The organism is Streptomyces sp. NPDC047049, from assembly GCF_040643995.1.
In the GTDB taxonomy this organism is placed as follows: Bacteria; Actinomycetota; Actinomycetes; order Streptomycetales; family Streptomycetaceae; genus Streptomyces; species Streptomyces mooreae.
Map to the genome: position 1 here is coordinate 57,672 of NZ_JBEYVM010000017.1, position 113,607 is coordinate 171,278.

Genomic DNA, 113,607 nt, shown 5'->3' on the forward strand with positions numbered 1-113,607 from the left:
GCCCTGTTCGGGCGAGGACAGCTGCACCACGGCCTGCCGTTCGGGCTCGGCGCCGACCAGCTCGGCCACCCGCTGCGGGTCGGTCCCCAGGAGGTTCGCCGAGGTGGCGCGGATCCGGTGTGCGGCGGCGAACGGGGGCGGGGCCGTCACCCCGTTGCGCTGGAGGTGCCGACGGGCCGTCGACAGCAGCTCGCGGACCCGGTCCTCGGTGCGCCGCAGGGCGAGGGCGCCGGCCTGGCCGCGCTCGACGGCCCCCCAGTAGGGGGCCATCGCGACCAGGGCGGCGTCCGTCAGATCACCGGCGAGCGTGGCCACCAGCTCCGGCCCGCCCTCGCCGCTCTCACGGTCCAGCCAGCGCGGAGCCCGGGCGGTGCCGTCCTCCCACGGGTCGGCGGGCCGGGCCGCGTTCTGCTCGGCGGAGGCCTCCTCCCAGGCGGGCCCGTCCTCCCAGGCGTACACGCTCGCCCAGTCGCTGTCCTCGTCGTCGGATGCGGCGAGGACGTCCGTCTCCAGGGCCGAGGCGCTGGACAGCCAGTCGTCCCCGTCCGGCGGCTCGGTGGCACCGGACGCGGCGGTGGCCGGTTGCCGCTCGGGGCCGGCCGCCGCCTCGGCGTCCGCGGCGGCGGCCGTCGCGCGCAGCATGCCGGCGACGGACCGGGCCGCGTCGGCGCAGTAGAGGCGTTCGTCCGCGGCCCAGTGCTCACGGACCGCCTCGGCCAGCAGCGCATCGAGCCCGCTCAGGGCCTGGCGCAGCGCGGCGGTCCCGTGGACCGTGGCCAGGCAGCCGGACGCCGCACGCCAGAGCCGTCGTGCCGTCTCCACCGCGAGGCCGAGAGCCACCACCAGAGCGGGAGCGCTCAGCCAGAGCGGAGGCTCGGTCGCGTACGCCACGAGCTCTCCGGCAGCGGCACCGCCGAGTGCTGCGGCCCGGGGCCCCGTGGCCCAGCGCCCCGGATGCCCGGTGCCCCGCAGCCGGGATGCGCCGAACGCCGCCAGGCCGAAGAACACCAGCGGGACAGCGATCGCCAGCCCCATGTACGGTCCTTGCCACAACCCGCCGAGCAGCCCCGCCGCGGCCGCCGCCGACGGTCCGGCCACCGCTCCCGGCACCGGCCCGCTGCCCGCCCCGGACCGCCGGGCCACCGCCTCGGCGGAGTGCTCGGCGAGCTTCGGCAGCAGCACCGAACCCGGCACCGGCTCCACCCGGCCGGCCAGCCCGGTGAAGCGCTGGGCCACCGCGCGCAGGGCGAGCCCCTGGCCCAGCAGCCGCCCGGCGAACTCCCGCAGGCCCTCGCCGATCCGCTCGCCCACGCCCTCGGCCGAGGGCACCCGCAGACCGAGGGCCGCGAGCCGGGCCGCCGTTTCGGCGGCGGACGGCACCGTGCCGGAGCCACCGCTGTGCAGAGCCGTGCCGACCAGGCTCCGGTAGTCGCCCAGCGCCTGGCGCGCCTGGTCGAGGTCCGCCTCGAACGCCTCCCTGCGGGAAGCCCTCAGCAGTCCGGGGACGGAACGCAGCCCGGCCAGCGACTCCTCGGCGTCGTCCAGGGCCGCCGCGCACGCGGCGTACGCGGCGTCCGCCGTTCCGCCCGCCTCGCGGTGGCGCAGGTCGCGGCCGGTCCGGCCCGCCGCCAGTCCCCGCAGCGGCTCCGGCAGATCAGCGGTTGTCCAGGCGGCCACCGGCAGATCCGGGGCGAGTTCGGTGTCCTCGCCGGCGAACCGGGCGAGCGCGTCGCGCCAGGCCCGGTCGCGCACCTCCGGCGGCAGGTCCTGCTCCAGCAGCCGCACCCCGGGGGCGGCGACGGTGTCGGGCAGCGACCCGAAGTCGTCGAGCACCCGCAGGAAGACATCCGGGACCGACAGCAGGTCCACCAGGACCGCCAGCGCCTCCGGGGCATCGGGCGCGGGCTGTTCCAGCGCCGTACGGGCGGAGCGCAGATCGCCCGCCCACAGCAGGGCGGTCCCCGAAGCCCGCAGCACCGCCGGCCGTACCAGCCTGCGGTCCGGCTGCAGGACCTCGTCCGCACCGTCATACGTACCGGGTGCGCTGCCCACCAGGAGGACCAGGATCCTGACCTCGCCCACGGCCCGGTAGGTGGTGAGCAGTTCGTACTGCTGCTGGTGGCCGGCCAGTCCGGCGGGGGTGTCGACCACCAGGAACAGCGGGTGGTCGGGTTCCGGGAGGCCGGCCCGGCCCAACTGCCGGGCGACCGCGGCCCGCAGGGCCGGGGCGGTGCCGAGTTCCGCCGCCCCGGTGCGCAGGTCCAGGTGGATGACGGCGCCGATGTCCTCAGGGGTGGTCACTCCGCATCACCGTCCCAGGGGTTGCGGCGTGCGCGGTCGCCGCCGCGGTCGTCGGTGCCGCCGTCCGGGCGGGCGGTGCCGGGGTCGTCCCAGGGCGCCCACGGCCGGCCGGCGCCGCCCGCGTGCCCGTTGAGGCGGTCCCGTTCCCCGGAGGAGCGCCGGGTCTCGTCGTCGTACGTCTCGCCGTCGCCGTACGTCGCGCCGTCGCCGTACGTCGCGCCGTCGCCGTGTGTCGCGCCGTACCCGTCGTCGTGGTCGTCCACCGCAGCGCGCCGCGCACGCTCCTCGCGGCCGCCCTGGTACGCGCCGGCAGCGGCGCGCGGTGCGGTGCCCCAGTCGTCGTCCTCGGGGACGGCACGCCGGGGTTCCGACAGCGCCTTGCGGACGCGCGGCTTCGGCGTTCCGCCGCGTACGTGCTCCAGCAGCGTGCGCAGGGTCGGCTGGACGGCACGCTGGTCCCCGAACTCGGTGTCCAGAGCGGCCGGCAGCGTCTCCGCCCAGAACTCCCACAGCGGCCGCACCCAGCCCTCGACCCGCTCGCCGCCGCGCTCCCGGCGGTCCGCCAGCAGTTCCAGCTGGCGCGGGGCGATCTTCTCGACCAGTTCGACGAAGAGCGGGTGCGGTGCGCTGCCGCTCCTGGCGAGACCCAGCGGCTGAGCCCCCATCAGTTCGCGGCAGTAGTCCTCGACGATCCGTTCGTCGTCGAGGACGGTCCAGCGTTCGTACGCGCGCAGCAGCTCCGCCCAGCTCGACACGCCGCCGGGGAAGTCACCGAGCCGCAGCCGGACGCCGGGCACGTTGTCGCCCGTCTCGGGGAACAGCCTCAGCCGTACGCGGTCCGGCGATGCCGAGTCGCCGTCCACCACGTCCACCTGGCCGTTCCACATGCAGCACAGCAGCCGGTGGAGGATGGCGCGGCGGTCCTCCTCGCTGCTGACCATCCAGCTGTCCCGGAACCCGAGCCGCTGACGCCACCGCAGCACGTCCTGGGCCTGCTCGGAGTCCTTCGCCCTGGCCCACTGGCGCAGCACCTTGCGGGCCTCGGGCACCTGGGTGAGGCTCATCTCGCTGCGGAAGAGGACCACGGTGATCGAATCGCTCTCCACCCCCCGGTACTCCACGGAGTTCTTGGCGTCGGAGGGCAGCCGCAGCGCCTTGCCCAGATACTCCTGCACCTCATCCACGGCCTGCACGCGCGGATGCGTGACCAGGACCCGCAGCGGTCCGGTGCCCTCCGGGGTGAAGCCCACCGGCAGCAGCCCGGTCAGTTTGCGGCCGAACAGGTCCAGCGCCTCCTTGCTGACGTGGTCGGTGGCGTCCGCGTCGCCCGCGGCGGCGGCCAGCAGGGTGCTCATGGACGGCAGCAGCGGGCGCTCCTCCAGGTGTTCGCCGCCCTCGGCGAACAGGCGCGTGATGCGGCCTTCCAGCTGCGCCTTGACGACGGCCACCGCGCTGTCGGGGCTGCGGCGGCTGAGCGAGTGGACCGTGCGCCAGGTGTCCCCGTCGACCATCTTGAGCAGGAGCGTGGCCTCGTCGTCGTGGTCGCGCAGCCCCTCCCGGCGGATCAGCCGGGTGACCAGGTCCTCGTAGAAGTGGTTGAGGGTGCGCTGCGGTGGCAGCAGATAGGAGATCCCGGTGCGGTCCTCGTACAGTTCGAGGCCCTTCTGCGCGGACACCTTGCGCTCCTGGTCGCAGTGTTTGCGGAAGGCGTTGACCAGACGCCCGAGGTCGGTCCCGGCCGCGTCCGCCTGGGGCTGCCAGCGCTGCTGCTGCTCCCGCCAGGCCTCGTGCCACAGGATCCGGCTGCGCCACTGGTACCAGGTGTCCTGCTCCTGGAGGGCCGCCTGCACGTCGTCGTCGCCCCAGCGGGCCGGCGACATACCGGCCATCCGGCCCTTGATCCGGGGGGTCTTGGGCGGCTGCTCGGTCACCCCCGGCGGGCGTTGGGGGGCGACGGAGCGGCTGTTGAGCATGCCCAGGAACCCGGCCCGGACGATCGGTTCGTCGCTGTCCGGGACGCCCCGCACGACGCGTTCGGCGAGGAAGGGGTCCACGGTCTGGAGGAGTTTGTCGATGGCGGGGCGCGGGGCGAACCGGTCGGCCATCGAGGAGGTCTGCCGGTCGGCGATGGACTGGAGGTCGGACAGCAGCCGCTGCATGTCCGCGATGCGTTCGCCGAGCGCCTGCTCGATGGCCCGGCTGCCGCGCGGCAGCGGGTCGGGCTCCGGTACGGGCAACTGCGGGCGTTCCCAGAGCTCTTCGAGATGGGAGTCGGCGAACAACTGCCGGATCATCGGCACCGCGGTGTCCCGCAGCGCGGTACGCGGCCGCTCCACCAGATCGGTGACCGCCTCCCGCAGCAGCCGGCCGGCCACCAGGTCGGCCAGCTGGTCCATGGGGGCGGTCATGGAGGCCACCAGGCTGGTGGAGACCCCCTGCCGGCCGATGCCGGTGGGGGACATGGCGCTGCGGTGCACCCCCCGGTTGATGAAGCTCGCGGCGAACGTCTGGTAGTCGTCGTCGGCCGCGGTCGTCCGGCCCCGGGAGCGGCCGTCGCCCAGCTCGGTGCCGATCAGTGACATCACCAGGGAGACGATGGAGCGGCGCAGGTCGTCCTGGCGGATGCCCGCGGTCGGGCTGAACAGGAACGCGGTGGGCAGGATGCCGGTCCGCAGCCGGACCGGTGGCGTGCCCGGGTAGCGGATGCCCAGACCGGAGTCGTGGTCCAGGTCGCCGATCTCCGCCCCCTCCGTCGGCGCGTTCTGCCCGTCCACCAGCCGGAACAGGTCGACCAGAGCACGCGCCGAGTTGAGCTCCGCCTCCCGTCCGCCGCCGGCGGCGGAGGAGAACGAGGACGGCATCACGACCAGCGGGTAGATCTTCACCCCGTCGAAGCGGCGCAGGTGGAAGGCGTGGTTGATCAAGTGCAGGTAGTCCAGGAAGATCCCGGCGCCGGTGCCTCCCGCGACCGAGAAGGCGACGAACACATCGCAGCCGTTGACCTTGCCGCCGCCGAGCTCGCTCAGCTCCCCGGCCGATTTGGCAATCGCGTCGATCGCCTGGAGGAGGGGTTCCAGCACCGGCGCGAGGCTGTGCCGGAGCGTGGCGAACAGGGCGGCGCGCCCGACGGTGGGCAGTTGCCCCGCGCCGTTGTGGAGCGGGGTGACCTTCGGCTCGTCGATGCGCGGCGGCAGCCAGCCGGAGACCTCGTCCCGCAGGCTCGCCCGCAGCATCTTGGTCACCTCCGGTGAACTGTCGAAGTTCGGCAGCAGGTTGTGGGTCGCCCGGGAGGTACGGGCGTACGCGGCGCGCAGCGACGGGTCCACATTGAACTGGGGCAGCCGCTGCAGGTCGGACTCGCTGTAGTCCGCGTACACGAACTGGAGGCAGTCGGGCAGCTGGTAGGGGGCGTGGCCGCTGAGGTGGCTGAGTGCGACGCCGTCCGGGCCGCACAGCTCGGCGCGCAGCTTGCGTTCGAGTTCGGCACCGACCAGGCCGCCGGTGCCGCCCAGGCCGACGAAGAGCATCGGCTGGAAGATCTTCATGGGTTCCCTCCCGCATGCGGCCGTATCGGCGGCCGGTTCGTCCTCGGTACGTCTGTGGATTCCTCGCGGCCCGGTGGCCGTGAGGCGGTGTGCGCCCGCGGGCCGGTGAGGCGCCGGCCCGCCCCGCGCGTCACCGGTACGACTCGTAGGTGCTCGCGCTTGTGCCCTCGCCGGCCGCGGGGGTGGCGGCCGTGGTGGTCCGTGACCGGGCCGACCGCGGCCGCCGGACCTTCGTGCTGCGGGTCTCCTCGCCGAGGGAGAGGCTCAGCGCATCGGTCAGCGGGACCTGCCCCCGCGCAGGCAGCCGGGTCCGCCCACCGCCGCGCTTGCGCAGGACCGCTCCGCCCTCGGGGCTGCGCTGGACGGCGTACGGGCCGTGGCTGCGCCGCTCGATGCGCGGGCTGCGGTGCGGCTCGACGACGGCGAAGGCGTACCACTGCTTGTGCCCGTGCCCGGCCGGGTGTTCCGCGACGATGTCACCGTCCTCGGAGACCAGTTGCAGCACCAGGCCGAACGGGTCCCGGCGGATGCGGCGTTGCCGCAGCCAGGCGAGGGCCGCCCCGGCGGCGAGCGCGATCAGTGCGGCGGCGGACAGGAACGCCCACCAGTACTTCGCCCAGATGCCGGGCTCCGGCGTCACCGGCACGGAGAGCGGGGACCGCACCAGCGTCCGGTCGTGGTCGGTGGTGTCGACGACCGTGACGGTGCCGCCGAGCCGCAGGCCGTCGTCGTCGAGGCGGTCGCCGAAGACGCCTTCGGGGGCCACTTCGACCGTCACCTTCCGGGTCCCGGACTCGCCGGGCTTCAGCTCGATCCGGTCCGGGCTGACGGAGAGCAGCCCGGGTTGGACGTCGGCGACGGACAGCCGCAGGGTGTGCCGGGTACCGCTGGTGTTGTGCACGGCCAGGTTCCCGGTGACCGTGCCGCCGGGGTGGACGTCCGCCGGAGGCAGGGTGAGTGCCGTGGTGACGGGCAGCACTCCGGGCGCGATCTGGCCGCTCTCGCTGCGTGTGTCGGCGCTCAGCCCCGAGGCCGTCAGCGTGCCGCTCACCTTCAGTGCCCCGGTGGCGCTCTTCGGGATCTTCACGGAACCGGTGAAGGAGCCATCGCTCCCCCGGGGGTCGGGCCCCTTCCCGTCGTCGGTGAGCCGCAGCGTCTGCGGGGCGAAACCGTCACCGGTCAGCTCACTGCGGACCCGCAGCCCGGCGTAGTCGTGCGGGTCCTTGATCTCGTAGCCCTCGCGGGTCTGCAGGCGCATGGTCACCGTGGCCTGCTGTCCCGCCTGTGGCGACGGCGGGTTCATGGTGAGGGCGCCGCGCAGCTCGCCCTGCCACAGCACGCTGACGCCGACCGGAAGGGAGCGGTGTCCTTCGGGGGCCTCGGCCTTCACCTTCCAGACGCCGGGCACCGGGTCGGTGATCTTCAGCGCCTCGACCGTGTCACCGGCGCCCGCCAGCTCGAATCGCGATTTCCGGTACGTCCCCGAGGTGGGGACCTTGTGGCCGCTGGGGTCGAGGTAGGTGACCGTCACCGCGGGGTCGCTCTTGTCGACCACGATGCTGCCCACGGTCGCCAGCGGCGAGATGCCGATCTCCAGGGTGGCGGGGGGCCGTTCGCTGGTTCCCGGCTGGTAGCGCAGGCAATGGGCGGCGGCGAAGGCCTTCTCCAGCATCGGGCCGACGTCCTTCGCCCCGGAGACCTTGCCGGCCGTCGGGCGGGCGGAGGGCAGTTCGACGCAGCCCTTCTGGTATCCGCCCGCGGCCATCCGGTCGAGCTGCGCCTTGTCGGGAGCGGGTCCGAAGCCCAGCGGCCAGATCTGGACCCCTTGTGCGGCGGCGTTCTTGAGCTCCCGGTCCAGCTGCTGCCTGCCCTCGGCCTCGCGGTGCGCGGCATCGCCGTACTGGGGGCTGCCGGTGACGTCCATCTCCCCGTCGGTGAGCAGGAACAGCACCCTGGGCACCGACGGGTCGGTGCCTGTGCTGAGTTCGTGCACTCCCTGACGTATCGCACTCGGGAAGTCGGTGCCGGTGCCCTCGCTCTTCTTCCGGCTGCGCAGCTTGCCGACGCACCCGCCGATCGACTCGCGTCCCGCCGCGTCCAGCGTGGTCCGCGGGCACACCGGGTCCACGGCCCGCTGGTCGCCGGATTCGGCGGCGGCGAATCCGAAGACCGTGACATGGGAGGACGAGGAGACGTCGCCCAGCGCGATCCGGGCGGCGGCGGCCTTTTCCGCCTTCATGTCCGCGGGCGCGAGACTGGCGGACTCGTCCACCGCGACGGCGTAGTTGACGGAGGCGAAGGCCGGCTTGGACGCCGCCGCCGGCACCGGATCAGCACCGGCGGGTGCCAGCAGGGACACGAGCACCGCGGCGCCGCCCAGTGCACAGACCGCAGCGCGGCGTACCCAGTCCCTTCTTTCCTGCCGTTTTCCCCTGACTGCTCCCACGGCCGTCCCCTTATTTCGTCTCTGCGTCATGTGCGTAGTGGTGCGCCGCCGTCGACGGCGCGGGCCGGCCGCGGGTCAGCGCGCGGTCAGGCCCCAGGCCAGGGCCAGTGCTGCCGAAGGGGCCAGTGCGCCCACTCCCCAGCGGATGGCCCGGTATTTGGCGGCCAGGATCGAGCTGACGTCCACGGCCTGGACGAGCAGCCACCCGGCCGGATCACGCCCTGCCTCGGCGAGCTCGGCGGACAGCCGCGCGAGGTCGTGGGGGGCCAGCAGGTCGCCGAAGAACGTCACCCCGCTCCCCCTGCGGAGCGTGGTGGTACGCGGCATGAGCACCCGGACCAGCGCGGTCACCGCGACCGCCCAGAGCACACCCGCGACCACCAGCGTGAGGTCGGCGGGCCCGTGCCATTCGGGCGTGCCGTGCCGCCCGATCAGGAACGCGGGCAGTGCCAGCGCCCCCGAGAGCAGCACCGCCGCCTTCGAGTCGGCCCGGCCGAGGTCTTCCCGGACCGTGAGCAGCAGTCGTTCCGCGATGCGTTCCCCCGTCCGGCCGTGCCCGTGCAGACCCCCGTCCGGCACCGGCACGACCGGATCGGGGGAGGTGTGTGCGCCCCCGTCGGCAGCCATCAGTCCTCCTCCGCCCAGGACCATCCGTCGTCCCGGCTGCGGCTCCGGCGGCGGGGCGGCTCCGGTTCGGCGTCCTCCTCCTTGGTCAGGGGGGCCCGGCCCCCGGCCCGGGAGGCCGGTTCGCCGGCCACCCAGTCCGGGGTGAACGGCTCGGGCGTCTCCAGCTGCGGGGTGTCCCGGCGGGCGGGCAGTGAGCCGATGGGCCCCTGGACGTGCTGCCGGCCCCGGTTGAGAAGAGCCAGCGCCTGCGACTCCACGTCGCTGGAGTGGATCTGGCCGCTGTCGACCATGTCGAAGAGCCGGTCGACGCGTTCCTTCTCGTCCTGCCTGCCCTCCTGCCGGATCTTCTCCAAGAAGTCCTTGGCGGCCTCGGGTTCGGCCGCCAGCATGTAGCTGAGCTGGTCCAGCTCCCCGCCCTGCAGCATCGCCCGGAACTTGTTCTGGTGCACCCGGGTCAGCTCGGCCGAGGCGTGCGCGTCGCGGATGCCGTCCATGTGGTGGATGGTCCGGTCGTCCACCCTCAGACGGACGTACAGCCGTACCCGCAGGCCGAGTTCGGCGCCCAGGTCGTCCCAGCGCCCGCTGGCGCAGGTACGGGTGATGGCGCGGTCGGCCTGTTCGGCCTGGGTCACCGGGAATTCCGCGGAGACCTCGCGCAGCCGCTCCAGCGTCGGGGCGGTGAGCCGTTTGGCGACATCGGTGACGACCTCGGTCGCGACCAGATGGGGGTCGCTGACGGCCCAGTGGATGTCCACCTCGGCCTTGAAGAACGTGGTGCCGCCGGCGGCCGGCAGCTCCATCTGGAGCGTGGTCTCGAAGGTGCCGAGCGCGATCTCGCAAATGGTGTGCGGCCGGGCCAGCGCCCGCTTGTCGTAGTGCTGGATACCGGAGACGGTGGCCACGCTGTAGCCGCCGTTCCGGTAGAACAGCACCGAGGCCGTCCGGGCACTCGTCTGCCGGAACGGGCCCACGGGTGTGTACTCCCGCAGGAACGGGCCCGCCGGCCCCGCGCCCTGATCCGCGTCCCCGTACGGCGCCTCGCCCTCGTGCTCAGCCATCCCTCTCCTCCTCGCCCGTCCTCTCCCGCGGCGGGACGGCGAGCCACCACAAGGAGCGCGCCTGCGCGTCGGGGAGCGGATTTTCCGGATCGTGCATCATGCGGCGCAGCAGCCAGTCCAGCCGCCGCCGGTCGTGCTCCTGTGTCATCAGCGCGGGCAGCAGTGCCGCCAGACCCGGCTGGGTCCACTGCCCGCCACCCCTGCGCACGGCGGAGCGCAGCAAGGCTTCCAGCGCGTCCATCGCCACCTCCTGCGACCGTGGGGTGTTGAGCGCCGTCCACATCAAGTCCGCCATGGGGCGGACGAGTTCGGGCCGGGTGGCGGCGAGCGCCAGCGGCAGCGGCCAGTCCCCGCGGTCCGCCAGCGGGGAGCCGGGCTCGTCGTTCAGCACCTCGTCCACGGAGGTCACGGCGAGCCGGACGGTGGTCACCAGACCGAGGTCCTGGTACGCCTCGCGTGGATGGTGGGTCCAGTCGGACATCCGCCGCAGCACCTGCGCACCGTCCGGGAGGGCCAGCAGCCGTACGACGTTGAACGAGGCGGCCGCCAGCTGGTCCCCGTTGTCGCGCACCCCGATCCGGGCCAGGGCGTCCAGGGCGTCGTCCATCGTGGCGGCGGCGTTGCCGTAGCCCAGCGCCATCGCCGCGGTCCAGCGGAGCGGCTTCGTCCCGTACCTGCTCCAGTCGTCGACGAGCTTGCACACCGCCTTGCGATGCGTGGCGTGGCCGGCCGCCTGGTCCAGCGTGGTGGCCGCGAAGATCCTGCGGCGTGGCGTGGCCGCCTCGGCGAGCGGCCGGATCAGCTCGGCGTAGCCGTGGTCGAAGTCCCGTACGCACAGCTCCCCGGCGGCAACCGCGGCGCGCATCCACACCTGCGGGCGGGGGTCGTCCGCCAGCAGCCGCAGCCACCGGACGACCGGCGCCCTGACGGGGAAGTGCCGGTCCCAGATCTCGGTCAGCACCGCGGCGGGCAGGGCGGAACCCTGGTACCAGATCAGCTGGGCACCCACCTCGGTGCCGGCCACCTCGACCGTGCCGTCGGTCGCCTCGGCACGCGAGAGTGCCAGATCGGAGTCCGGGTCGTCACAGAACAGCGGGCGTGCGGGCGTGTTGTCCGGATCGCTCTGTACGGAAAGTTCCCAGGTCAGCAGGTGTGCGGCGGTGGCCACGACACTGCGCGAGGCCCCGCCCAGTACGGCGAGCGCGATACGGAACGCCACCGGGTGGAAGAGGGCAGCCGTACCCGGCCGCCCCGCGCCCGGCTCCGTGCCGGACGGGAGGGCGGCCAAGGCCCGGTCCACGCCGGCGAACCATTCCCGGGCCTGGTCCGCGGCCAGGCTCCGGCATCCGGACAGCAGTTCCTCGTACGAGACGTCACCCAGCAGATGCCCGGCCAGCAGCGAGGCGACCAACTCAGCCTCGGCGGGCCGCAGTTCCTGCAGCCCGACGGCGTCCTTGACCGCTTTCCCCGCTGCCAGCTGCTCGGCCCCGCTCAGCAGCTCCGCCACCCGGGGCCCGCCGTCCGGTGTGCCGGCCCGCGCCGTGCCGAGGCGGTCCTCCAGTCGTTCCCGCAGCCTGGTGGTGAGCAGTTCCTGCGTGGGCACGGGCGGGCAGCGCATCCCGTACCGGCCGGCCAGCAGCGGGTTCGCCGCCGATCCGACGGTCACGACGATCACCGCGAACGAGGCGCGCTCGCCCAGGGCCGCGGCCAGCCCGTCCAGGTCCATCTCGTCCGGCGGCAGCGCACCGGGGCCGGCGAGGGAGAGCTCCAGCAGGTACCCGGTGCCGCGCCGTTCCTCCAGCGAGCCGGCCAGCCCCCGTACGTCCGGATCGACCCGCCGCACCCGGGAGCCCGTCCCGGTCTCCGCGCCCTGGTCGCTCTCCCCCCGATCGGTGACCTCGTCGAGGAGCGAGAGGGCGGTGCTGGTCCGTCCGGTACCGGGCGCGGCACCGAGCACCAGCAGCCGGCGGGCCTGGAGCGCATTGCGCAGCTGTACGTACCCCTTCGGTTCCACATGGAGCCGGCGGAGCCGGGTCAGCTCCTCGTCGGGAACCGGCCCGCTGCGCATCCCCGCGTTGGGCTGGCGGGCGTCCATCCGCAGATGGATATCGCCGATATGGGCGCTCTGGATATACGAACGGTCGAAGCTGTTCAGATCCCGGCCGGTGTCGAACAGCATCCGGGTGGAGCGGCGGGCCCGCGAGGCGGCGGCGAGATCGGTGGGGCCGTCCTCGCCCTCCGTCTCGGCGAGCGGATCGCGGGTGTGCTCCCTGAACCGCCCCGCGGCGCGCTCCCGTTCGTTCTCCTTCTCCGCCGCCTCGCCGTCCGCGGCGTCCCCGCCGTCCGCCGCTCCTTCTTCGGCACGCGGCCGGTCGTCGCCGTCCCCGCCCCTGGCCTTGTTGCCCGCTTCGGGAGCGGGGCCTTTGGCCGGCTTCCGGGGTGCGGGTCCCGGGGAAGCGTCCGCCTGCTGCTGTTCCTCGGCCACGTGCCTCAGTCCTTCCGCGGCCCGGCGCCACCGGTGATCCGCCCGATGTGCACGGGCTGCTGGTACACGTTGTCCCGGTGCTGGGACATGTCGCCGTGCACGGTGTAGCGGACGCCGGGGGTACCGGACCGGCCGTCCTCGTCCTGGTCCGTGTCCTCGTCCATGTCGTCGTCCGGGACGTCCGCTCCGGCGGCCTCGGCCGCCGCCTCCCCCCTCCCGGGTGCCGCCGTACCGGCCGGCGGCGGATCACCGAGCGGGACCGCCGGAGCGGGCCGCCCCGGGAGGTGGAACCACGCGGTGACCGCGCCCTCCTTGAGCTCCAGGCGGGCCGGGGAGTAGCGCGCGGGCTCGATGAACTTGCCGCCGCTGCTGACCACGTCCTCGTACAGCGACTCCGAGACCACCAGCACGAGGTCGGCCCGTTCGGCGTCCAGCAGCTGCCTGGCGACGGGAGAATCCGCCAGCCGGCAGGCGAGGTCCACCGCGCGCCCGCTGATGCCCCGGCCGTCGTGCCGGACCGGACCGACGTGCATGCCCACCCGCAGACCCAGGGGGACGCGCAGGGCGCGGTTCTCGTCCCGCAGGCTCTCGTGCACCTCGACCATCCACAGGCCGAGCAGCCGGGTCACGGCGATCCAGCCGGCCACCGACAGCAGCACCCCATCGCCGCGGTCCTCCATGTGGACGGCGTCCCGCGCGACCTTGGCATGGGTGAACGCCGCTTCCAGGACCCGGTAGATCCGGGCGCGCATCCGCGGCTTGTCCACATCGTCGTACTCACCGGAACGCCGGGCGTCGACGCTGATCACCAACTCGTAGCGTGCTTCGGCGACATCCACCGTGCCGTCGTCCACTTCGTGCCCCCTGTCCTGTCCGCTCGCTGTCCCCCTCAGCTTCGGGCCCGGGACCAAGGCCGTCTGTAGCCGTTTACACACGGCCGGGCGTGGCTCTCACTCCTGATGGCCGCCCGCGAGGAGGGCGAGCAGGGCGGGGTCGAGAATTTCCACCATCCGGTTTCCCGTGCGTACGACCTGCTGGGTACGCAGCAGCCGCAGGGCCTTGGCGACGGCTTCGCGGGTGGCCCCGACGGTGGCGGCGAGTTCGTCCTGAGCCAGATGGACGACGGTTCCCACGGGCGAAGGGCCCGGGAGAGAAGGCGCGTAGGGGCCGGCGGGTTCGGCCCGGGAGAGTTCGGTGAGCCGGGCGGCCAAGCGCTGCAACACGGTGAGCGAGGCGAGTGCGGACCGCTCCTGGTCGGCACTGCGGAGCCGGAAGGTGAGCTGGCGTATCACCAGACCGCTGACGCGGGGGTGCAGGGCGAGAAAGCGACGGAACGCGTCGCCGGATATGACCTGGGCCTCCATGGGGCCCAGGGCCCGTACGGTGGCGCTGCGCGGGTGGCTGTCCAACGCGGCCATTTCTCCGAGGAGTTCACCGGGGCCGCGCAGACCGAGTATCAGCCGGGTGGCACCGCGGTCCGTCACCACGGAAACGGTCACCCAGCCCGCAAGCACGATCATTACATGACTGGAGCGGTCACCTTCGGTCAGAAGATGAGCATCGGCCGCATAGCGCTTCCGATTTCCGAGGGCCATTACGCTCTCGTTTTCCTGGACCGTCAGAGCACGCGCGAACGCCAGCTCATCACCGAGCAGCCCCATGGCCATTCCCCCCACGGCATTCCGGATGGCCTGATTTCCACTGTCGTTGATAGTCGCAGAGTGACGCTCACGGGGGAGGTAATCGCGCCATATTGACGGTACTCATAGGTAGATATCGAACTGCCAGGTAGAGCGCCCGCACTCCCGCTGCACTCGTCCCCCTTTCGCCTGCCATCCCCGCCCACGAGGCACCGTGGCTCACCCGTCCCGGCCCCTTCTCCATGGACGACGCCAAGGTCAGGCCGCGCACGCGGACGTATCGGACGCATTGCCGCCCGACGCGGATGCGGTACGAGCGCTTGGCGAAAACTCGGGTTTTCGACGACCGCGCGCCGATTCAGCACACATCAAAGGGAGTCGGCAATTCCACGGATGCCCCTCTTCCCCCAGTGGTTCTTCTTGGACAACCTGACAGCAGGAAGGTTTCAGCAAACCGGAGAGGACCAGGGATACGAAAACCGGCAAAGCGCCCGGCCCGTCTCAGGTGTCCCGTCTCACTCAATCGAGTCGTTCTCAACGAACCGAGTCGTTCGTGAGGTGGTTTTGGAGGGGCCGTCCCGAGCGGAGCCTCAGTCGCTGGGGGCGACCGGCTCGGGGCCGGTGTCGAGCGCTTCGAGCACTGCGTCGCCGTTCGCCCTCGCCCGCTCGGTCAGCATGTGGACCGGATCGATCAGCGGCATCCCGAGCGGGGTGAGCTCCTGCCCGACGCGGGGCGGCACCTCGGCGCAGGCGTGGCGGCGGATGAGTCCGTGTGCCTCAAGCCGACGGAGCGTCTGGGCGAGCATCTTGCGGGAGATGCCGGCCTACCAGGCGGCCGGCATGCGTTTCAGCGGCATCGCGGTCGGTCCCGGTCCGGTCGCCCTGCGAGGTCTCGTCGCACTCGCCGAACAGGGCAAGCTCCGGGTCCACGTGCAGGAGACGTTCCCCTTCGAGCGCGTAGCCGACGCGCACCGGATGCGCGACGGCCATCACCTCCCAGGCAAACTCGCCCTCACCGTCTGATCCTTCAGCGCGCCTCGCGCGAGCCGGCCGGTTCCCGACGGGCCGGCCGGGACGACGGACCGGCCGAGATGTGTGCGCACGAAGCGCCCGGCGGCCCTCAGACCCCCGTGACGCCGTCGATGCTCTCCCTGAGCAAATCCGCATGGCCGTTGTGGCGGGCGTACTCCTCGATCATGTGGACCAGGATCCAGCGCAGCGAAACCCCCTGGCCGCCGGCGAGACCGGCCTCCTGTTCCGAGAGGCTGCCGGTGTCGTCCAGCGAGGCGGCGGCGGTCAGTTCGCGGCTCCGGGCGACTTCCGCGCGCCAGCGGGCCAGCGCCTCGTCGATACCGCGGTCCGGGTCCGGGGTGAAGCCGTCCGCGTTGCCCGCCTCGTGGACCGGCGGGACGTCCTGGCCGGCGAACACCCGCTGGAACCAGTTGCGTTCGACCTCCGCCAGGTGCTGGACGAGGCCCAGCAGCGTCATGGACGACGGGGTCACCGAAGCGCGGCGGACCTGGTCGTCGTCCAGTCCCTCGCACTTCAGCGGGAGCGTGGCGCGATGGAAGTCCAACCAGCCTTCCAGCGTGGCGCGTTCATCGGCCTGCAGGGGCGGAATCGGCCGCCCGTCCGGTGCTGTTCCCATGAGCCACACCTTTGCACACACCAATGACAGGTGACGGGGCGATACATCGCTCCGCAACATGCGGCCCGGGGCCGGAGAGTCGGAAATGGGGGGATGGAGGAAGGGAGGAAGGTGACACGGACGGTGCGCTGCCGCCCGAGCGGTGTGCGCGGCCCGGGAAGGAGGGCTGCGCACTGATCAACAACGTGGGGCGGGCTCCGCGGACGGCGCACGGGGCGACACGGCCGGGAACCCGGCGAGGGAGCACAATGCTAGACATGGGTCATGACGGAAATTTTCGGGCGAGAGGGTGACGGTTCGCAGCCGTCACCACGCTCCCCGGGACAACGGCTCCGCTCGCTGCTGACCATGCACGGCGCGGCGGGCCGGGTGGGCGTGCTGCCGCTCGCCCTCGCGGTGCTCATCGCGGTGCTGCTGGTCATCGCGGCCGTCGTGGCTCCCGTCCGTCCGGCGGAGGGCGCGAGCAGGCAGGAGGTCCGTCAGCGCTCCCTCGCAGGGGCCGCCGCCTTCGCCACTGCGCCGGGAACCCTCGCCGCCATGACATCCCGCGACCCCACCGCGCTGCCGCGGCCCCGGGCGCAGGCACCGCGTCAGGCCTCCGGTGCCGCACCGGCCGCCGGGATCGTGCCCGTCGGGTCCGTGCCTGCCGGGATCCGCGTCCAGCGGCCGGGCGAGCCGGTGGTGGACCAGTTGCCGATGGTGCTCGGCGCCCTTGCCGGCGGACTGCTGGTGGCCGCCGGCGGGGCGGTATGGGTGAGCCGTCGGCAGCGGCGGCAGACGCACGGGCTGTATCCGGCCGACCTGCGGCGGATGTACGAGCACCACGACGCGGTGCTGCACGCCGTACGGGAGGGCGTACTGATCATCGGCAGCGACGGGCGGCTGCTGCTCGCCAACGACGAGGCCCGGCGGCTGCTCGGGCTGCCCCCGGACGCGGAGCGGCGCCCGGTCGCTGACCTGGCTCTGGAACCACGACTGAAAGCGCTGTTGGCCTCGGGGCGGGAGGCGACCGATGAGGTGCTGCTGGCGGGCGACGGGCTGATCGGGGTCAGCGTCCGGCCGACCGCCCCCCACGGCGGACCCGCCGGGACCGTGGTGACGCTGCGGGACACCACCGAACTGCGGGCCCTGGCCGGCCGGGCGGGCCTGGCCCAGGAGCGGCTGAAGCTGATCTACGACGCGGGGCTGCGGATCGGCACCACGCTGGAGGTGGGGCGCACCGCCGAGGAGCTGGCCGAGGTCGCGGTGCCCCGGTTCGCCGATGTGGCCACCGTCGAGCTGCTGGAACCGGTGCTGCGGGGCGATGAACCGGCGGCCGGGGCGGGCACCGACCTGCGGCGGATGGCGGTCCGTGGGGTCCGCGACGAGTCGGCGGTCTACCGGGTGGGCCAGGTGCTCAGGGCGGTGTCCGGCACGCCGATGGCAACGGCACTGGCGAGCGGCCGGCCGGTCCTGGTGGACGATCTGCGCAGGTCGGACGAGTGGCGGCGCCAGGACGCCGAAGGCACCCAGCGGGTGCTGGACGCCGGTATCCGGTCGCTGATCGCGGTACCGCTGCAGGCGCGGGGCGTGGTGCTGGGACTGGCCGGCTTCTGGCGGAGCAGGACCTCCGGCGGCTTCGGGGAAGGGGACCTGGCCTTCGCCGAGGAGCTGACCGCGCGGGCCGCGGTCGCGATCGACAACGCCCGCCGCTACACCCGTGAGCACACCACGGCCGTCACCCTGCAGCGCAGTCTGCTGCCGCAGGCCCTCCCCGAGCAGTCGGCCCTGGAGGTGGCGCACCGCTATCTCCCCGCGCACGCCGGGGTCGGCGGCGACTGGTTCGATGTCATCTCCCTGCCCGGCGCCCGGGTCGCGCTGGTGGTCGGCGATGTCGTCGGCCACGGTCTGCACGCCGCCGCCACCATGGGCCGGCTGCGCACCGCGGTCCACAACTTCTCCGCTCTCGACCTGCCGCCCGACGAGCTGCTCAACCACCTGGACGAACTCGTCACCCATATCGATACCGACGAGGTACCGGCGACGGGCTCCGGCGCCGGTGAGACGGGCGGGGGCGAGGCCGGGAACGAGGGACCGTGGCCGGGCGGCCCCGGCACGGGCACGGGCAGCGACAGCCGGGGGGCGCCGGCGCACCCGGGCCGGACCGGCATCACCGGCGCGACCTGCCTGTACGCCATCTACGACCCGGTCGGCGGCCGGGCCACGCTGGCCAGGGCGGGCCACCCGGGGCCGGCCGTGATCGCCCCCGACGGCACCGTGTCGTTCCCCGAGGTGCCCGTCTCCCCGCCGCTGGGGCTGGGCGGCAGCGAGCCGGTGGAGGTCACCGAGCTCACCCTGGGCGAAGGCTCCCGGCTGGTGCTCTACACGGACGGGCTGCTCGAAGGCCGCGACCGCGATATCGGCACCGGCCTGGAGGTGCTGCGCACGGCCCTGGCGACGGCGGCGGACCGCGCACCGGAGCAGATCTGTACGGCGGTCCTCGACACGATGCTGCCCGAACACCCCGGTGACGACGTCGCCCTGCTGGTGGCCCGTACCCAGTTGCTGGACCCCGGCCGGGTCGCCGAATGGGAGGTGCCCTCCGATCCGGCGGCCGTCGGGCGCATCCGGTCGGCGTGCCTGGGCACGCTGGAGTCCTGGGGTCTGGCGGCGCTCTCGTTCACCACCGAGCTGATCCTCAGCGAACTGATCACCAACGCCATCCGCTACGGGGCCCAGCCGATCCGGGTGCGGCTGCTCTACGACCGTGCGCTGATCTGCGAGGTCTTCGACGGCACCAGCGCCTCCCCGCATCTGCGCCGGGCGGCCACCACGGACGAGGGCGGCCGCGGCCTCTTCCTGGTCGCCCAGTTCGCCCAGCGCTGGGGCACCCGTTACACCCCGGACGGAAAGATCATCTGGACCGAGCAGCCCCTCGACGGCGGCCGCCCGGAGCCCGGCCCCGACTCGGCCGACGACATCCTCGACCAGTGGGACGACGTGCCTGCGCTGTGACGTCGGGGATGTCTGAGGCCTCTGAGACGTCGGATGCACCACGCCGCTGGCCTTGGATGCACCACGCCGCTGGCCTCGGACGCACTACGCCGGTGACCTCGGATGCACCACGTCGGTGACCTCGGCTGCACCACGCCGCTGACCTCGGCCGCACCACGTCGGTGACCTCGGATGCACCCCTCCTGCCCGCTGGCTAAGCTCGTGGAAGGGGCCGAGGATCTGATCTTGGAGGCTCCCATGGTGCAGCTGCCCGAAGCGCGTGATCTGGCCCCCCGGCTCGCCACCGGTGCGTTCATCCTGAATTCCGGGCTGACGAAACTGCGGGCTGACCGGGCCACCGCGGAGGCCGTGCACGGCATGGCCTGTGTGGCGTACCCGTTCCTGGACAGGGTTCCCGCCGAGCGGTTCACCCGGCTCCTGTCCTGGTCGGAACTCGTGGTCGGTGGCGCGCTGCTGGCGCCGTTCGTCCCCACCCGGCTGGCCGGACTGGCGCTGACCGGGTTCTCCGGCGGGCTGGTCGGTCTGTATCTGCGCGTCCCGGGCTTGCGGCAGGAGGGAAGTCTGCGGCCGACCCAGGACGGGATCCCGATGGCCAAGGACACCTGGATGCTGGGCATCGGCCTCGGGTTCCTGGGCGCGTCCGGCCGCCGGCGGCGGGCCGCGGCGGCCCGGCGGCACCGGCACGCGGCGTGCTGCCGGCGCCACCACCGGGGGCGTTGCCGGTGGTGAGGGCCGCGAGGGCCCGGGGTGGGCCGGCCGTGCGCGGGCAGGCCACGGTCAGCGGGCTGTGAGCGGGCAGGCCACGATCACCCGGCCGAGTGCCGTCGGACGCCCCGTACGGCGGCGGCGCAGCCCGCGCCCATGACGCCGGCGAGCACGAGGACCAGCAGGCCCGTCCGGTCCTGTGGCTTGAAGGCCAGGTCGGAGCCCTGGTTCAGCACGAAGCCGTCGTAGAACATCCACGACACCAGGGCCACCCACGGCACCGCGGCCGGGCGGGCGAAGGAGGAGACGGCCGCCGTCAGCAGGGCGAAGACCGCGAGCGCGACCGCGGCGTGCGCTGTCTCCCCGGTCAGCATCAGGGCGGTCACCAGCAGCGCCGTTCCCAGGGCGCCGAGCGGCAGCGCGAGGTCACGGGCGAGGGTGCGGCCGGGCGGGGCCCGATGGGCCGGCCGGGTACGGGGCGGTGCCACCCGCAGGAGGTGCGGGGCGCGCGGGGCGTAGGAGCGGTACGGGCGGTGGGGGCGGTAGGAGGTCGCCGGACGGTGAAGGGTGGCCACGGGGAACACCTCCTGCTGTGGTCCGCGCGGCGGACCGGTCGGTCCCGTGGGCCCGCGGTGGGCCCTTGCCGCCAGAGTGCGCGCGGGAGGCAGTGCGGGAGCCCGCCGCGCTGTCTTTTAACGCCCTGCGTACGGGCGGCGGACACTTTCTGACACGGCCTTGACGGCACGGCGAACATGCTCTGGACCGCAGCGGCGGACCCGCCGATGTCGCCCGGCGCGGGGTGGGCCGAGGCGCCGGTCACGTGGTGATGCATACTCGCTCCTCGTTGCCCGAACGACGACCGATGATCGGCAGGCCTCCCCCGCATGACCACTGTCGAGGCGGACCCCACGCCCCCCACCCCCACCTCCCGGCGGTGGCGCGCCTGGCTCCTGGACGGGCTCAGCAGCCAGGCCGCCCGCCACCCCGGGCCGCACGGCACCCCGCCTGCCGAGCACAAGGGCCACTCCTGGTGGCGCGTCATGTGCCTCACGGGCGTCGACTACTTCTCCACACTCGGCTATCAGCCGGGCATCGCCGCGCTGGCGGCCGGACTGCTCTCGCCGTTCGCCACGCTCGTGCTGATCGCGCTGACCCTGCTCGGCGCGCTGCCGGTGTACCGCAGGGTCGCCAAGGAGAGCCCGAACGGCGAGGGCTCGATCGCCATGCTGGAGCGCCTGCTGCCGTGGTGGGCGGGGAAGCTGCTGGTCCTGGTGCTGCTGGGGTTCGCCGCGACGGACTTCATCATCACGATGACGCTGTCCGCCGCCGACGCCTCGGCGCATGTCGTGGAGAACCCCTTCGCCCCTCCCCTGCTGCACGGCGCGAACCTGTGGATCACCCTGGTGCTGCTGGCCGCCCTGGGCGCGGTGTTCCTCAAGGGCTTCCGTGAGGCGATCGGCATCGCCGTCGGCCTCGTCGGGACCTATCTGGCGCTGAACGTCGTGGTCCTGGCCACCGCGGCCTGGCATGTGCTGTCGCACCCGGTGGTGGTCGGTGACTGGTGGGGCGCGATGACCGCCGAGCACTCCTCGCCGGTGGCGATCGTCGCCGTGGCGCTGCTGGTCTTCCCCAAGCTGGCGCTGGGCATGTCCGGCTTCGAGACGGGCGTGGCGGTGATGCCGCAGGTACGGGGCGCCGCCACCGACACCGCGGCGCGCCCGGCCGGCCGGATCCGGGGCACCCGCCGGCTGCTGACCACGGCGGCCCTGGTCATGAGCTGCTTCCTGCTGCTGTCGAGCCTGGCCACCACGCTGCTCATCCCGCAGAAGGAGTTCGCGACCGGCGGTTCGGCCAACGGGCGTGCGCTGGCCTACCTCGCGCACCAGTACCTGGGCGAGGCCTTCGGCACGGTCTACGACCTCTCCACCATCGCCATCCTCTGGTTCGCCGGCGCCTCGGCGATGGCGGGACTGCTCAATCTCGTACCGCGCTATCTGCCCCGGTACGGCATGGCGCCGGAGTGGGCCCGTGCGGTGCGTCCACTGGTGCTGATCTTCCTGGCCACCGCCTTCGGCATCACCTTCTTCTTCAACGCCAGCGTCGACGAGCAGAGCGGCGCGTATGCGACCGGTGTGCTGGTGCTGATGCTCTCGGCGTCATTCGCCTCCACCGTGGCCGCGCGCCACCGGCGGCTGCGGGCGGCCAGCGTCGGCTTCGGCGCCATCACGCTCGTCTTCGGCTACACCCTGGTCACCAACGTCATCGAGCGTCCGGACGGCCTGAAGATCGCCCTGCTGTTCATCCTGGGCATCCTGCTGACCTCGTTCGCCTCACGGGTGCACCGCGCCTTCGAACTGCGCGCCGTACAGGTCGACTTCGACGAGACGGCCGAGCGGCTGATCGGCTCGGCGATGGCGGCCGGGCCGCTGCGGGTCATCGCCAACGAGCCCGACGAGCGGGACGAGGCCGAGTACCGGGAGAAGGAGTACAGCCAGCGCGAGGAGACCCATATACCCGACGGCCGGCCGGTGCTGTTCCTGGAGGTGACCGTCAGGGACTCCTCGGACTTCACCACGGACCTGCACGTCCGGGGCGAGGAGCGGTACGGGGCGCAGATCCTGCGGGTGGAGGGGGCCGGCGTGGCGAACACCATCGCCGCCGTGCTGATGCAGTTGCGCGAGCACACCGGCCAGGTGCCGCACGCCTACTTCAACTGGACCGAGGGCCACCCGTTCAGCCATCTGCTGCGGTTCCTGGTCTTCGGCGACGGCGAGGTCGCGCCGGTCGCCCGCGAGGTCCTGCGCCGCGCCGAGCCGGACCCGGCCCGGCGCCCCCGGGTACACGTCGGCTGACGCAGGGCGAACGGCTGTCCGTCCTCCGGGGGCGCCCCGCCCCCAGCTGACGGTTGTGACAGGCTTCCCGCAGTTGCCCGGCCGGACAGATCACCGGGGTCACCGGGCCGAGGAGATCGGGAAACAGCGCGCATGAACACATCGGGCCCCTCCTGGCGGGAGACCGTGCCCCCCGCCGTACACCGCGATGCCGTCGCGGCGGAGACCGCGAGGTTCGTCGCGGCACTGGACGGGGCGGATCTCTCGCTGCCGGTGCCGGGCTGCCCCGACTGGACGCTGCTCGACCTGGTCAGGCATACCGGGAGCGTGCAGCGATGGTTCTCCGTGCTGCTGCGTCAGCGCGTCCAGGAACCCCCGCGCAGCCGCGAGGTGGAGCTGGAGCTGCCCGCGGACGACCACGGCTGGGCCGACTGGCTGACGGCGAGTGCGGACCGGGCTGCCGAGGCGTTCGCCGAGACCGTCCCGGATGCCCCGATGTGGGCCTGGGGCGCCGATCAGCATGCCCGGTTCTGGATGCGGCGGATGCTGTTCGAGACCCTGGTGCACCGCACCGACGCGGAACGCGCCGTGGGCCTGCGCACGGAGACCGACCGCGTTCTCGCGGCCGACGGCGTGGACGAGTTCCTGGTCAATCTGCCGTTCGCGACCTCGTTCGCCCCCGGGGTGGCGCACCTGCGCGGCAACGGCGAGACCCTGCGCTTCCGGTGCACGGACACCGTCGGCGACTGGCTCGTCCGCCTGCTCCCCGACGGCTTCGAGGTGGCACCGCGCACCGGGGAAGCGGCAGCCGGTCCCGCCGACGCCGTCGTGCAGGGAGCCGCCGCGGACCTGCTGCTCCTGGTGTACGGGCGCCTGGGCCACGACGCGGACGCCATCGAGACGACGGGCGACGGGGAACTGCTCGCCCGCTGGTTCACCCACTCCGCGTTCTGAGACGGCGCACAGTTCCCCATGCCGGCACGGGCCTCACGTGTCACACCGGTTCGGTCCCCCTGGTCACGTGCCCGCCGCGTACTCGGCGCATCGTGTCCCCAGGATTCAAGCCTGCGAGACCCGCTTCAGGAGAGTGACGCCGCCGGGTGCCGGCCCGGCCGTCGGGCAGGGCCGGGCCGGCACCGCTGCTGCCCCTGCAGTTACTCCTGCAGCTTTTCCCGGACCGCCCTCAGGGCGGCCGACACGTACTCCTCGGTGTTCGCCTTGTCGAGGCCGAGTCCGCTGAGCACGCCCTCGCCGTTCTCCTCCTCCAGCAGCGCCAGCAACAGGTGCTCCGTGCCGACGTAGTGGTGGCCCAGCCGCAGCGCCTCGCGGAAGGTGAGTTCGAGGGCCTTCTTCGCGCGGGCGTCAAAGGGCACGAGGGCCGGCAGGGGCTCACCGGAGGGCTCCGGCAGCGCCTCGGCCGCGGCCGCCGCGACCGTCTCCAGCTGGATGCCCTGGGCGACGAGCACCCGTGCGGCCAGCCCTTCCGGATCGTCGACCAGACCGAGTACGAGGTGGCCCGTGCCGATCTGCGCGTACTCCCCTTCGCGGGCCTTGTTCTGGGACGCGACGACGACGCTCCTGGCCCGGGGAGTGAACCTGCTGAAGTCCTGGCTCATGCCGGGCGCCGGCTCCTCCTTCGTCACGAACCGCTTCTGGGCGGCCTGCCGGGTGACGCCCATGGACGTGCCGATCTCGGTCCACGAGGCGCCGGAGCGGCGGGCCTGGTCGACGAAGTGGCCGATGAGGTGGTCAGCGACTTCGCCGAGATGGTCGGCGGCCACGACGGCGCTCTGCAGCTGTTCGAGGGCGTCGCCGTGCACCTTCTTGATCGCCTCGATGAGGTCGTCGAGGCGGACGGATTGGTTGATCTGAGTCGGTTCAGCCATGAGGCAACCCTAGGTTGACAGTCGAGACCCTGTCAACCCACGGTTGACACTCCGGTCCGGGTGGATCAGCCCCGCCGGCCGAGCGCCTTGGCCCGGGCATGGGCCCAGCCCGCCAGCAGCACACCCGCGGCGACCAGCACGCCGTGCACGGCCAGCGTGAGCCCGAATCCGCCACCCACCCAGCCCAGGAGCCCGGTGTCGTCGTGATCGACGAGCAGCCGGATCGCCCCCTGGGTGAAGACCACCGTCACGGCGGCGCCGACGACCTGCCAGATGTCGTACTTCATCGATTCCCAAGCCCCCTCGGAAGGTTCTCCCATTACGTTTCGCGTCCCCTCGGAACGTTACGAACGTATCATCGAAGAAAGGGGAAACTTGCCGCTGAATTACTGCTGAATTCGATTTACGTCACACAATTTGAGGGGTTCCGGAATGGGAAACGAGCGTGACGAAATGAAGGCCGCCCGGGGGCCCGTGTGCCGGATGTGCACCGCGGCCGTCCCGGCTCCGGGGCGGGGCCGGCCGGCGCTCTACTGCTCGCGGAGCTGTCAGGCGAAGGCGTACCGGCGGCGCAAGCGGCCGCCCGTCCCCGCGGCCGAGCGGCCCGCGGCGCCCGGCGCCCCCTCGCCGCGGCGTCGGCAGATCGCCGAGGCGCTGTGGCGGATCGCCGCCGAACGGGGGCTGCACGCGGCAAGCCTGCGGGAGGTCGCGGCCGAGGCCGGGGTGTCGCTGCGTGCGGTTCAGTACCACTTCGCGAGCAAGCACCGGCTGCTGGTCGACGCGCTGCATCTGCTGCACGAGGAGAACGAGCGCATCGCCCGCTCCCGCATCCGGTTCGACGCCTCCACCCCCCGCGCCCTGCTGCGGGCGGTGCTCGACGAGTTCCTGCCGGTGGATGCGCAACGCACCACCGCGCTGCGGGTGTTCGCCGCGTACTACGCCCGCAGCCTGACCGACCAGGAGCTCGCCGAGGTTTTCCTGCCCGCCGACCAGCCCTTGGAGCGGCTGGTGGCGGAGCTGATCGCCACGGCGCAGCGCGACGGGCGGACGGCCCCCGGACTCGACCCGTGGCGCGAGGCGGATCTGCTGGTGTCCGGTGCGGTGGGGCTGGGTCAGGATGTGCTCCACCGGCGCCGGACGCTGGAGGACGTACGCCGCACGCTCGATTACCACCTCGACAAGATCTTCGCCCGGAAGCCCTGCTGACCGGTGGGCAGCAGACCGGTCTTGTGGAGCGGGAGCACGACCGGCTCGTGCCGGATGGAGTGGCCTGTAGCTGATCAGTCCGGCCGCCGTCGGCCAACCGGGCGTCAGGGAGCCCTGTGACAGGCGTTCGCGGACCGATCCCGTGGAGCGGAGGCGGCAGGCGACGCCGGCCTCGACGCTCACCGTGACACCGCGCCCTCTTCCACGTAACGCTCTTATCACGCCGCGTCGTCCGTGTGGCATCAAGAACCGCTACCGCCCGGTAAGCGCCGAGGCATCGGCTATACCCAGTAAGCCGGTTGACGCGCGAAATCGGACAGATAGTGCACATCTCCTGCCCGTCCGCCTCGCGGCCCTTGCCCGCCTTCGCCTCGTTGGGGAACTGGAGATTCGTACCTATCGACCATCTGTTAATCTGCCCGCTCCTGGATGTTCCTCCATCCCCTCTCCCCCCAAGCACCCCCCGTTCGCCGGGTGCAGCGAGGTGCCCGTAGGTGTACAGCACTCCCTTTTCCTCCGCAGAGGCCAGATCCGCACGGGCCCGGGTGGGCCTGAGTACGGCTCAGGTCGCCCAGGCCATGACGGCGTGCGGCGTGCCGGTCCGTCCCGAGCTGATCGAGGCCTGGGAGTACGGCACCCAGGCGCCGTCCGAGGCGCAGCTCTTCGCCCTGGCCGATGTCCTGTGGTGCCCGCCGACCGTGCTGATGGGCGTCGAGCCCCGGACCCTGGCCGAACACCGGATGGCCCGGCAGTTGAGCGTGGAGCGGCTGGCGCAGCTGATCGGGATGGATCCGGCCACGTACTGGGCGGCCGAGTCGGCGCAGCAGTGGAGCGGTGACTACCGGCAGACCAAGGCTCTGGTGGAGGCGTTGGGGCTGTCGCTGCGGAAGCTGATCGGGGTGATGGGGCACAACGACGAGCTGGCCGGGCATCTGCGGTCGGCCATCGACGGGCGCTGGAAGGGGCATGTGGGGGCGATCGCAAAGATCACCACGCTGAACAAGTCCCGGGTGAGCGACGCGCTGCGCACGATGCATGCGGAGTTCGCGGAGTTCTCCGAGCGCTACATGGGGCATGTGGTGGCACGGAACGACGACTCCCGGCTCAAGGAGGTCGCGGCCGAGCGCTCGGCGTATCTGCGCCGGCTGGTAGACCACTTCTGGGACCTGATCGGGGAGGCGGGCGAGGCGCCGCCGTTCAACTCCGTGGCCACCCACTGACGGGAGCGGTGCGGGGGGGGCCGTGCGGGGGGGCACCAGCGGGCGGGGAGGGACCGGGATGCGGTTCCCTCCCCGCCCGCCGCCGTTGACGCGGCCGTTGACGCGGCCGTTGGCGTCAGTTGCCGGGGGCGCCCCAGTGCGGGCCCTGCGGTCCGGGCGGACCCTGCTGGGTGTGGGGGCCCTGCGGGTTGGCCGGGCCCTGCGGGTCGTAGAAGCCCTGCTGGGTGGGCGGGCCCTGCGGGGTGGGCGGAGCCTGGTGCGCGTGCGGGCCCTGCGGCGCGTGGGCGCCCTGCGGGGGGAACGGGTCCGCCGGCCGGTGCGCGCCGGCCGGCTCGTGCGCTCCCAGCGGCCCGTGCGCCTCCTCCGGCTCGTCGCCCTCGATCTCGTCCCAGTCGATCTCCATCGTGCTGCGGCGGGTGAAGACGTTGAAGAAGAGGTTCAGCAGCACGGCGGTCAGGCTGCCCAGCGTGATACCGCTGTTGAGGACGGCCCGGACGTCCTCCGGCATCCGCTCGAAGAACGGCGCGACGGCGTTGGGCAGCAGCGCGGCGGCGAGGCTGACCGCCAGGATCAGGGCGTTGCGCTCCTCGCGCAGATCCACCTTGCCCAGGATCTGGATGCCGACCGCGGCGACCATGCCGAACATCGCGATCGCGGCACCACCGAGCACCGGGTGCGGAATCGCGGCCACCACGCTGCCCGCCTTCGGCAGCAGCCCCAGGATGATCATGAAACCGCCGGCCGCGACCACCACGAACCGGCTCATGACCTTCGACATCCGTACCAGGCCGATGTTCTCGGCGAACGCCACGTAGGGGAAGGAGTTGAAGACGCCGCCGAGAACGGTGGCGACACCGTCGGCGCGCAGGGCGTTGGCGACGGTGGCGTTGTCGACCTTCTTGCGGGTGATCTCCCCGATGGCGTAGACGTCTCCGGTGGTCTCCACCATGGTGATCAGCATGACCACGACCATGGCGATGATCGGGAACAGCTCGAACTTCGGCATTCCGTAGTGGAAGGGCGTGCTGACACCGAACCAGTCGGCACGGCCCACCGCGCTGAAGTCCACATCGCCGAGGAGCCAGGCGACCCCGGTACCGGCGACCAGGCCGAGCAGTACGGCGAGGCTGCTCAGATACGGCTTCCCGAGCCGGACCACGAGCAGCACGAAGAGCAGGGTGCCCAGCGCATAGGCGAGGTTCTTGGGATCGCCGTATCCGGGGTGCCCGATCAACTGCGCACCGCCGGCCGCGTCCTGCAGCCCCTGCGGGATGAGGGTGAGGCCGATGATGGTGAGGATGGTGCCGATGACGACCGGCGGGAAGTACTTCACCAGCTTGCTGAAGAAGGGCGCGAACAGGAAGGTCGCTATGCCCGCGGTGATCACCGCGCCGTAGACGACGAGCAGCCCGGCGGTCCCGCCGCCCGCGCCCAGCCCGATGGCGATCATCGGCGAGACCGCGGTGAAGGTGACGCCCTGGACCAGCGGCAGCCTGGCGCCGATCTTCCAGATGCCGAGGGCCTGGATGATCGAGGCGACACCGCAGGTCAGCAGGTCCGCGTTGATCAGATAGACGAGCTCCTCATGGGAGAGGCCCAGGGCGTTCCCCAGGATGATCGGGACGATCACCGCTCCCGCGTAGAAAGCGAGGACGTGCTGAAACCCGTAGAGGGTGAGCTTGGCGACGGGAAGGACCTCGTCCACGGGGTGGGCCTGCCGGCCGGAGAACTGCTGGGGGTTTTGTCGGGAGACTCGTGCCATCTCTGCCTTGCCTTCGCGAGGTAGGTGAATAAGAAGGAACCGGCGCCGTCGCGTTCCGGGGGACGGACGGGCCGGCTGGGTCTTACAAAGCCGACGTTGAGCGGTGTTGCCGACACCACGTAGCCCTGCGCTGCACGGTGTGTCCTGATTCGGCAGGACTTCCTTCGGTCAGCGCAGCAAATTCCGGCATTTCCATGGAATTCACAAGTGGACTAATCGGAGCGTTCACCTTAGTTGACCTGCGCTGTTTCTCGCGAGTAGCCGGTCGTATTCGCTCGGATAAAGCGGGATCATGGCCTGAAATCCCCGCTTTGGGAAGAGGGTTTTGTGCGCGTCGGATGGTGGTGTGGGCCGGTGCCCCCGGAGGGTCGGATTCCGCGGCGCCGGCCGGATTCCGCTACGGCTTCTCCACCGCGCCCGGATGACGTACCCGCCTCGCCGGCAAGGCGCCGAGGAAGCCGGTGACCAGCCCCCAGGCGAGGCCGACGCCCACCAGCCGGAGGAGCTGCGGCTCCAGGGTGACCTCGCCGCCCAGGTCGCCGCCGAGGTCACCGAGGCCCATCAGGGAGAGCCCGTAGTGGGCGGAGATACGGGTGAGCAGGCCGACGGCCAGAAGGGTGACGGCCAGTGCCACGGCCATCTCGACGGCGTGCCGCCAGGCCGGCCGCCGGGCCGGGGAGCGGACCGCCGCGGTGAAGGCCGCAACGAGCAGCACCACGGCCGCCACCGCCACCAGGAGCCAGGCCCGGCCGTCATATCCGGCGACCGCGCCGAGGTCGAGGGTGCGCTTCCCGTGGGCGCGGAGCACCTGGTCGAGGACGTGCGGCAGGGGCAGTCCGATGGCCTTGTCGACATGCCCCACCCAGGCTCCGCCGGTGCCGATGCCCAGCGCCATCCAGGCGAGGTTCGGCAGTCCGAGGAACATGACGGCGAAGGTCTCGGCCGGGTGGTCCTTGGTGATGAGCTCGACGATGCCGATGACCAGCCCGATGGCGACGTAGCAGAGCAGTGTCAGCAGCATGGCGAAGGCGGGCGGCCGTACGGAGTCCTGGAAGCGCAGCAGCCCCGGGGAGAGTGGGGCCCGGCGTGAGACCAGGAAGGCCGACGCGAGCAGCGCCAGGATCCACAGCAGTCCGGCTCCGAGCGTCGCGGGCACCTCGGCGCGGAAACCGACCGTGGGGGTGGCGCCCAGTTCGGCGCCGATCCGGTCGGCCAGGTCGTTGCCCACGGTGATCTTGAAGTTGTGCCGGGCGGCGAGCGTGAGCAGCAGCAGAAGCACCAGCCAGCACACCGCCGTCCGGGCGACCCGGGCGAGCAGTTCCCCGGTGCCGGCCACCGCGCGGTGGCGCAGCGGCAGCAGGAAGAGGGCGGCGGTCACCAGCGCACCGGCGAGCGTGACCGACAGCGGTACGACGTCCAGGGCGGCATCGGCCTGCGCGAGGCCGCCGACGTCGCCGGAGAGACCGACCGAACCACCCGCCGCGACCAGCACCGTGGCCGCGACCACGGAGGGGAACGCCCCGCCGGGAAGGTCCGCCGCGCCCGCCGCCCACAGGCCGAGTGCGGCGACCACGCTCATGGTGACGATGCCCGCCAGGGCCGCGCCGAGCGCTTGTGCCCAGGCCCGGACCGCGGGCGGTGCGCCGCGGCGCCGCACCGGGCCCGGCACACCGGCCGACGCGGGGCCTCGCCTCTGGCTCACGCTCTCTCCTGCCGGTCACCGGACCGCGTGGCAACGATCCGTCTGGGAGGACACCACACCTTGGCCGATGCCTGGAGACACCACCGTAAGCACCGGCGCGGCACCCCGCTTCCGGACGGCGCCAAGCGGCGGGCAGCCGGAAGGACACCTGCCGGGAACACCGGCCGCCTTCCCGCTCCCCGGCTTCCCCGCTCTCCCGCGGGCCGATATCGAACTGTGTCCTAATCAACTGGTGCACCGGACAACCACCGAAGCGCACAGGCCCTCTGCCTATGCGGTGGGGCACGGACAGCCCTTGGCGGTCACCCCGCACAGGGCCGCGCTCCGCCACCGTCAGTTGTTCTGCTTGGGAAGGACCCCCGTGTACGCCGGATCACGCCGCCACTCCGTACGGTTGATACCCGCCCTGATAGCGGCGGGGACGCTGTTGACCGCGTGCGGGCCGGGTGACGACGGGCCGAAGGCGGACCAGCCTGCGGCGAAAGTGACCGTCACCCCGGCCGCCGGAAGCAAGTCGGTCAAGCTCGGCTCGGGCATATCCGTGCGGGCCGACGACGGAAAGCTCGTCTCGGTCGAGGTCAAGGACGACAAGGGCGGCACGGTCACCGGGCAGCTCGCCGGTGACGGCACGTCATGGAAGTCGGACGGCAAGGTCAAGCCGCAGACCACCTACACCGTGCGGACGAGGACGAAGTCGGCACAGGGCAAGGAGTCCGCCGCCACCTCGGAATTCACCACGGAGCAGGCCGGCAAGGTCAACAAGCTCACCAACACCCCCAGCGGCGGGCAGACCGTGGGCACCGGAATGCCGATATCGATCCTCTTCGACCACCCGGTGGCGAAGGACCGGCGCGCCGAGATCGAGAAGGCGCTGAAGGTCACCACCCAGCCGAAGGTCGAGGGTGCCTGGGGCTGGGTCAAGGACTACTCCGGCAAGGACCGGATCGACTGGCGGCCGAAGGACTACTGGCCGTCCGGGACCAAGGTCGACGTCAAGGGCGCACTGTCCGGGATCAACTCCGGTGACGACGGCGGCTGGTTCGCCCGGGACTACAACTTCGGCTTCCGCATCGGCCCCGACCACAAGGCCGTCATCGATGTGCCCGCGCACAAGCTGACCATGTACGAGAACGGCAAGAGCGTCGGCACCATCACCGGCTCCGCGGGTTCCCCGCAGGACCCGACCCGCGGCGGTGTGCACACCGTACGCAGCAAGAACGCGGCCGAGACCATGGACTCCGCCACCATCGGCCACGGCAGCGAGTGGATGCTGGACTCCAAGTGGGTCACCCACCTCACCGCGTCCGGGACCTTCCTGCACTCCGCCCCGTGGAACAAGTCGCTCGGCGTGGTCAACAACAGCCACGGCTGCTTCGGCATGTCCACCTCGGACGCCAAGCGGGCCTACGACTTCCTGTCGATCGGCTCCACGGTCGAGGTGAAGGGCACCAGCAACACCAACAAGACCGACGTCGGCAACGGCCTGGAGGTCTGGCAGGAGAGCTGGACGCAGTGGCAGCAGCGCAGCGCCCTGGGCCACTGACCCGGGCGGCCGGCGCTCCGCCGGTCATCTGCGGTGCCTGGCAAGGCCGCGGGGGCGGGTGAGCAGCAGGAAGACGGTGGCCAGGACGGCAACGGCCTGGGCCAGGGCCGCCAGCTTCTTGTCGGCGCTCCAGCCCGGTTCGTACATGTCCGGCAGCGGTCCCGGCGCGCCGATGTCCACGTAGGTGTAGAGGAGCAGCAGCACGAGTCCGCCGGTCGCGACGAGCCAGGCGAAGGTGTCGGCGGCCGGCCGGCGCCAGACCAGCACGAGCACGGCGGCGAGCGCGGCCAGCGCGGCCTCGATACGGAAGAGCAGGCCCTGGCTGATGGTCGCCGTGACCCCGTCGTAGCGGCCGGCGAGCCGGGCGTGGACGTAGGCGTCCAGTGCCAGGCCGGCCGCCGCCAGCAGCCGTGCGGCACCGCGGGCGGCCCGGCCGGACCGTCCGCGGCCGGGCGGCCGCCCGTGGTGCGGTACGGAGCGCTCTGGTGCCACGGCTTCTCCAAGCCTCTCGGTGGGCGGCCGTAGCCGAAGCAGCGGGCGGTGAGCGGGGGTCTCCCGCCGGCCCTTCGGCCCGGCCGGCCCGGCCCCGTCGGCCGCACACACCTCAATAGACCGCAGACGCCGCCGCCCGGCCATCCGGGCGGCGGCGTTCGGCGTACCGGGCGGGCGGGGAGGCGGACAGGCAGCCAGGTCGGCGGGCGGCCTGGTAGCGCTTTGCCAGGTCGCGTCGTAGGCCTGCCACGGGGTGGGGCGGCAGGGGGGGCAGGTCCCGGTCCGGGTGGCCAGGAGGTGTTGGAGGAGGTCCAGGGCCTGGTAGAGAGTCAGGTCACTTGACCGGTTCGTCCGTGTCCTCGGGCCGCTGTGTGATCGGCCGGCTCGGCAGGATCGTGCCGTCCGCGGCGGGTCTGTCTCTGGCGGGCCGCGGCCCGGCAAGACAGACCCGTGCCTCTGGCGGGCCCGGCAGGTGGTCGAATCGACGCTCACCGTCGACCGGTGGGTCCGGGCTTCCCCGTCGGCGTCGGTCAGGACGGACGCGAAGATCTTGCCCACGTGCCGTTCGCTGACTGCTGGGCACTAGTTGCCTTCCTGGCAGGCAGCACGGACCGTATCGATCAGTTGGCGGACCGGCTGCTGCGGATCGAGGAGGATCCGGCGCAGTAGCGTCTCGAACGTACGCAGTATGGCTGCGACCTGCTGCTCGTCGGCGGTCCGCAGGGTGGTGTAGTAGCGCAGGACCAGATGCGGGTCGTCGGCGACTACGAAGTAGCAGGCGGCCGGCGCGGATCGGTGGCGGACGGCCGTGGTCGGCTCTGCGTGCGGGATCTCGTCAAGGGGACGGTTGTCGTGATGCCCGGTCAGACCGTCCGCCGACACCGTGTAGTTGAACATGTACTGCCATAGCGGTAGTCCGCCGATAATCTCCTGCGACAGGTTGTTGATCTCGTCCACGTCGTAGCAGCCGTAGCGCAGCGCGGCGAAGCTGTCTGTCTGCAGGGTTCGGGCCAGGTCCGTCACTGTGGCCTCGACGGCGAGGTTGGCGCGCATCGGCACGTTCTGGTTCATGGAAGTGACCAAGCCGCTCCACCGGGGGGTGAACCGGTTGGAAGTCATCATCCACCAGGCGGTGGAGAGTTCGCCAAAGTAGACCGCCGTACTGAGCGTCGCCGCGGTCAGCAGTAGCGCCTGGGGCAGCAGACCCACCTCGCGGGCATGGGTGCGCAGCGCCACGGCGAGGTGGTCCAGCCTCAGCTCGCCGTCGTAGCGGGGTGGCAGCTCGGTCAACTGCTCACCGGGTGCCAGCGGGTTCGGCAGAAGCAGGCCGCTGCGCAGGATGTCCCCATGGAACCGGCGGGCCTGCTGCCGCTGCTCGCGCCAAGCGGTCGACCGCTGTTCCAAGGCCAGCGCGACCGGCCCGCCGACGGGGGTGGTCTCGCTGATCGGAGGGACCGGCCCCGGAGTGGCGAGGACCGGCGACAGGTCCCGGCCGATCAGGCCCTGCGCCCAGTCGTCGGCCGCGATGTGGTGCAGGCAGAAGGCAATGCCGCGTGGCCGGCCATCGGTGGTGGCTATGGTCGCCCGCCAGCCGAAGTCATCCTCGAGGTCGAAGGTCTGGTCCCGGGATGCCTTGACCAATGCGTCCCGCGCCTCGTCCGTGCCGTCGATCTCCGCGAACTCCACGGTGTTGCGAGCGTCTTCCTCGACCCACTGGGCCGGGGCCGCGTCTGCGGGCAGTCGGTATCGGGTGCGCAATGATTCGTGCCGCTGGGGGAGGAGTCCGAGGGCCGAGCGGACCTCTTCGATGGTGACACCGGGCTTCAGCGGCAGCCAGTAGGCGATGTTCGCGACCGACCACTGGTCGCGGGGGATGTGCTCGATGCTGCGCAGAACGGACAACTGGCCATAGCTGAGGGGTTTCAGGAGGCACCACCCTGGACGGAGGGACCGGCCCCGCATCCTGAGCGGATGGGGGCCGGTACTTGTGTTCAGCGCGGCTGTCCGGGGACACCGTGCTCACATGGCGTTCACGCAGGAACGCGGCTGATTCAGACGCTGGAGTTCGATGCCATGGGACACCTCCTTATGAGTAACGAGCACACGTTGGTCAAGCGATCCGAAGGCCGCCTGAATTCGAACTGTAGTACAGTTTACGGGAGTTGAAGCAGTTACTTGAGTGACTGGGTGCAAATCGGTGTGGTCAGGGGGCGTATGACGCTCCATCAACATCATGCGACATATCGATCTTCGGGGGAGCGCCATTTACGTCAACATATTGGCCAGTTGTCTCGGCCTGGGGATCAGATGTGCGACGCCGTCGCCGGAGACCATGGCCCTGACGGACGGCACCACACATCTGACTTACGCAGCCCTGCACGACCGGATTGTGCAGGAGGTTGCGGTACTGCGCCGGGATGGCCTCGGGCCGGGCTCGCTCGTCCCGCTGCCCGTGCAGGAACGCACCATCGCCACAGTCGTCTCGCTGCTGGCGATCCTCGCGGCCGGGGCCGCCTTCACCCCTGTGCCAGCCGGCACCGACGGTGATGCGGTGGTCCGCAGGATCGCGTCGGACCCGTCCGCCTGGCCCCCTCACCTCGCTCCGGACGCCGCCCCTGCCTACGTGCTGACCACCTCCGGCAGCACCGGCGCGGCCAAGCACACGGTGGTCACCAGGGAAGGCCTGCGGGGCGTCTTCGGCGGACTGCACGCCCAGTTACGCGGCCTGCTGCCGCCGGGCGCCCGCTGGACCCAACTCCATCCGTTGACCTTCGGTTACAGCATCTGCGAGGTGCTGGGAAGCCTGGCTTTCGGCGGCACCCTCACCCTCGTCGAGCGCGAGGAGCCCGTGACCCTCACGGCCCTGTCCCGCGTCCTCACCGACGAGCCCGGCCCGCACGTGGTCTGCCTGACCCCATCGGAACTGTCGGTCCTCATCAGCGCTGAGCACGCACCGCTCCCCTCACACCTCCTCCTCAGCGGCGAACCAGCGCACCGGGCACCGCTGCGCGAGCTCTTCGCGCGCGCCGGTACCACCCCACCGGTCGTGGTCAACACGTATGCCGCCACCGAGACTTCGGGCCAGGTCACCACCGACCTGGTCACCGCCGACCGGCTCGACGCGGTCTTTGCCGGCTACGTCGGACGCCCACTCCCGGGAGTCGAGGTCCTGCTGCGCGGCCCGGACGGCGGCCCGGTGCCTGCCGGCGACACGGCCACCGAGGGCGAGATCGAGGTCCGGGGCGCCACGGTCTCGGGGGGCTACCTCGACGACGCCGCGCACCGGGAGAAGTTCCTCGCCGCCGGCCCGGTTCGGGCATTCCGTACGGGCGACCGGGGACGCTGGGCCGCCGACGCAGGCCTCGTCGTCACCGGCCGGGCCGAGCGCCGGGTGAAACTTGCTGGACGCTGGACGGCCCTCGATGAGATCGAGCGGAGCCTGACCGAGGACGGACTCGCGGCCGAGGCGGTCGCCGCCGTCGAGGAGTACGCCGTCGACGGTGCCTCGGCCGGCCGCCTCCTGGTCGCCATCGTGCCCGCCGGGGCGGACCGCGCCGAGCTCGCAGTCCGGGTACGGCGCCGCGTGCTGCGACTACTCGGTGGGCCCGTCACCGTACGGACCGTCCTCTGCGAGGAGATCCCCCGCACCACACATGGAAAGACCGACCTGGCGGCGTTGCGACAGGCACCACAGCCGACTGCCACCGGCGCCGGTATCGCCGACACGGTCATGCGTGTGTGGGGCGAACTGCTCGGCACCGGCTTCCCGGCCGACGTCAACCTCTTCGAATGCGGCGTGGACTCGCTCGGTGTGGTCGCCGCAGCGATCCGGCTCACCGAGGCCCTCGGCCGCAAGGTCACGCCGACGTTCCTTTTCGACCACCCCAGGATCACCCTCCAGATCGAAGCCCTGTCCGCTTCCTCTCACCAGGACGCGTCGGCCCGGCCACCAGCAGATCCGCCACGAGCCGACCAGACACCGACACAGGTACCGGTACGTCAAGCAGGCCCCCGGGGCAGCGCCGCCGACCGACGGCGTGCGGCCCGACTCTCGGACGGAGCCCCAGCTCTGCCCGCCCGCGCAGAAGGAGTGACGCAGTGAACTACCGCGATGTCGTGGTCCTCGGGTACGCGTGCCGGCTTCCCGGCGCTTCGGATGTCGCCGCGCTGTGGAAGCTGGTCGCCGAGGGCAAGGACGTGGTGACCCGCGCCGCGACCAATGTGGGTGCCACCGCCGGAGGCCGCGTCCACGCCTACGGACAGATCGACGGCGCCGAGCAGTTCGACGAGGACTTCTTCGGCTACTCACCGAAGGAAGCCGCCGAGATCGACCCCCAGCAGCGCCTGCTGCTGCTGTGCGCAGTGGAAGCACTGGAAGCAGCCGGCGTACGGGCCTTGGCGGGCGGCTACGACATCGGCGTCTGGGCAGCCACCGGACTCAGCTCTTACCTACTGGAGACCTGGGACCCGACGCTCAACGGCACCGAGGGCATGTCGGCGCTGATGGGCGGCGATCCGCACTACGCCGCCACCCGCATCGCGTACAAGCTGGGACTGACCGGACCCGCGATCTCGGTCGGGTCCGCCTGCTCCTCCTCGCTACTGGCGGTTCACTCGGCCGCCCAGGCCATCCGGGCCGGCGAGTGCGACCTGGCCCTGGCCGGTGGCATGGACATCGAGCACCCGCAGCCCATGAGCTACCTCCACCAGGAAGGCGGCATCCTCGCCGCCGACGGTGTCTGCCGTCCCTTCGACCAGAATGCCACCGGCACCGTCTTCGGCTCCGGCGGCGGTCTGGTGCTGCTGGCCGACCGAGAAGTGGCCGAGCGCAACGGCTGGCCCGTCCGGGCCGTGCTGCTCGGCTCGGCGGCCAACAACGACGGCGCGGCCAAGGCATCCTTCACCGCTCCCAAGTCTTCCCGGCAGGCCGACGTGATTCGGCAGGCCCTCGCCGCCGGCGGTGTGGAACCGGGCGAGGTCACCTACGTGGAGTGCCACGGCACCGGCACCTACCTCGGCGACCGCAGCGAACTCGACGCCATGGCCTCGGCCTACGGACCGGAGTCCGGCATCACCCTCGGCTCGGTCAAGGCGAACCTCGGGCACCTGCGCGTGGGTGCGGGCGTGGCCGGCCTCATCAAGGCCTGTGAAATGCTCCGGCACCGCACCCTCCCACCGGTCGCCAACATCGTCGAGCCGTCCGCCACGGCGAGCGAGGCGGGCTTCGTCGTTCCGTCCGTGGCGGCCCCGATGACCGAGCCCGACCGCGCCGTCATCGGCGTCAGCTCCTTCGGCTTCGGCGGGACCAACGTGCACGCCGTCATCGGCGCCGTCCCCTCGGTCGCCCCCGCCGCCGACACGTCGGCCGCCCCGCAGTCGGAGCACCTGGTGCTCCAGGTCTCCGCGGCCAGCCCCGACTCCTGCCTGGCCACCTCCGTACGGCTGGCGGATCACCTCGTCGCTGAGCCAGAGCTGCCGCTCACCGCGCTTGCCGCGACCCTGCGCCGGGGCCGGGACCACAAGTCCTACCGCCTCGCGGTGGTCGCTCCAGACCGGGAGGCCGCGGTCTCCGGCTTGGAAGGCGACTCCGCCTATGCCGTCGAAGGCTGGGCCACCACGGCTGTCACCCCCGTCGTCCTCGTCCCCGGACAGGGCTCCGACCTCGGTCCCCTCGCCCGCGCGCTGTGGGACTGGGAACCGGTGTTCACCGACGCACTGCGCCGGCACTGGTCCGGCCTGGCCGCGCTCCGCCCCGGCACCCCCGACATCGAGACGGCCTTGGCCGGCCGAGACAACCTGTCCCGGGGCCAGCAGCACGCCTGGCATACCGCGGTCGCCCTGGCGGTCATCGAACAGCTGCGCCACCGCGGGCTGCCTGAGGGCCGCTACGCCGGCTACTCCCTCGGCGATTACGCCGCTGCGGTCGCCGCCGGCGCCCTCGACACCGACCGGGCCCTGGCCCTGCTCGTGGACCGGGGAGAGGTACTCGACCACAGCGCCCCGGCCGGCCGGATGCTGGTCGTCCAGGCAGGCCCGGAGCGGGTCGCCGGCATCGCCCCGGACGCTGTCCCGGCCGCCGTGCTCTCCCACGACCGCACGGTCTTCGCCACCGACGCCGGCACCGCCGACGAACTCCGCGACCGCCTCACCGCGGCCGGCCTGGCCTGTCGTGACGCAGGCGTCGACCTTCCGTACCACTCCCCGCTGCTCGCCGAGTCCGCCGCCGCCTTCGGCGAGTCGGCCCGAGCGGCCGCACCCGCCGTAAACGACCGGTGGATCCCCACCCTCGATGCCGGCACGGACCCGGCCGCCTACTGGGCGGAGCACCTCTTCAAGACCGTCGATCTGCGGGCCGTCACCCACGCTGTGGCCGAACTCGCCCACGGGACGCGTCCCGCGCTGGTCGACCTCAGCCCCGACGGCTTTCTCGGACGCGCGGTACGCACGGGCACAGGCGACGTGGTCACCGTCCAGCCCTGCCGGGCCGCTGCTGACATCCGAGCTGCCTATCTGCGCGCGCTCGCCGGACTGTGGACCGCCGGCCTCGAGATGGACCTCAGCCGGCCCGGCGAGACCGGCGCGACGGTCACCCTGCCCTCGCGGGCCTGGGACCTGCACCCCCATCTCAAAGCACGTCCTGAGGGCAGCACTCCCGCAGCGGTCCGCAAGGGCACCCGCCTCGTCGTGCGGGAACGCTCCGTCGACCGCTGGATGTACCACCCCAGTTGGCGCCTGCGCCTGCGCCCCCCGCAGCCCGAGGACGTGGCCGGCCAGCGCTGGCTGGTCTTCGCCGGACGCGACGAGCTCAGCGACCGGATCCTCGAGGACCTGACCGCGCTCGGCGTCGACTGCGTCCGGCTCCGTCCCTTCGAGGGCGTCGTCCCGGGCGACGAGGCATCCCTCAAGTCCGTCCTCGCCGGACTGGACCTGCGCAACCGGCCCGTCCAGCGGGTTGTTCACCTGTGGTGTGTGAACGACCTCACGGACGCCGGAGAGCTCGACGGCCGGCTCGCTGACCTGGAAAAGGAGCTGGCGCACGGCTTCTACACGCTGTTGTTCGGCTTCCAGGCCCTCACCGACCGCCAGGGCGCCGCTCCGGTACGGCTCGACATCGTCGCCCGTGGCGTGCACCCCCTCGACGCCGCCGGCCCGGCGGCGTCCCCGGAGCGGGCCCTGCTCGCCGGCCCCGCGCTGGTGATCCCGCAGGACTTCCCCTTCATCACCGCCCGCTCGATCGACATCAGCGCACTGCCCGAGGACACAGCCGTCACCGAGACGGTGGCAGAACTGCTCGCCCCCGCCGCCGACCAGGCGGTCGCCCTCGCCCCGACCGGGCGCTGGGCCCGCGCCTACGAGCGCGACGTCCTGCCCGAGGTCGAGGAGGGCAAGCTGCCGCTCCGCCTGAAGGAACGTGGCGTCTACCTGATCACCGGCGGACTCGGCGGCATCGGCATGACGCTGGCCGACTACCTCGTCCGCACCTGCCGGGCCCGGCTGGTCCTGACCGGGATGGACGCCGTACCGCCCACGGGCCCCGACGCGTCCCTGCCGACCGACGATCCGGCGCTCGCGGAACGCGCCGAGCGGATCCGCAAGCTCGAGGCGCTCGGCGGCGAAGTATTCGCCGTACGCTGCGACGCGGCCGACCGGGAACAGACCACCGTCCTGTTCGAGGAGATCGACCGCCGCTTCGGTGGCCTCGACGGAGTCGTCCACGCGGCGGGTGTCTTCGAGACCCGCCGCGCCTTCACCAGCCTCGCCGAGACGGGCTGGGAGGACTGTGAGCGGCGCCTGCGGCCCAAGGTCCAGGGCACCCTGGTGCTGGCCGAGTTCCTGCGAGGCCGACGCCTGGACTTCGTCCTCATGCAGTCCTCGCTCTCCTCCCACCTGGGTGGCCTCGGCTTCTACGCCTACACGGCGGGCAACGCGTACATGGACGCCTTCGCAGAACGGCACCGTGGCGACGACATCCCGTGGATGACGGTCAACTGGGACGGCTGGATCTTCCGCGAACGCGACGACGACGCTCCGCATGAGTCGGTGGTCTCGCCCTCCTTCGCCTCTCCCGACTTCGGTGTGGTCGCCGAGATCGCGATCCGGCCGAGCGAGGGTGCCGACATCTACGGGCGCTTGATGAACATGGCCCGGCCCCACCAGGTCCTCGTGTCCACTGCCGACTTCGACGCCCGCATGGACCAGTGGGTTCGCGGCACCCAAGTCGGCCCCTCGGCGACCTCGGCCGCCGAGCGCACCGACATCTCCTGGGCCGACCCGGTAGCGGCACACGTCGCCGGTGTGTGGGCCGACCTGCTGGGCGTCGACGACCTCCAACCGGACTCCAACTTCTTTGCGCTCGGCGGCGATTCACTGCTCGGTGTCTCGCTTGCCCACCGGCTCAGCCAGGAGTTCGGCACCGTGATCAGCGCCATCACTCTCTTCGAGAACCCCACCATCGCGCAGATGGCGAAAGAGATCACCCGAGCCACCACGCAGGGCCAAGGCCACCAGGAGGAAGCGTGACCGACCACTTCACCCACCCGGACACCCGCGCCGAGGACTCCGGCCCGCTCCGCCACCCCTCGGCCGGGTTCACCGTCACCAAGCTCTTCGACGACCTGCCCTGCACCCACCGCTCCTGGGCCCACGACGGCAAGTGCGCCTTCCTGCACGGCTACGAGCGGAGCTTCGAGATCGAGTTCGGCTGCACCGAACTCGAGCCCAAGACGGGCTTCGTCGTCGACTTCGGCGACCTGAAGGAGGTCCGGGCGCTGCTCCAGCGGCAGTTCGACCACACCACGCTGATCGCCGCCGACGATCCCTACCGGGACCTGTTCGAGGAACTCGGTCGCTCCGGTGTCATCGACCTGCGGATCATGGATCACACGGGCATGGAAGGAGCTGCCGCGTGGGTCCATGACCAGGTCAACCGCTTGGTCCACAACCGCACCGTGGGCCGGGTGTGCGTACTGCGCGTCGTCGCCCGCGAATCACGCAAGAACGCGGTCGTCTTCCGCGCAGACGTCCGGGAACCGAGATGACCGCCATGGACGGAGAGACCGGGGAGAGCGGCGCGGTCCGGCTGCTCACCGAGGTCGTACCGCGGGCAGGCGGAACTCCCTGGCTGCTGCTGCCCGGCTGGCAGCAGTCCGCCGCGCACTGGACGCCGCTCGCCCGCTGGCTGTCCGGCGCGGGGATCACCCTGTACGCGGCCGACATGGCCACGGCCGCAGCCGGCTGCACCGCCCCCCGCGGCAGCCTGGCCCGCACCGAGGAACTCGTCGACCGCCTGCTCGGGGAACCGGTGACCGGCCGCGCGGCTGTCGCCGTGGGCCACTCCGCGGGAGCCCCGCTCGCGGGGCTCCTCGCAGCGGCCCTGACCAGTCTGCGTGGCGTGGTCCTCGTCGAGCCTGTGGCCGCGCAGTTCGGCGCCGCTCCGCCGCGTCCCCCCACTCCCGGTATGCCCGGGGCCCCCGGCGGGCCCCGGACCCTGCGCGACCAGTACCCGATGGCGGCCGCGTCGACGCTGCGCAGCATCGACGCCGCAGCCCGCCGGCTGTCCCGCACCGAGCCGGGCCCCCCGCCGCCGGCCGCCGCCGACGACCGGCGGGCGGCCCGGGCAGGCAGGGCCCTGGCCGCAGCCCGCGTACCCGTACTGGTGGTACGCGGGCAAGCGTCCGCGCTGCTGTCCGCCGAGGACGCCCGCACCCTCGCCGCCCTGCCGCCTTCCGGGCGGTGCGTCACCCTCCTGGACGCCGGCCACTCACCCCACATCGATCGGCCCCGGGACACCGCAGCGCAGTTGACCGCTTTCGCCGCCGAACTGTCCGGCCCCAGCCCGAGTTACGCAGGAGCATCCCGTGAGTGACCACATGGACGTACTGGCCGCACGGCTGGTGAGCAGCCGGGACACGGAGGTATGCACCCGCGGCATTGTGGACCTCGCCCGGATCGAGGACGCCGTACGGGACATCCTGGTCGCGGTGGGCGAGGACCCTGACCGCCAGGGCCTGAAGGAGACCCCCCGGCGGGTGGCCCACGCCTACGCGGAGCTGTTCGCGGGACTGCGGGTGGAGCCCGCCGACGTCCTCGGCACCACCTTCGAAGAGGGCCACCGCGAAATGGTCATGGTGTGCGACATCGAGGTGCAGTCCTTCTGCGAGCACCACCTCCTGCCCTTCATCGGACGCGCCCACGTCGGATACCTGCCGGGACCGAGCGGCTGCGTGGTGGGCCTGTCCAAGCTCGCCCGGCTCGTGGAGATCTACGCCCGCAGGCCGCAGGTTCAGGAGCGGCTGACCGCCCAGATCGCCGACTGCCTGTACGCGGCGCTCGACGCCACCGGGGTCATCGTCCTGATCGAGGCCGAACACACCTGCATGACCATGCGCGGCGTGCGTAAGGCCGGAAGCCGGACCGCCACCTCGGCCCTCCGGGGGGCCTTCGAAAGTGATCCCCGCTCGCGCGATCACGCCATGGAACTGCTGCGCCGCACCGCAGCCTGACAGGAGATGCCATGCTCGCCCCGCATCCCCCCGCACCGGCCGGGGAGACCCCACCGGGCCGGCCCGGCCCCCCGGTCGCCACCACGCCCTGGGGGCTGATCGCCCGGATCCTGCAGCCCGCGGCTGCGCGCCTGACCCTGGCCGTCGTCGCCCTGGGGGCGGCAGCGGTCGTCCACATGCTGCTGCCCTGGTTCCTCGGGCGGGTCGTCGACGAGGGGCTGGTCGCCCACGACCGCGAAGCCCTGGTCACCTGGTCCCTCGGCATGTTCGCGGTCGCCCTGATCAATCCACTCTGTTACGTCATCGGCTATCGGCAGATGGCCCTGGCCGACGCCGAAGCCCAGTGGCGGACCTCCGACCGCCTCACCTCGCGGCTGTGCGAACAGGCTGGCCGGGGCGGGCAGCGGGTCGCGGCCAGCGACATCGTCAACCTGGTCACCGGCGACAACCAGTCCACCGCGTCGATGGCCGACACCATCGGTCATGGCGCCATGAATCTCATCGCCTTCACCGTCGGCACTGTCATGGTCTGGCGGATCCACCCCTGGCTCGGCGTCACTCTCGCCCTGGGCGTGGTCGCCACTACGTTGGTTGCCGGCCCCCTGCTCGGTCGGCTCCAGCGACGGCAGAGCACCTACCGCGACGAACTGGCGGACCTCGCCGGCCAGGCCGCCGACGTGACGGCTGGCCTGCGCGTGCTGCGCGGCATCGGCGGTGAGCAAATTTTCCTGCGGCGCTACCGCCGCCAGTCGCAGCAACTGCGCGACTCCGCCTACCGCATGAGTGACTCAAGCTCGTGGATCCAAGCGCTGCAGCAGGCCGTGCCGCTCGTCTACCTGGCCGCCGTCACCTGGCTCGGTGCCCGTCTGGCCCTCGCGGGGGACATCAGCGTCGGAGAGCTGAGCGCTGCCTTCGGCTACGCCACCGGGCTGATCATGTACTCAGGTTCCCTCCTCGGCAACGCCCACTCCGTGGTCGCCGCGCGCGTCGGCGCCGGCCGGCTACTCGCGGCGCTCGCCGCCGACGACGACGGCCTCCGGGGCGGTGGGGCACCAGCCCCACAGGGGGACCTGCACGACACCTGTACGGGTCTGGTGGCCCCTGCCGGGAAACTCACCGTCGTCGTGTCCGAGCACAGCGCCCGGGCCGCTGCTGCGCTGCGCAGGCTCTCGGGCTACGACGGTCCGGCCCCCGACGTCACCTGGGGTGGGCAGCCGCTGACCGGTACCGCACCTCAGGAGCTCCGTGCGAAGGCCCTGCTGCTCGCCGACGACGACTATCTGTTCGCCGGCACCCTCCGCGAGGTGCTTGGCGCCCCGGACGACGAGACGGCGCTGGCCGCCCTGCACACCGCCTGCGCCGAAGACCTCCTGACCGCGCTCGGTGGCACCCTCGACGGCGCGGTCTCCGAGCGCGGCCGCAACCTTTCCGGTGGCCAGCGCCAACGGCTGGCGCTGGCCCGGGCACTGGCCGCTCGGCACCCCGTCCTGCTGGCCGTGGAACCCACCTCGGCGGTCGACGCCACCACGGAGTCGCGGGTCACCGAGCGCGTCGCGACGGCCCGCCGGGGCAGCACCACCGTCGTGGCCAGCGCCTCCCCGCTGTGGCTGGCCAGGGCCGATCACGTGGTACGGCTCACGAGCGCCGACGGCGCCGGGACTGTTGAGGCCAGGTCCGCGGGGTCCGGGGAGTCCGCGGGGTCAGTCGCCGTCCGTACGAGGAAGGGAGCGCGGTGAGCGCCACGGAATCCCTCCAGCTGCCGGTCGCCACGCCGCGTGAGGTCCGACGTGCCATCTACCATCTGATCAGGGGCGAAAAGGGCACGGTAGCCCTGGTGTTCCTGCTGCGGCTGGCTGCGGCGGCGGCGAGCGCCGCGCTTCCGGTGATGCTCGGCGGAGTCGTCGACGGCGTCGACGGCGGCTGGGACACCGGCCGGGTGGACACGGTCTGCCTCGCCTTGTTCGGCTGCGTCGCCGCGCAGATGACACTGACCCGGGTCGGCCGGCGCCTCGGCCACCGCTTCGGCGACCGCTCCGCCGCCCGGATCAGGGAGCAGGCTCTTGAACGGGTCCTGCGCCTGCCGATGCGCACCGTCGAGCGCGCCGGCACCGGAGACCTGTCCACCCGGACCACTGGTGACGTCGACACCGTCGCCGGGTTGCTCCGCTCCACCGGACCCGAAGTGGCTGCGGCTGTCATCGAGGTGCTGGTCATTGTCGGGGCGGCCTTCCTCGTCGACCCACTGCTGGCCCTGCTGCTGGCCGTCGTCCTGCCTCCGCTGCTGCTCGCGGCGCGCGGTTACATCCGCCAGGCCCGGCCCGCCTTCCTCTCGGAGCGCGCGGCGCTGAGCGACCTCACTGAAGCCCTGACTGCCTCGGCTGTCGGCGCCCGGACCGTGGCCGCCCACGGGCTCCAGGCCCGGCGGTCAGCCGTCGGACGACACCTGGGTGGTGAGCGGTACCTGAGGCAGCGGCGGATCATCCGGCTGCAGAGCTGGTTTCTGCCGGTCCTGGACCTCACCTACACCCTCCCGGTCTCGGCGGTCCTCTGTGTGGGCGGACTCGCGGCCCTCGACGGCTGGGCGAGCACGGGAGCGGTCGTCGCCTGCGCGATGCTTGCCTACCGGCTGTCCGGCCCGCTGGACCGGATCATGTACTCGCTCACCGAGTTTCAGGAGGCCGCCGCGGCCCTGGCGCGCGTGGAGGGCATCGGTGCCGTCGAGCCGGAAGCCCGACCGGCGCAGGCGGCGGGCAGCGATGTGGCCCTCCAAGAGGTCACTTTCGGCTACGACGCTGGGCCCGACGTCCTCCACGGCGTCGACCTGCGCGTCAAGCCCGGTGAACACCTCGCGCTCGTCGGCCCGTCCGGAGCCGGCAAGTCCAGCGTGGCCTGGCTCATCGCCGGCATCGAGCGCCCCCGTGGCGGACTCGCCTCGCTCGGGGGCGTGCCCAGTGCGGACATCGCGCTCGAAGAGCTCCGCCACAAGGTCGTCCTCGTCACCCAGGAGCACCACGTCTTCGCCACCAGCCTGCGCGACAATCTCGCGCTCGCCCGGGACAAGGCCGACGACGCGGCCCTGTTGGACGCCCTGCGGCAGGTGGGCGCCACCTGGTTGCAGGACCTGCCAGACGGCCTCGACACCGTCCTGGGCGACGACTGCCATCCGCTCACCCTCGCCCAGACGCAGCAACTGGCGCTGGCCCGGGTGCTCCTCGCGGACCCCGACGTGGTCATCCTTGACGAGGCCACCATCGGGCTCGACCCCCGCTCCGCCGGGGAGGTGGAGGCGGCCGTGGCTGCGGCCCTGACCGGGCGGACCCTCATCACCATTACCCACCAGCTGCAGGCGGCCGCAGCAGCCGACCGCATCGCGTTGATCGAGGAGGGACGCGTCGCCGAACTCGGCACCCACACCGAACTCGTCGAGTCTCGGGGCACCTATGCGGGGCTGTGGGAGGCATGGAGCAGCGGTCGTGTCTGAACACGAAGGAGTCACGCAGTGATCGTCTCTACCACCGAGTTCCTGAGAAGGAACAACGGACATACGGTGCTCCCGGAAACCAGGCCCTACCGCTTCAATCAGGCGCGCCCGCCGGGGGACGTGGCCGATGACACGCCGGACCCGCTGGACCGGATCCACGCGCTCGGCTTCGCCGGCCACGCCCGGGCAGCGGCCGAGCTCGCCGGGGAGAAGGCAGCCGCTACCTGGGGACCGGGGCATGGGAACCCCGGGGCCGGCCCCGGCACTGCCATGACCGCCTTCCGCCTTGAACAGGCAGCGGCGTACTGGCTGGGCGTAGCCGGCGAGGCCCAGCTGGCCATCGGGCGCCTCGAGGCCCTGGCGGAGACCCATCTCAGGTACTGCCGCGACGGGAGCGGTGCGCCCGGCTACCGGGAGTTGCTCGAAGCCCGGAACGACCTCGCGTACTGGCGCGGCACGTCCGGCGACCCAGACGGTGCCCTGGAATTGTTCGAAGAACTCCTCGCCGATGCGGTCACCGTGTTCGACCGGCATGACAGCCACGTGCTGGCCGCCCGGAACAACACGGCGTACTGGCGTGCTGTCAACGGCGATATCAAGCGGGCCCTGGTGGAGTACCGCCGACTCCAGACGGACAGCGAACGCATCCTCGGCGCGGCCCACAGGGACACGCTGATGGTGCGGAACAACCTCGCCTTCTGGCACGGCGAGTCCGGCGACGCGGGCGGCGCCCTGGAACGGTTCGAGCAACTGCTGCCCGACGTCTTGCGACTCATGGAACCAGACGACTTCTATGTGCTGTCGGCCCGCAACAATGTGGCGTACTGGCGCGGATTCAACCGCGATGCGCGGGGCGCCCTGGAGCAGTACCGAATGTTGCTCGATGACTGTCGGCGCACCCTCGGGGACCGGGATTACCACACGCTGTCCGCCCGGCTGCAACTCGGGTTGTGGAGCGGGGTCGCCGGGGATCTCGACGAGGCGATTGCCGCGCTGGGTGAATTGCTGCCCGCCGTGGAGAAGGAACTGGGCGGCTCCCACGAGCTGAGCTTCTCGGTCCGGCACCAGCTGGCCCGCTGGCACGGCGCCCGCGGCGACGCCCACGAGGCCGTCGCGATCCTCGGTCCCCTCGTCACCGAGCAGCAGCGGGTGCTCGGCGCGCAGGATTACCGCACGCTGGCTTCCCAGGGGCTGCTGAGCCGCTACTCGAGCTGATCCCCCTCGCTCACCTGGCCAGGGCCGGGTCGTCGCACCACCGCGACGGCGCGGCCCGCCGCCGTTTCCGTACGTGCCGCCCAGTGCCTACAACGACGAGCGGTGCGCACAGTTGGATGCCGCGCGCACCGTCGGCAGGGCTGCAGGCGCTCACCACCAGCACGCCACCACCGACCAGCGCAAGAGCGGTGCCCGGCCGGATTACCAAGGCAGCTGTCCCAGTACCAATGGCAAGGGTGTCCGGCCGCCCGGGCGCCGACGCCACTCCGTGCGTCGCGAGGCGGAGGCAGTGGCAGCGCCGGTCAGCGGATCTCGCTCGTCGTCCGGCGGTAGGTGGAGCGCCGGTCGTCGATCTCGGCCCAGCGGTCGCCGTAGACGTTCTCGGTGATGCCCGGCTCCCGCAGGAAGTCGTGCGGGAAGCCCAGCGGTACCGCGCTGCACCGGTCGAGCCGCGCCTGCGCGTCGGCGTCGAGCGTGACCTCCACCGCGGCGAGGTTGTCGAGCAGCTGGCTCTCCTTGGTGGCGGCGATGATCGGGATGATGTTGCCGGGCCGGCCGCGCAGCCACGCCAGCGCCACCTGCGCCGGGCTCCAGCCGCCCTGCTCGGCGATCTCCAGCACCGCGGTGACGGTCTCCTCGGTGTGGTGGTCCGACCGGTCCGCCTCGCCGACGGCATGCAGCCGGCCCTTCTCCCCGCGGCGGTACTTACCGGTGAGCCGGCCGGCCGCGAGCGGCGCCCAGGCCAGTACGGCCAGGTCGAAGGCGCGGGCCTGCGGCAGCAGTTCGCGCTCCGGCGTCCGCTCCAGCAGGTTGTAGCGCAGCTGCGAGCCGGCGAACGCGGTCCAGCCGCGCAGCTCGGCGAGGGTGTTCGCCTGCGCGATCTCCCAGGCGGGCCAGTCGGAGACGCCGAGGTAGAGCACCTTTCCCGAGCGCACCAGGTCGTCGAGCGCCCGCATCACCTCCTCCACGGGCGTGAAGTTGTCCCGTGCGTGCACCCACAGCACATCGAGATGGTCGGTGCGCATGCGCTCCAGGCTCTCCTCCACCGACCGGACCAGGTTCTTGCGGTGGTTGCCCGCCGCGTTCACATCGCCCTTGCGGGTCGCGCAGGTGTATTTGCTCGCCAGCACGAAGCGGTCCCGGCGGCCTTCGAGCAGTTCCCCCAGGATCCGCTCCGAGGTGCCGTCGGTGTAGTTGTTGGCGGTGTCGACGAAGTTGCCGCCGGCCTCGGCGTAGGCGTCCAGGATCCGGCGGCTGGTGTCCTTGGCGGCGCCCCAGCCCCAGTCCTCGCCGATGGTCATCGCCCCCAGGCTCAGCTCGCTCACCCGCAGGCCGGTCCTGCCGAACAGTGTGTAGCGCACGTGGTTCCCTTCGATCAGCGCAGCTCTCCGGTAGTGCGTTCACGCTAGGAGCTGGAGCGCCCTCCAACGCAAGGCGCGGCCGGGCGTGGGGGTCCGGTTCCGGCCTCTTCGGCGGCGTGGACCGGGCGGGCGAGCGAGCGGGCGAGCGGGCCCTGCCGGTGTGCCCTGGGGAGACGTCCCCGAGGAACACCCCCTACGGAGCCATGTCCTGGGGAACATCCTTTACGGAGACACCCCCGGGAACCCATGCCCTAGGGTGGGCCGGGCAATGGTTCGCCCTGTCCGCCAGGCAGGCGCGTCGTAAGAGGGAACCCGGTGGAAGTCCGGGACTGCCCCGCAGCGGTGAGTGGGAACGACCGCCGTCATACGCACTGGGCCCGGCCGGGTCTGGGAAGCGACGGCCAGTAGATGTCCGCCTTGGTGGATGTGCCCGCGAGTCCGAAGACCTGCCAGTGCCCCCGTGCGACCGGTGCGCGGGGAGATCTCGGTGACCTCGAGGGCGGGTCGGCGGACATCAGACGGGTACGTCCGGCTTGTTGGCGCCGGGGCCCGTCCGGATCGCCGTCCCTTCGCGTCCTCGACCCGTCCCGTGGTCCATGGAGACATACTCGCGAAGGAGAGTTCCGTGACCAGCACGTCCGCAGCCGCGGCAGCACGCGCCACCGTGCACGGCTACCCCCGTCAGGGGCCGAACCGTGAACTGAAGAAGGCCATCGAGGGCTACTGGAAGGGCCGCGTCGGCGCCGACGCCCTGCGCGCCACCGCCGCCGGACTGCGCCGCGGCAATTGGCGGCAGCTCGCCGAGGCCGGTGTCCACGAGGTGCCGACCGGCGACTTCTCGTACTACGACCATGTGCTGGACACCAGCGTCATGGTCGGCGCCGTCCCGGACCGCCACCGCGCCGCCGTCGCCGACGACGCCCTCGACGGCTACTTCGCGATGGCCCGCGGCACACAGGAGGTGGCGCCGCTGGAGATGACCAAGTGGTTCGACACCAACTACCACTACCTGGTACCGGAGTTGGGGCCGGACACGGTCTTCGCCGCGGACTCCGCCAAGCAGGTCGCCGAGCTGACCGAGGCGCTGGGTCTCGGTCTGACCGCTCGTCCGGTCCTCGTCGGGCCGGTCACCTATCTGCTGCTGGCCAAGCCCGCGCCCGGTGTGGCGCCCGGTTTTGATCCGCTGACGCTGCTCGACCGGCTGCTGCCCGTCTACGCCGAGGTCCTTGCCGATCTGCGGGCGGCCGGCGCCAAGTGGGTGCAGCTGGACGAACCGGCGCTGGTGCAGGACCGCTCCCCCGCCGAGCTGAACGCCACGGCCCGCGCCTACCGCGACCTCGGCTCCCTCGTCGACCGTCCCCAGCTGCTGGTCGCCTCGTACTTCGACCGGCTGGGCGAGGCGCTGCCGGTACTGGCGAAGGCGCCCGTCGAGGGGCTGGCGCTGGACTTCACCGGCGCCGCGGCCGGCAACCTCGGGGAGCTGGCGGCGGTCGGCGGACTGCCCGGCAAGCGGCTGGTCGCCGGTGTCGTCGACGGCCGCAATGTGTGGATCAACGACCTCGGGAAGTCGCTGGCCACGGTGGGCACGCTCCTCGGCCTGGCCGAGCGGGTCGATGTGTCGACCTCCTGCTCCCTGCTGCACGTCCCGCTGGACGCCGCCGCCGAGCGCGATATCGACCCGCAGATCGCCCGCTGGCTGGCCTTCGCCCGACAGAAGACGGCGGAGGTCGTGACGCTGGCGCGCGGTCTGGCCCGGGGCACCGGCGCCATCGCCGCCGAACTCGCCGCCAACCGCGCCGGCCTGGCCTCCCGTACGCGTTCCGCCCTCACCCACGACCCGGCCGTGCGCGCCCGCGCCGCGGCCGTCACCGATGCCGACGGCCGCCGTTCGCAGGCGTACGCCGAGCGGAGTGCCGCCCAGCGCGCCCACCTCGGGCTGCCGCCGCTGCCGACCACCACCATCGGCTCGTTCCCGCAGACCGCCGAACTGCGCACGGCCCGCGCCGACCTGCGGGCCGGGCGGATCGGCACCGCGGGCTACGAGGAGCGCATCGCGGCCGAGATCCGCGAGGTTCTGGCCTTCCAGGAGAAGGCCGGCCTCGATGTCCTGGTGCACGGAGAGCCGGAGCGCAACGACATGGTGCAGTACTTCGCCGAACAGCTCACCGGCTACCTCGCCACCCGGCACGGCTGGGTGCAGTCCTACGGCACCCGCTACGTCCGCCCGCCGGTCCTGGCCGGGGACATCTCCCGGCCGGAGCCGATGACGGTCCGCTGGACGACTTACGCCCAGTCGCTCACCGACCGGCCCGTCAAGGGCATGCTCACCGGCCCGGTCACCATGCTCGCCTGGTCCTTCGTCCGCGACGACCAGCCGCTGGGCGAGACCGCCCGGCAGGTGGCCCTCGCCCTGCGCGACGAGGTGCGTGACCTGGAGGCGGCGGGAACGTCGGTCATCCAGGTCGACGAGCCCGCACTGCGCGAAACCCTGCCCCTGCGCGCCGCCGGCCAGTCCGCGTACCTGGACTGGGCCACCGAGGCGTTCCGCCTCACCACCGGCGGGGTCCGTCCGGACACCCAGATCCACACGCACATGTGCTACGCGGAGTTCGGCGACATCCTGCGCGCCATCGACGATCTCGACGCCGATGTCATCAGTCTGGAGGCGGCCCGCTCCCATATGCAGGTCGCCGGGGAGCTCGCCACGGCGGGATATCCGCGCGAGGTGGGACCCGGTGTCCATGACATCCACTCGCCGCGCGTACCGGGCGTGGACGAGACAATGTCCTTGCTGCGCAAGGGACTTGAGGCCATTCCGGCCGAACGGCTGTGGGTCAACCCGGACTGCGGTCTGAAGACCCGCGGCTGGCCCGAGGTGCGGGCCGCACTGGAGAACCTGGTCGCGGCGGCCCGCAGGACCCGCGACGCACTGCCCGGCACGGCCTCCTGAGCCTGCGGGCCGGGGGCCGGCGCCCGCAGGACCCGGCCCCCGGCCCGGAGCAGGGGGATCCGGCCAACTTGGCCGGATCCCCGGCTACTCCCGGCCACCGGCCCCCGGTTCCGCGCCGTACCGCACGGCCCCGCACCGCGGCCCCGGCCTGCTTGATCAACACCGTTTCCCGTGCTGCCCGTACGCCGTTGTGCCCCGCAACCATCACCCCGGGGAGTTTGAAGGGAACAAGACGCCTGATGGCATGAAAATCCATACGAAAGGCCGCTGCGGAGCAAGGTGTTCGCTACGTTCCCCTTGCGCCGCACTCCTCCCCGTCACCGTGCGGCGCACCACGTCCGCAGCACCCCACGAAGCACGGGAAAGAGGCCTGTCATGCAACGCGTCCTCAGCCGGTTTCTGCTGGTCCTCAGCCTGCTCACGGCCCTGCTCGGCGGGTTGACCGCCGGCGCCGCCTCCGCCGCCGACACCGTCCCCTACCACATCTTCAACAATGCGACCGGCGGCAGCCTGCTGCCCTACGGCTACGGCAGCGACTCCTCCGACGGCATCCTCATGTACGTCTGGAACCCCGGCCTCACGGCCGGCGGTGACGAGTGGACCTTCGAGGACGTCGGCGGGTCCTACCTCATCCGGAACACCAGGACCGGCAAGTGCCTGAAGCCGGGCGGACCGTGGTACGGCAAGACGTATGTGACCCAGGGGGCGTGCAACACCAGCCTTGAGTTCCAGTGGGGGCTTCAGGTGCGGGGCTCCGACGGCGCGTACAAGATCACCTCGCGCTCCTCGCACCAGGTGATGACGCCGTACTACGGCACTGCGCTCGGCGAGGTCGTGGTGCTCGAACCCGACAGCGGCGTCACGAAGAACTGGTGGTCCATCACCCCGGTCTGACGACGGCGACAGCGGAGAACGGGGCACCTGCCACGTGCGGCAGGTGCCCCGTTCTCCATGGCGGACGGCGGACGAGGCCGCTCAGCCGGTGAGGATCGCCGGGTCGCTCACGCCCGGCTCACCGTTCTCCACATGGCCGGCGAACCGGCGCAGGAAGGTGCCGTCGGTGTCGGCGGTGACCGACAGGTCGTACCAGCGCTTGCTGGCGCGCAGGTCCACCGGCTTCTTGACGGTGGCCCCCGCACGGACGGTGTAGGTCTCACTCGCCCCGCCGTAGGCGTGGGTGACGGTGAGGTGGCAGGCGGTGCGGCCGTGGTTGGTCAGGGTGAGTTCGACGCGTCCGGCGGTCGCGTCGTGGCGGGCGGTCACCTCGGGGCCGGCCTTCTTGCCGTCACCCTTGAAGGTGCGCAGGAAGCCGTTCGGGCCGTACACCGTCAGGTCGTAAGTGCCCTTGGAGTACTCGGTGTTCCAGGTGTCGGAGATCTTCTTGCCGGCCTCCGTGGTGTACGTCCAGGGGCCGTCGGTGCGGTTGCCCCCGGTGACGGTGAAGCAGGCACCTGCCTTGTCGCCGCCGCTGAAGGTGAGGGTGTAGCGCCCGGTGGAGGGGGCGGCCTTCCCGTCGACGAGCGGCGCGTACGGCAGCGGACGCGACGGCCGGGAGCCCGGCTCCTGCTTGGGCAGGACGGGGTTGGCCGGCGGCTTCGGCACATAGCTGTCGTGCCGCTCGTTGTCCGGCGGCCGGAAGCCGTCGGTGGCCGGGAGCGCGGCCGGCTTGGTGTTCTCCAGACCGAAGTCGAAGGCCGAGGTCAGGTCGCCGCAGATGGCCCGCCGCCACGGCGAGATGTTGGGCTCGTGCACCCCGAAGCGGCGCTCCAGGAAGCGGATGATCGAGGTGTGGTCGAAGACCTCGGAGCAGACATAGCCGCCGGTGCTCCAGGGGGAGACCACGATCATCGGGACGCGCTGGCCGAGGCCGTAGGGGCCCGCGGCGTACTTGGCGTTGCCGCCGAAGTAGTCGAGCGAGGTGTCCACGGTCGACTTGCCCTGGTCGGCGGAGGCCGGCGGGAAGGGCGGGAGGACGTGGTCGAAGTAACCGTCGTTCTCGTCGTACGTGATGAGCAGGGCGGTCTTGCTCCACACCTCGGGGTTGGAGGTGAGCGCGTCCAGCACCTGCGAGACGTACCAGGCACCGTAGTTGGCGGGCCAGTTGGGGTGCTCGGAGAAGGCCTCGGGGGCGGCCACCCAGGAGACCTGGGGGAGCTTGCCGGCCTTCACATCGGCCTTGAGCCGGTCGAAGTAGCCGTCGCCCTGCTTGGCGTTGGTGCCGGTGCGGGCCTTGTCGTAGAGCGGGTCGCCGGGCTTGGCGTTGCGGTACTGGTTGAAGAAGAGCAGCGAGTTGTCGCCGTAGTTGCCGCGGTAGGCGTCCTCGATCCAGCCCCACTTGCCGTCGGCGTCCAGGCCGTCACCGATGTCCTGGTAGAACTTCCAGGAGATCCCGGCCTTCTCCAGCCGCTCCGGGTACGTCGTCCAGCTGTAGCCCTCCTCCTCGTTGCCGAGGACGGGGCCGCCGCCCGAACCGTCGTTGCCGACGTGTCCCGTGTACATGTAGTAGCGGTTGGGGTCGGTCGCCCCGATGAACGAGCAGTGGTACGAGTCGCAGATGGTGAACGCGTCGGCGAGCGCGTAGTGGAACGGGATGTCCTTGCGCGTCAGGTGGGCCATCGTCCCGGCGGTCTTGGCGGCTATCCAGTTGTCGTACTTGCCGTCGTTGCGGGCCTTGTGGCCGCCCGCCCACTCGTGGTCGAGGCCCTCGATGAACTGCATGCCGAGGTTCTCGGCGTCCGGGTGGTAGGGCAGGACCTCCGAGGAGCCGTCGGGCTGGTGCCAGACGGACTTCCCGTTGTCCAGGATGAGCGGGCGCGGGTCGCCGAAGCCGCGTACGCCCTTCATCGAGCCGAAGTAGTGGTCGAAGGAACGGTTCTCCTGCATCAGGACGACAACATGCTCGATGTCCTTGATGGAGCCGGAGCGCCGCGTGGCGGGGATGGCCGCCGCACGGGCGATGCTGCTCGACAGGGCCGAGACGCCCGCGGTGGCGCCGGCTATCTGGAGGAAACGGCGCCGATTCAGTTCAGCCATGACTTTGGGGACCTCATGTCGTGTGTGTGGGGGGGCGTTCGCAATATGGGGATCGATGCTGTGCGGTGGTACCGGGAGCTGTGAGGAAACCGGGTCAGCAGAGTGTTCCAAGAGGAACGGCGCCCGGGGAAGGGGGGGTGTCCCAGGTGTGACACATCGCCGTACGCGCGACGAACTCCCTGGTCGTGCGGGGCGGGCCGGCATTCCGGAGGAATGCGGGCACGGCGGCGCGAGGGGCGTGCGGCGCCCGGGGCACGGCGGCGCGAGAGAGGGGCAGGCGCGGCGGCGCGAAGGGCGTGCGGCGCCCGGGGCACGGCGGCGCGAGAGAGGGGCAGGCGCGGCCGCACGTCCGCCGGGCGGTTTCACGGCGGGGCAACCCGGGGCAGGGCAAGCCGGGGCAGGGCAACAGGGGGCGGTCAGGGCCCGGAGCCGGGTGATTCCTCAACTGCCGTGTCGGCAGGAGTGCGGGGCGGGTGTGCGCGCAGCAGCCGCGGCCGCGCGCGGAGTCGTGGCCGCGCAACAGTCGTGGCCGCGCGCAGGTCCGTATCCGCGCACACACCGCGCCTGGGCGACGGCGTCTCCCGGGCGGCGGGGCGCGCGCCCGTAAGAGGCCCGGCGGACGGCTGCCGGCCCGCTCGCGAGGCGTGACGGAGGTCGGCGTCAGCGCCTCGTCGGCGGGCCGGTGGCGGGCCGGGCTAGGGGGTGCGTCAGACGACCAGCACCCCGGACGACGACGCGGGGGCGGCCGCGGCGGCGGCCGCGGGTGCCGCCTCGGGTGCGGCCTCGGGTGCGGGCTCGGCGAGCGGTTCGGCCGGTACGGCCGGAGGCACCGCCGGCTGACCCTTCGCGTCGGGCACGCTGCGCAGCGGAGTGCGGCTGGTCAGCCGGGACTTGCGGGTCGCCTCGACCCGGCGGGTGAACCAGATGACCTTGCCGTCCGGTGTGCCACAGGTGCCCCAACTGTCACTGAGCGCCGCCACGGTGGCGAGCCCGCCGCCGGCCGCGGAGCGCAGTTTCGGCAGCCGCGGGCCCTCGTCGGCGACGGACGCGGTGAGGTGGCGGCCGCTCCAGCGGAGTTCGACGACGCACCGGGCGTCCGGGCCGATATGGCGATGGACATTGGTCAGGAGTTCCGCCACTCCCCGGCACACGGGCGGGATATGCAGTTCGAGATCCCAGTACCGCAGGTGCGCGGCGAGGATCCGCCGGATCTGCGGCACGCGCTCCGCCGAAGCATGCAGTTCGACCGTGTAGTGCCGGTCGCCGGGAAGTGTCATGTCGTGGCTCCTCACCGCGAGGCTCACGCCCTTCACCTCGTTGGACCAACGAACCCCGAAACACGAAGAGTGAGCATTTATCACGTATGGGTCATTTGTCATGGTGACCCCGCGGGGCGGGTTCCGCAACAGATCATGGACCGCAGGAGCCCCCTGGACACGGCCCCGTGCCGGCTGGTCCGCAGCCGGTCAGGACCTGTCCGGGGTGTGCCCCGCTCCCCCTAACGGGTCTCCAGCCGGAGCTCGACTTCCTTCTCCTGGTCACCGGCGGCCGTACCGAGGACGTGGACCGTGAACGCGGACTCCAGGCCCTTGCACAGCTCGTCGACGGCCCAGTAGCCGCCTTGCAGGCTGACCAGGACGGGGGCGGTCAGCCGGCGGGGCTCGGCCGCGGACTTGCGGTCACTCACGTCGAAGGTCGAGGTCCACACGGTCGAGCCCGCCCCGGCGACCTCCTCGGGTACGTCGTCCGCGGCCCGGTCGGAGGTGAAGGAGGTGCGCAGGGCGCTGAAGACGGCGTGCGCGTCCTGCGTCGCGCAGCTCTCCAGCTCCACCACCACCTCGGCCGATACATGCTGTGTGCCTGCCGGTTTCGCGCTGTTCACTGTGGGACCTTCCTCTGCGGCCGTCCTCCGGGAGCCGAACGCTTCCAGGCTCGCCCCACGGACCGGTGTGTGCGACCGGAGACCCGCAGGCGAGCGAAGCCGTAGGGAGGAGCACCGGCTGGACGGCGGCGGAGTCAGGGGGCGGAATCCGGACACGCGCCGCTGAGCCGTCCGGACCCACATGGTTGCCACGGGCATCGGCCCGGACGGATCATCCGGTAGAGGCCACACGCACGTACGGACGAACGGGATGACCGCACTCGGACGACGCGAGGAGAGCCACCGTGGGACCAGCCACCGTCGACGGCCACTGCGCACCGGGCTTCACCGGCGTACGGGAAGCGTTCGAGCGGAACTTCCGCGTGCACGGCGATATCGGCGCGGCGGTCACGGTGACCCTGGAGGGCGAGGCGGTGGTCGACCTGTGGGGTGGCCGTGCGGACGCCGCCGGGACCCGCGCCTGGGAGCACGACACCCTCGTGAACGTCTACTCGACGTCCAAGGGGATGACCGCGCTGTGTGCCCATCTCCTCGTGGACCGGGGCGAGTTGGACCTCGACGCGCCGGTGGTCCGGTACTGGCCCGAGTTCGGGCAGGCCGGCAAGCAGGACATCCCCGTCCGCTGGCTGCTCAGCCACCGCGCCGGTCTGATCGCGCCCCGGGTGCCGCTTCCCGAGGGGTGCGCCTACGACTGGGACCGGGTGTGCGCCGCCCTGGCGGCGACCGAGCCGTGGTGGGAGCCGGGCACCGCGCAGGGCTACCACGCGGTGACCTTCGGATACCTGGTGGGCGAGGTCGTACGGCGGATCACCGGGCAGTCCCTCGGCACGTTCCTGCGCAACGAGATCACCGGGCCGCTGGGCGCGGAGGTGTTCATCGGCACCCCCGCCGAGAAGCACGCCCGCTGTGCGGACATGGTGGGGCGGCTGGACGCGGCACGGATCGCCGCGCAGTTTCCCGGCGTACCGAAACCTCCGTTCCGCACGCTCGCCGACCATCCGCTCGCCGTGGTGATGCTGGCGCTGCTGTCCCTCCCCACCGGCGACGTCAACAGTGCCGCCTACCGGTCGGCCGAGATCCCGGCGGGCAACGCCCATGCCAGTGCCCACGGGCTGGCGACCGTGTACGGCGCACTGGCGGGCGGCAGGCTCGTCGGGCCCGGCACGCTGGAGGCGATGCGCCGGTCGCAGAGCCTGCCCGGCGAACGTGATCTGACGATCGACGCGCTCGCCCCCGCGGGCCACGAACACCGCTGGGGCCTCGGCTACATGCTCAACCACCGGGGCCAGGCGGGGCCCAACCCCGGGGCGTTCGGGCACGGTGGCGCGGGCGGCTCGTACGCCTTCGCCGATCCGGAGAACCGGCTGTCGTTCGCGTACACCATGAACAAGTACGGCGGTGGCACGACCGGCGACGACCCGCGCAACCGCGGTCTGGTCCGGGCGGTGTACCAGTCCCTGGCGCAGACCCGGCGGCCCGGCGCCGGCCGCATCGAGGAGCGGCCGGTCCGCGCGGCGGCGCCGGCCGCGGCGCCACCGGAGGCCCGCCCGCCGCGCCGGTGAGGGCACGCCACGCGTCGATGAGCCCGGCGCGCCGGGCGGCCGGCAGCCGGGCGACGGTCCCGGCGATCTGCGCGTGCGGTGCGCGCTGCGCGTCGCGCCCCATGGCGCCTCTCTCCCCGCCCGGAGGCATCGTGCCTGGTGGCGGGCCCTGCCGAAGGTCATCAGGAGCCTGGAAATCCGCCCCCGCGAACCCCGTTGCAGAGCGCAATAATGGGAGGTGCGGCATGCATCCGGCCCGGCGCGAGCGCGGCGGGCCCGAGAGGGCGTGATGACCATGGAACGGGACACCGAGACGGTTCACGAGGCCTATTCCTTCGTCTGTCTGCACTGCGGGCACGGCTGGGAGGAGGAGTACGAGATCCGGCACACCACGGATCTGGCCGGCCACCGGCGGGCCGACTACTTCGCCCGGGGCGCCCGGGTCCACTCCCCGCTGACCCGGTCCGACTGCCCGTCGTGCAATCTCGGCCCGATCCGCATCCTGCGCCCCGGCCGGGTCAACTCGACCCGCCCCTACCTCGCCTGACCCTCCCCGCCTCTGCTGATGGCCCGTCACCACCCGGTGTACAGAAGGTGGTTGATGAGAAGCGCCAGTACCGCCTGCGCGGTCAGCCAGGGGCGGTGCCGGGCCGTGGGCAGCAGCGCGCAGGCGGCCGGCAGCCAGACGGCGAACGGCAGCCAGATGCGTTCGGTCTCCGCCTTGCTCATCCCGGAGAGGTCGGCGGTCAGCACGGCAAGCAGCACGGCCGCCATGAGGACGGCCAGCCGGACGGTGGGCGCTCGCGGTGGTCCGGCGGACGGGCCGAGCCCCCGCAGGGCGGCGGGGGCCGCCGCGAGGGTGCGGCGCAGGGCTGCCACCGTCGCCGGGCCGATGAGCAGGACGGTGCAGGCGGGATTGGCCCATACCCAGTAGGCGTACGGGCGGACCGCGGCGGCGCCCTGGTAGTAGCGCTCGACCAGCAGCTGGTACCCCTCCCACCAGCGGAATCCGGCGAGGGTGAACACGGTCGCGACGGCCAGCGCCCCGGCCGCCAGGAAGGGCAGCGGCCGTGCGGTGCGGGTGAGCAGCAGGGCCGCCGCGGCGATCAACGCGATCAGGGTGAGGCCGTAGGAGAGATAGCAGGTCAGGCCGAGGAGGAGCCCGGAGGCGAGGGCGGCGGCGGCCGGGACGGGGGCGCCTGGCAGCGGTAGCCGGGGGAGGGCGGGGTGCGTGGCGGCGAGGACGAGGAGCGCCAGGGACCAGGCGGCGACGGCCGCGAAGTAGCCGTCCGCCGAGGTGCCCACCCAGACGGCGGCCGGGGTCAGCACGAGGAACGGCGCCGCCCGGCGGGCGGTCGGCTCGTCGGTGAGAGCACGCAGCGTGATGAGGACCGCGGCCACGGCGGAGGTGCCGGCCGTGAGGCACCAGAGGCCGGCCCAGCCGCCCCCGCCCAGGCCGATGCGGTCCAGGCCGACGAAGGTGAGGACGGCGGCCGGTGGATGCCCGGCGACATGGGCGGGCCAGTGGTCCGGGGCGTTGTTGAGGATGTGGTGGGTGAAGTCACGCAGCGCCGGCCCGAGGTCGTCGAAGCGGCGGATGACGGTCAGGTATTCGTAGGCGGTGGTGAGCCGGCCGGCGATACCGGTGCGCCAGCCGTCTATCAGCGCCAGCGCCCCCGTCCAGGCCAGGGCGGCGGCCCAGCCCGACAAGACGAGGCGGCGCCAGGACAACCGGGCCGCGAGGGACGGTCCGTGGACGATCACCAGGGCGGCGACCGCGAGCGCGGCGGGGGTGCCGGGGCCCAGGTGCGGGGACCACGAGGCGTACAGCGGGGGCCAGTTGACGTGCAGGCTGCCGTTGGCGCGCTCGATGACGGTGCCGACCAGCGCGGCCACCGCGACGAGCAGGGCGGCGCCCGCGGCGGCCATCAGATCGCGGCGGTGCGCGGCGCGTTCCGCGGCGGGGCCTTCGGGGGCCGGACGGGACGGCCGGCGAGATGACGGGCGAGGGGACGGGCAGGAGTGTGGCTGCGAGGCCGGACGGGGGGTCGCACGGGAGGTCACAGCGGCACGTTAGGCGCCCTTCGGCGGCAACGGCCGGGCGGCGGCAGCGGCGTCATCGTTCCGTCAGATTTCCCCGGGCCCCCGGTCGGCGGAGGGTGCTCCTGCCCCACGACGCCAGGGTCCGACGTCAGAGTTTCGTCATGCGTCAGGGCCCGTTCGACGCCCCCCTCGCGGCATACCGTCGAAGCCACGCCCCTCCGGCCCCGAGCGCCGGACAGGCCAGGCGGCGGACCCCCGTCGCGCCAATCGCCAAGGACACACACCATGAGTGCCCCTCCCCCGCGTCCTTCTCCTTCCGCCCCCTCTCCTCCTCCCTCTTCTTTGCCTTCCTCTTCCTCTTCCTCTTCCTCTTCCCCTTCCCCGGCATCGCCGTCCGTCTGGCGCAGTCCGCTGCGCGGTCCGCGGCTGACCGCGCTGCTCGGTGTCGTCCTGCTGGCCGGGATCACGCTGCTGTTCGTGACCGGTCTGCTGTCGTACGCCGCGTACAACCCGGATCTGGCCGGTGGTGTCAACGACAAGACGCCCGGCAAGGGCCTGCTGGGCTTCTACCTCTTCAGCTGGCCGACCGGCCCCTCCTGGCTCTACCGGGTCGCCCAGGGGCTGCACGTCACCGTCGGGATCGCGCTGGTGCCCGTGCTGCTGGCGAAGTTGTGGTCGGTGATCCCCAAGCTCTTCGCCCTGCCGCGGGCCCGGTCCCTGGGCCATGCGCTGGAACGGCTCTCCCTGCTGTTGCTGGTCGGCGGGGCGCTCTTCGAGTTCGTCACCGGCATCCTCAACATCCAGCTGGAGTACGTCTTCCCCGGGTCGTTCTATCCGCTGCACTTCTACGGCGCGTGGGTGTTCATGGGCGCGTTCACCGCCCATGTGGTGCTGCGAGCGCCGCGGACCGTCCGGGCGTTGCGCGAGCGCACCGACCCGGGTCCGGCGGCCGATGACACCGGGCTGGTGGCGGCCCGGCCGGACCGGCCGACGGTGACCCGGCGGGGCGCGCTGGGCCTGGTCGGCGCCGGTTCGCTGCTGCTGTTCACGACGACCGCCGGGCAGAACGTCGGCGGATGGTGGCGGCGGACGGCCCTGCTGGCGCCGCACGGGGGCCGGGACCCGGACAGCGGCCCGAACGGCTTCCAGATCAACAAGACCGCCGCGGCCGTCGGCATCAGGGACCGGGAGACGGGAGACGACTGGCGGTTGACGATCGAGGGCGGCGGACGGCGGGTGCGGCTCGGCCGCGCCGAGCTGCTGGCGCTGCCCCAGCACACGGCGGCACTGCCGATCGCCTGTGTCGAGGGCTGGTCGACGGGCGATCAGCAGTGGAGCGGGGTGCGGCTGCGGGACCTCGCCGCGCTGGTGGGGCTCGGTGAACGGCCCCCCGGTGTGCTGGTGGAGTCGCTTCAGCTGCACGGCGCGTTCCGCCGGGCCGCGCTGCGCGACAACCAGGTGCGCGATCCGTCCTCGCTGCTCGCGCTGCGGGTGGGCGGCGCCGAGCTGTCCGCCGACCACGGCTATCCGGCGCGGATCATCGTCCCGGCGGCTCCCGGGGTGCTCCAGACCAAGTGGGTGGCACGGCTGACGTTCGGGGAGTGGTGAGGGTGAGGGTGCACGGGACGCAGCCGGTCATGCGGGAGCGGGCGGGCCGGATCCGGCAACGGGTCGTGCGGGCACGGGCAGTACGGGCGCTCGGGGCACTGCGCCTCCCCCGCCGTTACGGCGAGGGACCGCTGCATCTGCTGCTGATGCTCGCCTCGTTCGCCCTCACCGGCTACGCGGGGGTGCGGCTGCTGGCCGGCGGGCAGTGGCCGCTGGTGCTCGCCTGGTTCGCCGGGGCGGCGCTGCTGCACGATCTGGTGCTGCTGCCGTTGTATGCGCTCGCCGACCGGGTGGTGGTCCGCTGGACGGCGGGGAACGGGCCGCACCGGGCCCGAGCCGCGTATGTCCGGGTACCCGCCGCGTTGTCCGGATTGCTGCTGCTGGTGTGGTTTCCGCTGATCGCGGGCTCGGCGGGTGGCGGCTCGGCGGCGCATTACGAGGCCACGACGCGGCTGCCCGGCGGGGTGTTCCTGACGCGCTGGCTGCTGGTCACCGCCGGGCTGTGCGCGCTGTCCGCCCTGTGGCTGCTGGTCCGTACGGTTCAGCGGCGGCTGCGCGGGGCGCCCCGGCGGCGCAGCGAGACGAAGCAGCGTGCGGCGTCCGGCCCCTGACCGGCCCGGTCCGTGACGGTCCACTGCTCGACGGGGTTCCAGCCGGCGGCGTCCGCGTAGCGCAGCAGCGCGGGGGCGCCGACCCGGGCCCAGGGGAACGGCTCGCCCGGCGCGGGCCGCTCCCCCGGGCCCGGGTGGTCTCCCCGCTCCACCCGGACCTGGACCTGTTCGTCGAGGTCCGCCGCGGTGGTCTCCACGATCAGCAGACCGTGCCGGCCGACCAGTTCCGCGGTGCGGGTGAGCAGGGCGTACGGGTCGCCACCGATGCCGATGTTGCCGTCGAGGAGCAGGGCCGTGCCCCAGCTCCCCTCCTCCGGCAGGGAGTCGAAGACGGAGCGGTGCAGTGCCAAGCCGCCGGCCGCCGCGGTGCGGGACACCGCGGCCGTGCTGACGTCGATGCCGAGCACCGGCCGGCCCTGGGCTACGAGCGCGGCGACCAGCCGGCCGGGGCCGCAGCCGATGTCGAGGACGGCGCCCTCGCAGCGGCGCAGCGCCGAAAGATCGGCGGCGTCCGCCCCGGCGCACCAGCGCTCCACCTCCAGCGGCAGCAGCCAGCCGTCGCTGCGCCGCAGGAAGAGCGGGCCGTGGCCGCGGCGCAGCGCATCGGCGTACGGGTCGGCGCCCCAGGTGACGGTGTCGCACCGGTCGGTCTGTGCCGTGGGCGGCATGGCGGTGCTCATCGGCCGGTGACCGGGGTCAGCCGGGCGAGGGTGGCGGCGAAGCGTCCGCCGGGGGCCGCGGCCGCGACCCGCTCCGCGTCGTCGGCGGTGTCGACGTCCCGCAAGGGCGGCAGGTCCCGCACCCGGAGTCCGGCGGCGGTCAGCCGCGCGCGCTGGGCGGCGCCGGTGCGGCCGGTGGACATGGGGACGCCGCGCAGCAGCCGGGGGTCGGGGACGGCCAGGCCGAGCGCCCAGAATCCGCCGTCCTCGGCCGCGCCGAACCAGGCGTCGCAGTCGTCCCAGGCACCGGAGTCCAGTGCGGGGGCGAGGAGTTGCGGGGTGACCTGCGGGGTGTCCATGCCGATGAGCAGGGTCGGGCCCGTGCTGCCGGCGAAGGCCGCGGCCAGGCGTTCGTCGAGGCCTCCGGGCCCCTGCGGCCGGACCTCGAAGCCGTCCGGCAGCCAGTGGCCCGGGCGGCCGTCGAGGACGACCACCCGCCGCCGGGCGGGTGTGGCGCGTACGGCCTGGAGGGTGTCGTACAGCGCGGCCTCGGCCAGCTCGGCGGCCTCGTCGGGGGTGAAGGGCGGGGTCAGGCGGGTCTTGACCCGGCCGGGCACCGGTTCCTTGGCGATGACCAGGAGTGTCGTCGGCCCGGGACGCTCCGGACGGTGGGCGGGTGCGGTCATCGGGCGGTCTCCTCGGTACGGGGCGGGAGCGGGGGCTGGTGCAGGACGGTGCGCATATCGCGCACCGCATGCCAGGTGCCGCGCCAGGTGCCGGTGACCTTGGAACGGCCGGTGCGCGGCCGGTAGGGCACCTCGCGTTCGTCGACCCGCCAGCCCGCGTCGGCGGCCCGGACGACCATCTGCAGGGGGTAGCCGCTGCGGCGGTCGGTGAGGCCGAGGCCGAGCAGTTCGGTGCGCCGGGCGGCGCGCAGCGGGCCGAGGTCGTGCAGCCGCAGTCCGGTACGGCGGCGCAGCATATGGGCGAGGGCGAGGTTGCCGAGCCGGGCGTGCGGCGGCCAGGCGCCGCGTCCCTGGGGACGGCGGCGGCCCAGCACCAGGTCGCTCTCGCCGTCGCGGACGGCGCGGACGAACGGGGCGAGCAGCGCGGGGTCGAGGGAGGCGTCGCAGTCGCAGAAGCAGACGATGTCGGCGTCGGCGGCCAGCAGCCCGGCATGGCAGGCGGCTCCGAACCCGCGGCGCGGTTCGTGCACCACGGTGGCGCCCAGACCGCGGGCGATCTCGGCCGAGCCGTCGGTGGAGCCGTTGTCCACGACGATCGCCCGCCAGCCGGCCGGGATCCGGGCCAGCACCCAGGGCAGCGCGGCGGCCTCGTCGAGGCAGGGCAGGACGACATCCACCGAGGCGGTCCGGGGGGCGGAAGGAGGGGAGTGGGTCACGCCTTCACCTATGCATCAGAAGCGGACGAGGGGGTGGGGGTTGAGGTTCCTGTGGCACACGGGTGCCGGAGGGGCAGCGGGAGGGAGGGGCGGAGGAGTGGCCGGGGGCGGCGGGGGCCGCGGAGGTGGCGGGGCGGCGTCGTGGGTCACCCCGTCGGCGCCGCCCGCATCCCCTCCCGGGCGAACTCCCGCATCCCCTCCGTGAATCCGGTCGCCGCCCGCCAGCCGAGGTCGTCGGCGATCCGCTGCGAGGAGGCGGTGATGTGCCGTACGTCGCCGAGCCGGTACTCCCCCGTCACCACGGGTGCCGGTCCGCCGCACGCCCGGGCCAGGGTCCGTGCCATCTCGCCGACGGTGTGCGGCACTCCGCTGCCCGTGTTGTAGGCGGTCAGGGTGCCCGGCGCCCGGTCCGGCAGGGCCTCCAGGGCGACCGCGTTGGCCGTGGCGACATCCCGCACGTGGACGAAGTCCCGCCGCTGGCCGCCGTCTTCGTAGACCGTCGGCGCCTCGCCCCGGGCCAGCGCCGAGCGGAAGAAGGAGGCCACCCCCGCGTACGGGGTGTCCCGCGGCATCCCGGGCCCGTAGACGTTGTGGTAGCGCAGCGCGACGGCCCGGCCGCCGGTGGCGCGGGCCCAGGAGGCGGCCAGGTGTTCCTGGGCGAGCTTGGTGGCCGCGTAGACGTTGCGCGGATCGGTGGGCGCGTCCTCGCCGACCAGCCCCGGCCGCAGCGCGGCGCCGCACCGCGGGCAGCGTGGCTCGAACTGCCCGGCATCCAGCTCGCCCACCGCCCGTGGGCCGGGCCGCACCACCCCGTGGACGGGACAGGTGTAGCGGCCCTCCCCGTAGACCACCATCGACCCGGCGAGCACCAGCTCGCGCACCCCGGCCCCGGCCATCGCGGCCAGCAGGACCGCGGTGCCCAGGTCGTTGCAGCCGACGTAGTCCGGCGCGTCCGCGAAGTCCTTGCCCAGACCCACCATCGCCGCCTGGTGGCAGACCGCCCGCACGCCCCGCAGGGCCTCGTCGACCGCCGCCCGGTCCCGTACGTCGGCGACGACGCACCGCGCTCCGGGGCGCGGCGGCGGGGGCCCGGGGTGGGCCGAGGGCAGTAGCGCATCGAGCACGACAGGCTCGTGCCCGCGCGCCACGAGCGCCTCGACGACCTGCGATCCGATGAATCCGGCGCCGCCGGTGACCAGTACACGCATGCCGGTCACGCTAAGCGGGCCGGGACGTTCCGGCCCGTGCATGAGCCGCCGTGTCACGGGTCCGTAAGATCCGCCGCCCCGGTCCGCCGCCCCTGTCCGCGCCCCCGGCCGGCCGCCTCACCGCCGTCCGGGCCACTGCAATTCGGTAACAGGGTGCATTCGAGGTATTTCGGTACGGCATATGTTGCCTATGCTCAGGTCGGGGGCTGAGGGGCCGTTTTCGGACACTCCGATGGCCGACGGCCCCTCGCCCGCCCTCGCCTGACCTCGTCCGCTCCTGCCCGCTCCTCCCACCTCGTCTGACCTCACGTCACCTCACACCGTCGGAGAACACCTTGGCCGTGGACAACGGGGAGCAGCCCACCGGCTCCCGGGTGCTGCCCGCGCTTCCGTATGTGGTCATGGCCGTGGTCACCACGGTCGACCTCACCGCGGGCCCGGAGGTCGGGTTTCTGCCGCTGGTATCGCTGGGCCCGGCGTTCGCCGGACTGGTCGGCGACTGGCGGCGGACCGCCGTGGTCGGGCTGACGGCGTTCGTGCTCTGCGTCGGCCTGGGCGTCTACAACGGTCTGTTCGAGAGCCGGCGCGGGCTGACCGCGCTGCTCTCGGTGGCCGGGGTGACCGCGGCCGGGGTGGTCGCCGCGGTGATGCGGCAGCGGCGCGAGGCGGAGCTGGCCAGCGTCCGGTCCATCGCCGAGGTCGCCCAGCGGGTGCTGCTGCGCCCGGTGCCGCGCGGCGCGGGGCCGCTGCGGATCGCGGTCTCGTACACCTCGGCGGTGGCCGAGGCCCGGATAGGCGGCGATCTGTACGAGGTGGTGACCTCGCCCGCCGGGGTGCGGATCATCGTCGGCGATGTACAGGGCAAGGGACTGGAGGCCGTGGAGAGCGCGGCGGTGGTGCTGGGCGCCTTCCGGGAGGCGGCCTACGACGAACCGGATCTGCCGGCCGTCGGCGAGCGGGTCGAGCGGGCGCTGAACCGCCATCTGTCCGGCGAACGGTTCGTCACCGCGGTGCTCGCCGAGATCGGTGACGGTCCGCGGGCCACCCTGCTGAACTTCGGTCACCCGGCGCCGCTGGTCGTCCGCCCCACCGGTTCGGTCGCCTTCGCCGCGCCGCCCGACCGCGCCCTCCCGCTCGGCCTGAGCCTGCACGGCTCGGTGGCGCCCCTCCCCTACGAGGTGCCGTTCACCCCCGGCGACCAACTGCTCTTCTACACCGACGGCGTCACCGAGGCCCGCGACACGGCGGGCCGCTTCTACCCCCTCGACGAGCGCGCCGCGCTGCTCAAGGATCCCGACCCGGAGACCGCGCTGCGCGCCGTGCGCGAGGATCTGGTCGAGCATGCCGAGGGGCCGCTGCACGACGACGCGGCGATGCTGCTGGTCCGCTACCGCGGGGCCCGCTGAACCGGCAGGTCAGTCGCGCCGGGGGGCACCGCCCTCACCGCCGTCGCCGTCGTCACCGCCCTCACCGCCTTCGCCGTCGTCACCGCGCTCACCGCCCTCACCGCCGTCGCCGCGCTCACCGTGGTCACCGCCCTCACCGTCGTCGCCGTGGTCACCCGGCCCCCCGTCCGCCGACGCCCCCTGCCCGTCGCCGGCACCCGCCTCCTCAGTCCCCGCCGCCTTCGCCTTGGCGGCCGCCCGCCGGGCGACCTCCTCGCGGGCCGCGGCCGTGGCGACCGACGGCCACACCCGGTCGAGTGAGGCGTTCATCGCGGCCCCGACCAGCACCGCGAAGGCGGACACCCCGATCCACAGCAGTACGGCGACCGGAGCGGCCAGTGAGCCGTAGATGGTGGGCCCCTCGACCGTCGAGGTGAGGTAGAGCCGCAGCAGGAAGCTGCCGAGCACCCACATGCCGAGCGCGACCACCGCACCGGGAATGTCCTCCGGCCAGGGCGAACGGACCGGTACGGACGCGTGGTAGAGCGTGGTCAGGAAGGCGACCGACAGGAGCAGGACGACCGGCCAGTACAGCGCTCGGATGATGTGCTCGCTGGCCGGCAGCCAGCTCACGACGGTGTCGGGTCCGGCGACCATCAGCGGCAGCGCGACGGCGCCGACGACCAGCGCGGCGAGGTACAGCGCGAACGCCAGCAGCCGGGTCTTGATGATGCCGCGCCGGCCGTCGAGCCCGTACATGATGGTGATGGTGTCGACGAAGACGTTCATCGCCCGGGACCCGGACCACAGGGCGATGGCGAAGCCGAGGGAGATGACGTCCGGGCGGCGGCCGGTGAAGACATCGTTGAGCAGCGGCCGGGCGATCTCGTTCACGCCCTTGGCGGACAGGACGGTGCCGGCCGCGCCGAGGATGTGCCGGCGGACGCTGTCGATCGTGTCGTGCCCGATCCAGGCGTTCGTGTAGCCGAGCACGCCCAGGAGGCCCAGGATCAGCGGCGGCAGCGACAGCAGGCTCCAGAAGGCGGCCTCGGCGGCCAGGCCGGTGACGCGGTACTTCATGCAGGAGTTGACGGTGTCCTTGAGCAGGAGCCAGGCCAGCCGGCGTTTGGAGACGTTGCGGTAGAGGGCACGGGCCTTGGTCAGACGGCCCGCGGGCCGCTCGGTTGGTTCGTTTGCCGGCTGCACCTCCTTACCGTATCCGGCATGGCAGCCACCACTCACACAGTCACGAACCAGCCCCCGCCACTGGTCGGATATGACGTCTTCGCCGGCGACGCGGCCCTGACCGAGGGCATCACCCGGTATGTCGCCGACGTCCGGCTCGATGAGGTACGCGAAGAACTGACCACCCTGGGGCAGGCGGCCGGCTCCGAGCACGCCCGGCGCTGGGGCGAAGAGGCCAACACGCACCCGCCCGTCCTGCGCACCCATGACCGCTACGGCCACCGGATCGACGAGGTGGAGTTCCACCCGGCATGGCACCGGCTGCTCGGCCATGCGGTCACGGCCGGCCTGACCGGCGCCTGGTCCCGCCCCGACGGCCATGTCCGCCGCACCGCCGGCTTCCTGGTGTGGACGCAGGCCGAGGCGGGGCACGGCTGCCCGGTGTCGATGACCCATGCGGCGGTGCCCACGCTGCGCGCCGAACCCGAGCTGGCGGCCGAGTGGGAACCGCTGCTCACCTCACGGGTGTACGAGCACGAGCTGCGCCCGGTCGCCGAGAAGGGCGGCGCGCTGGCCGGGATGGCCATGACCGAGAAGCAGGGCGGCAGCGACCTGCGGGCCCTGACGACCCGCGCCGAGCCGCTGGCCGCATCCGGCGAGTACGTCCTGACCGGTCACAAGTGGTTCTGTTCGGCGCCGATGTCGGACGCCTTCCTGGTGCTGGCCCGCGCGCCGGGAGGGCTCACCTGCTTTCTGCTGCCGCGGGTGCTGCCGGACGGCAGCCGTAACTCCTTCCGCATCCAGCGGCTCAAGGACAAGCTCGGCAACCGCTCGAACGCGTCGGCGGAGGTCGAGTTCGACGGGGAGAGCTGGGCGCGCCGGGTCGGCGAGGAGGGACGCGGGGTGGCGACCCTCATCGAGATGGTCGCGGCGACCCGGCTGGACTGTGTCAGTGCGTCGGCGGCGGTGATGCGGCAGGCGGTGGCGCAGGCGGTGCACCACGCCACGTACCGGGAGGCCTTCGGGGACCGGCTGGCCGACAAGCCGCTGATGCGCAATGTGCTGGCCGATCTGGCACTGGAGTCGGAGGCGGCGACGACGCTGGCGCTGCGGCTGGCGGCGGCGTACGACGGCGGCACCGAGCAGGAACGGCATTTCCTGCGGCTGGCGGTGCCGGTGGCGAAGTACTGGGTGACCAAGCGCTGCACACCGCTGGTGACCGAGGCGCTGGAGTGCCTGGGCGGCAACGGCTACGTGGAGGAGTCGGGGCTGCCGCGGCTGCTGCGTGAGGCGCCGCTCAACTCGATCTGGGAGGGCGCCGGCAATGTCCAGGCGCTGGACGTCCTGCGGGCCCTGCGGCGCGAACCCGAGGCGCTGAACGCGTTCCTGGCCGAGGTCGGCGCGGCACGGGGCGCGGACCACCGGCTGGACCGTGCCATCACGGGGATGCTCACCGAACTCGCCGACCTGGAGGGCATCGAGGCCAGGGCCCGGCGGCTGGCGGAGCGGATGGCGCTGGTCTTGCAGGGGTCGCTGCTGGTGCGCCATGCGCCGCCCGAGGTCGCGGACGCGTTCTGCGCCGGCCGGCTCGGCGGAGACGCGGGCACGGCCTTCGGCACGCTGCCGCACACGCTGGATCTCGCGGCCGTGGTGGCGCGGGCCCGGCCGGTGGCCGAAGGCTGAGCGCGGCACCGGCCTTGCCCGGGAGCGGCCGATGCGGCACCGGCCTTGTGCGGGGGGGGCGGCCCGACGCGGCACGGCCCGGCGCGGCGGCGGCTCCCCGTTACCTCCGGGCACCGCCTCAGGAGGCAACGGGGGCAGGGGGTTACCGCCGCCGCGCCGGTCGGGGAGCGGTGCCGCGCCGACACGGCACCGCTCCCGGTCCAGGGGCGTCAGGGAACTGAGCCCCCTCCCGCACCGTGCCGACGTCGCGCAGGGCGGCCGATGGTATCTCCGGCGACACCGGCGGGCACCCCGACGGGTGACCGGCGCACCCGCGGTGGCGAGACTCCATCGGCCGCTTCGGTCACCTTCCCCGCAACGCCTCCCGGGCGACAACGGTTGCACTGCGTTGCAGCGCCGGCGGGCGGACCGGGAGAATGGGCGGTTCCAGGACGGACCGGTGAGCGTATGAGGGGCACCACCCGAGGGACCGGGCAGTACGGAGAACAGCGTGAGCGACAGAGCGATCGACGGCGCCATCTGGTCGGACCGGGACAACCGCGCCACCGCACACCGTCTCGCCACGGTCCACGAGGCGGTGCTCGCGGGCGAGATGACACCGGGCCGGACGTCCGCGGCACCGCGCCCGGTGATCGGTGAATCCTGGCGCCGGATGCGGGTATCGGGCGTCGACCCGGACCGGGACCGTCCCCAAATCCCCCTGTCAGTCGCGGAGTTGGAGCAGCGTCGGCAGGTGTCCCCACTGGCGGGGGTGCTGCCGATGCTCAGCGAGCAGCTGTTGCCGGCTGCCGACGCCGCACAGCAGATCATGGTCGTCACGGACGCCGAGGGCCGGGTGCTGTGGCGCGAGGGCAGTGCGCCGGTCCGGCGGATGGCCGACCGGCTGGGCTTCGACAAGGGCGCCGACTGGACGGAGGACGTCGTCGGCACCAACGCCATCGGCACGGCGCTGGTGGCCGGCCGGCCGGTGCTGGTGCACTCCGCGGAGCATTTCGTCCGCAGCCACCACCAGTGGACGTGTGCCGCGGCGCCGCTCCACGACCCGCGCGACGGGCGCCTGTTGGGCACGGTGGACCTCAGCGGCCCGGCGGCCTCCTTCCACCCCACGACGCTCTCGCTGGTGTCCGCCGTCGCCCGGCTCGCCGAGGGCGAGCTGCGCACCCGCCACCACCTGTCCCTGGAACGGCTGCGGTCGAGCGCGGCGCCGGTGCTGGCGCGGATCGGCGGGCGGGCGCTGGCCGTCGACCCGAGCGGCTGGGTCGTGGGGGTGGCGGGCCTGACGCCGCCGGACCGGGTGGCGCTGCCCAAGGCGCCCGAGGCCGGGGCGCTGTGGCTGCCGCGGTACGGCATGTGTGCCCTGGAGCCGTTACCCGGCGGCTGGCTCATCCGGGTCGGGGGCCGGGAACGGGACACCGGGCCGAGCCGGGTGGTGCTGGACGTCAGCGGCCGGGACGGCGCGACGGTGACCGTCAGCGGACCGGCCGGCAGCTGGTCGCACGAGCTGACCCCGCGCCATGCCGAGCTGCTGTTCGTCCTCGCCGCGCATCCGCAGGGACGCAGCGCCGCCGAACTCGCCAGGGACCTCTTCGGCGACGACAGCCGTACGGTCACGGTGCGCGCCGAGCTGTCCCGGCTGCGCCGCCATCTCGCGAGCGTGCTGGCGCACCGCCCGTACCGCTTCGCTGACGGGGTGGAGGTGGAGCTCCGGCTGCCGCCGCGGCCCGACCGTCTGCTGCCGCAGTCCTCGGCGCCCGCGGTGGCGGCGGCGCGGCTGGGGTAACGCGGCGTCTGGGGTGACGGGGCGAGGGGACCCGGGCTCGGCGAGGCCGGGCGGACGGCAAGGCCCCGGAGGCCGCAGGGCAAGGCGAGCGGCAGGGCGGACCGGGCGGGAACCGGAGCGAAAAACCCGGTGCGGACGTACGCACCCCTCTCGTACAGTGGCCGCACTCTGACCTCAGCTCTCCAGATGGACGTCGCAGAACGGGAGCAGCCCGCGCGCAGCGATCGCGCGGAGCCGAATGAGTGGGCGACACACGACACGACAGTCCGCGTGCACTCCTGCCCGTATGTCCTTCTGGAGGACCCTCCATGTCCGTAGGCCTCGGCCTCCCCATCGGCGATCCCGCACAGCTGCTGAGCTGGGCCCGGCGCGCCGAAGCCACCCCCTTCAGCACGGTCGCCCTGCTCGACCGGCTGGTGTTCGGCAACCCCGAGCCGCTGATCACGCTGGCCACCCTCGCCGGCGCCACCTCCCGGATCCGGCTGCAGACCGAGGTGCTGCTCGCCCCGCTGCACCGTACGACGCTGCTCGCCAAGCAGGCCGCCACGCTCGATCTGCTGTCGGGCTCCCGCTTCACCCTCGGCATCGGTACCGGCGGACGCGACGACGACTATCTGGCCGCCGGCGTCGACCTGCGCACCCGCGGCCGGCGGCTCGACCGGCAGCTGGCCACCCTGCGCCGCGTCTGGTCCGGTGCACCGCTCTCCGACGACATCGGTCCGATCGGTCCCGCTCCCGCGCGGCCCGGTGGGCCCGAGGTGCTGTTCGGCGGTTTTGTGCCCGCCGTGGTGGAGCGCGTGGCCCGCTGGGGCGACGGGTTCGTCGGCGCCGCACTCCCGGCCCCGCAGATGGACGGCCTGTTCCGTGCGGTCGAGACGGCCTGGTCCCGGGCCGGCCGTACGGGCCGGCCCCGGCTGCTGGCCCAGGTCAATGTCGCCCTCGGCCCGGAGCCGACCCTCGACCGGGCCCGCGAGGAACTGGCCGCGTACTACCGGCCGAGCAGTTACACCGACCATGTCGTGAAGGGACTGCTCACCACCGGGCCACAGATCCGCGAGGCGGTGGCCGCGTTCCGGGCGATCGGCGCCGACGAAGTGATGCTCTACTGCTGGTCCCCGGACCCGGACCAGGTCGAGCGGCTGGCTGACGCGGTGTTCCACGGCGCATAGCGGTTCGGGCGGGGCCGTTCGCCGGGCGTCCCCTCGGCGGGCGTCCCCTTTCAAGGGGGCCGCCCGCCGACAGGGCCGCACTCGGCAGTCCTACCCGGCGCGACGCAGCTCGGCGCAGACCTCTCCGCTGGTCGGCCGGTCAGCCGGGTTGCGGTTCATCATCTGTTCGATGAGCCCGCCCAGCCGGCCCGGGACGTTGATCGGCCGGTGTGGCTTGTCCACGATGGCCTGACGCTGGACCGCGCGTTCCGCGTCGTCCGGGTAGTCGACGTGGCGCCGGCCGGTTGCGGAGATGAAGAACGAAGCGCCCAGCGCGTACACATCAGCCTCCCGCGACGGCACGGCGGTGCCCTCTTGAAGGATGGCCTTCGAGATCTCCGGCGCCTCGTAATGGACGAGGCAGCCCCGGTACTGGAAGTCGTACACCTCGGGGATCTCACCGTCTCCCCGCGCCAAGGCCACATCGATGAGCGCCGTGCCATCGGGCCCGATGATGAAGTGATTCGGCTGGACGTCGCCGTGTGCCCATCCGGCGTCGTGCAGGTTCGAGAGCGCGACGGCGCACGCCAAGGCGTCGTCCAGGTCGGGAGACTCAGACACCGCCCGGCATGGCAGCCAGCGGCCGAACAACGACTCACCCTCACGCCACGGTTGGGCGCTCCACGTCCCCTCGCGCCACTCCCCGTACTGCACCTCTTGGGGAATGAGGCCGCGCAGGATGACAGCCTCCCGGGCAGGGGCCACCGCGGTCCAGGAATGCGTTTGGGTGGGGTAGCCGATTTTGACCGCGAGCCGCCGCCCGCTGGTGGTCTGAACGTCCCAGACCGTGGAGCCCCGCCGGTCGACGACCATGCTCTGCTTCGCCGGCTCCAGTAGATCTCGCACGTGCTCGGGGATATCGATCGGCCCGCTGATGGGCATCGGCGTGTCCTTCCAGAGTTACGGGGCCGACCCGGACAGGGTCGGCCCCCACGGAGAGCGGGTTACGCTACTCCGCGACAGTCAGCTGTTGTAGCTGCGCCCGTCGTCGGAATCGCCCGTCGGCGGGTTGCCTCCCTTCCCGTCGTCTTCATCTTCTCCGCCCTTGACGGTCGCCTGTCGCTGAAGCGCTTCCCTGAGTGTCAACTTCGTTGCCCTTCTCAAGCGTTCAACCGGGGGCTGTCCCCGACTGCCGTGCGCTTGCGCGTTTCCTGCAACCCGTCCCAGTGGTTCTTCACCACTGAGCGGGAGCCTGTACGGATCGCTGACTGCCGGTGGTGACGCCCCACTCCCTGAACCAGTCAATGAGCCAGGTGTGGTGGATGGCGTAGGCGTCCGCGATCCGATGGATGGACCACTGCCGTAGGACGTACATCTTGATGATCGTGTCCTTGTCGGCGCGTGCCGCTGCCTTCGCCTGAGCTACCTCTTCGGCTGTACGTGGCACTGTCGGTACCCCCTCTCTCGGCCGGCCGGTGGGCTGTCGAAGTCGCCGGGCGCGCGGTGGTCCTTCAGGTGCGCGAGGCCGGACGGCGTTTCTGTGAAGTCGCTGGGAATGTCGTGCGGCCGGGCCGGGGCGTCTATTTCCTCTTGTGCCGGCGCTTCCACCAGAGCGTCCTACCTTCCCTTTCCACGTGCGCGTAATGGAGCCCCTTGTGCCGGTACCTCAGCTCGCAACGCGCCCACTTCTGCGCTTCGGGCTCGCAGACCTCGACCTGGCAGTAGGTGAATATCTGCACTTCGGCCCGGCTGGGCCGCATCGATTTCCGGTCCGGGCAACGCCGTTGGCAGCGGCTGGGAAAGTGATGCTCAAGTAAGGGCCACATGGGCGGATTCCCCACATACGATGCGTCCCTTCCTCGCGCAGATGGCGCACGAATCCGGGCATGCCGGCACTTGCTCAGTGGCCGGGATGTAAATAATTCCGTCACGGGTGGCGACGAGCGGTGGACGCTCACGTTCTCCGTGCGTGTGGGCATGGACGTGGCGCCGGCGCAACGCGTCCGTGCAGGCCGCGGCCAGCTCGTCATCGCCTACAGAGGCGGCGCACAAGTCGCCCCGGCAGGGGCAGTTGTAGGGGCAAGATGGGTTGATGGCCATCGGGGACTTGATCAGAGGACTGCGCGAGGCGCGAGGATGGAGTCAGGGCAGGCTGGCCACCGCACTCAACGACCGGCATGGCACTGCGCTGACCCGGGAGTACATCAGCCGCTGGGAGTGTTCCAAGGTGGTGCCAGGTGAGTTCTATCTGGCTTGCCTGTCCTCTGTGCTGGACGTACCTCTAGCCGTCCTTGAGGGTGAAGTGAACCGACGCAACTTCCTGTTCAATGCCGCAGCCACAGCCATAGCCCCAGTAGTGGCATCCGACCTACTCACCAGCGGCTTCGCCGCTCGCCTCCAAGGCGGTCCGAGCACGGACGACTGGGAAGAAAAGCTCTCCACCTACGGCACCGAGTACATGTCCTTGGGTGCCAACGACATCCAACGCCGCGTTTCGGGTGAACTCGCCGTCGTGCAACAGCAACTGGACGATCCCCGTTTGTGGTCGGTAGCCAGCCGGTTGATGACCTTGTACGCCAAGACGTTGCCGGGCAGCGACGGCAGCAAGGCGGTGTCGTGGTACCGGATGGCGGCCAAGGCGGCCGACGAATCCGGCGACGAGCAAACGCGGGTGTGGGTACGCGGCCGGGCCGCCATCGCACTCGGCTACGAGGGCGCCTCACTGGGCGTTGCTGACATGCTCGCCGACCAAGCTATTGCCATCAGCGGCAAGCGGCCGTCCCTCGGACTTCTCAACGCCCTCATGGGCAAGGCGCACGCTGCCGCGATCCGGGGAGATCGCGCCCAGGCGCGGAATCTGCTGACCGATGGGCGGCGGATCTTCGACTCGGCCGCTTCCTACGAGCAGACCTCTGACTACGCCGTGCCGTACTGGCGCATGAACGTCTTCACGTCCCTCTTGGCCGCCCGACTCGGTGACGAGAAGACTGCCGTTGACGCCCAGGACGCTGCGCGGCGGGAGCTACCAGCAGAGCTGCCTCGGTTTGCCACTCACCTTGAGATGCACCGCGGGCTCATGCTCGCCCGCTCCGGCGACAAGGCCGGCGGTGTCGCCCACTCTCGTGCCGCGCTGGACGCTCTGCCCCCCGAGAAGCACAGCCTGACGCTTCGAATGCTCATGGGAGAGATCGAGGCGTAGGCGTGACCGGGAGGGAATGAGCCGAAAGGCGCCACGGCCTCCGGCCCCACCACCCGATCGGCCAACTGCTGTCGCTGCCGGGCCGGGATCCGCCTAGCGTGCCGACAGCGGACCGTGCCCCCCCCCCCGAGGGGCACCCCGGGAAGCGCGGTCACGGGAGGTGAGCGATGAGCCCGACGGACCCGGCGGAAGCGGCCCCCGGGCAGCCGGCGGCCGAGAAGCCCACGGCCGCGCGCCGGCCCAGGTGGGGCGTGCTGGCGCTGGCCGGGCTCATCGGCATCGGCATGGTGCGGCAGGGGCTGTCCGGTGAGGCCGACGGGCCGCCGCAGCCGGGGGCCGGCACCGCCCTCTTCCCCGGCGACCTCCCGCCCGGTGGCCCCGCGCCGCCGCCGCTGCCCCGCTCCGCCCCCGCCCGGGTGGCGATTCCGTCGATCGAGGTGTCGGCCCCGCTGATGCCGCTGGGCCTGGACAAGGACGGCTGGATCGAGGCTCCGCCGGCCGACGCCCCCCGGCTGGCCGGCTGGTACGCACACGCACCGACCCCGGGCGAGAACGGCACCGCCGTCATCGTCGGACATGTCGACGGCCGCGGCGGACCGGCCGTCTTCTACGGGCTGGGCGCCCTGGAGAAGGGCCGGACGATCCGGGTGACCCGTGAGGACGGGCGGACCGCGGTCTTCGAGGTCTACGGCATCCAGGTCTTCGACAAGCGGAAGTTCCCCGCCCGTAAGGTGTACGGCCCTACCGGGCGCCCCGAGCTGCGCGTTCTGACCTGCGGCGGCGCCTACGAGGCGGGGTCCGGCTACGCGGGCAATGTGGTGGTCTTCGCCCGGATGACGGAGTCCGGCTAGCTGCCTCCCGCGTCCCTCAGGTGGTGCGGGCGAAGGGACCGGTCACGGCTGTGCGGTAGGCCGCTCGCGCAGAGCGCTGGTCGCGGTCCCCCCGCCGCCGGTGCAGGCCGCACAGCCGGCACCCCACACTGTGAGCAGGCGTCTCATCATGCGGGACGAGACTCCGTCCCGTTCACCCGGCCCCGGCACCGGCCTGTCCCGGCCTGCGCCCAGGCCCGACCGGCACCCCTCCCCCCTCTCGCCCCGGACCACCCCCAGCCCCGCTCCCGGTGTGATGTGCTGACCGCATGAGCATCTCGGTCACCACGTGGTACCTCGAGCAGACCTCGCGCGCCGACCTGTCCCCCGCCGCGGAGCCGGCGGCCGAGCAGGACGTCCGGATCGTCCGTTCGCAGGTACCCTCGCCCGAATTCAGCCGCTTCCTCTATACGGCGGTCGGCGGTGACGTCACCTGGACCGACCGGCTGGGATGGTCGTACGCGGAGTGGATGACGCACCTCGGGCGCCCGGGGGTGGAGACCTGGGTGGCGTACGAGCACGGCACCCCCGCCGGGTTCATCGAGCTGGCGGCGGAGGCGGAAGGCTCCGTGGAGATCGTTTACTTCGGCCTCGCCCCGGCTTTCCAGGGGCGCCGGATCGGCGGGCACCTGCTCTCCCACGGCACCGAGCGGGCCTGGGACCTGGCCGGGCGGTGGCCGGGACTGACACCGACCAAGCGGGTGTGGGTGCACACGTGCAGCCTGGACGGTCCGCACGCGCGGGCCAATTACGAGCGGCGCGGCTTCCGGGTCTACGACACCACGGTGACCGAGGAGCCCGACGTACCGGCACCCGGCCCCTGGCCCGGGGCGGGCCCTACGGGGCCCACGACCCCCACGCCCCCCACGGAGCCGACCGAGCCGACCGAGCCGGATACCCCCTCCATCACCCACACACCCGCCGGGAAGTGACCGACACCACACCGTCTCGCGATGCGAGACCCTGGTGTCCGGATTCTGGATAACGGTGGACTGGCCGGAGAGCGGCGTGACACGCTTCCGTCATGTCTCGAGCTGGAATTGCCTTGGTGAGTCGGCGGCACGTCGACCTCGGCCGCATGTCCAGCGCCATTTGTCGGGCGGGCTGAGGCGCCATTCGCCGGAGGCCTTCGGCCCCTGGCAGCACCCAGCACCACCGCATTTCACGCCGTCCCCATCGTCGCGGACGCGCTGACACCCCTTGACCCGCAGACCTTCCGACGCGTGTGCCACGCGCCGTATTCCGGTATGCCTGCGCAGGTCGGCGCGGGTGCTCGGCGCCCTGTCCGCATTCCTTTGAGCCCGCCCAGAAGGACGTACACCCATGGCCGCCTCCCCCGAACGTCCCGCAGCTGCCACGACCCGCCGCAAGGCCGGACGCCACCGCGGCGAGGGCCAGTGGGCCGTGGGCCACCACACGCCGCTCAACGGCAATGAGCAGTTCAAGAAGGATGACGACGGTCTCAATGTGCGGACACGCATTGAGACGATCTACTCCAAGTCGGGTTTCGACTCCATCGACCCCAACGACCTGCGCGGGCGGATGCGTTGGTGGGGCCTCTACACCCAGCGCAAGCCCGGGATCGACGGCGGCAAGACGGCGATCCTGGAGCCGGAGGAGCTGGACGACAAGTACTTCATGCTGCGGGTGCGCATCGACGGCGGGCGGCTGAGCGTGGCCCAGCTGCGCGCCATCGGCGAGGTCTCCGAGCAGTACGCCCGCGGCACCGCGGACATCACCGACCGGCAGAACATCCAGCTGCACTGGATCCGCATCGAGGACGTCCCCGCCATCTGGGAGAAGCTGGAGGCGGTGGGTCTGTCCACGACGGAGGCCTGCGGCGACTGCCCGCGCGTGATCATCGGTTCTCCGGTGGCCGGTATCGCGGCGGACGAGATCATCGACGGCACCCCGGCGGTGGACGAGATCCACGAGCGCTACATCGGCAGCAAGGAGTTCTCCAACCTGCCGCGGAAGTTCAAGACCGCGATCTCCGGTTCGCCCGTCCAGGACGTGGTCCACGAGATCAATGATGTGGCCTTCGTCGGTGTCGTCCACCCCGAGCACGGCCCCGGGTTCGACCTCTGGGTCGGCGGCGGCCTGTCCACCAACCCCAAGCTCGCCCAGCGCCTGGGCACCTGGGTGCCGCTGGACGAGGTCGCGGACGTCTGGGCCGGCGTGGTCGGGATCTTCCGGGACTACGGCTACCGCCGGCTGCGCACCCGCGCCCGGCTGAAGTTCCTGATGGCCGACTGGGGCCCGGAGAAGTTCCGCCAGGTGCTGGAGGACGAGTACCTGCAGCGCAAGCTGGCCGACGGCCCCGCGCCCGAGGAGCCGGTCTCCAAGTGGCGCGACCACATCGGGGTGCACCGGCAGCAGGACGGCCGCTTCTACGTGGGGTTCGCCCCGCGGGTGGGCCGGGTCGACGGCACCACCCTCACCAAGATCGCCGAACTGGCCGCCGCGTACGGCTCGGACCGGCTGCGCACCACCGTCGAGCAGAAGATGATCATCCTCGATGTCGCGCAGGACCAGGTCGACGGGCTGGTCGCCGGGCTGGAGGCGCTGGACTTCCAGGTCCACCCCTCGCCGTTCCGGCGCGGCACGATGGCCTGCACCGGTATCGAGTTCTGCAAGCTGGCCATCGTCGAGACCAAGGGCCGTGGCGCCTCGCTGATCGACGAACTGGAGCACCGCATGCCGGACTTCCGGGAGCCGGTCACCATCAACCTCAACGGCTGCCCGAACGCCTGCGCCCGTATCCAGGTCGCGGACATCGGTCTCAAGGGCCAGCTGGTCCTGGACGACGACGGCAACCAGGTCGAGGGCTACCAGGTGCACCTGGGCGGCGCCCTGGGCCTGGAGGCCGGCTTCGGCCGCAAGGTCCGCGGTCTGAAGGTCACCGCCGATGAACTCCCCGACTACATCGAGCGGGTGCTGCGCAACTTCGAGGCGCAGCGCGAGGAGGACGAGCGGTTCGCCACCTGGGCGGCCCGTGCGGAAGAGGGTGCGCTGAAGTGAGCGAGCCTCGGCGCGCGGCGCCGGCTGGACTGAGGAGCCGCGCAGTGACGAGGGAAGCCGGCGCACCCGAGCGCGCCGAGGCTGAGCGGGGGGGCACAGTGAGCGAGCCTCGGCGCGCGGCGCCGGCCGGCCTGAGGAGCCGCGCAGTGACGAAGGAACGAGCAGTGACGAGGGAAGCCGGCGCACCCGAGCGCGCCGAGGCTGAGCGGGGGCCCAGTGAGTGAGCGTGCGGCGCCGTTCTACTGCCCGTACTGCGGGGACGAGGACCTGCGGCCCTCGGAAGAGGGCCACGGTGCGTGGGAATGCCGGTCCTGCAGTCGCGCGTTCCGGCTGAAGTTCCTGGGGCTGCTGACGCCGGGCAGCACCGGCCGGCCCCCTTCCGCTTCCGACGGAGGTACCCCGTGACCACCGCAACTGACCTTCAGCAGCTCGCCGAGCAGGCGGGCCGGGACCTGGAGGACGCGCCCGCCCTGAAGATCCTCGAATGGGCCGCCGAGACCTTCGGTCCGCGCTTCTGCGTCACCTCCTCCATGGAGGACGCGGTCGTCGCGCACCTGGCCTCGCGGGCCTTCCCGGGCGTGGACGTGGTCTTCCTGGACACCGGCTACCACTTCCCCGAGACCCTGGGGACCCGGGACGCGGTGGCCGAGGTGATGGACGTCAACGTCATCACCCTGACGCCGCGTCAGACGGTCGCCGAGCAGGACGCCGAGCACGGCCCGAAGCTACACGACCGCGACCCGGACCTGTGCTGCGCGCTGCGCAAGGTCAAGCCGCTCGAAGAGGGCCTGGCCGGCTACGACGCCTGGGCGACGGGCCTGCGCCGGGACGAGTCGCCCACCCGGGCGAACACCCCGGTCGTCGGCTGGGACCCCAAGCGGCGCAAGGTGAAGGTCTCCCCGATCGCCCGCTGGACGCAGGCCGATGTGGACGCGTACGTGGACGAGCACGGGGTGCTCACCAACCCGCTGCTGACGGACGGCTATGCCTCCGTCGGCTGCGCGCCCTGCACCCGCCGGGTGCTGGAGGGCGAGGACGCCAGGGCCGGCCGCTGGGCCGGCAGCAACAAGACCGAGTGCGGGCTGCACGGATGACCGAGCATCAGGAGATATCCATGACGGGCGCCACGATCTGGCTGACCGGTCTGCCGAGCGCGGGCAAGACGACCCTCGCGCACGAACTGGCCGGGAAGCTGCGCGGCGACGGCCACCGCGTCGAGGTGCTGGACGGCGACGAGATCCGCGAGTTCCTGTCCGCGGGCCTCGGCTTCACCCGCGAGGACCGGCACACCAACGTCCAGCGGATCGGCTTCGTGGCCGAGCTGCTGGCGAGCAACGGCGTCAAGGCGCTGGTGCCGGTGATCGCGCCGTACGCGGACAGCCGGGAGGCCGTACGGGGGCGCCACCAGAGCGAGGGCACCCCCTACCTGGAGGTGCATGTGGCCACGCCCGTCGAGGTGTGCTCCGAGCGGGACGTGAAGGGGCTCTACGCCAAGCAGGCGGCCGGTGAGATCTCCGGCCTGACCGGCGTGGACGACCCGTACGAGGCGCCCGCCGCACCCGACCTGCGCATCGAGTCGCACACCCAGACCGTGCAGGAGTCCGCGGCGGCACTGCATGCGCTGCTCACCGAAAGGGGACTGGCATGACGACCGTCACGGCCGTGACCGGGAACGCCGAGGACGCCGACAACCCGTACGCCCTCTCCCACCTCGACGCCCTGGAGTCGGAGGCGGTGCACATCTTCCGTGAGGTGGCGGGTGAGTTCGAGCGGCCGGTGATCCTGTTCTCCGGCGGCAAGGACTCCATCGTCATGCTGCACCTGGCGCTGAAGGCGTTCGCGCCGGCCGCGGTGCCGTTCTCCCTGCTGCACGTCGACACCGGGCACAACTTCCCCGAGGTCCTGGACTACCGCGACCGCACCGTGGAGCGGCACGGTCTGCGGCTGCACGTCGCCTCCGTGCAGGACTTCATCGACCGCGGCGAGCTGCGCGAGCGCCCCGACGGCACCCGCAACCCGCTGCAGACCGTCCCGCTGCTGGACGCCATCGACAAGAACCGCTTCGACGCGGTCTTCGGCGGCGGCCGCCGGGACGAGGAGAAGGCGCGCGCCAAGGAGCGGGTCTTCTCGCTGCGCGACGAGTTCGGCGGCTGGGACCCGCGCCGCCAGCGCCCCGAGCTGTGGCAGCTCTACAACGGCAAGCACTCCCCCGGCGAGCACGTCCGCGTCTTCCCGCTGTCCAACTGGACCGAGCTGGACGTCTGGCAGTACATCGCCCGCGAGAAGATCGAACTGCCCGCCATCTACTACGCCCACGAGCGCGAGGTCTTCGCCCGCAGCGGTATGTGGCTCTCCCCCGGCGAGTGGGGCGGCCCCAAGGACGGCGAGAGCCTGGAGCGGCGGCAGGTGCGCTACCGCACCGTCGGTGACATGTCCTGCACCGGTGCCGTCGACTCCGACGCCGCCACCATCGAGGCGGTGATCGCGGAGATCGCCGCGTCCCGGCTCACCGAGCGGGGCGCCACCAGGGCCGACGACAAGATGTCCGAGGCCGCCATGGAGGACCGCAAGCGCGAGGGGTACTTCTAACATGAGCACGAACACAGGCACGAGCGCGGCCGCGGCCGCGGCCGACATCGTCGAGGCGGGTGCCACCTCGCTGCTGCGCTTCGCCACCGCGGGCTCCGTCGACGACGGCAAGTCCACGCTGGTGGGCCGGCTGCTGCACGACTCCAAATCGGTGCTCGCCGACCAGCTGGAGGCCGTCGAGCGTGCCTCCCTGGGCCGCGGCCAGGAGACGCCCGACCTGGCGCTGCTGACCGACGGGCTGCGCGCCGAGCGCGAGCAGGGCATCACCATCGACGTCGCCTACCGCTACTTCGCCACCCCGCGGCGCCGGTTCATCCTGGCGGACACCCCCGGGCATGTGCAGTACACCCGCAACATGGTCACCGGCGCCTCCACCGCCGAACTGGCCGTGGTGCTGGTCGACGCCCGCAACGGCGTGGTCGAGCAGACCCGCCGGCACGCCGCGGTCGCCGCCCTGCTGCGCGTCCCGCATGTGGTGCTGGCCGTCAACAAGATGGACCTGGTCGACTACGCCGAGCCCGTCTTCGCCGCCATCGCCGAGGAGTTCACGGCCTACGCGGCCTCGCTGGGCGTCCCGGAGATCACCGCGATCCCGATCTCGGCGCTGGCCGGCGACAACGTGGTGTCGCCGTCCGCGAAGATGGACTGGTACGGCGGCCCCACCGTGCTGGAGCACCTGGAGACCGTGCCCGTCGTCGAGGACCCGTCACAGGACCCGGCGCGCTTCCCGGTCCAGTACGTCATCCGTCCGCAGACCGCCGAACACCCCGACTACCGCGGCTACGCGGGCCAGATCGCCTCCGGTGTGCTGCGCGTCGGCGACGCGGTCACCGCCCTGCCCTCCGGCCGCACCAGCACCATCGAGGCGATCGACGCCCTGGGCCAGGCCGTCGACGCCGCCTGGGCACCGCAGTCGGTCACCGTCCGCCTCACCGACGACATCGACATCTCACGCGGTGATCTGATCGCCGCCACGGCCTCCGCACCGGGCCTCTCGCAGGACATCGAGGCAACCGTCTGCCACGTGGCGGACCGTCCCCTGACCCTCGGCCAGCGCGTGCTGCTCAAGCACACCACCCGCACCGTGAAGGCCCTGGTCAAGGACATCCCCTCCCGCCTCACCCTGGACGACCTCTCGCAGCACCCGGCCCCCGGCGAACTGGCCGCCAACGACATCGGCCGCGTCACCCTGCGCACCGCCGAGCCGCTGGCCCTGGACGCCTACGCCGACTCCCGCCGCACCGGCTCCTTCCTCCTGATCGACCCGGCGGACGGTACGACCCTGACCGCGGGGATGGCGGGCAACGCCTTCGCCGAGGCGGCCGCCGAGGCCGCTGTGGCCGACGCCGCGGAGGACGACGAGGGATGGGACTTCTGAGCATGCTCCAGGACGTGTTCTCGACCTTCGCGAAGGAGGGCGGCCGCATCGGCAGCGGCGCCCTGGGCAGCGGGCAGGGCGGAGTCGGCCGATGTGTGTGCTGACGATGCACCGCTCCGTACCCCCCACACCCCCCTTCCGAAGATGCACCGATCTGCCGGGAGCGCCGTAGAAGGCGCGTACTGACCCGGCCCTCCGAGAGGACCCCCTCCCGTGTCTGCCGTTCGATACCGCCTGCTGGCGGCCGCCACCACCGTCCCGCTCCTGATCGGGGCGCTGGGCGCCTGCGGCTACGGATCCGAGGCCAAGAAGGACACCGCGGCCGGTGTCGCGCCCAAGGGCGCCAAGACCGACGGCCTCGATCACCTCACGATCGGGTTCTTCGGCAACACCACCCATGCGACGCCCCTGATCGGCCTCCAGAACGGTGCGTTCCAGAAGGAACTGGGCGGCACCGAAGTGAAGGCCGCCCCCTTCAACGCGGGCCCCGCCGAGATCGAGGCGCTGAACTCGGGCGCCGTCGACATCGGCTGGATCGGCCCCTCCCCCGCGATCAACGGCTACGTCAAGTCGCACGGCAAGAGCCTGAAGATCATTGGCGGTTCGGCCTCCGGCGGTGTCTCGCTGGTGGTCAACCCCAAGAAGATCAAGAGCCTGAACGACCTCAAGGGCAAGACGATCGCGACCCCGCAGCTGGGCAACACCCAGGACGTCGCGCTGCTGAACTACCTGGCGGGCAAGGGCCTCAAGGTCGACCCCACCACCGGCAAGGGCGATGTCACCGTCCAGCGCACCGACAACAAGGTGACGCCGACCGTCTTCCAGCAGGGCGGGATCGACGGCGCGTGGGTGCCCGAGCCCACCGCTTCCAAGCTCGTCGCCGAGGGCGGCAAGACGCTGCTGGACGAGAAGAAGCTGTGGAGGGACGGGAAGTTCGTCATCACGAACATGATCGTCTCGCAGAAGTTCCTCAAGGCGCACCCCAAGGCCGTCGAGGCGGTACTGCGGGCCTCGGTGAAGACCAACGCCTGGATCCGGTCGCACCCGGACGAGGCGAAGAAGGCCCTCAACGACAAGCTCGCCTCCCCGGACGTGGCCGGCAAGGCACTGCCGCAGAACGTCATCGACCCGGCGTTCAAGAACGTCGATGTCACCGATGACCCGCTGGCCGCCACCCTCCAGGAGGAGGCGGATCACGCCGTCAAGGCGGGTCTGCTCAAGAAGCCCGACCTCAAGGGCATCTACGACCTCACCCTGCTCAACAAGGTGCTGAAGTCCGAGGGCAAGCAGCCGGTCTCCGACGCCGGACTCGGCAGCAAGTAGCCCCGCCCCGCCGTACCGCACTCCCCCAGGAGGTGACACCGATGACGACCACCACGCTCACCCAGCAGCAACCCGCCACGGCGGGCACGGGCACCACCGTGCCGTACGCGGCCCGCATCGACCATGTCTCGAAGTCGTTCGGCCGCACCGGCGCACAGCAGCATGTCCTGGACGACATCAGCATCGATGTGGCGCCCGGTGAATTCGTCTGCCTCCTGGGGGCCTCGGGCTGCGGCAAGTCCACCCTCCTCAACCTCGTGGCCGGTCTGGACGCGCCGTCCGCCGGCGCCATCGAGACGCCCGGCGGCCGGCCGGCCCTGATGTTCCAGGAGCATGCGCTGTTCCCGTGGCTGACCGCGGGCCGCAACATCGAACTGGCGCTGCGGCTGCGCGGGGTGCCGCGCGCGGAGCGCCGGGACGAGGCCGAGCGGCTGCTGGAACTCGTCCGGCTCAAAGGGGCCCACGGCAAGCGGGTGCACGAGCTGTCGGGCGGTATGCGTCAGCGCGTGGCGATGGCCCGCGCCCTGGCCCAGGACAGCCAACTGCTCTTGATGGACGAGCCGTTCGCCGCGCTCGACGCGATCACCCGCGATGTGCTGCACGACGAGCTGACCCGCATCTGGCGGGAGACCAGCCTCTCGGTCCTGTTCGTCACCCACAACGTCCGTGAGGCCGTGCGACTCGCCGAGCGGGTGGTGCTGCTGTCCTCCCGCCCCGGCAAGATCGCCCGCGAGTGGCGGGTGGACATCCCGCAGCCGCGCCGCATCGAGGACGCCGCGGTCGCCGACCTTTCCATCGAGATCACCGAACAGCTCCGTGGGGAGATCCGCCGCCATGGCCAGCACTGAGACCAAGGACCCCTCCGCCGCCGCCCGGAAGGACGAGCCCACCGCGACCGGCCGCGACGCCGCCGCGGCCGGGGACATCGCCGGCCTGGAGGCCGGGCTGGACGCCCTGGAGTCCCGGGTCGTCGACCGGCAGCCGTGGCTGCGCACCGCCGCCTCGAAGGCGTTCCCTCCCCTCGTCGCGATCGTCATCGTGCTCGCGGTGTGGCAGCTCGCCTACCACTTCGAGCTGAAGCCGCACTACCTGCTGCCGAGCCCCGCCGACGTCGCGCACTCGCTGCAGCAGAAGTGGCTCGAGGGCACCCTGCTGAGCTTCGTGTGGACCAGCGTCTCCCGCGGCGCCCTCGGCTTCGTCGCCTCGGTGGCCCTCGGTACGGTGCTCGGGCTGGTCGTCGCCCGGGTCAAGGCCGTACGGGCCGCGATCGGGCCGATCCTGAGCGGTCTGCAGTCGCTGCCGTCGGTGGCCTGGGTCCCGGCCGCGATCATCTGGTTCGGGCTGAGCGACGCCACGATCTACGCGGTGGTGCTGCTCGGTGCCGTCCCGTCCATCGCCAACGGCCTGGTGGCGGGCGTCGACCAGATCTCCCCGCTCTACCTGCGGGCCGGCCGCACCATCGGCGCCACCGGTCTGGCCGGCATCCGCCATGTGCTGCTCCCGGCCGCGCTGCCGGGCTATATCGCCGGGCTCAAGCAGGGCTGGGCGTTCTCCTGGCGGTCCCTGATGGCCGCCGAGCTCATCGTCAACGCGCCCGATCTGGGCACCGGCCTGGGCCAGCTGCTGGAGCAGGGCCGCGAGTTCCAGGACATGTCCTGGGTGCTCGCCGCGATCCTCCTGATCCTCATCGTCGGCATCGGCATCGAGCTGCTGATCTTCGCCCCGGTCGAACGCCGGGTGCTGCGCAGCCGCGGCCTCCTCGTCAAGAGCTGAACCATGGACCTGTGCCCCCCTCGCCCCACGCTCCTCGTCGTCGCCCACGGCAGCCGCGACCCGCGGCACGCCGCGGCCGTCTCCGCGCTCTGTGCCCGGGTGCGGGCGCTGCGGCCGGGGCTGCGCGTCGAGGTCGGCTACCTCGACTTCAACGCGCCCCGGGTGCCGCGGGTGCTGGAGCGGCTGTCGGCGGAGGCAGAGGCCGAGGGGCGGCGCGCGGCGGCGTCCGGGCATCGTGGCGGGCCGGGCGGGGGCGTACGGGAGGTGGTGGCGCTGCCGCTGCTGCTGACCCGCGCCTTCCACGCCAAGTCCGACATCCCGGCGGTCCTGCGGGCGGCGACGGCACGGCTGCCCCTGCTGACGGTCCGCCAGGCCGAGGTGCTGGGCCCTTCGCCGCTGCTGACCGCCGCGCTGGAGCGCCGGCTGGCACAGGCCGGGGTGCGGCCCGGCGACCGTGGCTCGACCGGGGTCGTGCTGGCCTCGGCGGGCTCCTCCGACCCGGAGGCGAGCGCAGTGATCGCTGAAATCGCGCGGGAGTGGCGGCACACCGCAGGCTGGTGCGCCGTGCGACCTGCGTTCGCCTCCGCATCTCTTCCCCGTACCGCCGACGCGGTGCGGGAACTGCGGGCCGAGGGCGTCGGCCGGGTGGCCGTGGCCCCGTACGTCATCGCCCCGGGTTTCCTCCCGGACCGCATCGCCGCCGGGGCCCGCGAGGCCGGGGCCGATGTCCTCGCCCCCGTCCTCGGCCCGGCGCCCGAGCTGGCCCACCTGCTGCTGCGGCGCTACGACGGGGCGGTCCTGGACGGCGCCCGCGGGGACCTGACGGCGCTGACCGCCTGACGGGTCCCCACGGCGCGGCGGGTCAGGACTGCGCGGTGCGCAGCCAGACCGTCGTCCACGGCGGCAGTTCGTCGCCGGTGACCGGCGCGGAGGCCAGCAGCCGCTCACCGGCCGGCAACAGCCGGGGCTCGTCGGACAGGTTGGCCACGCACTCCCAGCCGCCCGAGCGGCGGAAGTGCAGGACGTCCGGGTGGGCCGTCGGCGCGTCATCGGCCCACTCCAGCGCCTCGTCGGCCAGCAGCCGTCGGCGGGTGGCGAGCGCCGTGCGGTACAGCTCCAGCGGGGAGGACGCCACACCCTGCTGTGCCTCGACGGACAGCTCGCCCCAGCCGGCCGGCTGCGGCAGCCAGGTGCCCCCGCTGCCGAAGCCGTACGAGCTGCCCTCACGCCGCCAGGGCAGGGGCACCCGGCAGCCGTCCCGCCCCTTCAGCCGGCCTTCGCTGCGGGTCCACACCGGGTCCTGGAGGCTGTCCCGGGAGAGGCCGGCGACCTCGGGCAGCCCCAGTTCCTCGCCCTGGTAGACGTAGCCGGAGCCCGGCAGCGCCAGCATCAGCAGGGTGGCGGCCAGCGCCCGGCGCAGCCCGAACTCCCGGTCCAGGACGGGTTCTCGTCCGTCGGAGAGCAGCCAGGCCTCCTCGTCACGGCCGTCCGGCAGGCCGTACCGGGAGGCGTGCCGGATCACATCGTGGTTGGACAGCACCCAGGTCGCGGTCGCCCCGGCCGCCCGCGCGTCGGCGAGTGCGGTGTCGATGGCGGCGCGCAGCTCCCCGGCGTGCAGCGCGGCCCTGAGGAAGTCGAAGTTGAAGGCCTGGCCGAGTTCCTGCGGGGTGGCGTACGCGGTACGGCGGGAGCTGCGTACCCAGGCCTCGGCGACGGCGACCCGCGGCGGGTCGTACTCGTTGAAGACCTTGCGCCAGTCGCGGAAGATGTCGTGCACCTCGTCGCGGTCCCAGAAGGGGTGGCTGCCGTCCTCGGGCAGGTCTGCGGGCGTGTAGCCCTCGACGGTGCCGATGTCCCGGAGCGGCGCGGCCAGGTCCTTGGCCAGGCCGTGGGCCACATCGACCCGGAAGCCGTCGACGCCGCGGTCGGACCAGAAGCGCAGGGTGTGCCGGAAGTCCGCGCGGACCTCGGGGTTGTCCCAGTTGAAGTCGGGCTGCTCCGGTGCGAAGAGGTGGAGGTACCACCAGCCGTCCGGCAGCCGGGTCCAGGCGGGGCCGCCGAAGCAGGAGACCCAGTCGGTGGGCGGCAGTTCGCCCCGCTCGCCCTTGCCCTCGCGGAAGACGTACCGCTCGCGGGCGGCGGATCCGGGCTCGGCGCGCAACGCCTCCTGGAACCAGAGGTGCTGGTCGGAGGAGTGGTTGGGCACGATGTCGACCATCACCTTGAGGCCCAGGCGGTGTGCCTCGGCCACCATGGCGTCGAAGTCGTCGAGGGTGCCCAGGCGCGGGTCGACATCGCGGTAGTCGTCGACGTCATAGCCGCCGTCGGCCAGTTGTGAGGGGTAGAAGGGGCTCAGCCAGACGGCGTCCACGCCGAGGCCGGCGAGGTAGGGCAGCCGGGAGGTCACACCGGGGAGGTCTCCGATGCCGTCGCCGTCGGCGTCGGCGAAGCTGCGCGGGTACACCTGGTAGACGACGGCCTGCCGCCACCAGTCGGTGGTGTTGCGGTCGGAGCCGAGGTGCTGTGCGGTCACGGGAAGCCTTTCGGTACGAGAGCGGTCGCATGGGGCGCCTCCCAGCGTCAGCCGGGGGAGGAACGGGGCGCGGTGCGGCGCCGGGTGCGGTGGGGGCGGGAAGGGAGGGCGCCCCCGGGGGCCGTCGGTCTCATCCCTTCACCGCCCCGGAGGTCATGCCCGAGACGATCGAGCGGCGGAAGATCATGACAAGGACGCCGATGGGGACGGTGGCGGCCACCGCCCCCGCGAAGAGTGTCCCGTAGGGGACGGTGTACTGGCTGGTGAACAGTGCGATGCCGACCGGAACGGTGCGGTGGCCGTCCTCGCTGTTGAAGGTCAGCGCGAGCAGGAACTCCGACCAGGTCGCGGTGAAGGTGAAGATGCCCGCGGTGAACAGCCCCGGCCGGGCGAGGGGGGCGATGACGGTCAGGACGGTACGCAGCGGTCCCGCGCCGTCGACGGTGGCCGCCTCCTCCAGCTCACGGGGGACACCGACCAGGTAGTTGCGCATGATCCAGATGGCGAACGGCAGGTTCAGCGCGACATAGGGCACGATCAGGCCCGCATAGCTGTTGAGCAGCCCCAACTGCCGCTCCAGCAGGAAGAGTGGAACGACCAGCGCGATCGGCGGGAAGACGGACAGCATCAGCAGTGCGGTCATGACGGCGCCGCGGCCGCGCAACGGGGTGCGGGCCAGGGCGTAGCCCGCGAAGAAGGACAGCCCCAGCACGGCGACCGTGGAAATGGACGCCACCAGCACGCTGTTGAGCAGATAGCGGCCGATGCCGTTGCGGACGAAGGCCTCGGCGTAGTTGCCGAGCGTCGCCGCCTTCGGGACCAGGGTCGGCGGGTCGGCGCTGATCTCGCCCGGTCCCTTGAAGGACGACACGATCATCCAGTACAGCGGCAGTGCCGACAGCACGGCGATCGCCAGACCGCCGAGGTTGACGGCGTTGACGTACCGGCGGATGCCGGACGCCGGTGCACGGCGGCTCATGCCCGCCCTCCTTCGTCGGCCTGCGCCTTGAAGACCCGCAGGAAGAGCAGACAGCACGTGATCACGATGACGGCGGTGGTGGTCGCGACCGCGGCGCCGCGGCCGATGGCGAGGTTCTGGAAGAGCGTTTTGTATCCCAGGATCGCCAGGGATTCGGTGGCGGTGCCCGGACCGCCCTGGGTCAGGACGAAGGGCAGGTCGAAGATGCCGAAGGCCTGCAGGATGCGGAAGAGGACGGCGATGGCCATGATCGGACGCAGCTGCGGCAGGGTCACCTTCCAGAAGGTCGTCCAGGTGCCGGCGCCGTCGATCTCTGCCGCCTCGTAGACGTCGCCGGGAATCAGCATCAGCCCGGCGAGGACGACAATCGCGACAAAGGGCGTGGTCTTCCAGACATCGACCACCACCATGGCCCCCATGGCGGAGGCGGGCTGCCCGAGAATGTCCGGCTGGTGGCCCAGAATCTGGGTGAAGAGCCAGGTCAGCCCACCGTAGGTGCCGTTGTAGAGATACCCCCACAGCTGGGCGGCGACGACATTGATCAGCGCCCAGGGCAGCAGCAGGACCGCCAGGACCCAGCCACGGGCGGTCCCCAGCCGCTCCAGCACGAGCGCGGCCGCGGTGCCCAGCACCAGTTCCAGCAGGACGGTGACGGCGGTGAACCCGAAGGTGAAGACGAGCGCCTGGCGCCACTCCGGGCTGCTCAGCACCGCGGCGTAGTGGTCACCCGTCAGGGACAGGATGCGGAACCCGCCGTACTCCAGGCGGACATCGGCGAAGCTGAGCAGCACCGAGAAGAGCACCGGGAAGACCGTCACGGCGGCGATGGTCAGCAGCGCCGGGGAGGCGAAGAACCAGCCGGTACGCGCCCGGCGGCGCCTGCTCACCCGGGCCGGCCCGCCGCCGCGTGGCGCAGGAAGCGTCCGCCGGCCGGCCGGCTCCGGGGCCGGGCGGCGCGACACGGGTGTGGCGGAGGAGGTCATGGCATTCACAGCGCCCTGCCTTCCAGCGCGGTCTGGATATCGGCGCGGGCCGCGCGTACGGCCTGGGCAGGTGTGGTCCGGCCGCCGATCACCGCGTTGGCCCGGGTGTAGAGCGCCTTGCTGACCTGGGGGTAGTACGGGGACTGCACCGGCCGGGCGACCAGATGCAGTTGACGCACCCCGGTGAGCGTCGGATCGCCGACCGCACGGGCCTGGGGCCGGGACAGCACCTCGTCGAGCGCCGGAATCACCCCGGCGTTCTTCAGCAGGATCATCTGCGCCTCCTCACCGGCACAGAACCGGGCAAAAGCGACCGCGGCACCGAGGTGGCGGGAGTTGGGGTTGATGAAATTGCTCCAGCCCCCGGCGCAGCTCACCCCGTGGGGGCCGTCGCCGGCGAAGCCGGGGCGGGGCGCGACACCGACCCGGCCCGCCACCTTGGAGACCGAGCGGTCGGCCGCGTTGCCCCAGGCGTAGGACCAGTTGCGCAGGAAGACACCGCGGCCGCCGGTGAAGGCGTCCTGCGAGTCCGCTTCCACATACGTGCCGACCGTGGGGGGCGTGACGCCCGTCTCGGTGAACTCCCGCATCATCGCAAAGGCCCGTTCCGCGCCCGGCCCGCCCAGCGCCACCCGGCCCGCCCCGTCCAGTACGGGAGCTTCGGCATCGGCCAGGAACTCGGCGACATTGCAGGTCAGCGACTCCGATACGGACCCCTGCCAGAGGAACCCGTAAGGGGCGTCCCCGGCCCGCTGGACGGTGCGTGCGGTCCGCACCAGCTCCTCCCAGGTGCGGGGCACCGGCCGGCCGTGCTTGGCCAGCAGGTCCTTCCGGTAATAGAGGAAGGCGCTGTCGGTGAAGAAGGGCAGCGCGTACACGGCGCCGCGGTACTCGCTCACCCGCCGCAGGGCCGCCGGGTAGCCGTCCCAGAAGCCCTTGGGCAGCAGCGTCTGGAGCGGCAGCGCAAGGGAGTTGCTGCCGAACTGGGCCGGCCAGGTGGTGTCCCCGAGATAGACGTCAGGGGTGGGTGAGGCGCCCGCGAGCTGTGTGGTGACCGCGGCGCGGTTGCTGTCGGTGGTACTGAGGGCGTTCGACTTTCGGACATGGATCTGCGGATGGCGGCGCTCGAAGGCGCGGATGATCAGGTCTGCCACCACGGGGCCGTTCCGGGACGGGATTTCGGATACCCACCAGGTGAGAGTGGCCGGGGTACGCGGGACCTGGGCGGCTCGGTTCAGCAGGGTGTCCAAGGGCTTGCCCGCGCAACCGCTGGTGAGCCCGGCTCCGGCGGCGGCAAGACCGCTCGCGAGCAGGGTTCTGCGGCTCAAGGCCATGAGTGCTCCTCACGTCTTGGCTGTCGTCGATGACAGCGCTTGCAGGCTAGAAGTGCCCCGATGGCCAGGTCAACGGATCGTGAACGAGATATTCCGGGAAGATTTCCTGGCAACGCTGTCATCGACTCTTTGTGCTAGCGTCCCCGCATGTCCTCAGCGCAGAGCGAGGCCACGATGGCCGATGTGGCCCATCGGGCGGGGGTTTCGGTGTCCACCGTTTCGCGCACCCTGCGCGGATTGCCGACGGTCTCGGACACCACACGCGCCCGGGTGGAAGCCGCAGCCCGCGAACTCTCGTTCGCGATCACCCGCAGCGCCTCCAGCCTCGTCACCGGCCGCACCGGACGAGTCGCCGTCCTGATGCCCAACCTGGCGACGTGGTTCCTGAGTTCGACGCTCTCCGGCATGGCACCCGCGCTGCGCGAGGCGGGCCTCGACCTGCTGGTCTACAGCGTGACCGATGTGCACGAACGCGCCGACTTCTTCGACCGGTTGCCCGCCCGCCGCAACGCCGACGCCCTGCTCGTGGTGAGCTTCTCGCTCTCCCCCGCCGAGCGGGCCCGCCTGGACGACCTGGGCATGCCGCTGATCTTCGTCAGCCAGCACGCCCCGGGGCGCCCCAGCGTCTACGTCGACGACGAGGACGCCGCCCTGCGGGGCACCCGCCACCTGATCAACCTCGGCCACCGCCGGATCGCCTGCCTCCAGACACACGACACCACCGGCTTCGCCTGGAGCAGCAAGAACCGCCTCACCGGCCATCTGCGGGCGCTCACCGAAGCGGGCCTGGAGCACGACGATTCACTCGTGATGAGCGTGCCGGACTGGAAGGGCGGCGGCATGGCCCCGGCAGTGGGCCGGCTGCTGAGCCTCCCCGACCCGCCGACCGCTCTGTTCACCGAGACCGACGACATGGCCTTCCGGCTGCTGGCGGCCCTGCGGGAAGCCAACGTCCCGGTACCGGGGCGGATTTCGGTGATGGGCTTCGACGACCACGTCATGGCGGCAGTCATGGGCCTGACGACCCTCGCCCAGCCCGCCGTCGAACTCGGCCGCGCCGCCGTGAACCTCACCCGGGCAGTGATCGACGACGCCGACGGCGCACACGACCGCCACATCGTCCTGCCGACCGAACTCGTCCCCCGCGGCAGCACGGGGCCGCCGCCGGTGGGGAGTTAGACGGAGACACGCCGCCGGTCGGCCACCAGGAAGTCCGCCGGCTCGGCCAGACTCCAGGCGGAGAACGCAGGTCGCGCCCGGCCGGCCGGCACTTGGCGGTCTCCTTCCCGGCACGCGAGCGGGCCCCCGACCGATCCGGCGGCCCGCGCGCTCTCTACCGCTGCCTGCTGTTCACGCGCGACGCAGCCGTTCACGCCCGACGCAGCGCGGAGCGGCCGGCGAAGTGCGCCGCGTCGCCCAATTCCTCCTCGATCCGGATCAGTTGGTTGTACTTCGCGGTGCGGTCGGAGCGGGAGAGCGAGCCGGTCTTGATCTGACCGCAGCCGGTCGCCACCGCCAGGTCCGCGATGGTGGTGTCCTCCGTCTCGCCCGAGCGGTGCGACATGACAGCCGTCCAGCCCGCCTCGTGGGCCGTGGCGACCGTGGCCAGCGCCTCGGTCAGGGTTCCGATCTGATTGACCTTGACCAGGACCGAGTTGCCGACGCCGGTGCGGATGCCCTCGCGCAGCAGCGCCTCGTTGGTGCAGAACACATCGTCGCCGGTCAGCTGGCAGCGGTCGCCGACGCGGGCGGTCAGCTCGCGCCAGCCGTCCAGGTCGTTCTCCGCCATCGGGTCCTCGATGGAGATGACCGGGTAGGCGTCGATGAGCCCGGCCAGGTGGTCGGCGTGCTCGGACGGGGTGCGGCGTACCCCCTCGCCCGCGTAGTCGTACACCCCGTCGCGGAAGAACTCCGACGACGCCGGGTCCATGACCAGGCCGATGTCCGTGCCGGGGCGGTAGCCGGTGCGCTCGATGGCGGCCATCACGAAGTCGAGCGCCTCCTCGGCGGTACGCAGCGCGGGCGCGAAGCCGCCCTCGTCGCCGACGCCCGTGGAGTGTCCGGCGGCCAGCAGATCGCGGCGCAGGGTGTGGAAGACCTCGCTGCCCATGCGGACGGCCTCGGCGAAGGTGTCCGCGCCCACAGGCGCGATCATGAACTCCTGGAAATCCAGCGGATTGTCGGCGTGGGCGCCGCCGTTGACGATGTTCATCATCGGCAGCGGCAGGAGGCGGGCGCCGGCGCCGCCGAGGTAGCGGTAGAGGGGCAGGCGGTGGGCCGCCGCGGCAGCCCTGGCGGCGGCGAGGGAGACGCCGAGGATCGCGTTGGCGCCGAGCCGGGACTTCGTGGCGGTGCCGTCGAGGGCGACCAGCGCGGCGTCGAGACCCGCCTGGTCCGCCGCGTCCCGGCCCCGCACGGACGCCGCGATCTCCCCGTTGACGTGGGCCACCGCGCGGTCGACGCCCTTGCCGTGCCAGCGCGCGGAGTCTTCGTCACGCAGCTCCACGGCCTCCCGGGCACCGGTGGAGGCGCCGGAGGGCACGGCCGCGCGCCCCAGGGACCCGTCCGCCAGGACGACGTCGGCCTCGACCGTGGGGTTGCCGCGGCTGTCGATGATCCGGCGGGCGGTGACGGTCTCGATGGCGGTCCCGATGGTGGCCCCGATGGCGGTCTCGATACCGGCGTTGACGGTTCCGACTGCCTTTGCGGACATGGGAGTTCCTTCCCGTGGTCGTGTGCCGTGGCCCCGGCTGCGACAGCGCTGGCGCTGAGCCCGACGACGCCAAACCCTACAGCAATGCTGCTCAGTTTTGCTGTACAGCATTGCTGTGCAGGTCGGCTGCACAGCAAGACCGGCCACCGGGGTAAAGTGCCCTATGCCCACCCCGGAAGCCGCCGCCATCGCCGTCGAACTGCGCACCGCGATGGGCAAGCTCACCCGACGCGTCAAAGACGAGGACCGCATCCCGCTGGGCCAGGCCGCCGTGCTCGGCACACTCGACCGCAACGGCGCCATGACCACCAGCGACCTCGCCGCCGATCAGCGCGTACGCCCCCAGTCGATGGCCCGTGCGGTGGGGCTCCTCATGGAACAGAACCTGATCACGCGCCGGGCGCACCCCACGGACGGCCGCAAGTCGCTGGTCGAGCTGTCGGACGCGGGCCGGTCCGCCCTCGAAGCGGAGCGCGGCCGCAGGGCCGGCTGGCTCGCCCAGGCCATCGAGGCCGAACTCACGGATGAGGAGCGGGCATTGCTGGCCCGGAGCGCCGCCCTGCTGGAACGGCTCGCCACACGCTAGGGACCGACAGGGGTACTAGCCGGTCGGCACTGGCGCGGGTTCTGGCACGAAGGCATAGGCGAGGGCCGCGCCGATCAGGCCGACGGCCGCGGCGGCGACGTACACCCGGTTCAGGCCCTCGGCCGGTGCGGTGCCGGAACCCGTGGGGAAGAGGACGCCGTAGACGGCGATGCACAGGGTCGGGCCGAGCTGGCGGAAGGTCGTCATCGCCCCGGCCGCCATGCCGCCGCGGTCGGCGGGTACGGCGGCGAATACCGCCCCCGCCATGGCCGGGCCCATCACGCCCATACCGATGCCGGTGACGGCGAGGCCGAGCGCCACGGAACTCGCGGTGGACGTGGCGTCGAGACCGCTCTGCAGGGCACAGCCGATACCGCTCAGCAGCAGCCCGGCGCCGACGACGAGGCGGGGCGACCTGCCGTGCAGGGTCCGCCCCGCGATCAGTGAGGTGGCGAAGGAGGCGAGGGCCAGCGGCATCAGGGCCAGCCCCGCGCGTACCGGGCCGAGGCCGAGGCCCGACTGCAGCCACACCGAAGTGAACAGGAGCGCCGCGAAGACCTGCCGTCGGCACCGCAGAGAAGACCTGCCGCCGGCACCAAGGAGGAGAGCAAGCAAAACGGGACGCCTGACGCGCTCGACTAGGATGCGGCCATGACCGCCCCGGACTCCCCGACGCATCCGGCAACCCACCGCACGGACCCCGAACTGGGCTTTCCGGCTCCGGGGGAGGTCCTGCGCCGGCTGCGGACCCAGCGGGGCATGTCGCTGCGTCAGGTTGCGGCGGAATGCGGCCTTTCGGTCTCGTTCCTGGCTTCGCTGGAGCGGGGTGAGACCGATATCGCGCTGGAGCGGCTGGGCCGGCTGGCGAAGGTGTTCGGGCACAACGTGGGGTCGTTCCTCGGCTTCTCACCCGGCCAGGCGGCGCCCTCCCTGTTCCCGTTCGGTGAACAGCCGGTGATCGAGCGCGCGCCCGGCATCACCTATCGGGTCCTGCGCGCACCGGAGTTGGGGTACCAGGTGGTCCAGGGGGACTTCGCCCCGCACAGCGCGCTGGGCGAGGACCTTCAGCACGAGGGCACGGACCTGATCATCGTGACCGAGGGCACCTTGGTGACCCGGTACAACGGCGTCGACCACACCCTGCGGACCGGGGACTGCGCGCGCTGGTCGGCGGGTTATCCGCACTCCTTCCGCAACGACACCGACAAGCCCGCACGGATGGTCGCGCTGCTCTTCTCCAGCCTCTACTGACGGCTTCGCACCCGTAGACGGGACGGACCGGTGGTGAGCCGGGGCACCTGAGGCGCCCCGGCTGTCTCGTGCGCCGTTCCGGACGCTGCACCTCCAGCCCTCTCCCGGCTGTTCCTGCCCCATGCCTGCCTGCGCCTGCGCCCGCCCGTACCTTGCCTGCGCCTGCGCCTGCGCCTGCGCCTGCGCCTGCAACACCCCGCATGGAATCCCCCGCTTGGTCCACGGTGAACCTTATTCTGCACTACTGTGCGTTTTAACGTACAGAGCTCTGCTCCGGCGAACCCGCGAGCGGCAACCAGAGATCGAGCGGCGCCAAGAGATCAGGACATGCCATGCAGCTGAACCCCACCGAAGTCGCCCCGCCTTCCGCCCCGTCCCCGGCCACGTGCGCGACGACCGGCACGAGCACGACCACGAGCGCGCTCACGAGCGCGGCCACCGCCGCACCAACCGGCCCCGGCCGCGCCGACCTGTTGGCCCGCGTCGCCCTCGTACTGGTCTGGAGCTCCGGCTTCATCTCCGGCAAACTCGGCCTGCGCCACTGTGCCCCCTACACCTTCGCGGCCCTGCGCTTCGCCCTCGCCGGAGCGATTCTTCTGGTCATCGCCCTGGTCAGCCGGCGCGCATTACCCCGCGGCCGGCTGCTGGCGCATCTCGCCGTCGCCGGTGTCCTGGTGCAGGCCGTCCAGTTCTCCAGCATCTACGCCGGCATGGACCTCGGCGTCCCGTCCGGGCTCGCCGCACTGATCATCGCGCTCTACCCGCTGACGGCCTCGCTGATCGCCGTCCCCGTCCTGCACGAACGCGTCACCCGTGGCCAGTGCCTGGGCCTCGTGCTGGGGCTCGGCGGAGTCGCGCTCGCGGTCGGCGAAGGGCTCCACTTCGACGCCGGCTACCTCGCCGGCCTCGGCTTCGTCGTCCTGGCACTCCTCGGCATCTCGGTCGGCACCGTCTACCAGAAGCGGTTCTGCCGCGGCATGGAACCGGTCTCCGGCAACGCCGTACAGCTGCTGGCCGCCGCCGTCGCCGCGTTGCTGCCCGCGCTGTTCGCCGAAGGATTCGACGTCACCTTCACCGCCGACTACTGGCCGGTGCTGCTGTGGGCGGCGCTCATCAACTCGATCGTCGGCGTCGGCCTGCTCTACGGGCTCCTGCAACGCCACGGCACCAGCCAGGTGAGCAGCCTCTTCTACCTGGTGCCCATGGTCACGGCCGGCTTCGCCGCCCTGCTGCTCGGCCAGCATCTCGGCCCGCTGACCCTCGGCGGACTGGTCCTGGCCACCGCGGGCACCCTGCTGGCCGGCCGCGTACGAAGCTGAGGCGGGACCCGCGGGTCGCGAACCGGCCGCGACGAGGTGCGTGTCGAGCGCCGTCAGTCCTGCTCGTCCAGCATGAAGGATCCGTATGCGGGCTTCCCCGCCTTTTCGTAGGCGCAGTACTGCACCCCCACGCCGGTGGTGCGGGATTCCGTGAGCGTCCAGGCGGCGGGGGCGGCGCCCTCGGTGAAGAGCCGCTTGCCGGTGCCGATGATCACGGGGTTGACGAGCAGCCGGTACTCGTCGACGAGGTCGTGCCGCTGCAGGGTGTGGATGAGGTCGCTGCTGCCCTGCGTCATGATCACGCCGTCCAGCTGCGCCTTGAGCTGTGCGACGGAGTCGGCGACGTCGCCGTCGCCGTCGCGCTTCAGCAGATGGGAGTTGTTCCACTCCAGGCTGTTCCGGGTGCGCGAGGCAACGTACTTGGGCATGGCATTGAGCTTCACGGCGATCGGGTTGTTCTCGTCGGTGACGCGGGGCCAGTGGGCGGCGAAGATGTCGTAGGTCTTCCGGCCGAGCAGGAGATGATCGGCGGTCCGCTCGAAGACCTCCGTCATCAGTCCCATGAAGTCGTCGTCGACGTACGGAACCTGCCAGCCACCGTGCTCGAACCCTTCGTCGACGTCCTCGCCCTTACCGCCGGGGGCCTGCATGACGCCGTCCAGGGTGACGAATGCGGTGACGATCAGCTTGCTCATGATGCTGCCTTTCGGGTGCGGAATCAGCCTGCACCCGTATTGGCTCCCGGACCGGCGCGAACTCATCGCCCGCCACGCGGCCGGCACCGGCACGGCATTACCCCGAACAGTCCGTGCTGACCCCGGGCCTGTCCCACTGCCGCGTCCAGGTGGATGACCTCTTCGCGGCCGACGACCGTGTCACCGTCGCCTTCACGCTGACCTGCACCCACGACCGCACCGGCCGGGACCTCACCATGACCGGCGTCAAGACCTACCGGCTCCGCGACGGCCGCATCGTCGAATTCTGGGGCGAGACCGACCTGCACGGCCTCCTCCGTCAGGCGGGACTCGTACCGGAACAGATCCCGCCGTTCTGAGGGAAGCCACACCGGCTGGACCGAACCTGCAGCGCGCGGCGGCCGACAGCCGTCCGCGCACCCGATCCCGGTCACTCCGAGCGGGCGCCACGCCCAACTTGACGCCGATCAAAGTCAGCGCGGCACTGCGGCGATCAGCCTCGGAGGCCCGCCGTTGTCCGTTGGCTGCCCGCTGTTGGCTGTTGGCTGTTGGCTGTTGGCTGTTGGCTGTTGGCTGTTGGCTGTGCTGATGACGCTAGAGAGGCGGCTGTCGTTGGGACACTGCAGGCGGAGGGACGGGGGTGAGCCGTCGGCGGGGACGGCACCGCTCGTCGCCAGGGCCTCTCCCGTGTCGGTGAACTCCCAGCGGATCGCGTACGCCCCGCCGCGTTCGGGCGACTCGTGGAGGTTGAAGATCTGGTCGCGGACCGAGAGGTGTGCGCCCGCCGCACAGCCTCAGTTGCGCCCGTCGGCACTTGGCCCGCACAGTCCTGTCAGTGGAAGCCCAGCATTCCGGGTGAGTCGATGTCGACGGCGACCACGCCGGGCGGGTAGGCGTCCTCGTTGCCGGTCAGCAGGATCGACATGCCGGTGAACTCGGGACGTGGCAGTGCGCAGTACAGGGCGTGGCAGGTGTCCGGACCGCCATAGCCGTCACGCATCATGGTGCCGACGCTGACGGCAGCCATCGTGTCGAGGCTGTCGACCACCACAGAGGACAAGGCGAGGACGCGCTGCGAAAGGCCCTCTTCAGCAGCTTCTGCCTGCATCAGGCACAGGCCGGGGATGCTGAGGCGTTCGCCGGGTGTTTTCGCCATATTGCCGGCCAGGAGGTTCAGCGTCTTGTGGCCGTCGGCGAGCGCCCTGACCGCACTCGTGTCGAGGATGATCACGCCGCGGTGCCCTTGTCGGCGCGGACCTTCCCGGCAGCGATCTTGTAGATGTTGGCGAGCACGTCGGGCGCCTGCTCGAACTCCTCGTCGCGGATATCCACACCCATCATGCGGCGAACGACCTCCCGGTCGGCGGCCAGCCGCTCTGCCCGCTGTGCCGCCGTCGGCTGCTCCGCGGCAAGCGCTTCGACCAGCTGGCCGATGCTCACGCCGCGCTCCTTGGCGAGCTCCGCCAGATGATCACGGGTCTCCCGCAGGACCTGAATCGTCGTCGATGCCATAGAGACACTATAGAATACTTATGGCGACTGTGGCCCCTGGTGCTCAGGAACAGTCCCCTTCTCCCCCGATCGCGACCTGCCGGCCCCATGTATCCGACCGACGCAGGCCTGGGCCCAGCCGAACCGGCAGAACCGGCAGGACGCACGCCGATGACGCTGCCGCGAGCGTCCTCGACCGAGGCGGTGACAGTGACGCTGCGCGGGGAACGGCGCGTCACACTGTCCGTTCAAGATGGCCATCAGCGGCTCGGTCACACGCTTTGGGATGATTCATACCGTTTCCTTGGGGCTCAACTCGCAGGCCGGAGAGAAACAAGTACGCCCATGACCCGGGCTCCGCTGATCGTGGACGATCCTGCGGCGCAGAAGAGGGTGACCCACGCCCCGCGCCGGCGCGGCCACGGCATCGAGGCCACTGTGAGCGAGGAGACAAGGCCCCGGTCCATGGCCACCGGATACGACCAGCTCACGGTCCGCCATGAAGCGACCGTGCCGGCCGCGGCCATCAACGACCAGCGGTGACCAGTGCGGGATACGCCCTAGACCAGCCACTTCCCGTCGCGCATCAGGGTGCGTTCGGCCATCTCAGGAACCGTTCCCCACGCCTGCAGCACCTCCGGGGTGACCTGGAAGAAGACGTACGACGGGTGGTCCTGGCGAGGGTCCCAGCCGTCCTTGGCGGCGAAGGCGTCGCCCACCTCCGTCGGAAGCTCCTCGCGGGTCAGCATGCGCGCGGTGCCGTGGACGAGGACCACGTCGCGGGTGTGGCCGAAGGAGAGCCGAACCCGGCCCGAGGCGCACAGGTTTCGCCCGGTCGGGTTGGTGTCGCGGGTGGACAGCCACACCACTTCGCCGTCCCACCAGAAAGCAAGCGGAACGAGGCACGGCTCACCGGTGCTGTCGGCCGTGGCGACCCATACGTCGTTGTCCCGCGCGAGCCGTTCCAGCGCCTCGCGCTTGCGCTGCTCCGGGCTGCGGGGGCCGCTGGGGCGAGAGTCAACTGAGGTCATGCGGCGAGGTTATGACGTGAAGCGCTCGGCCACATCCGGCGGTGGAACTAGGGCGCAAGGCGGAGGGGCGTCCTCGTACCGGGCGGGTGGCTGCCGGTCACCGCGTACCGGCCCGTGTACGCGCTGCGCCGCTCGCCGCGCGCCTCGTCGTAGCGACCGTCAGGCCGCAGCTTCTGACGGATGTGGCCATCAGCGGTCACCCACATTCCGACCACGTCGACGGTGTCGTCATCGGCAGTCCCGGCCATGGCGGACTCCTCTCCTCGGCTGCTCCGCATTCCTTCTGGTCCACCGAGTCCGGGCAGGACAGCGGCCGCACACCAGGACATGTGCTGCCTGGGTGCAACACACCCAGGCAGCACACCGGCGCCGCCGCCTAGCCTGAGCCCATGGACGACAACCACCTGGGAGACTTCCTGCGCGCACGTCGCGCCGGTCTGCAGCCGGAGGAGGTCGGCATGGCGAGTTACGGGACTCGCCGGGTCGCCGGGCTGCGCCGTGAGGAGGTCGCCGTCCTGGCCGGCGTGAACGCCGACTACTACACCCGCCTGGAACAAGGACGCGAGCGCCGCCCCTCACCCCAGGTACTCGACGCCCTCAGCCGCGCGCTGCACCTCGACGCGGACGCCCGAGCACACCTGCACCGGCTGGCCGCGGTCCCCCCTGGCGACCAGCCGTCGGAGCACGCCGCCGAGCGGGTCAGTCCGGCGCTGCGCCAGTTGATGGACGGCTATCCGAACACGCCGGCATTCGTCATGAGCCGGGCCATGGACCTTCTCGCCGCCAACGCCCTGACCGATGCCCTCTACGCTCCGTTCCGCCCCGCGGACAATCTGGCCCGTATGACCTTCCTCGACCCCGCGAGCCGGCACTTCTACACGGACTGGAACCGGGCGGCCCAGGCCACCGTCGCCAACCTGCGCCAGGCAGCCGGGTTCGAGCCGGACAATCCACGGCTGCGCGAACTCGTCCGTACCCTCACCGAGCACAGCGCGGACTTCACCCGTCTCTGGAACTCCCACACCGTGCGCGGCAAGACCCAGAACGCCAAGCACCTCCTCCACCCGGGCGTCGGCCCCCTCACTCTCACCTATCAGGCCTTCGACGTGCGCGACGCCCCGGGCCAGCAACTCGTCATCTACCACGCCGAACCAGGCAGCCCCAGCGCCCAGGCCCTCCACCTCCTCGGCTCCCTCCACGCCACCCGGCGCCAGGCCGAACCCCGCCCCCACCGTTAGCCGGCAACGTCAGGCCCACCATTCTTCCCCCCAGCGGAACCTCTCAGCTTGCTGCGCCACTCCCTTCCCGTCCCACCCCCGACGACGTCTTAGCAGGTCACAAGGGTGGGATCCCAGGAGGACGTCACTTGCCCCGAGACCATGGGGGCGGGCCGGGGCGGCCGGGCACGGTGGTGTGGTGCCGGCGGGCCAGGGGGTCCCAACGGGGGGACCGTCCGCCGGCCGACGGAAGGGATCGACCGTGATGTCACGCAAGCGCATCGCTCTCGCAGCCGCCGGACTGGCCCTGGCGGGCGGCCTCGCTGCCGCACCGGCCGCGACCGCCGCCCAGGCCGCTCCGTCGGCGCCGTCCGCCGGGAGCATGAAGGCCGCAGCCAACAAGTGCTCCGGCTGGAAGGAGATCCACATCACCGGCGGCGCCGCCAAGTACATGGAGTGCACCAAGAAGGTCAACGGCAGGTCGTACGTCTCCGGCGCCTTCTACCTCTGGGACACCAAGCGCGACGGCAAAGCCGTCCAGGCGTATGCGGAGACGGACTACAACCACTGGTACGGCGACGATGTGACCTGGGAGCACTTCTACGGCTGGGCCGACCACACCCACGGCAGCCCCAAGATCATCACGGGCTGGCATCGGGGCAACGACTTCGGCCTGGTGATCAACCTCAGGTAACGCCGCCCCTGCGAGGTCTCCCCCTGGTGCTGTCGCCCGCCGGGCCACTCGTGCCGGCCGCCGTTCGAGACCTCGCCGCGAGCCGGGCCCTCCTGGCCCCCTGGAACGCCGGGGATTGCGAGGAGGGCCGCTCCGTGAGCGCCGTGACTCCGGTCGGAGTCGTCGCGGGTGCTATCCGCCCGCGAGTGCCGTTCGCACCGGCGCCGTATCGGCCCGGCCCTTCTCGTAGACCGTCAGCCCGCGTGAGAGGTGTAGTGGCACCAGTAGCAACTCCACGATGAGGGCCTTCCAGGCGTAGACGAGGTTGACGGCTTTGGTGGCGTAGACGCAGGGGATGTTCAGCAGCACGCCGGGCAGCGGGAGTTTGCGGCGGCGGGCGGCGTAGACGAGGGGTGGTGTCGTCAGCAGGAGTTCGGCTCCGGCCCACCAGAGGAAGGCGAGCGCGGGTGGCTGGTCCGTCGTCGCGGCGATCACGAAGGGGGTTGCCCACCAGAGCGGTGCGGTGAGGATTTCCAGGAGGGCGAGCAGCACCCAGAGGGCCAGGAGAGGTTTGCGGACGATCAGCCGGCCGAGGTGGAGGCGGACGTTCTGGCAGAAGCCGGCCATCCAGCGCCAGACCTGTTTGCGGAGGTAGGTGAGGTCTTCCGGGTCGGCCGCCAGGGCGACCGCGTTCGAGACGTAGACCGCGCGTCTGCCCGCGATCTGCTGCGACCACGTGAAATCCATGTCTTCGACGATGGTCCGTTCGGGGAAGCCGCCGAAGGCCGTCAGATCGTCGAGGCGGAAGACGGAGCAGCAACCCGAGCACACCATGGGGCTGTTGGCGCGGGCCTGGATGGGGCGGTGCCAATGGAAGCCGAACAAGTACTCGGTCGAGCGGCCGCGCTCCCAGATCGTGCGGGTATGGCGGGTGCGGACCGTGCCTGCCGCTACCGAGACGCTCGGGTCGTCGAAGACGGGCAGGACGGTCTCGATGTAGTCCGGTGCGAGGACGGTGTCCGCGTCGACGGCCAGGACGAGGTCGGTGGTGCAGTGCGGAAGGGCGTAGTTCTGCGCTTTGGCCTTGCTGCCGAGATTGCGGGGCGGGCGTAGGACCGTGACGCCGTGTGAGGCTGCCACCTCGCCCGTACGGTCCGTGGAGGCGTCGTCCACGACCAGGATCCGGTCAGGCCGGAGCGTTTGGTGCGCCAGCGACTCCAGTGTCGCCGGCAGCCCCTCCTCCTCGTTGTGAGCGGGCACGATGACGGTGATGGTGTGCAACTCGATCTCCCCCTGTCTTGCGGAACGCGCCGACTACGACCGTGAACAGTCCGATCACGCCGTAGACCAAGGTGCTGATGCCGATGAACGGCAGTCCTCCGTGCATGTCACCGACGGTAGGGGGAGGAGACGCCGAATGGTTCCGGAGGCTCCCTCCTGTGGATAACCCAGCGGGGACCGTCAGGGATTGCCGAGGTTGGACGGGAACGGTCGCGGAGGAGTTGCCCACAGGAGGTGCCAGGGCGAGGACGAGGACGAGGGCCCTGTGCGGGAGGAGCGGGTCAGCCCGCGGAGGAGCACGGGGTCATGCGTCTTCCCGGGCGGCGGGAGTTTCCGCCGCCTCCCCGCCGTGCTGCGGTGCGAGCAAGCGGGTGCGGAAGAGGTCGAGTACGTCGTCCAGCGCGGCGCGGGTCGGCTGGCCTGGTGCGTCGACGAGGTGCTCGGTCAGCACGGAGTGCGGCGGCAGCACGGCATCGGGGTTCGCGGCGTCGTCGTCCAGTTCGACGGCGGTGAACGCGGCACCGAGTTCGCGGCGCAGGAAGGCGAACCGGTCGCCCGGCACCAACCGGTCCGAGCGGAACCGCAGCCCCATGACCCGGAGGTCCGCACGCTCACAGCGGCCCCGCACGGCGGCCAGGTCTTCGGCGGAGATATCGATGCCGGCGGCCCGGCTCCTGGTGAGCGGCAGCGGCAGGGACGGCTGGGACAGCACGGGGGCGAGAAGGCGCTCATCGGCCGCCATGGCCAGGGCGAAACCGCCGGTCAGGCACATCCCGACGGCTCCGACGCCGGGGCCGCCGCAGCGCTGGTGCTCGTGCGCGGCCAGGGCCCGTAGCCACGTGACCACGGGAGAGGACTTTCCCGTGGCCAGCACGGTGAACTCCCGGCTCACACATACCTTCCACAGCGATGAGGCCGTGTAGAGCCCGGACTTCAGCCGGCCGGCGGACGCCGGGTCGGCATCGCGGCCGGGCGTGCCGAACAGCACCGGGAGCACGGCCGTGCAGCCGAGGGCGGCCACCCGTTCCGCGAACGCCAGGACCTTGGGCGTGATACCGGGAATTTCCGCCATCACGATCACCGCGGGCCCCGTACCGCGCCGCAGAATACGGCGGGTGGCGCCGTCATGGGTGAAGGTGCCGCGGTCGAAGCCGGTCAGGTCGTGATCTGCCATGGCGTCGGACTACCACCGTCCTGGTCGATTGTGTGGTCGGGGTCGGTCCGAACAGGTACGCCTCGCCCCCGCCCGGCGTGGCTCAACACGAGGTTATCCAGCGGTGCTTGTGGCGCGCAGCCGTGTTCGGTTCACCGTCCGGATTCACCGCGCGCACCTGCACCCTCGCACACCCTCGGCCGGGCTCCAGAACAACCACGACGGCGACCGTCGCCCCGGAACACCACGACGCCGGCCGTCGCGCCCCGTGGGGGCGAGCGCGACGGCCGGCGGTGGAGCCGAGGAGGTCAGGTGACTACTTGACGACCTTCAGCAGCTTGTTGGGCGTACCCTCGCTCGGGTTGCTGATCTTGCCCTCCGTGGCACCGGCCGTCAGGGCCTTCTCCACGTCGGCCGGCTTGGCGTCCTTGTGGTCGGCCAGGTAGACCGCGGCAGCACCCACGACGTGCGGAGTCGCCATGGACGTACCGGAGATGGTCTTGGTGGCGCCGTCGTTCCAGTCCGAGGTGATGTCGGAACCGGGGGCGTAAAGGTCCACCGCGCTGCCGAAGTTGGAGAAGTCGGACTGCTGGTCGTCCTTGGTGCTGGAGGCCACGGTGATGGCGTCCTTCACGCGCGCCGGGGAGCTCTGGCCCGCGTCGGAATTCTCGTTGCCCGCCGCGACACCGAAGGTGACACCGGCGTCGATGGCCTTCTTCACGGCCGTGTCCAGCGCCTCGTCGACACCGCCGCCGAGCGACATGTTGGCGACCGAGGGGCCCTTGTGGTTCTTGGTGACCCAGTCGATGCCCGCGACGACCTGCTCCGTGGTGCCGGAGCCCTGGCCGTCGAGGACCTTGACGGCCACGACCTTGGCCTTCTTGGCGACACCGTGCTCGGTACCGGCGATGGTGCCGGCCACGTGGGTGCCATGACCGTTGTCGTCCTCGGCCTTGCCGCCCTTGTCGATGGCGTTGAAGCCGTACGACGCGCGGCCGCCGAAGTCCTTGTGGCTGATGTGGATTCCGGTGTCGATGACGTAGGCGGTGACACCCTCGCCCGCGGCGTCGGGGTAGGTGTACTTCTTGTCGCCCTTGGTGTCCGCCTGGTCGATACGGTCCAGGCCCCACGACGGCGGGTTGGCCTGGCTCTCGTTGATGTGGAACTTCTTGTTCTGCACGACCTTGTCGACGGACGGGTCGGCCGCGAGCTGCTTGGCCTCTTCCGCACTCAGACCGGTGGCCGAGAAGCCGTCGATAGCGGAGGAGTACTGCCGCTTGACCTGGCCGCCGTACTTGGACGCCAGGTCACCGCTCTCGGCGGTGTGCACGGACTTCTTGAGCATGACGATGTAGCTGCCGTTCACGGCGCCCTTGGCCTCGGCTCCGTAGATCTTGCCTTCGGCGGCGGGCGACGCACCCGCGGTGACCGCGGTGACGGCGGCGATACCAGTGGCGGCTACCGCGGCGGATATCGCCGTGACGAGCCGCTTCTTGCTGGAACGCTTGTGAGCCATTGCGAGGATTCTCCTCGTTCGTGGTGTGGGGGGAAAGCGTTGCGCAATAGCCCGACGAGACCGGAAGATCTGCGCCGGACTGGTTCGAAACCCTGTCTGATTGATGAGTTCAATTCAAGGCTCGCCAGAGCGTGTGAGATAGCCAACAAGGCTGGTGAATTGGGAAAGGTTTCAGAAGTGGTCAAAAGGAACGGCTAGTTGAACCGGACCGACTCAACTCCGTTTACGCAGCCGCAATAGAGGGTGACGGCAGGATGGACGACCCTCCGGGCGATGGCCGTTCGTCCGTGGTGTGAGGCTCGTCATGAGAGTGCTCACCCCGCTCATCACTACTTGTTCCAGGGCCAGTTGGGAGACGCGGCGCTTCTCAGCGCTGATAGCGGGCCAGGACCAGATTGCCGTCCTGGACGAGGCGCCTTCGCACGGTGTCCAGGTCGATGGCGCCGCTGTAGTACTCCTGCAGGCCAGGGGTGGCGATCTTGTCCTTCCACTCCGGGTAGCCGCGGACGGACCCAGCCGGTGCGGAGCGCAGGGAGCCCGCCAGCGCGGTGCCGGCTGCCCAGTCGTACCGGGCGACCCGGAGCGCCGGATCCCTGAGCGCTTCCCGTCCCGTCGGCAACAGCCAGTCCCCCAGGGCGAGCCGGACCATGTGCGGCGGGCGGATGAGGAAGTCGATGAAGGCCATCGCCGCTTCCTTGTGCGGGCAGTCCTCGGCGATCGACAGGGTCTGCGGGCTCACCCCCTGGTCCGCGGCAGCACCCCGGGGAGCGGGCAGCACCGTCCAGTCGAACCCCTCGGGCGCCTGCTGGGCGATCTGCTGACGGTAGGAGAAGCCGAGCGGCACCATCGCATAACGCCCGGCGAAGAAGCCCGGGAGGGTGTCGGAACCGCCCATGCCCAGGGTCGTACGGGAGGCACTGCGGTCCACGTTCACCTGGTCGTGGATGGTGCGCGGCACCACCTGGTCGGCGGCGTCGAAGCGGACCTCCACCGTGCCGTCCGGACGGCGGTGGAACATCCGGCCGCCCGTGGACAGGGCGAGGTTCAAAGTTGCCGAGACCGGTTCCTTCAGCGGCCAGGCGACGCCGTGGCCGGTGCCGCCGGTCAGTCGCTGCGCCGCCTCCCGGAATTCCGCCCAGGTCCAGGGGTGTTCGGGATTCGGGATGCGTACGCCCGACCGGTGCAGCCTCGCGCGGTTCGCGATCAGCACCCGCGGTTCCTGGAGGAACGGGACGCCGTGCACCCGGCCGTCGAAGGTGGCGGTCTCCCAGCTGTGCTGCGGGATGTCGCTTCGCAGGCGCGGTGGCAGGAGGGCGGTGAGGTCGGCGAGATTCCCGCCGTAGGCGAAGTCCGCGAGGTCGTCGGCGGCGTCGTGGATGATGTCCGGCGCCTCGCCGCCCTCGAAGGAGGTCAGCAACTGGTCGTGGACGGTGGACCAGGCTCCCTGGACGTACTGCACCTGGACCTCGGGGTGCTCGCCGTTCCATGCGTCGACGAGTTGCCTGGTGGCCCTGAGGGAGTCCCGCTGCCAGGCCAGGGACTGGAAGCGCAGGGTGATCCGGCCGCCGGAGGAGCGCCGTCGCCGGTCGTCGGAACAGCCCGGCAGCAGGCCCGCGGCGGGCAGAGCGGCGGCGGCCGCGAGCAGGCCCCGCCGGCTGAGGCGCGCCAAGGGCGTGGGGGTGCTGTCGCGGCGCATCAGCTCTTCACCGCCCCGGCGAGCATCCCGCCCGTGATCCGCCGCTGGATGACGGCGAAGAGGAGCAGGCTCGGGAGGGTGGCGAGGAGTGCGGCGGCGGCGAGCGGACCGAGGTCGGCGACGCCCTCCGCCCCGAGGAAGTGGGTGAGGACGACCGGCAGCGTCTGCTTCCCGGGCGACTTGAGCAGGACCAGGGCGAAGAAGAATTCGTTCCAGGCGGTGATGAAGGCGAACAGCGCGGTGGCGACGATGCCCGGCGCGAGCAGCGGTGCGGTGACCGAGACGAGCGTACGGAGCCGGCCGGCGCCGTCCACGGCCGCGGCCTCCTCCAACTCGGGTGGTACGGCGCGGACATAGCCGGTCAGCATCCACAGGGCGAACGGCAGCGACCAGACCACATAGACCGTGGTCAAACCGATCCGGGAGTCCACCAGATGGAGACCCTTCAGGATCAGGAAGAGCGGGATGATCACCAGTACCAGCGGAAAGGCCTGGCTGATCACGACCCAGCCGGTGGCAGCCCGCGAGAGGCGGCGGCGGGAGCGTGCCAGGACGTACGCCATCGGAGTCGCCAGCACGATCGCGATCAGCGCGGAGACCGCCGCGGCCAGCAGGCTGTTGCCGGCGGCCGTCAGTAGTGGCTGTTGGGTGAAGGCCTGCCGGAAGTTCTCCAGGGTGGGCGCCTCGGGTATCCAGGTGGGGTGGATGCTGCCGAGTTCACGCGGGGGCTTGAAGGCGGTGGAGATCAGCCAGAGGAACGGGAAGGCGAGGAAGGCGAGATAGGCGACGAGGGCGGCGTACCGGCCGGTGCGGGTGGCGGTGCGCCGGGCGGTGGGGGCGGTGTTCGGCCGGCGGGGGCGGGTGGTGATGCGGCGGCCTGTGGGAACGGTGTTCCGCCGGCGGGGGCGGGTGGTGGCCGTGTGTCGCCGGGCGGTGGGAACGTTTCCCGTACCGCCGGTCTCCCTGTCGCTCACCGGTCGTCGTCCCCCTTCAGCCGGCCGGCCAGATAGACCGCCAGCAGGACCGAGACCACCGCGACCATGGCCAGGCCCATCGCGGCGGCATAGCCGAACTGCCCGTAGCGGAAGGCTTCTTCGTACGCGAAGAGCATCGGCAGGCGGGTCCGGCCGCCGGGCCCGCCGTCGGTCAGCACGAAGACCAGGGCGAAGGAATTGAAGTTCCAGAGGAAGTTCAGCGCGGTGACGGCGAGTGCGATGGGTCTCAGCGCCGGCCAGGTGACCGTACGGAAGCGGCGCCAGGCGCCCGCGCCGTCCATGGCCGCGGCCTCGTGCAGTTCGCGGGGCACGTTCTGGAGGCCGGCCAGGAGGGTGACCGTGGTCTGGGGCATCCCGGCCCAGATGCCGACGACGATGACCGCGGGCAGGGCGGTGGCCAGACCGCTCAACCAGTCCCGGCCACCGCCCGCTCCGGACAGACCGAGGCTGCGCAGTGTCTCGTTCAGGATGCCGGCGTCCGGGTGGTAGACCAGCCGCCACATGATGCCGACGACCACCTCCGGCATCGCCCACGGGATGACCGCCAGCGCCCGGGCCAACCAGCGCAGCCGCAGCGGGCGGTGGAGCAGCAGGGCGAGGCCGAGGGCGAGGAAGAACTGTGGGACGGTGACCCCGAAGGCCCAGACCAGCCCGATCCGGAAGGAGTCCCAGAACAGGGTGTCGTGGAACAGATCGGAGAAGTTCAGCAGCCCCACGAAGCGGGTGGCCCGGGTCCGGCCGGACTGGGCGTCGGTGAACGCCAGCCCGATGCCGTAGAGCAGCGGGCCCGCGCTCAGGACCAGGATCGGGATCAGGGCGGGCAGGACGAGGAACCAGGCACCCTGAGCGCGGCGGGTCCGGGCGGCGCGGTCCACGGCCGCCGCGGGGGACCGCCGTGGCGCGGTCGCCAGGGTCACGGCAGCAACTCCCCGGGGCGCGGCCCGGCCGGTCCGCCGACGTGTGCCCCCGCGGTGGGCGCCTCTGCCATCCCGTCCCCGTCCCCTCTTCCCCGTCTCTCCCCCGTCGGCCGTTGTGGGCCGCTTCCGGTCGGTCCCCGGTGGTTCCCGACTACTTCCGGTCGCTTCCGGTCACTTCCGACCGCTCCCGGTCTTGCCCGGTCTTGTCCTGGTCCTGCCGGGTCGGTCCCAGCCGCCCCTCGCCGCTCCCCCCTCCCCGGCCGCCGTCATCGTCGTGACGGCGGCCACATCCCGTCAAGGCCCCGCCCCGGTTCCCCGACGGGTCTCCCCGCCCGGGAGGTCTTCCGGGCCACGCCCGCGGACCTGCGAAACTGGTCACGTTCACGCACCGCAGGAGGTACCCGTACCCCAGGAGGCACCCGATGACCGCACCGAGCCCCGCCGCCTTCACGGAAGCGCGCGCCCGGGACGTACTGGCCTCGGCCGGCCGGCCCGATGCGGCAGCCGACGCGGTGCTGCTCTCGCTCGGCGAGAACGCCGTCTTCGCCCTCGGCGACAACGGGCCGGTGGTGCGGGTGGGCCGCAGCGCCGAACTCCTGGAGCGGGCCGAGCGGGAACTGGCGGTGGCGGGGTGGCTGGCGGCCGAGGGAGTGCCGGCCGTACGGGCCGCGGAGCCCGTGGCCACCTTGGCCGACGGGCATCCCGTCACCTACTGGCATCGGCTGCCGGAGGCGGCCCGGCCGGCCGGGCCGGACGATCTCGCCGCCCTGCTGAAGCTGGTCCATGCGCTGCCGGAGCCGCCGTTCGCGCTGCCGCGGCGCGAACTGCTCGGTGGCGTCGAGCGGTGGCTGCGCCTGGCCGGCGACGCCGTGTCGGCGCCCGACGCGGAGTATCTGCGCGGGCGGCGGGACGCGTTCGCCGCGGCCGCCACGGCCCTGGAACCGCATCTGCCCCGCGGCCCCATCCACGGCGACGCACTGACCCGCAACGTTCATGTCGGGCCCGACGGGCCGGTGCTGGTCGACCTGGAAACCTTCTCCTTCGATCTGCGGGAACACGATCTGGTCGTCATGGCGCTGAGCCGGGACCGCTATGGCCTGTCGCCGGACGCGTATGACACCTTCGTGTCCGTTTACGGCTGGGACGTACGGGACTGGGAGGGCTGCGCCGTACTCCGCGGGTCCCGGGAGACGGCCAGCTGCGCCTGGGTGTCCCAGCACGCGCCCGGAAACCCGGCGGCGCTCAAGGAGTTCCGGCGCCGGATCGCCTCGCTGCGCGACAAGGACGCGACGGTGCGGTGGTATCCCTTCTGAGACTCCCGCTCAGGCCTCGGCCCCGGCTCCGGCCTGGTACGGAATCAGGGGCCAGGCCTGCTCGACTATCGCCTGTGGCCGGCCGGAGCGCCGCAAATACGCCTGGAACGAGGCGGCCTGTTCGGCGGCGGCCTTCTCCTGGAGGTCATGCAGCGCACGGGGCGAGGGGAGGGCGACGGCCGGGTACGTCTCCCCGATACGCCGGGCGACCCCGGCCGCTGCCGCCGCGTCGGCGCCCGCCTCGTGGGCACCGTCCAGCCGGACGCCGTAGTGGCCGCAGAGCGCCTGCAGTGCGCGCTTCCCCTTGCGGTAGCGGTCCACATGCTTGTCCAGGACGAGGGGATCGATGACCGGCGCGGGGGCGTGTCCGAGACGTTCGGTCAGCGTCCGCAGGCCGTGGCGCCGGCACTCGCGGTCCAGGAGGGAGAGGTCATACCGGGCATTCATCACCACCAGCGGGATGTCCGCGCGCAGGGCATCGGCCAGCGCCTCGGTGATTTCCTCTACGGCGGTCGCCGGCGGGCGGCCGTGTTCTTGGACATATGCGGTGGAAATGCCGTGAATGGCCGCCGCTTCCTCGGGGATCGGGACCCCCGGGTCGAGCAGCCAGCTCTGCTGCCCGACCGCACTGCCGTCCCCCTCCAACCGGATCAGCGCGGCGGTGACGATGCGGTCCCGCTCGACATCGGTGCCCGTGGTCTCCAGGTCGAAGCTGACCAACAGCTCCTGATGCCAGCTCATGCCGAATCCTCGCTACGCTCGCTCATGCGGCCTCCTTCGGTGGTACTTCCCCCGTTGCCCGCCCACTCTCCCACGCACCACTGACAATCCACCGGCTGCCTGTCGCGACAGGGGGCGGCAGACGGCAGCCGCCCCTAGGGCGTGTCCGCAAAGTCCCTCCTGGCTCGCGACGCCTGGCACGCACGCTCGCTGCGTTGTCGGGATCGTCCACGTAGACCCACTACGAGGACGACCCTCCGCCTTGCGAGCGCGCTCGGCATCCGGTGGCTC

94 protein-coding genes, 3 pseudogenes and 1 riboswitch (1 of these 98 cut by a window edge) are annotated in these 113,607 nt (G+C 71.9%); of the genes and pseudogenes, 50 read left to right on the forward strand and 47 right to left on the reverse strand.

The annotated features are described in order from the left end of the window. From ABZ851_RS28700 to ABZ851_RS28735, 8 genes are all read right to left on the reverse strand, one after another. Positions 1–2,301: the 5' portion of a hypothetical protein gene (locus ABZ851_RS28700; protein WP_361133376.1), read on the reverse strand. It extends 261 nt beyond the left edge of the window; only the first 2,301 of its 2,562 coding nucleotides appear in the window; the start codon lies at positions 2,299–2,301; the stop codon falls past the left edge of the window. Continuing rightward, positions 2,298–5,846 carry a tubulin-like doman-containing protein gene (locus ABZ851_RS28705; RefSeq protein WP_361133379.1) on the reverse strand — a complete coding sequence of 1,183 codons (3,549 nt, stop codon included), beginning with the start codon at positions 5,844–5,846 and terminating at the stop codon, positions 2,298–2,300. The genes ABZ851_RS28700 and ABZ851_RS28705 overlap by 4 nt, the downstream gene beginning before the upstream one ends. Positions 5,847–5,976: 130 nt before the next feature. Beyond that, positions 5,977–8,292, reverse strand: coding sequence for a VWA domain-containing protein (locus ABZ851_RS28710; RefSeq protein ID WP_361133382.1), 2,316 nt, complete (start codon positions 8,290–8,292; stop codon positions 5,977–5,979). A gap of 75 nt (positions 8,293–8,367) precedes the next feature. Beyond that, entirely contained in the window at positions 8,368–8,919 is a 552-nt protein-coding gene (locus tag ABZ851_RS28715) for a Pycsar system effector family protein (protein WP_361133385.1), read from the reverse strand. Next, entirely contained in the window at positions 8,919–9,977 is a 1,059-nt protein-coding gene (locus tag ABZ851_RS28720; RefSeq protein ID WP_361133388.1) for a hypothetical protein, read from the reverse strand. Before ABZ851_RS28720 ends, ABZ851_RS28715 begins: the two co-directional genes overlap by 1 nt. Further along, positions 9,970–12,462: a hypothetical protein gene (locus ABZ851_RS28725; RefSeq protein ID WP_361133391.1), complete on the reverse strand. Its 2,493-nt coding sequence runs from the start codon at positions 12,460–12,462 to the stop codon at positions 9,970–9,972. The genes ABZ851_RS28720 and ABZ851_RS28725 overlap by 8 nt, the downstream gene beginning before the upstream one ends. Before the next feature lie 5 nt (positions 12,463–12,467). Then, positions 12,468–13,316 carry a hypothetical protein gene (locus tag ABZ851_RS28730; protein WP_361133394.1) on the reverse strand — a complete coding sequence of 283 codons (849 nt, stop codon included), beginning with the start codon at positions 13,314–13,316 and terminating at the stop codon, positions 12,468–12,470. A gap of 96 nt (positions 13,317–13,412) precedes the next feature. Next, positions 13,413–14,084 carry a Crp/Fnr family transcriptional regulator gene (locus ABZ851_RS28735; protein ID WP_361133611.1) on the reverse strand — a complete coding sequence of 224 codons (672 nt, stop codon included), beginning with the start codon at positions 14,082–14,084 and terminating at the stop codon, positions 13,413–13,415. Between ABZ851_RS28735 and ABZ851_RS28740 the strand changes: the two genes are divergently transcribed. Continuing rightward, complete coding sequence (locus tag ABZ851_RS28740; protein ID WP_361133634.1) at positions 13,986–14,219, forward strand: hypothetical protein; 234 nt, start codon at positions 13,986–13,988, stop codon at positions 14,217–14,219. The genes ABZ851_RS28735 and ABZ851_RS28740 overlap by 99 nt on opposite strands. Before the next feature lie 473 nt (positions 14,220–14,692). Here the strand turns inward: ABZ851_RS28740 and ABZ851_RS28745 are convergent. After that, positions 14,693–14,923, reverse strand: a pseudogene (locus ABZ851_RS28745) (helix-turn-helix domain-containing protein); the annotation flags it as partial. 10 nt (positions 14,924–14,933) lie between these two features. On the opposite strand from ABZ851_RS28745, the pseudogene ABZ851_RS28750 reads away from it, so the two are divergent. Continuing rightward, positions 14,934–15,125 (forward strand): annotated as a pseudogene (locus tag ABZ851_RS28750) (zinc-binding dehydrogenase); the annotation flags it as partial. Between the two features lie 97 nt (positions 15,126–15,222). Here the strand turns inward: ABZ851_RS28750 and ABZ851_RS28755 are convergent. Further along, the gene (locus ABZ851_RS28755; RefSeq protein ID WP_361133397.1) at positions 15,223–15,750 is read right to left on the reverse strand and encodes a DinB family protein; all 528 of its coding nucleotides are present in this window, start codon (positions 15,748–15,750) and stop codon (positions 15,223–15,225) included. Positions 15,751–16,098: 348 nt separating this feature from the next. Between ABZ851_RS28755 and ABZ851_RS28760 the strand changes: the two genes are divergently transcribed. Together ABZ851_RS28760 and ABZ851_RS28765 are read left to right on the forward strand one after the other, a co-directional pair. Continuing rightward, positions 16,099–18,744, forward strand: coding sequence for a SpoIIE family protein phosphatase (locus tag ABZ851_RS28760; protein WP_361133614.1), 2,646 nt, complete (start codon positions 16,099–16,101; stop codon positions 18,742–18,744). A gap of 237 nt (positions 18,745–18,981) precedes the next feature. Beyond that, entirely contained in the window at positions 18,982–19,473 is a 492-nt protein-coding gene (locus ABZ851_RS28765) for a hypothetical protein (RefSeq protein WP_361133399.1), read from the forward strand. 77 nt (positions 19,474–19,550) lie between these two features. Here the strand turns inward: ABZ851_RS28765 and ABZ851_RS28770 are convergent, their stop codons facing one another. Continuing rightward, on the reverse strand, positions 19,551–20,024 hold the full coding sequence (locus tag ABZ851_RS28770) for a DUF4118 domain-containing protein (RefSeq protein ID WP_361133402.1): 474 nt from the start codon (positions 20,022–20,024) through the stop codon (positions 19,551–19,553). Between the two features lie 309 nt (positions 20,025–20,333). Here ABZ851_RS28770 and ABZ851_RS28775 point away from each other — a divergent pair, with 309 nt between their 5' ends. Further along, positions 20,334–22,301 (forward strand): amino acid transporter, encoded by a 1,968-nt coding sequence (locus ABZ851_RS28775; protein WP_361133405.1) that lies wholly within the window; start codon positions 20,334–20,336, stop codon positions 22,299–22,301. Between the two features lie 132 nt (positions 22,302–22,433). After that, positions 22,434–23,234: a maleylpyruvate isomerase family mycothiol-dependent enzyme gene (locus tag ABZ851_RS28780; RefSeq protein WP_361133408.1), complete on the forward strand. Its 801-nt coding sequence runs from the start codon at positions 22,434–22,436 to the stop codon at positions 23,232–23,234. A 200-nt stretch (positions 23,235–23,434) separates the two neighbouring features. Here ABZ851_RS28780 and ABZ851_RS28785 read toward each other — a convergent pair whose 3' ends face one another. Both ABZ851_RS28785 and ABZ851_RS28790 read right to left on the reverse strand, forming a co-directional pair. Continuing rightward, a complete protein-coding gene (locus tag ABZ851_RS28785; RefSeq protein WP_361133412.1) occupies positions 23,435–24,166 on the reverse strand; it encodes a Clp protease N-terminal domain-containing protein in 732 nt (243 codons plus the stop codon). Positions 24,167–24,231: 65 nt separating this feature from the next. Beyond that, positions 24,232–24,453 carry a hypothetical protein gene (locus ABZ851_RS28790; protein ID WP_361133415.1) on the reverse strand — a complete coding sequence of 74 codons (222 nt, stop codon included), beginning with the start codon at positions 24,451–24,453 and terminating at the stop codon, positions 24,232–24,234. Positions 24,454–24,598: 145 nt separating this feature from the next. Between ABZ851_RS28790 and ABZ851_RS28795 the strand changes: the two genes are divergently transcribed. Both ABZ851_RS28795 and ABZ851_RS28800 read left to right on the forward strand, forming a co-directional pair. After that, on the forward strand, positions 24,599–25,372 hold the full coding sequence (locus ABZ851_RS28795; RefSeq protein WP_361133418.1) for a TetR/AcrR family transcriptional regulator: 774 nt from the start codon (positions 24,599–24,601) through the stop codon (positions 25,370–25,372). Positions 25,373–25,866: 494 nt separating this feature from the next. Next, a complete protein-coding gene (locus ABZ851_RS28800; protein ID WP_361133421.1) occupies positions 25,867–26,592 on the forward strand; it encodes a transcriptional regulator in 726 nt (241 codons plus the stop codon). Positions 26,593–26,707: 115 nt separating this feature from the next. Here the strand turns inward: ABZ851_RS28800 and ABZ851_RS28805 are convergent, their stop codons facing one another. Together ABZ851_RS28805 and ABZ851_RS28810 are read right to left on the reverse strand one after the other, a co-directional pair. Continuing rightward, positions 26,708–28,354, reverse strand: a complete 1,647-nt coding sequence (locus ABZ851_RS28805) for a nucleobase:cation symporter-2 family protein (protein WP_361133424.1) — start codon at positions 28,352–28,354, stop codon at positions 26,708–26,710. A gap of 397 nt (positions 28,355–28,751) precedes the next feature. Beyond that, positions 28,752–30,056 carry a streptophobe family protein gene (locus ABZ851_RS28810; protein ID WP_361133427.1) on the reverse strand — a complete coding sequence of 435 codons (1,305 nt, stop codon included), beginning with the start codon at positions 30,054–30,056 and terminating at the stop codon, positions 28,752–28,754. 361 nt (positions 30,057–30,417) lie between these two features. Between ABZ851_RS28810 and ABZ851_RS28815 the strand changes: the two genes are divergently transcribed. Further along, positions 30,418–31,599: an Ig-like domain-containing protein gene (locus ABZ851_RS28815; protein ID WP_361133430.1), complete on the forward strand. Its 1,182-nt coding sequence runs from the start codon at positions 30,418–30,420 to the stop codon at positions 31,597–31,599. Positions 31,600–31,623: 24 nt separating this feature from the next. Here the strand turns inward: ABZ851_RS28815 and ABZ851_RS28820 are convergent, their stop codons facing one another. Together ABZ851_RS28820 and ABZ851_RS28825 are read right to left on the reverse strand one after the other, a co-directional pair. Next, positions 31,624–32,091, reverse strand: coding sequence for a hypothetical protein (locus ABZ851_RS28820; RefSeq protein ID WP_361133433.1), 468 nt, complete (start codon positions 32,089–32,091; stop codon positions 31,624–31,626). A 582-nt stretch (positions 32,092–32,673) separates the two neighbouring features. Continuing rightward, positions 32,674–33,993: a condensation domain-containing protein gene (locus tag ABZ851_RS28825; protein WP_361133436.1), complete on the reverse strand. Its 1,320-nt coding sequence runs from the start codon at positions 33,991–33,993 to the stop codon at positions 32,674–32,676. Positions 33,994–34,324: 331 nt separating this feature from the next. On the opposite strand from ABZ851_RS28825, the gene ABZ851_RS28830 reads away from it, so the two are divergent. From ABZ851_RS28830 to ABZ851_RS28865, 8 genes are read left to right on the forward strand one after another with little or no spacing between them, the layout of a single operon-like run. Further along, on the forward strand, positions 34,325–36,193 hold the full coding sequence (locus tag ABZ851_RS28830) for a non-ribosomal peptide synthetase (RefSeq protein WP_361133438.1): 1,869 nt from the start codon (positions 34,325–34,327) through the stop codon (positions 36,191–36,193). Next, complete coding sequence (locus ABZ851_RS28835; protein WP_361133441.1) at positions 36,190–40,611, forward strand: SDR family NAD(P)-dependent oxidoreductase; 4,422 nt, start codon at positions 36,190–36,192, stop codon at positions 40,609–40,611. The genes ABZ851_RS28830 and ABZ851_RS28835 overlap by 4 nt, the downstream gene beginning before the upstream one ends. Beyond that, positions 40,608–41,129, forward strand: coding sequence for a 6-carboxytetrahydropterin synthase (locus tag ABZ851_RS28840; protein ID WP_361133444.1), 522 nt, complete (start codon positions 40,608–40,610; stop codon positions 41,127–41,129). Before ABZ851_RS28835 ends, ABZ851_RS28840 begins: the two co-directional genes overlap by 4 nt. Beyond that, positions 41,126–41,956: an alpha/beta hydrolase gene (locus tag ABZ851_RS28845; RefSeq protein ID WP_361133446.1), complete on the forward strand. Its 831-nt coding sequence runs from the start codon at positions 41,126–41,128 to the stop codon at positions 41,954–41,956. Before ABZ851_RS28840 ends, ABZ851_RS28845 begins: the two co-directional genes overlap by 4 nt. Before the next feature lie 4 nt (positions 41,957–41,960). Next, positions 41,961–42,593: a GTP cyclohydrolase I FolE gene (folE, locus tag ABZ851_RS28850; protein WP_361133617.1), complete on the forward strand. Its 633-nt coding sequence runs from the start codon at positions 41,961–41,963 to the stop codon at positions 42,591–42,593. An 11-nt stretch (positions 42,594–42,604) separates the two neighbouring features. Next, the gene (locus tag ABZ851_RS28855; RefSeq protein ID WP_361133449.1) at positions 42,605–44,329 is read left to right on the forward strand and encodes an ABC transporter ATP-binding protein; all 1,725 of its coding nucleotides are present in this window, start codon (positions 42,605–42,607) and stop codon (positions 44,327–44,329) included. Continuing rightward, positions 44,326–46,074 carry an ABC transporter ATP-binding protein gene (locus tag ABZ851_RS28860; RefSeq protein ID WP_361133452.1) on the forward strand — a complete coding sequence of 583 codons (1,749 nt, stop codon included), beginning with the start codon at positions 44,326–44,328 and terminating at the stop codon, positions 46,072–46,074. The genes ABZ851_RS28855 and ABZ851_RS28860 overlap by 4 nt, the downstream gene beginning before the upstream one ends. An 18-nt stretch (positions 46,075–46,092) precedes the next feature. Continuing rightward, positions 46,093–47,289, forward strand: coding sequence for a tetratricopeptide repeat protein (locus tag ABZ851_RS28865; protein WP_361133454.1), 1,197 nt, complete (start codon positions 46,093–46,095; stop codon positions 47,287–47,289). Positions 47,290–47,591: 302 nt separating this feature from the next. On the opposite strand, the gene ABZ851_RS28870 is transcribed toward ABZ851_RS28865, so the two are convergent. Beyond that, positions 47,592–48,650 (reverse strand): aldo/keto reductase, encoded by a 1,059-nt coding sequence (locus tag ABZ851_RS28870; RefSeq protein ID WP_361133457.1) that lies wholly within the window; start codon positions 48,648–48,650, stop codon positions 47,592–47,594. 252 nt (positions 48,651–48,902) lie between these two features. Continuing rightward, positions 48,903–49,119: riboswitch (cobalamin riboswitch) on the forward strand. A 156-nt stretch (positions 49,120–49,275) separates the two neighbouring features. Here ABZ851_RS28870 and metE point away from each other — a divergent pair. Together metE and ABZ851_RS28880 are read left to right on the forward strand one after the other, a co-directional pair. Continuing rightward, the gene (gene metE / locus ABZ851_RS28875; protein WP_361133460.1) at positions 49,276–51,600 is read left to right on the forward strand and encodes a 5-methyltetrahydropteroyltriglutamate--homocysteine S-methyltransferase; all 2,325 of its coding nucleotides are present in this window, start codon (positions 49,276–49,278) and stop codon (positions 51,598–51,600) included. A gap of 375 nt (positions 51,601–51,975) precedes the next feature. After that, positions 51,976–52,494 carry an RICIN domain-containing protein gene (locus ABZ851_RS28880; RefSeq protein WP_361133463.1) on the forward strand — a complete coding sequence of 173 codons (519 nt, stop codon included), beginning with the start codon at positions 51,976–51,978 and terminating at the stop codon, positions 52,492–52,494. A gap of 81 nt (positions 52,495–52,575) precedes the next feature. Here the strand turns inward: ABZ851_RS28880 and ABZ851_RS28885 are convergent, their stop codons facing one another. The 3 genes from ABZ851_RS28885 to ABZ851_RS28895 all read right to left on the reverse strand — a co-directional run bounded on the left by ABZ851_RS28885 (position 52,576) and on the right by ABZ851_RS28895 (position 56,515). Further along, the gene (locus ABZ851_RS28885; RefSeq protein ID WP_361133466.1) at positions 52,576–54,633 is read right to left on the reverse strand and encodes a phosphocholine-specific phospholipase C; all 2,058 of its coding nucleotides are present in this window, start codon (positions 54,631–54,633) and stop codon (positions 52,576–52,578) included. Between the two features lie 707 nt (positions 54,634–55,340). Then, positions 55,341–55,910 (reverse strand): ATP-binding protein, encoded by a 570-nt coding sequence (locus tag ABZ851_RS28890; RefSeq protein WP_361133469.1) that lies wholly within the window; start codon positions 55,908–55,910, stop codon positions 55,341–55,343. Between the two features lie 221 nt (positions 55,911–56,131). Next, the gene (locus ABZ851_RS28895) at positions 56,132–56,515 is read right to left on the reverse strand and encodes a hypothetical protein (protein WP_311624122.1); all 384 of its coding nucleotides are present in this window, start codon (positions 56,513–56,515) and stop codon (positions 56,132–56,134) included. A 284-nt stretch (positions 56,516–56,799) separates the two neighbouring features. On the opposite strand from ABZ851_RS28895, the gene ABZ851_RS28900 reads away from it, so the two are divergent. Together ABZ851_RS28900 and ABZ851_RS28905 are read left to right on the forward strand one after the other, a co-directional pair. Continuing rightward, positions 56,800–58,077, forward strand: a complete 1,278-nt coding sequence (locus tag ABZ851_RS28900; protein ID WP_361133472.1) for a serine hydrolase domain-containing protein — start codon at positions 56,800–56,802, stop codon at positions 58,075–58,077. A gap of 268 nt (positions 58,078–58,345) precedes the next feature. Beyond that, complete coding sequence (locus ABZ851_RS28905; protein ID WP_336048662.1) at positions 58,346–58,603, forward strand: hypothetical protein; 258 nt, start codon at positions 58,346–58,348, stop codon at positions 58,601–58,603. 26 nt (positions 58,604–58,629) lie between these two features. Here the strand turns inward: ABZ851_RS28905 and ABZ851_RS28910 are convergent, their stop codons facing one another. Then, on the reverse strand, positions 58,630–59,985 hold the full coding sequence (locus ABZ851_RS28910; protein ID WP_361133620.1) for a hypothetical protein: 1,356 nt from the start codon (positions 59,983–59,985) through the stop codon (positions 58,630–58,632). A 399-nt stretch (positions 59,986–60,384) separates the two neighbouring features. Here ABZ851_RS28910 and ABZ851_RS28915 point away from each other — a divergent pair, with 399 nt between their 5' ends. Further along, a complete protein-coding gene (locus tag ABZ851_RS28915) occupies positions 60,385–61,707 on the forward strand; it encodes a molybdopterin-dependent oxidoreductase (protein WP_361133476.1) in 1,323 nt (440 codons plus the stop codon). A 146-nt stretch (positions 61,708–61,853) separates the two neighbouring features. Then, complete coding sequence (locus ABZ851_RS28920) at positions 61,854–62,318, forward strand: hypothetical protein (protein WP_361133623.1); 465 nt, start codon at positions 61,854–61,856, stop codon at positions 62,316–62,318. Here the strand turns inward: ABZ851_RS28920 and ABZ851_RS28925 are convergent. From ABZ851_RS28925 to ABZ851_RS28940, 4 genes are all read right to left on the reverse strand, one after another. Further along, positions 62,249–62,986: a methyltransferase domain-containing protein gene (locus ABZ851_RS28925; protein WP_361133479.1), complete on the reverse strand. Its 738-nt coding sequence runs from the start codon at positions 62,984–62,986 to the stop codon at positions 62,249–62,251. The two genes, ABZ851_RS28920 and ABZ851_RS28925, sit on opposite strands and share 70 nt — an antisense overlap. Before the next feature lie 8 nt (positions 62,987–62,994). Then, a complete protein-coding gene (locus ABZ851_RS28930) occupies positions 62,995–63,663 on the reverse strand; it encodes a DUF2064 domain-containing protein (protein ID WP_361133482.1) in 669 nt (222 codons plus the stop codon). After that, positions 63,660–64,379: a glycosyltransferase family 2 protein gene (locus tag ABZ851_RS28935; RefSeq protein ID WP_361133485.1), complete on the reverse strand. Its 720-nt coding sequence runs from the start codon at positions 64,377–64,379 to the stop codon at positions 63,660–63,662. Before ABZ851_RS28935 ends, ABZ851_RS28930 begins: the two co-directional genes overlap by 4 nt. A 146-nt stretch (positions 64,380–64,525) precedes the next feature. Beyond that, entirely contained in the window at positions 64,526–65,587 is a 1,062-nt protein-coding gene (locus ABZ851_RS28940) for an NAD-dependent epimerase/dehydratase family protein (RefSeq protein ID WP_361133487.1), read from the reverse strand. A 401-nt stretch (positions 65,588–65,988) separates the two neighbouring features. Between ABZ851_RS28940 and ABZ851_RS28945 the strand changes: the two genes are divergently transcribed. Further along, complete coding sequence (locus ABZ851_RS28945; protein ID WP_361133625.1) at positions 65,989–66,993, forward strand: PP2C family protein-serine/threonine phosphatase; 1,005 nt, start codon at positions 65,989–65,991, stop codon at positions 66,991–66,993. Positions 66,994–67,002: 9 nt separating this feature from the next. On the opposite strand, the gene ABZ851_RS28950 is transcribed toward ABZ851_RS28945, so the two are convergent. Then, positions 67,003–68,178 (reverse strand): YihY/virulence factor BrkB family protein, encoded by a 1,176-nt coding sequence (locus tag ABZ851_RS28950; RefSeq protein ID WP_361133489.1) that lies wholly within the window; start codon positions 68,176–68,178, stop codon positions 67,003–67,005. A gap of 18 nt (positions 68,179–68,196) precedes the next feature. Between ABZ851_RS28950 and ABZ851_RS28955 the strand changes: the two genes are divergently transcribed. From ABZ851_RS28955 to ABZ851_RS28965, 3 genes are all read left to right on the forward strand, one after another. Further along, complete coding sequence (locus ABZ851_RS28955; protein ID WP_361133492.1) at positions 68,197–69,840, forward strand: acyl-CoA dehydrogenase family protein; 1,644 nt, start codon at positions 68,197–68,199, stop codon at positions 69,838–69,840. A gap of 490 nt (positions 69,841–70,330) precedes the next feature. Next, the gene (locus tag ABZ851_RS28960) at positions 70,331–71,620 is read left to right on the forward strand and encodes a GAF domain-containing protein (protein ID WP_361133495.1); all 1,290 of its coding nucleotides are present in this window, start codon (positions 70,331–70,333) and stop codon (positions 71,618–71,620) included. Positions 71,621–71,928: 308 nt separating this feature from the next. Next, complete coding sequence (locus ABZ851_RS28965; RefSeq protein WP_361133498.1) at positions 71,929–72,789, forward strand: LLM class flavin-dependent oxidoreductase; 861 nt, start codon at positions 71,929–71,931, stop codon at positions 72,787–72,789. Between the two features lie 90 nt (positions 72,790–72,879). Here the strand turns inward: ABZ851_RS28965 and ABZ851_RS28970 are convergent, their stop codons facing one another. Together ABZ851_RS28970 and ABZ851_RS28975 are read right to left on the reverse strand one after the other, a co-directional pair. Further along, complete coding sequence (locus ABZ851_RS28970) at positions 72,880–73,710, reverse strand: protein kinase (RefSeq protein WP_361133501.1); 831 nt, start codon at positions 73,708–73,710, stop codon at positions 72,880–72,882. 292 nt (positions 73,711–74,002) lie between these two features. Beyond that, complete coding sequence (locus ABZ851_RS28975; protein ID WP_361133504.1) at positions 74,003–74,215, reverse strand: hypothetical protein; 213 nt, start codon at positions 74,213–74,215, stop codon at positions 74,003–74,005. A 645-nt stretch (positions 74,216–74,860) separates the two neighbouring features. On the opposite strand from ABZ851_RS28975, the gene ABZ851_RS28980 reads away from it, so the two are divergent. The 14 genes from ABZ851_RS28980 (at position 74,861) to ABZ851_RS29045 (ending at position 87,760) form a co-directional block, all read left to right on the forward strand. Further along, on the forward strand, positions 74,861–75,967 hold the full coding sequence (locus ABZ851_RS28980) for a helix-turn-helix transcriptional regulator (RefSeq protein WP_361133507.1): 1,107 nt from the start codon (positions 74,861–74,863) through the stop codon (positions 75,965–75,967). Between the two features lie 167 nt (positions 75,968–76,134). After that, positions 76,135–76,818 carry a class F sortase gene (locus tag ABZ851_RS28985; RefSeq protein WP_361133510.1) on the forward strand — a complete coding sequence of 228 codons (684 nt, stop codon included), beginning with the start codon at positions 76,135–76,137 and terminating at the stop codon, positions 76,816–76,818. 287 nt (positions 76,819–77,105) lie between these two features. After that, a complete protein-coding gene (locus tag ABZ851_RS28990; RefSeq protein ID WP_361133513.1) occupies positions 77,106–77,768 on the forward strand; it encodes a GNAT family N-acetyltransferase in 663 nt (220 codons plus the stop codon). A gap of 92 nt (positions 77,769–77,860) precedes the next feature. Then, positions 77,861–77,944, forward strand: coding sequence for a putative leader peptide (locus ABZ851_RS28995; protein ID WP_350257049.1), 84 nt, complete (start codon positions 77,861–77,863; stop codon positions 77,942–77,944). 215 nt (positions 77,945–78,159) lie between these two features. Then, positions 78,160–79,857, forward strand: a complete 1,698-nt coding sequence (locus tag ABZ851_RS29000; protein ID WP_336048639.1) for a nitrite/sulfite reductase — start codon at positions 78,160–78,162, stop codon at positions 79,855–79,857. A gap of 216 nt (positions 79,858–80,073) precedes the next feature. Further along, positions 80,074–80,262, forward strand: a complete 189-nt coding sequence (locus ABZ851_RS29005; RefSeq protein WP_088800600.1) for a hypothetical protein — start codon at positions 80,074–80,076, stop codon at positions 80,260–80,262. Next, on the forward strand, positions 80,259–80,951 hold the full coding sequence (locus ABZ851_RS29010; RefSeq protein WP_361133518.1) for a phosphoadenylyl-sulfate reductase: 693 nt from the start codon (positions 80,259–80,261) through the stop codon (positions 80,949–80,951). Before ABZ851_RS29005 ends, ABZ851_RS29010 begins: the two co-directional genes overlap by 4 nt. 20 nt (positions 80,952–80,971) lie before the next feature. Beyond that, positions 80,972–81,505, forward strand: a complete 534-nt coding sequence (cysC, locus tag ABZ851_RS29015) for an adenylyl-sulfate kinase (RefSeq protein WP_361133628.1) — start codon at positions 80,972–80,974, stop codon at positions 81,503–81,505. Then, a complete protein-coding gene (gene cysD / locus ABZ851_RS29020) occupies positions 81,502–82,446 on the forward strand; it encodes a sulfate adenylyltransferase subunit CysD (protein ID WP_336048637.1) in 945 nt (314 codons plus the stop codon). Before cysC ends, cysD begins: the two co-directional genes overlap by 4 nt. A gap of 1 nt (position 82,447) precedes the next feature. Then, positions 82,448–83,824, forward strand: a complete 1,377-nt coding sequence (locus ABZ851_RS29025; protein ID WP_361133522.1) for a GTP-binding protein — start codon at positions 82,448–82,450, stop codon at positions 83,822–83,824. Between the two features lie 213 nt (positions 83,825–84,037). After that, positions 84,038–85,147, forward strand: coding sequence for an aliphatic sulfonate ABC transporter substrate-binding protein (locus tag ABZ851_RS29030; RefSeq protein WP_361133525.1), 1,110 nt, complete (start codon positions 84,038–84,040; stop codon positions 85,145–85,147). 32 nt (positions 85,148–85,179) lie between these two features. Next, positions 85,180–85,995 carry an ABC transporter ATP-binding protein gene (locus ABZ851_RS29035; protein ID WP_361133528.1) on the forward strand — a complete coding sequence of 272 codons (816 nt, stop codon included), beginning with the start codon at positions 85,180–85,182 and terminating at the stop codon, positions 85,993–85,995. Next, a complete protein-coding gene (locus ABZ851_RS29040; protein ID WP_361133531.1) occupies positions 85,982–86,920 on the forward strand; it encodes an ABC transporter permease in 939 nt (312 codons plus the stop codon). Before ABZ851_RS29035 ends, ABZ851_RS29040 begins: the two co-directional genes overlap by 14 nt. Positions 86,921–86,923: 3 nt before the next feature. Further along, positions 86,924–87,760 (forward strand): sirohydrochlorin chelatase, encoded by an 837-nt coding sequence (locus ABZ851_RS29045; protein WP_361133534.1) that lies wholly within the window; start codon positions 86,924–86,926, stop codon positions 87,758–87,760. A gap of 22 nt (positions 87,761–87,782) precedes the next feature. Here ABZ851_RS29045 and ABZ851_RS29050 read toward each other — a convergent pair whose 3' ends face one another. The 4 genes from ABZ851_RS29050 to ABZ851_RS29065 form a co-directional block, all read right to left on the reverse strand. Beyond that, positions 87,783–89,453 (reverse strand): glycoside hydrolase family 13 protein, encoded by a 1,671-nt coding sequence (locus ABZ851_RS29050; protein WP_361133537.1) that lies wholly within the window; start codon positions 89,451–89,453, stop codon positions 87,783–87,785. Positions 89,454–89,583: 130 nt separating this feature from the next. Then, entirely contained in the window at positions 89,584–90,432 is an 849-nt protein-coding gene (locus ABZ851_RS29055) for a carbohydrate ABC transporter permease (RefSeq protein ID WP_361133540.1), read from the reverse strand. Then, complete coding sequence (locus ABZ851_RS29060; protein WP_361133543.1) at positions 90,429–91,319, reverse strand: sugar ABC transporter permease; 891 nt, start codon at positions 91,317–91,319, stop codon at positions 90,429–90,431. Before ABZ851_RS29060 ends, ABZ851_RS29055 begins: the two co-directional genes overlap by 4 nt. 101 nt (positions 91,320–91,420) lie before the next feature. Further along, positions 91,421–92,749 (reverse strand): ABC transporter substrate-binding protein, encoded by a 1,329-nt coding sequence (locus ABZ851_RS29065; protein ID WP_361133546.1) that lies wholly within the window; start codon positions 92,747–92,749, stop codon positions 91,421–91,423. A gap of 147 nt (positions 92,750–92,896) precedes the next feature. Between ABZ851_RS29065 and ABZ851_RS29070 the strand changes: the two genes are divergently transcribed. After that, the gene (locus tag ABZ851_RS29070) at positions 92,897–93,928 is read left to right on the forward strand and encodes a LacI family DNA-binding transcriptional regulator (RefSeq protein ID WP_361133549.1); all 1,032 of its coding nucleotides are present in this window, start codon (positions 92,897–92,899) and stop codon (positions 93,926–93,928) included. Between the two features lie 190 nt (positions 93,929–94,118). Here ABZ851_RS29070 and eno read toward each other — a convergent pair whose 3' ends face one another. Continuing rightward, positions 94,119–95,462, reverse strand: a complete 1,344-nt coding sequence (eno, locus tag ABZ851_RS29075; RefSeq protein WP_361133552.1) for a phosphopyruvate hydratase — start codon at positions 95,460–95,462, stop codon at positions 94,119–94,121. 163 nt (positions 95,463–95,625) lie between these two features. Between eno and ABZ851_RS29080 the strand changes: the two genes are divergently transcribed. After that, entirely contained in the window at positions 95,626–96,048 is a 423-nt protein-coding gene (locus ABZ851_RS29080) for a MarR family transcriptional regulator (RefSeq protein WP_361133555.1), read from the forward strand. Between the two features lie 15 nt (positions 96,049–96,063). On the opposite strand, the gene ABZ851_RS29085 is transcribed toward ABZ851_RS29080, so the two are convergent. Beyond that, complete coding sequence (locus ABZ851_RS29085) at positions 96,064–96,726, reverse strand: MFS transporter (protein WP_361133558.1); 663 nt, start codon at positions 96,724–96,726, stop codon at positions 96,064–96,066. Between ABZ851_RS29085 and ABZ851_RS29090 the strand changes: the two genes are divergently transcribed. Together ABZ851_RS29090 and ABZ851_RS29095 are read left to right on the forward strand one after the other, a co-directional pair. Beyond that, positions 96,700–97,299: a cupin domain-containing protein gene (locus ABZ851_RS29090; RefSeq protein WP_361133561.1), complete on the forward strand. Its 600-nt coding sequence runs from the start codon at positions 96,700–96,702 to the stop codon at positions 97,297–97,299. The genes ABZ851_RS29085 and ABZ851_RS29090 overlap by 27 nt on opposite strands. A gap of 332 nt (positions 97,300–97,631) precedes the next feature. Beyond that, positions 97,632–98,618, forward strand: coding sequence for a DMT family transporter (locus ABZ851_RS29095; protein WP_361133564.1), 987 nt, complete (start codon positions 97,632–97,634; stop codon positions 98,616–98,618). A 53-nt stretch (positions 98,619–98,671) separates the two neighbouring features. Here ABZ851_RS29095 and ABZ851_RS29100 read toward each other — a convergent pair whose 3' ends face one another. Beyond that, positions 98,672–99,313 carry a dihydrofolate reductase family protein gene (locus ABZ851_RS29100; RefSeq protein ID WP_361133567.1) on the reverse strand — a complete coding sequence of 214 codons (642 nt, stop codon included), beginning with the start codon at positions 99,311–99,313 and terminating at the stop codon, positions 98,672–98,674. Positions 99,314–99,426: 113 nt separating this feature from the next. Between ABZ851_RS29100 and ABZ851_RS29105 the strand changes: the two genes are divergently transcribed. Next, entirely contained in the window at positions 99,427–99,672 is a 246-nt protein-coding gene (locus tag ABZ851_RS29105) for an ester cyclase (protein WP_361133570.1), read from the forward strand. A gap of 473 nt (positions 99,673–100,145) precedes the next feature. Here ABZ851_RS29105 and ABZ851_RS29110 read toward each other — a convergent pair whose 3' ends face one another. Together ABZ851_RS29110 and ABZ851_RS29115 are read right to left on the reverse strand one after the other, a co-directional pair. Beyond that, positions 100,146–100,544: a hypothetical protein gene (locus ABZ851_RS29110; protein ID WP_361133573.1), complete on the reverse strand. Its 399-nt coding sequence runs from the start codon at positions 100,542–100,544 to the stop codon at positions 100,146–100,148. Beyond that, positions 100,541–100,825: a hypothetical protein gene (locus ABZ851_RS29115; RefSeq protein WP_311624087.1), complete on the reverse strand. Its 285-nt coding sequence runs from the start codon at positions 100,823–100,825 to the stop codon at positions 100,541–100,543. The genes ABZ851_RS29110 and ABZ851_RS29115 overlap by 4 nt, the downstream gene beginning before the upstream one ends. A 324-nt stretch (positions 100,826–101,149) precedes the next feature. Here ABZ851_RS29115 and ABZ851_RS29120 point away from each other — a divergent pair, with 324 nt between their 5' ends. Continuing rightward, entirely contained in the window at positions 101,150–101,347 is a 198-nt protein-coding gene (locus ABZ851_RS29120; RefSeq protein ID WP_361133576.1) for a hypothetical protein, read from the forward strand. A 17-nt stretch (positions 101,348–101,364) separates the two neighbouring features. On the opposite strand, the gene ABZ851_RS29125 is transcribed toward ABZ851_RS29120, so the two are convergent. After that, positions 101,365–101,835 carry a pyridoxamine 5'-phosphate oxidase family protein gene (locus tag ABZ851_RS29125; protein WP_361133579.1) on the reverse strand — a complete coding sequence of 157 codons (471 nt, stop codon included), beginning with the start codon at positions 101,833–101,835 and terminating at the stop codon, positions 101,365–101,367. A gap of 86 nt (positions 101,836–101,921) precedes the next feature. Next, positions 101,922–102,083, reverse strand: a pseudogene (locus ABZ851_RS29130) (Atu4866 domain-containing protein); the annotation flags it as partial. Between the two features lie 141 nt (positions 102,084–102,224). On the opposite strand from ABZ851_RS29130, the gene ABZ851_RS29135 reads away from it, so the two are divergent. Next, complete coding sequence (locus tag ABZ851_RS29135) at positions 102,225–103,073, forward strand: helix-turn-helix transcriptional regulator (protein WP_361133582.1); 849 nt, start codon at positions 102,225–102,227, stop codon at positions 103,071–103,073. Between the two features lie 244 nt (positions 103,074–103,317). Further along, positions 103,318–103,746 (forward strand): hypothetical protein, encoded by a 429-nt coding sequence (locus ABZ851_RS29140; protein ID WP_361133585.1) that lies wholly within the window; start codon positions 103,318–103,320, stop codon positions 103,744–103,746. A 171-nt stretch (positions 103,747–103,917) separates the two neighbouring features. On the opposite strand, the gene ABZ851_RS29145 is transcribed toward ABZ851_RS29140, so the two are convergent. The 6 genes from ABZ851_RS29145 to ABZ851_RS29170 form a co-directional block, all read right to left on the reverse strand. Further along, positions 103,918–105,006 carry a glycosyltransferase gene (locus tag ABZ851_RS29145; protein ID WP_093491543.1) on the reverse strand — a complete coding sequence of 363 codons (1,089 nt, stop codon included), beginning with the start codon at positions 105,004–105,006 and terminating at the stop codon, positions 103,918–103,920. A gap of 304 nt (positions 105,007–105,310) precedes the next feature. Beyond that, positions 105,311–106,180 (reverse strand): dienelactone hydrolase family protein, encoded by an 870-nt coding sequence (locus ABZ851_RS29150; protein ID WP_361133589.1) that lies wholly within the window; start codon positions 106,178–106,180, stop codon positions 105,311–105,313. A 295-nt stretch (positions 106,181–106,475) separates the two neighbouring features. Next, positions 106,476–107,675 (reverse strand): S8 family serine peptidase, encoded by a 1,200-nt coding sequence (locus tag ABZ851_RS29155; RefSeq protein ID WP_361133592.1) that lies wholly within the window; start codon positions 107,673–107,675, stop codon positions 106,476–106,478. Between the two features lie 367 nt (positions 107,676–108,042). Continuing rightward, entirely contained in the window at positions 108,043–109,371 is a 1,329-nt protein-coding gene (locus ABZ851_RS29160; RefSeq protein ID WP_361133596.1) for an extracellular solute-binding protein, read from the reverse strand. Then, a complete protein-coding gene (locus tag ABZ851_RS29165; protein WP_361133631.1) occupies positions 109,371–110,240 on the reverse strand; it encodes a carbohydrate ABC transporter permease in 870 nt (289 codons plus the stop codon). The genes ABZ851_RS29160 and ABZ851_RS29165 overlap by 1 nt, the downstream gene beginning before the upstream one ends. Positions 110,241–110,341: 101 nt before the next feature. After that, positions 110,342–111,283 carry a sugar ABC transporter permease gene (locus ABZ851_RS29170; protein WP_361133599.1) on the reverse strand — a complete coding sequence of 314 codons (942 nt, stop codon included), beginning with the start codon at positions 111,281–111,283 and terminating at the stop codon, positions 110,342–110,344. Between the two features lie 422 nt (positions 111,284–111,705). Between ABZ851_RS29170 and ABZ851_RS29175 the strand changes: the two genes are divergently transcribed. Further along, the gene (locus tag ABZ851_RS29175; protein WP_361133602.1) at positions 111,706–112,596 is read left to right on the forward strand and encodes an aminoglycoside phosphotransferase family protein; all 891 of its coding nucleotides are present in this window, start codon (positions 111,706–111,708) and stop codon (positions 112,594–112,596) included. 9 nt (positions 112,597–112,605) lie between these two features. Here ABZ851_RS29175 and ABZ851_RS29180 read toward each other — a convergent pair whose 3' ends face one another. Further along, complete coding sequence (locus ABZ851_RS29180) at positions 112,606–113,337, reverse strand: exonuclease domain-containing protein (RefSeq protein ID WP_361133605.1); 732 nt, start codon at positions 113,335–113,337, stop codon at positions 112,606–112,608. Positions 113,338–113,607: the final 270 nt, after the last annotated feature.

Coding starts and splice junctions, on each gene's coding strand:
- ABZ851_RS28705 (WP_361133379.1), bottom strand. CDS start 5,846: ATGAAGATCTTCCAGCCGATGCTCTTCGTCGGCCTGGGCGGCACCGGC.
- ABZ851_RS28715 (WP_361133385.1), bottom strand. CDS start 8,919: ATGGCTGCCGACGGGGGCGCACACACCTCCCCCGATCCGGTCGTGCCG.
- ABZ851_RS28720 (WP_361133388.1), bottom strand. CDS start 9,977: ATGGCTGAGCACGAGGGCGAGGCGCCGTACGGGGACGCGGATCAGGGC.
- ABZ851_RS28740 (WP_361133634.1), top strand. CDS start 13,986: ATGACTGGAGCGGTCACCTTCGGTCAGAAGATGAGCATCGGCCGCATA.
- ABZ851_RS28755 (WP_361133397.1), bottom strand. CDS start 15,750: ATGGGAACAGCACCGGACGGGCGGCCGATTCCGCCCCTGCAGGCCGAT.
- ABZ851_RS28760 (WP_361133614.1), top strand. CDS start 16,099: ATGCACGGCGCGGCGGGCCGGGTGGGCGTGCTGCCGCTCGCCCTCGCG.
- ABZ851_RS28765 (WP_361133399.1), top strand. CDS start 18,982: ATGGTGCAGCTGCCCGAAGCGCGTGATCTGGCCCCCCGGCTCGCCACC.
- ABZ851_RS28775 (WP_361133405.1), top strand. CDS start 20,334: ATGACCACTGTCGAGGCGGACCCCACGCCCCCCACCCCCACCTCCCGG.
- ABZ851_RS28780 (WP_361133408.1), top strand. CDS start 22,434: ATGAACACATCGGGCCCCTCCTGGCGGGAGACCGTGCCCCCCGCCGTA.
- ABZ851_RS28785 (WP_361133412.1), bottom strand. CDS start 24,166: ATGGCTGAACCGACTCAGATCAACCAATCCGTCCGCCTCGACGACCTC.
- ABZ851_RS28790 (WP_361133415.1), bottom strand. CDS start 24,453: ATGAAGTACGACATCTGGCAGGTCGTCGGCGCCGCCGTGACGGTGGTC.
- ABZ851_RS28795 (WP_361133418.1), top strand. CDS start 24,599: ATGGGAAACGAGCGTGACGAAATGAAGGCCGCCCGGGGGCCCGTGTGC.
- ABZ851_RS28805 (WP_361133424.1), bottom strand. CDS start 28,354: ATGGCACGAGTCTCCCGACAAAACCCCCAGCAGTTCTCCGGCCGGCAG.
- ABZ851_RS28830 (WP_361133438.1), top strand. CDS start 34,325: ATGCGACATATCGATCTTCGGGGGAGCGCCATTTACGTCAACATATTG.
- ABZ851_RS28845 (WP_361133446.1), top strand. CDS start 41,126: ATGACCGCCATGGACGGAGAGACCGGGGAGAGCGGCGCGGTCCGGCTG.
- folE (WP_361133617.1), top strand. CDS start 41,961: ATGGACGTACTGGCCGCACGGCTGGTGAGCAGCCGGGACACGGAGGTA.
- ABZ851_RS28855 (WP_361133449.1), top strand. CDS start 42,605: ATGCTCGCCCCGCATCCCCCCGCACCGGCCGGGGAGACCCCACCGGGC.
- ABZ851_RS28880 (WP_361133463.1), top strand. CDS start 51,976: ATGCAACGCGTCCTCAGCCGGTTTCTGCTGGTCCTCAGCCTGCTCACG.
- ABZ851_RS28885 (WP_361133466.1), bottom strand. CDS start 54,633: ATGGCTGAACTGAATCGGCGCCGTTTCCTCCAGATAGCCGGCGCCACC.
- ABZ851_RS28890 (WP_361133469.1), bottom strand. CDS start 55,910: ATGACACTTCCCGGCGACCGGCACTACACGGTCGAACTGCATGCTTCG.
- ABZ851_RS28905 (WP_336048662.1), top strand. CDS start 58,346: ATGACCATGGAACGGGACACCGAGACGGTTCACGAGGCCTATTCCTTC.
- ABZ851_RS28910 (WP_361133620.1), bottom strand. CDS start 59,985: ATGGCCGCCGCGGGCGCCGCCCTGCTCGTCGCGGTGGCCGCGCTGGTC.
- ABZ851_RS28915 (WP_361133476.1), top strand. CDS start 60,385: ATGAGTGCCCCTCCCCCGCGTCCTTCTCCTTCCGCCCCCTCTCCTCCT.
- ABZ851_RS28920 (WP_361133623.1), top strand. CDS start 61,854: ATGCTCGCCTCGTTCGCCCTCACCGGCTACGCGGGGGTGCGGCTGCTG.
- ABZ851_RS28925 (WP_361133479.1), bottom strand. CDS start 62,986: ATGCCGCCCACGGCACAGACCGACCGGTGCGACACCGTCACCTGGGGC.
- ABZ851_RS28930 (WP_361133482.1), bottom strand. CDS start 63,663: ATGACCGCACCCGCCCACCGTCCGGAGCGTCCCGGGCCGACGACACTC.
- ABZ851_RS28940 (WP_361133487.1), bottom strand. CDS start 65,587: ATGCGTGTACTGGTCACCGGCGGCGCCGGATTCATCGGATCGCAGGTC.
- ABZ851_RS28945 (WP_361133625.1), top strand. CDS start 65,989: ATGGCCGTGGTCACCACGGTCGACCTCACCGCGGGCCCGGAGGTCGGG.
- ABZ851_RS28955 (WP_361133492.1), top strand. CDS start 68,197: ATGGCAGCCACCACTCACACAGTCACGAACCAGCCCCCGCCACTGGTC.
- ABZ851_RS28965 (WP_361133498.1), top strand. CDS start 71,929: ATGTCCGTAGGCCTCGGCCTCCCCATCGGCGATCCCGCACAGCTGCTG.
- ABZ851_RS28970 (WP_361133501.1), bottom strand. CDS start 73,710: ATGCCCATCAGCGGGCCGATCGATATCCCCGAGCACGTGCGAGATCTA.
- ABZ851_RS28980 (WP_361133507.1), top strand. CDS start 74,861: ATGGCCATCGGGGACTTGATCAGAGGACTGCGCGAGGCGCGAGGATGG.
- ABZ851_RS28985 (WP_361133510.1), top strand. CDS start 76,135: ATGAGCCCGACGGACCCGGCGGAAGCGGCCCCCGGGCAGCCGGCGGCC.
- ABZ851_RS28990 (WP_361133513.1), top strand. CDS start 77,106: ATGAGCATCTCGGTCACCACGTGGTACCTCGAGCAGACCTCGCGCGCC.
- ABZ851_RS28995 (WP_350257049.1), top strand. CDS start 77,861: ATGTCTCGAGCTGGAATTGCCTTGGTGAGTCGGCGGCACGTCGACCTC.
- ABZ851_RS29000 (WP_336048639.1), top strand. CDS start 78,160: ATGGCCGCCTCCCCCGAACGTCCCGCAGCTGCCACGACCCGCCGCAAG.
- cysC (WP_361133628.1), top strand. CDS start 80,972: ATGACGGGCGCCACGATCTGGCTGACCGGTCTGCCGAGCGCGGGCAAG.
- cysD (WP_336048637.1), top strand. CDS start 81,502: ATGACGACCGTCACGGCCGTGACCGGGAACGCCGAGGACGCCGACAAC.
- ABZ851_RS29025 (WP_361133522.1), top strand. CDS start 82,448: ATGAGCACGAACACAGGCACGAGCGCGGCCGCGGCCGCGGCCGACATC.
- ABZ851_RS29040 (WP_361133531.1), top strand. CDS start 85,982: ATGGCCAGCACTGAGACCAAGGACCCCTCCGCCGCCGCCCGGAAGGAC.
- ABZ851_RS29045 (WP_361133534.1), top strand. CDS start 86,924: ATGGACCTGTGCCCCCCTCGCCCCACGCTCCTCGTCGTCGCCCACGGC.
- ABZ851_RS29055 (WP_361133540.1), bottom strand. CDS start 90,432: ATGAGCCGCCGTGCACCGGCGTCCGGCATCCGCCGGTACGTCAACGCC.
- ABZ851_RS29065 (WP_361133546.1), bottom strand. CDS start 92,749: ATGGCCTTGAGCCGCAGAACCCTGCTCGCGAGCGGTCTTGCCGCCGCC.
- ABZ851_RS29070 (WP_361133549.1), top strand. CDS start 92,897: ATGTCCTCAGCGCAGAGCGAGGCCACGATGGCCGATGTGGCCCATCGG.
- eno (WP_361133552.1), bottom strand. CDS start 95,462: ATGTCCGCAAAGGCAGTCGGAACCGTCAACGCCGGTATCGAGACCGCC.
- ABZ851_RS29080 (WP_361133555.1), top strand. CDS start 95,626: ATGCCCACCCCGGAAGCCGCCGCCATCGCCGTCGAACTGCGCACCGCG.
- ABZ851_RS29090 (WP_361133561.1), top strand. CDS start 96,700: ATGACCGCCCCGGACTCCCCGACGCATCCGGCAACCCACCGCACGGAC.
- ABZ851_RS29085 (WP_361133558.1), bottom strand. CDS start 96,726: ATGCGTCGGGGAGTCCGGGGCGGTCATGGCCGCATCCTAGTCGAGCGC.
- ABZ851_RS29095 (WP_361133564.1), top strand. CDS start 97,632: ATGCAGCTGAACCCCACCGAAGTCGCCCCGCCTTCCGCCCCGTCCCCG.
- ABZ851_RS29100 (WP_361133567.1), bottom strand. CDS start 99,313: ATGAGCAAGCTGATCGTCACCGCATTCGTCACCCTGGACGGCGTCATG.
- ABZ851_RS29115 (WP_311624087.1), bottom strand. CDS start 100,825: ATGGCATCGACGACGATTCAGGTCCTGCGGGAGACCCGTGATCATCTG.
- ABZ851_RS29120 (WP_361133576.1), top strand. CDS start 101,150: ATGACCCGGGCTCCGCTGATCGTGGACGATCCTGCGGCGCAGAAGAGG.
- ABZ851_RS29125 (WP_361133579.1), bottom strand. CDS start 101,835: ATGACCTCAGTTGACTCTCGCCCCAGCGGCCCCCGCAGCCCGGAGCAG.
- ABZ851_RS29135 (WP_361133582.1), top strand. CDS start 102,225: ATGGACGACAACCACCTGGGAGACTTCCTGCGCGCACGTCGCGCCGGT.
- ABZ851_RS29140 (WP_361133585.1), top strand. CDS start 103,318: ATGTCACGCAAGCGCATCGCTCTCGCAGCCGCCGGACTGGCCCTGGCG.
- ABZ851_RS29150 (WP_361133589.1), bottom strand. CDS start 106,180: ATGGCAGATCACGACCTGACCGGCTTCGACCGCGGCACCTTCACCCAT.
- ABZ851_RS29155 (WP_361133592.1), bottom strand. CDS start 107,675: ATGGCTCACAAGCGTTCCAGCAAGAAGCGGCTCGTCACGGCGATATCC.
- ABZ851_RS29160 (WP_361133596.1), bottom strand. CDS start 109,371: ATGCGCCGCGACAGCACCCCCACGCCCTTGGCGCGCCTCAGCCGGCGG.
- ABZ851_RS29175 (WP_361133602.1), top strand. CDS start 111,706: ATGACCGCACCGAGCCCCGCCGCCTTCACGGAAGCGCGCGCCCGGGAC.
- ABZ851_RS29180 (WP_361133605.1), bottom strand. CDS start 113,337: ATGAGCTGGCATCAGGAGCTGTTGGTCAGCTTCGACCTGGAGACCACG.